Annotated in this window: 90 protein-coding genes, 2 tRNA genes and 3 pseudogenes; 52 read left to right on the top strand and 43 right to left on the bottom strand. The window is 72.0% G+C overall.

Annotated features, from left to right (window positions below):
* Window positions 1–136 precede the first annotated feature (136 nt).
* The 3 genes from ACFC1R_RS02030 to ACFC1R_RS02020 form a co-directional block, all read right to left on the bottom strand.
* Window positions 137–2392: a hypothetical protein gene (locus ACFC1R_RS02030; protein ID WP_375931149.1), complete on the bottom strand. Its 2256-nt coding sequence runs from the start codon at window positions 2390–2392 to the stop codon at window positions 137–139.
* Between the two features lie 203 nt (window positions 2393–2595).
* Window positions 2596–5109, bottom strand: a complete 2514-nt coding sequence (gene murJ / locus ACFC1R_RS02025; RefSeq protein ID WP_375931147.1) for a murein biosynthesis integral membrane protein MurJ — start codon at window positions 5107–5109, stop codon at window positions 2596–2598.
* A 44-nt stretch (window positions 5110–5153) separates the two neighbouring features.
* Window positions 5154–7697, bottom strand: a complete 2544-nt coding sequence (locus ACFC1R_RS02020; protein ID WP_375931144.1) for a DUF6049 family protein — start codon at window positions 7695–7697, stop codon at window positions 5154–5156.
* Between the two features lie 494 nt (window positions 7698–8191).
* Here ACFC1R_RS02020 and ACFC1R_RS02015 point away from each other — a divergent pair, with 494 nt between their 5' ends.
* A complete protein-coding gene (locus ACFC1R_RS02015) occupies window positions 8192–9613 on the top strand; it encodes a CCA tRNA nucleotidyltransferase (protein WP_375931627.1) in 1422 nt (473 codons plus the stop codon).
* Window positions 9614–9808: 195 nt separating this feature from the next.
* Window positions 9809–10525, top strand: coding sequence for a restriction endonuclease (locus ACFC1R_RS02010; RefSeq protein WP_375931141.1), 717 nt, complete (start codon window positions 9809–9811; stop codon window positions 10523–10525).
* 32 nt (window positions 10526–10557) lie between these two features.
* Here ACFC1R_RS02010 and ACFC1R_RS02005 read toward each other — a convergent pair whose 3' ends face one another.
* From ACFC1R_RS02005 to ACFC1R_RS01990, 4 genes are all read right to left on the bottom strand, one after another.
* Window positions 10558–11205: a hypothetical protein gene (locus ACFC1R_RS02005; protein WP_375931138.1), complete on the bottom strand. Its 648-nt coding sequence runs from the start codon at window positions 11203–11205 to the stop codon at window positions 10558–10560.
* A 47-nt stretch (window positions 11206–11252) separates the two neighbouring features.
* A complete protein-coding gene (locus tag ACFC1R_RS02000) occupies window positions 11253–12587 on the bottom strand; it encodes an MFS transporter (protein WP_375931624.1) in 1335 nt (444 codons plus the stop codon).
* A gap of 274 nt (window positions 12588–12861) precedes the next feature.
* On the bottom strand, window positions 12862–13944 hold the full coding sequence (locus ACFC1R_RS01995) for an inositol-3-phosphate synthase (protein ID WP_375931135.1): 1083 nt from the start codon (window positions 13942–13944) through the stop codon (window positions 12862–12864).
* 146 nt (window positions 13945–14090) lie between these two features.
* A complete protein-coding gene (locus ACFC1R_RS01990; RefSeq protein ID WP_375931132.1) occupies window positions 14091–14768 on the bottom strand; it encodes a PadR family transcriptional regulator in 678 nt (225 codons plus the stop codon).
* A 561-nt stretch (window positions 14769–15329) separates the two neighbouring features.
* Between ACFC1R_RS01990 and ACFC1R_RS01985 the strand changes: the two genes are divergently transcribed.
* Both ACFC1R_RS01985 and ACFC1R_RS01980 read left to right on the top strand, forming a co-directional pair.
* On the top strand, window positions 15330–17804 hold the full coding sequence (locus ACFC1R_RS01985; protein ID WP_375931129.1) for a transglycosylase domain-containing protein: 2475 nt from the start codon (window positions 15330–15332) through the stop codon (window positions 17802–17804).
* Between the two features lie 214 nt (window positions 17805–18018).
* On the top strand, window positions 18019–19560 hold the full coding sequence (locus ACFC1R_RS01980) for a glycosyltransferase family 87 protein (protein ID WP_375931126.1): 1542 nt from the start codon (window positions 18019–18021) through the stop codon (window positions 19558–19560).
* Window positions 19561–19617: 57 nt separating this feature from the next.
* Here the strand turns inward: ACFC1R_RS01980 and ACFC1R_RS01975 are convergent, their stop codons facing one another.
* The 3 genes from ACFC1R_RS01975 to ACFC1R_RS01965 form a co-directional block, all read right to left on the bottom strand.
* Window positions 19618–20667, bottom strand: coding sequence for an alanine racemase (locus ACFC1R_RS01975; protein WP_375931123.1), 1050 nt, complete (start codon window positions 20665–20667; stop codon window positions 19618–19620).
* A 67-nt stretch (window positions 20668–20734) separates the two neighbouring features.
* The gene (locus ACFC1R_RS01970; RefSeq protein WP_375931120.1) at window positions 20735–21853 is read right to left on the bottom strand and encodes a lipid II:glycine glycyltransferase FemX; all 1119 of its coding nucleotides are present in this window, start codon (window positions 21851–21853) and stop codon (window positions 20735–20737) included.
* Between the two features lie 274 nt (window positions 21854–22127).
* Window positions 22128–22436 (bottom strand): hypothetical protein, encoded by a 309-nt coding sequence (locus ACFC1R_RS01965; RefSeq protein ID WP_375931118.1) that lies wholly within the window; start codon window positions 22434–22436, stop codon window positions 22128–22130.
* Window positions 22437–22725: 289 nt separating this feature from the next.
* Between ACFC1R_RS01965 and rpsF the strand changes: the two genes are divergently transcribed.
* The 4 genes from rpsF (at window position 22726) to rplI (ending at window position 24515) form a co-directional block, all read left to right on the top strand.
* Entirely contained in the window at window positions 22726–23016 is a 291-nt protein-coding gene (gene rpsF / locus ACFC1R_RS01960) for a 30S ribosomal protein S6 (protein ID WP_045305516.1), read from the top strand.
* A gap of 104 nt (window positions 23017–23120) precedes the next feature.
* Window positions 23121–23711, top strand: coding sequence for a single-stranded DNA-binding protein (locus ACFC1R_RS01955; RefSeq protein ID WP_375931115.1), 591 nt, complete (start codon window positions 23121–23123; stop codon window positions 23709–23711).
* A gap of 109 nt (window positions 23712–23820) precedes the next feature.
* The gene (gene rpsR / locus ACFC1R_RS01950; protein ID WP_030270170.1) at window positions 23821–24057 is read left to right on the top strand and encodes a 30S ribosomal protein S18; all 237 of its coding nucleotides are present in this window, start codon (window positions 23821–23823) and stop codon (window positions 24055–24057) included.
* 17 nt (window positions 24058–24074) lie between these two features.
* Window positions 24075–24515: a 50S ribosomal protein L9 gene (gene rplI, locus ACFC1R_RS01945; protein ID WP_375931112.1), complete on the top strand. Its 441-nt coding sequence runs from the start codon at window positions 24075–24077 to the stop codon at window positions 24513–24515.
* 166 nt (window positions 24516–24681) lie between these two features.
* Here the strand turns inward: rplI and ACFC1R_RS01940 are convergent, their stop codons facing one another.
* Window positions 24682–26007, bottom strand: a complete 1326-nt coding sequence (locus ACFC1R_RS01940; protein WP_375931109.1) for an MATE family efflux transporter — start codon at window positions 26005–26007, stop codon at window positions 24682–24684.
* 593 nt (window positions 26008–26600) lie between these two features.
* Here ACFC1R_RS01940 and dnaB point away from each other — a divergent pair.
* The 3 genes from dnaB (at window position 26601) to ACFC1R_RS01925 (ending at window position 29307) form a co-directional block, all read left to right on the top strand.
* A complete protein-coding gene (dnaB, locus tag ACFC1R_RS01935) occupies window positions 26601–28097 on the top strand; it encodes a replicative DNA helicase (protein WP_375931620.1) in 1497 nt (498 codons plus the stop codon).
* A gap of 239 nt (window positions 28098–28336) precedes the next feature.
* Window positions 28337–28630 carry a hypothetical protein gene (locus ACFC1R_RS01930; protein ID WP_375931106.1) on the top strand — a complete coding sequence of 98 codons (294 nt, stop codon included), beginning with the start codon at window positions 28337–28339 and terminating at the stop codon, window positions 28628–28630.
* Between the two features lie 89 nt (window positions 28631–28719).
* Window positions 28720–29307, top strand: coding sequence for a nuclear transport factor 2 family protein (locus tag ACFC1R_RS01925; protein ID WP_375931104.1), 588 nt, complete (start codon window positions 28720–28722; stop codon window positions 29305–29307).
* Here ACFC1R_RS01925 and manA read toward each other — a convergent pair.
* Window positions 29297–30490 carry a mannose-6-phosphate isomerase, class I gene (manA, locus tag ACFC1R_RS01920; RefSeq protein WP_375931102.1) on the bottom strand — a complete coding sequence of 398 codons (1194 nt, stop codon included), beginning with the start codon at window positions 30488–30490 and terminating at the stop codon, window positions 29297–29299. The genes ACFC1R_RS01925 and manA overlap by 11 nt on opposite strands.
* A gap of 474 nt (window positions 30491–30964) precedes the next feature.
* On the opposite strand from manA, the gene ACFC1R_RS01915 reads away from it, so the two are divergent.
* The 6 genes and pseudogenes from ACFC1R_RS01915 (at window position 30965) to ACFC1R_RS01890 (ending at window position 36432) form a co-directional block, all read left to right on the top strand.
* Window positions 30965–31729 carry a polyprenol monophosphomannose synthase gene (locus tag ACFC1R_RS01915; protein WP_375931099.1) on the top strand — a complete coding sequence of 255 codons (765 nt, stop codon included), beginning with the start codon at window positions 30965–30967 and terminating at the stop codon, window positions 31727–31729.
* Between the two features lie 84 nt (window positions 31730–31813).
* Complete coding sequence (locus ACFC1R_RS01910; RefSeq protein WP_375931096.1) at window positions 31814–32821, top strand: DMT family transporter; 1008 nt, start codon at window positions 31814–31816, stop codon at window positions 32819–32821.
* 195 nt (window positions 32822–33016) lie between these two features.
* A complete protein-coding gene (locus ACFC1R_RS01905) occupies window positions 33017–33988 on the top strand; it encodes an MBL fold metallo-hydrolase (protein WP_375931093.1) in 972 nt (323 codons plus the stop codon).
* 83 nt (window positions 33989–34071) lie between these two features.
* A pseudogene (locus tag ACFC1R_RS01900) lies at window positions 34072–34651 on the top strand (molybdenum cofactor guanylyltransferase); the annotation flags it as partial.
* A 168-nt stretch (window positions 34652–34819) separates the two neighbouring features.
* Window positions 34820–35107 (top strand): annotated as a pseudogene (locus ACFC1R_RS01895) (DUF6457 domain-containing protein); the annotation flags it as partial.
* A gap of 35 nt (window positions 35108–35142) precedes the next feature.
* Window positions 35143–36432, top strand: coding sequence for a molybdopterin molybdotransferase MoeA (locus ACFC1R_RS01890; RefSeq protein ID WP_375931617.1), 1290 nt, complete (start codon window positions 35143–35145; stop codon window positions 36430–36432).
* A gap of 28 nt (window positions 36433–36460) precedes the next feature.
* Here the strand turns inward: ACFC1R_RS01890 and ACFC1R_RS01885 are convergent, their stop codons facing one another.
* Together ACFC1R_RS01885 and ACFC1R_RS01880 are read right to left on the bottom strand one after the other, a co-directional pair.
* Window positions 36461–37456: a potassium channel family protein gene (locus ACFC1R_RS01885; protein WP_375931614.1), complete on the bottom strand. Its 996-nt coding sequence runs from the start codon at window positions 37454–37456 to the stop codon at window positions 36461–36463.
* Between the two features lie 425 nt (window positions 37457–37881).
* Complete coding sequence (locus ACFC1R_RS01880; protein WP_375931091.1) at window positions 37882–38097, bottom strand: hypothetical protein; 216 nt, start codon at window positions 38095–38097, stop codon at window positions 37882–37884.
* On the opposite strand from ACFC1R_RS01880, the gene ACFC1R_RS01875 reads away from it, so the two are divergent.
* From ACFC1R_RS01875 to ACFC1R_RS01855, 5 genes are all read left to right on the top strand, one after another.
* Window positions 38096–39073: an NAD(P)H-quinone oxidoreductase gene (locus ACFC1R_RS01875; protein WP_375931089.1), complete on the top strand. Its 978-nt coding sequence runs from the start codon at window positions 38096–38098 to the stop codon at window positions 39071–39073. The two genes, ACFC1R_RS01880 and ACFC1R_RS01875, sit on opposite strands and share 2 nt — an antisense overlap.
* A gap of 286 nt (window positions 39074–39359) precedes the next feature.
* Entirely contained in the window at window positions 39360–40361 is a 1002-nt protein-coding gene (locus ACFC1R_RS01870; protein ID WP_375931086.1) for a hypothetical protein, read from the top strand.
* A 119-nt stretch (window positions 40362–40480) separates the two neighbouring features.
* Complete coding sequence (locus ACFC1R_RS01865; RefSeq protein ID WP_375931083.1) at window positions 40481–41098, top strand: bacterial proteasome activator family protein; 618 nt, start codon at window positions 40481–40483, stop codon at window positions 41096–41098.
* Window positions 41099–41416: 318 nt separating this feature from the next.
* Window positions 41417–42895 (top strand): protein kinase, encoded by a 1479-nt coding sequence (locus tag ACFC1R_RS01860; protein ID WP_375931611.1) that lies wholly within the window; start codon window positions 41417–41419, stop codon window positions 42893–42895.
* A gap of 110 nt (window positions 42896–43005) precedes the next feature.
* Window positions 43006–44829, top strand: coding sequence for a protein kinase (locus ACFC1R_RS01855; RefSeq protein WP_375931081.1), 1824 nt, complete (start codon window positions 43006–43008; stop codon window positions 44827–44829).
* Between the two features lie 154 nt (window positions 44830–44983).
* On the opposite strand, the gene ACFC1R_RS01850 is transcribed toward ACFC1R_RS01855, so the two are convergent.
* Together ACFC1R_RS01850 and ACFC1R_RS01845 are read right to left on the bottom strand one after the other, a co-directional pair.
* Window positions 44984–46072: a phosphotransferase enzyme family protein gene (locus ACFC1R_RS01850; protein WP_375931078.1), complete on the bottom strand. Its 1089-nt coding sequence runs from the start codon at window positions 46070–46072 to the stop codon at window positions 44984–44986.
* Between the two features lie 57 nt (window positions 46073–46129).
* Window positions 46130–46792: a response regulator gene (locus ACFC1R_RS01845; protein WP_375931075.1), complete on the bottom strand. Its 663-nt coding sequence runs from the start codon at window positions 46790–46792 to the stop codon at window positions 46130–46132.
* A gap of 356 nt (window positions 46793–47148) precedes the next feature.
* On the opposite strand from ACFC1R_RS01845, the gene pdhA reads away from it, so the two are divergent.
* Genes pdhA through ACFC1R_RS01830 form a run of 3 tightly spaced genes read left to right on the top strand, consistent with a single transcriptional unit; the run spans window position 47149 to window position 50728 of the window.
* Window positions 47149–48303 carry a pyruvate dehydrogenase (acetyl-transferring) E1 component subunit alpha gene (gene pdhA, locus ACFC1R_RS01840; RefSeq protein WP_375931072.1) on the top strand — a complete coding sequence of 385 codons (1155 nt, stop codon included), beginning with the start codon at window positions 47149–47151 and terminating at the stop codon, window positions 48301–48303.
* A complete protein-coding gene (locus ACFC1R_RS01835) occupies window positions 48303–49277 on the top strand; it encodes an alpha-ketoacid dehydrogenase subunit beta (protein WP_375931069.1) in 975 nt (324 codons plus the stop codon). The genes pdhA and ACFC1R_RS01835 overlap by 1 nt, the downstream gene beginning before the upstream one ends.
* An 11-nt stretch (window positions 49278–49288) precedes the next feature.
* Window positions 49289–50728, top strand: a complete 1440-nt coding sequence (locus tag ACFC1R_RS01830; protein WP_375931066.1) for a dihydrolipoamide acetyltransferase family protein — start codon at window positions 49289–49291, stop codon at window positions 50726–50728.
* A 127-nt stretch (window positions 50729–50855) separates the two neighbouring features.
* Here ACFC1R_RS01830 and ACFC1R_RS01825 read toward each other — a convergent pair whose 3' ends face one another.
* Window positions 50856–51779, bottom strand: a complete 924-nt coding sequence (locus ACFC1R_RS01825; protein WP_375931063.1) for a hypothetical protein — start codon at window positions 51777–51779, stop codon at window positions 50856–50858.
* Between the two features lie 205 nt (window positions 51780–51984).
* On the opposite strand from ACFC1R_RS01825, the gene ACFC1R_RS01820 reads away from it, so the two are divergent.
* The 3 genes from ACFC1R_RS01820 (at window position 51985) to ACFC1R_RS01810 (ending at window position 56348) form a co-directional block, all read left to right on the top strand.
* Window positions 51985–53229 carry a benzoate/H(+) symporter BenE family transporter gene (locus ACFC1R_RS01820; protein ID WP_375931060.1) on the top strand — a complete coding sequence of 415 codons (1245 nt, stop codon included), beginning with the start codon at window positions 51985–51987 and terminating at the stop codon, window positions 53227–53229.
* A gap of 562 nt (window positions 53230–53791) precedes the next feature.
* Complete coding sequence (locus tag ACFC1R_RS01815) at window positions 53792–54823, top strand: M64 family metallopeptidase (RefSeq protein WP_375931057.1); 1032 nt, start codon at window positions 53792–53794, stop codon at window positions 54821–54823.
* A 247-nt stretch (window positions 54824–55070) separates the two neighbouring features.
* Complete coding sequence (locus ACFC1R_RS01810) at window positions 55071–56348, top strand: nitrate/nitrite transporter (protein ID WP_375931054.1); 1278 nt, start codon at window positions 55071–55073, stop codon at window positions 56346–56348.
* A gap of 174 nt (window positions 56349–56522) precedes the next feature.
* Here ACFC1R_RS01810 and ACFC1R_RS01805 read toward each other — a convergent pair whose 3' ends face one another.
* Both ACFC1R_RS01805 and ACFC1R_RS01800 read right to left on the bottom strand, forming a co-directional pair.
* On the bottom strand, window positions 56523–57341 hold the full coding sequence (locus ACFC1R_RS01805; protein WP_375931051.1) for a Bro-N domain-containing protein: 819 nt from the start codon (window positions 57339–57341) through the stop codon (window positions 56523–56525).
* Between the two features lie 184 nt (window positions 57342–57525).
* Window positions 57526–58347, bottom strand: coding sequence for a maleylpyruvate isomerase family mycothiol-dependent enzyme (locus ACFC1R_RS01800; RefSeq protein ID WP_375931048.1), 822 nt, complete (start codon window positions 58345–58347; stop codon window positions 57526–57528).
* A gap of 185 nt (window positions 58348–58532) precedes the next feature.
* On the opposite strand from ACFC1R_RS01800, the gene ACFC1R_RS01795 reads away from it, so the two are divergent.
* The 3 genes from ACFC1R_RS01795 (at window position 58533) to ACFC1R_RS01785 (ending at window position 61161) form a co-directional block, all read left to right on the top strand.
* The gene (locus ACFC1R_RS01795; protein ID WP_375931045.1) at window positions 58533–59330 is read left to right on the top strand and encodes a carbon-nitrogen family hydrolase; all 798 of its coding nucleotides are present in this window, start codon (window positions 58533–58535) and stop codon (window positions 59328–59330) included.
* A gap of 161 nt (window positions 59331–59491) precedes the next feature.
* A complete protein-coding gene (locus ACFC1R_RS01790) occupies window positions 59492–60469 on the top strand; it encodes a GntR family transcriptional regulator (protein WP_375931042.1) in 978 nt (325 codons plus the stop codon).
* Between the two features lie 44 nt (window positions 60470–60513).
* Window positions 60514–61161: a hypothetical protein gene (locus ACFC1R_RS01785; protein ID WP_375931039.1), complete on the top strand. Its 648-nt coding sequence runs from the start codon at window positions 60514–60516 to the stop codon at window positions 61159–61161.
* A 258-nt stretch (window positions 61162–61419) separates the two neighbouring features.
* On the opposite strand, the gene ACFC1R_RS01780 is transcribed toward ACFC1R_RS01785, so the two are convergent.
* Window positions 61420–62205 carry an SLATT domain-containing protein gene (locus ACFC1R_RS01780; protein WP_375931037.1) on the bottom strand — a complete coding sequence of 262 codons (786 nt, stop codon included), beginning with the start codon at window positions 62203–62205 and terminating at the stop codon, window positions 61420–61422.
* A gap of 460 nt (window positions 62206–62665) precedes the next feature.
* On the opposite strand from ACFC1R_RS01780, the gene purD reads away from it, so the two are divergent.
* The 4 genes from purD (at window position 62666) to ACFC1R_RS01760 (ending at window position 69011) form a co-directional block, all read left to right on the top strand.
* Window positions 62666–63913 (top strand): phosphoribosylamine--glycine ligase, encoded by a 1248-nt coding sequence (purD, locus tag ACFC1R_RS01775; protein ID WP_375931034.1) that lies wholly within the window; start codon window positions 62666–62668, stop codon window positions 63911–63913.
* A gap of 682 nt (window positions 63914–64595) precedes the next feature.
* A complete protein-coding gene (locus ACFC1R_RS01770) occupies window positions 64596–66164 on the top strand; it encodes a hypothetical protein (RefSeq protein WP_375931032.1) in 1569 nt (522 codons plus the stop codon).
* A gap of 181 nt (window positions 66165–66345) precedes the next feature.
* Entirely contained in the window at window positions 66346–67884 is a 1539-nt protein-coding gene (locus ACFC1R_RS01765; protein ID WP_375931029.1) for a N,N-dimethylformamidase beta subunit family domain-containing protein, read from the top strand.
* A 227-nt stretch (window positions 67885–68111) separates the two neighbouring features.
* Window positions 68112–69011, top strand: coding sequence for a phosphoribosylaminoimidazolesuccinocarboxamide synthase (locus ACFC1R_RS01760; RefSeq protein ID WP_375931026.1), 900 nt, complete (start codon window positions 68112–68114; stop codon window positions 69009–69011).
* Window positions 69012–69078: 67 nt separating this feature from the next.
* On the opposite strand, the gene ACFC1R_RS01755 is transcribed toward ACFC1R_RS01760, so the two are convergent.
* From ACFC1R_RS01755 to ACFC1R_RS01725, 7 genes are all read right to left on the bottom strand, one after another.
* Window positions 69079–69693 (bottom strand): response regulator, encoded by a 615-nt coding sequence (locus ACFC1R_RS01755; RefSeq protein WP_375931023.1) that lies wholly within the window; start codon window positions 69691–69693, stop codon window positions 69079–69081.
* Window positions 69690–70949 carry a sensor histidine kinase gene (locus ACFC1R_RS01750; RefSeq protein ID WP_375931020.1) on the bottom strand — a complete coding sequence of 420 codons (1260 nt, stop codon included), beginning with the start codon at window positions 70947–70949 and terminating at the stop codon, window positions 69690–69692. Before ACFC1R_RS01750 ends, ACFC1R_RS01755 begins: the two co-directional genes overlap by 4 nt.
* Before the next feature lie 116 nt (window positions 70950–71065).
* Window positions 71066–71896, bottom strand: coding sequence for an ABC transporter permease (locus tag ACFC1R_RS01745; RefSeq protein WP_375931017.1), 831 nt, complete (start codon window positions 71894–71896; stop codon window positions 71066–71068).
* Window positions 71893–72885 carry an ABC transporter ATP-binding protein gene (locus ACFC1R_RS01740; RefSeq protein ID WP_375931014.1) on the bottom strand — a complete coding sequence of 331 codons (993 nt, stop codon included), beginning with the start codon at window positions 72883–72885 and terminating at the stop codon, window positions 71893–71895. The genes ACFC1R_RS01745 and ACFC1R_RS01740 overlap by 4 nt, the downstream gene beginning before the upstream one ends.
* A 167-nt stretch (window positions 72886–73052) precedes the next feature.
* Window positions 73053–73128 (bottom strand) — tRNA-Gly (locus tag ACFC1R_RS01735).
* A gap of 30 nt (window positions 73129–73158) precedes the next feature.
* A tRNA-Gly gene (locus ACFC1R_RS01730) sits at window positions 73159–73231 on the bottom strand.
* Between the two features lie 155 nt (window positions 73232–73386).
* The gene (locus ACFC1R_RS01725) at window positions 73387–73704 is read right to left on the bottom strand and encodes an Lsr2 family protein (RefSeq protein WP_030304494.1); all 318 of its coding nucleotides are present in this window, start codon (window positions 73702–73704) and stop codon (window positions 73387–73389) included.
* 464 nt (window positions 73705–74168) lie between these two features.
* Here ACFC1R_RS01725 and purS point away from each other — a divergent pair, with 464 nt between their 5' ends.
* The 5 genes from purS to ACFC1R_RS01700 all read left to right on the top strand — a co-directional run bounded on the left by purS (window position 74169) and on the right by ACFC1R_RS01700 (window position 80238).
* Window positions 74169–74423 carry a phosphoribosylformylglycinamidine synthase subunit PurS gene (gene purS / locus ACFC1R_RS01720; protein ID WP_045305233.1) on the top strand — a complete coding sequence of 85 codons (255 nt, stop codon included), beginning with the start codon at window positions 74169–74171 and terminating at the stop codon, window positions 74421–74423.
* A complete protein-coding gene (purQ, locus tag ACFC1R_RS01715; RefSeq protein WP_375931011.1) occupies window positions 74420–75121 on the top strand; it encodes a phosphoribosylformylglycinamidine synthase subunit PurQ in 702 nt (233 codons plus the stop codon). Before purS ends, purQ begins: the two co-directional genes overlap by 4 nt.
* A complete protein-coding gene (gene purL, locus ACFC1R_RS01710) occupies window positions 75121–77376 on the top strand; it encodes a phosphoribosylformylglycinamidine synthase subunit PurL (RefSeq protein ID WP_375931008.1) in 2256 nt (751 codons plus the stop codon). The genes purQ and purL overlap by 1 nt, the downstream gene beginning before the upstream one ends.
* 162 nt (window positions 77377–77538) lie before the next feature.
* On the top strand, window positions 77539–78363 hold the full coding sequence (locus ACFC1R_RS01705) for a sterol carrier family protein (RefSeq protein ID WP_375931005.1): 825 nt from the start codon (window positions 77539–77541) through the stop codon (window positions 78361–78363).
* 108 nt (window positions 78364–78471) lie between these two features.
* Window positions 78472–80238, top strand: a complete 1767-nt coding sequence (locus ACFC1R_RS01700; protein ID WP_375931002.1) for a WD40 repeat domain-containing protein — start codon at window positions 78472–78474, stop codon at window positions 80236–80238.
* Window positions 80239–80350: 112 nt separating this feature from the next.
* On the opposite strand, the gene ACFC1R_RS01695 is transcribed toward ACFC1R_RS01700, so the two are convergent.
* On the bottom strand, window positions 80351–81235 hold the full coding sequence (locus ACFC1R_RS01695) for a DUF3152 domain-containing protein (RefSeq protein WP_375930999.1): 885 nt from the start codon (window positions 81233–81235) through the stop codon (window positions 80351–80353).
* A gap of 192 nt (window positions 81236–81427) precedes the next feature.
* Here ACFC1R_RS01695 and ACFC1R_RS01690 point away from each other — a divergent pair, with 192 nt between their 5' ends.
* A complete protein-coding gene (locus ACFC1R_RS01690) occupies window positions 81428–81847 on the top strand; it encodes a DUF3151 domain-containing protein (RefSeq protein WP_375930996.1) in 420 nt (139 codons plus the stop codon).
* An 83-nt stretch (window positions 81848–81930) separates the two neighbouring features.
* On the opposite strand, the gene fbaA is transcribed toward ACFC1R_RS01690, so the two are convergent.
* Window positions 81931–82953, bottom strand: coding sequence for a class II fructose-bisphosphate aldolase (fbaA, locus tag ACFC1R_RS01685; RefSeq protein ID WP_375930993.1), 1023 nt, complete (start codon window positions 82951–82953; stop codon window positions 81931–81933).
* Between the two features lie 331 nt (window positions 82954–83284).
* Here fbaA and ACFC1R_RS01680 point away from each other — a divergent pair, with 331 nt between their 5' ends.
* Window positions 83285–83992 carry a DedA family protein gene (locus ACFC1R_RS01680; RefSeq protein ID WP_375931608.1) on the top strand — a complete coding sequence of 236 codons (708 nt, stop codon included), beginning with the start codon at window positions 83285–83287 and terminating at the stop codon, window positions 83990–83992.
* 123 nt (window positions 83993–84115) lie between these two features.
* On the opposite strand, the gene pyrE is transcribed toward ACFC1R_RS01680, so the two are convergent.
* The 4 genes from pyrE to ACFC1R_RS01660 form a co-directional block, all read right to left on the bottom strand.
* Entirely contained in the window at window positions 84116–84652 is a 537-nt protein-coding gene (gene pyrE, locus ACFC1R_RS01675; RefSeq protein ID WP_045305242.1) for an orotate phosphoribosyltransferase, read from the bottom strand.
* A gap of 204 nt (window positions 84653–84856) precedes the next feature.
* The gene (locus ACFC1R_RS01670; RefSeq protein WP_375930990.1) at window positions 84857–86203 is read right to left on the bottom strand and encodes a hypothetical protein; all 1347 of its coding nucleotides are present in this window, start codon (window positions 86201–86203) and stop codon (window positions 84857–84859) included.
* A gap of 160 nt (window positions 86204–86363) precedes the next feature.
* On the bottom strand, window positions 86364–88106 hold the full coding sequence (locus ACFC1R_RS01665) for a spermidine synthase (protein WP_375930987.1): 1743 nt from the start codon (window positions 88104–88106) through the stop codon (window positions 86364–86366).
* Window positions 88107–88195: 89 nt separating this feature from the next.
* On the bottom strand, window positions 88196–88852 hold the full coding sequence (locus ACFC1R_RS01660; RefSeq protein WP_375930984.1) for a DUF2617 family protein: 657 nt from the start codon (window positions 88850–88852) through the stop codon (window positions 88196–88198).
* An 839-nt stretch (window positions 88853–89691) separates the two neighbouring features.
* On the opposite strand from ACFC1R_RS01660, the gene ACFC1R_RS01655 reads away from it, so the two are divergent.
* From ACFC1R_RS01655 to ACFC1R_RS01635, 5 genes are all read left to right on the top strand, one after another.
* Window positions 89692–90027: a hypothetical protein gene (locus ACFC1R_RS01655; RefSeq protein ID WP_375930981.1), complete on the top strand. Its 336-nt coding sequence runs from the start codon at window positions 89692–89694 to the stop codon at window positions 90025–90027.
* Between the two features lie 118 nt (window positions 90028–90145).
* Window positions 90146–90739, top strand: coding sequence for a hypothetical protein (locus tag ACFC1R_RS01650; protein WP_375930978.1), 594 nt, complete (start codon window positions 90146–90148; stop codon window positions 90737–90739).
* Window positions 90736–91803 carry a hypothetical protein gene (locus ACFC1R_RS01645; RefSeq protein WP_375930975.1) on the top strand — a complete coding sequence of 356 codons (1068 nt, stop codon included), beginning with the start codon at window positions 90736–90738 and terminating at the stop codon, window positions 91801–91803. The genes ACFC1R_RS01650 and ACFC1R_RS01645 overlap by 4 nt, the downstream gene beginning before the upstream one ends.
* 22 nt (window positions 91804–91825) lie before the next feature.
* Window positions 91826–92215, top strand: coding sequence for a hypothetical protein (locus ACFC1R_RS01640; protein WP_375930972.1), 390 nt, complete (start codon window positions 91826–91828; stop codon window positions 92213–92215).
* Window positions 92216–92272: 57 nt separating this feature from the next.
* On the top strand, window positions 92273–92980 hold the full coding sequence (locus tag ACFC1R_RS01635) for a hypothetical protein (RefSeq protein WP_375930969.1): 708 nt from the start codon (window positions 92273–92275) through the stop codon (window positions 92978–92980).
* A gap of 18 nt (window positions 92981–92998) precedes the next feature.
* Here the strand turns inward: ACFC1R_RS01635 and ACFC1R_RS01630 are convergent, their stop codons facing one another.
* From ACFC1R_RS01630 to ACFC1R_RS01615, 4 genes are all read right to left on the bottom strand, one after another.
* Window positions 92999–94159, bottom strand: coding sequence for a pyridoxal phosphate-dependent aminotransferase (locus ACFC1R_RS01630; RefSeq protein ID WP_375930966.1), 1161 nt, complete (start codon window positions 94157–94159; stop codon window positions 92999–93001).
* Between the two features lie 147 nt (window positions 94160–94306).
* Window positions 94307–94867, bottom strand: coding sequence for a YbjN domain-containing protein (locus ACFC1R_RS01625; RefSeq protein ID WP_375930963.1), 561 nt, complete (start codon window positions 94865–94867; stop codon window positions 94307–94309).
* A 227-nt stretch (window positions 94868–95094) separates the two neighbouring features.
* The gene (clpB, locus tag ACFC1R_RS01620; protein ID WP_375931605.1) at window positions 95095–97710 is read right to left on the bottom strand and encodes an ATP-dependent chaperone ClpB; all 2616 of its coding nucleotides are present in this window, start codon (window positions 97708–97710) and stop codon (window positions 95095–95097) included.
* Window positions 97711–97896: 186 nt separating this feature from the next.
* A complete protein-coding gene (locus ACFC1R_RS01615) occupies window positions 97897–98811 on the bottom strand; it encodes a LysR family transcriptional regulator (protein ID WP_375930960.1) in 915 nt (304 codons plus the stop codon).
* 70 nt (window positions 98812–98881) lie between these two features.
* Here ACFC1R_RS01615 and ACFC1R_RS01610 point away from each other — a divergent pair, with 70 nt between their 5' ends.
* The 3 genes from ACFC1R_RS01610 to ACFC1R_RS01600 all read left to right on the top strand — a co-directional run bounded on the left by ACFC1R_RS01610 (window position 98882) and on the right by ACFC1R_RS01600 (window position 102658).
* A complete protein-coding gene (locus ACFC1R_RS01610) occupies window positions 98882–100063 on the top strand; it encodes a C4-dicarboxylate ABC transporter (protein ID WP_375930957.1) in 1182 nt (393 codons plus the stop codon).
* Window positions 100064–100746: 683 nt separating this feature from the next.
* The gene (locus ACFC1R_RS01605) at window positions 100747–101691 is read left to right on the top strand and encodes a LuxR C-terminal-related transcriptional regulator (RefSeq protein ID WP_375930954.1); all 945 of its coding nucleotides are present in this window, start codon (window positions 100747–100749) and stop codon (window positions 101689–101691) included.
* Window positions 101684–102658: a LuxR C-terminal-related transcriptional regulator gene (locus ACFC1R_RS01600; protein WP_375930951.1), complete on the top strand. Its 975-nt coding sequence runs from the start codon at window positions 101684–101686 to the stop codon at window positions 102656–102658. Before ACFC1R_RS01605 ends, ACFC1R_RS01600 begins: the two co-directional genes overlap by 8 nt.
* Window positions 102659–102668: 10 nt before the next feature.
* Here ACFC1R_RS01600 and ACFC1R_RS01595 read toward each other — a convergent pair whose 3' ends face one another.
* Window positions 102669–103295 carry a hypothetical protein gene (locus tag ACFC1R_RS01595; protein WP_375930948.1) on the bottom strand — a complete coding sequence of 209 codons (627 nt, stop codon included), beginning with the start codon at window positions 103293–103295 and terminating at the stop codon, window positions 102669–102671.
* Between the two features lie 435 nt (window positions 103296–103730).
* Here ACFC1R_RS01595 and ACFC1R_RS01590 point away from each other — a divergent pair, with 435 nt between their 5' ends.
* Window positions 103731–103904 (top strand): hypothetical protein, encoded by a 174-nt coding sequence (locus ACFC1R_RS01590; RefSeq protein ID WP_375930945.1) that lies wholly within the window; start codon window positions 103731–103733, stop codon window positions 103902–103904.
* A gap of 10 nt (window positions 103905–103914) precedes the next feature.
* Here ACFC1R_RS01590 and ACFC1R_RS01585 read toward each other — a convergent pair whose 3' ends face one another.
* The 5 genes from ACFC1R_RS01585 to dnaK all read right to left on the bottom strand — a co-directional run bounded on the left by ACFC1R_RS01585 (window position 103915) and on the right by dnaK (window position 109391).
* On the bottom strand, window positions 103915–104937 hold the full coding sequence (locus ACFC1R_RS01585) for a hypothetical protein (protein WP_375930942.1): 1023 nt from the start codon (window positions 104935–104937) through the stop codon (window positions 103915–103917).
* Window positions 104938–105137: 200 nt separating this feature from the next.
* The gene (locus ACFC1R_RS01580) at window positions 105138–105674 is read right to left on the bottom strand and encodes a heat shock protein transcriptional repressor HspR (RefSeq protein WP_197085136.1); all 537 of its coding nucleotides are present in this window, start codon (window positions 105672–105674) and stop codon (window positions 105138–105140) included.
* A 4-nt stretch (window positions 105675–105678) separates the two neighbouring features.
* Window positions 105679–106830 (bottom strand): molecular chaperone DnaJ, encoded by a 1152-nt coding sequence (gene dnaJ, locus ACFC1R_RS01575; protein WP_375930938.1) that lies wholly within the window; start codon window positions 106828–106830, stop codon window positions 105679–105681.
* A gap of 114 nt (window positions 106831–106944) precedes the next feature.
* Complete coding sequence (grpE, locus tag ACFC1R_RS01570; RefSeq protein ID WP_045305255.1) at window positions 106945–107553, bottom strand: nucleotide exchange factor GrpE; 609 nt, start codon at window positions 107551–107553, stop codon at window positions 106945–106947.
* Window positions 107550–109391 (bottom strand): molecular chaperone DnaK, encoded by a 1842-nt coding sequence (gene dnaK / locus ACFC1R_RS01565; protein WP_375930935.1) that lies wholly within the window; start codon window positions 109389–109391, stop codon window positions 107550–107552. Before dnaK ends, grpE begins: the two co-directional genes overlap by 4 nt.
* Window positions 109392–109685: 294 nt before the next feature.
* Between dnaK and ACFC1R_RS01560 the strand changes: the two are divergent.
* Window positions 109686–110611, top strand: a pseudogene (locus ACFC1R_RS01560) (Fe-S oxidoreductase); the annotation flags it as partial.

Here is a 110611-nt window from a genome sequence, read left to right as displayed (position 1 = left end):
CGGGTCGCCGGCGCAGTGCCGCGCCAGCAGCTCGGAGTCGGAGGGCTCCTCGCTCATGTGTCCCCCCTCTGGGCCGGCCGCCCCCGCCGTTCGGCCCGTTCGGGCCACCTGGAACGGGTGCGGGGCACCGCTGTTCTCAGCCGGTGACCTTGATCTCCGCGATCTGGCCCCGGTAGTTGCCCCCATCCTTGGGGATGCTGGTCAGCCAGATCAAGAGGTACCGGGCGGTCAGTGGATCCTTGGGCTTGAGATCGACATCGGTGCCCGACTGCGAGGCGACTGGGGATCCGAAGAGATTCAGTCCGTCCTTGGTGGAGGCGGGCCGGGAGACGGTGCCCTTGGGGGCAGCCAGGAGCTCCACCGTGCTGCCGCCGACCAGCTGGACGTGCACCGTGCTGACCTGCTTCTCCGAGCCGAGGTCGAGCACCAGGCCGGTGCCCTGCTTGAGCTTGGGGAAGTTGTCGTAGTAGTTGGAGGTCGACCAGGTGGTCCCGGAGTTCCCGTCGACGGCGTTGTGGACCTCGGACTCGTGCTCGACGTCGCTGTCCGTGCCGAGGGGATTGAACGAGTGGATGTCCTGGACGTCGATCGGCTTACCCGGAGGCACCACCACGGGTGCGGCCGGGGCGCTGTGGTCCGACTGGGGCGCGCTCTGGACGGTCGTGGTGGTGGTGTCCTTGCCGTTGTTCAGTGAGCTCACCAGCTGCCAGGACGCGACGCCGATCGCGGCCAGCGCGACCAGCGAGGCGGTCCACTTGGCGAGGGTCCGCATCCGGCGGCGGGGCCTGGCCGGGTGCGCGGGGACGTGGCCGGTGTCGGGACCCATCGGCCGGGCCCCGTGCGGCTGCGGGCCGTGTGGGCGCCCGGAGTGCTGCTGCGCGGGCCGGTTCTGGCCGCCGAGGGGCTGCGCGGGTCGCGGGTTGTAGCGGGGCGGGGTGAAGGCCGGGGGTGCCGGCGGCTCGGGCTGGCGGATCTTCGGCATCAGCGCGATCGCCTTGGCCAGCTCGTCCGGGCTGGTGATCGGCTCCAGACTGTGCGGCAGCTGCTCGCACAGCGCCCGCGCGGCCAGCTCGGACAGGCCCTTGTGGACGCCCGCCTTGACCTGGTCCGGGGGTACGCAGCCGAGGCTCTTGGGCAGGCCCTGGAGGTCGTACCGGTCCTCGGGGAAGGGCCAGCGGTGGGTCAGCGCGGCGTACAGCAGGACGCCGATGGCGCGGGTGTCGGTGCGCTCGGCGTCCTCGTCGGGCAGCCCGCGCAGGGCGGCGTCCACGGCGATGCCGTTGATCCGGTACTGGCCGCTCTCGGTGCGCAGGACGCACCTGGGGGTGAGCCGCAGATGGGCCTGACCGCGCCGGTGGGCGGCGCTGATCGCGTCGGTGACCTGGCGGACCATCTGGTACGCGTCGTACGGCTCCATCGGCCCGGCAGCGAGGAGCTTGGCCAGGTCGGTGGCGTCGGGGAGCCACTCGCGGATGACGTAGACCAGCTCGCCCTCCTGCACCGCGTCCAGGACCTGGACGAAGCGCGGGTCCCCGAGCAGGGCGGCGGACTTGGCGGCGGCGAGCACGGCCTTGGCCCGCTGGTGCCCGGCGGCCATCAGGTGGACGCCGACGGCGCGGCGCAGCTTCTCGTCGACGGCGCGCCAGCTGCTGAAGGTCTCGGACTGTCCGATGCACTCCTCCAGCCGGTAGCGGTCGGCGATCTTGTCGCCGCTGTGCCGGAGCGGAGCGGGGAGGACGGCAGGGAGCTGCCCGGTGCCGGTGACGGCCTTGGGCAGGGCGGACTCGGCCCCGGCGGCGGGGGACGTCCTGGCAGCGGCGGACGGAGCCGTGCCGGTGGGCGCGGTGGAGGCCTTGGCGGCGGCCGTGGGGGAGGCGGTGCCGGTGGCCTTCGCGGCGTTCTTCGCGGTGTCCTGCGCGGCGTCCTTCGCAGCGTTCTTCGGTGTCACACCGGCGGACTCCTCCGAGGCCGCCGCGGCGGCCTCGGTGACCTCCTTCGCCGTCTCCTGCGCGGCAGCGGCCAGCTCGGCGGCGCCGGCCGCGAGCTCGGCGGCGATCTCGGCCGAGGACAGCGCGGCGGTGGACTCGGCGGTCTCCGGTGCCGCGGCCTTGGCGGCCGTGGGCTTCCCGGCCTTGGCCGACCCGCTGCCGCCCTTGGCCGCCCGGCCGTTCCTGACGGACCGGACGGAGTCCGAGCGGCCGGTGTCGGACTTCGTGGAGGCCTTGGCAACGCCGTGCGTCGGGGCCTTCACCGGGGTGTCCGCCGGGGTGCCGTCCCGGTCGTCTCCCGGCTGGTCGTCCGGCGTGTCGCTCGGGATGTCTCCGATTGCCATGGCCAGCGCCGCCTCGTCCGCAACGGACGTGTCGACGACTGCCTTGGTGCCATCAGCCACCGTGGTCCTGCCTCCCCTTGTATCGCCCCGGTTCGCGTCCCCGGAAGTCGGCCGCCGGCCCGGCCCGTCGGGGCTGAGTGGTGCCAGGACAATTGTGCCCACTCATCCTCCCCTGGTACGACCGCTGAGGGGGCCCGGTGGTTGCCCACCGGTGAACGGAAGGCCGTCCGGGTTCGGCGACGAGCACGCCGGTTGACGTCAGGTCAGCGTCCCAGTCGGCTCCGAACCATACCGATCATCGCGTTGAGCTCCTCGATCCGCATCCGCCTGGCGATCGCCGCGAACACCGTCAGCTGCGCGCCGGCGGCCACCACGAGGGTCAGCACGCTGCCCGGCCACCCGTTCAGCACACCGCGGAGCAGCAGGCTGAACGCCAGCCCGACCAACGCCGCGGGCACCGAGGCGATGGCCAGCCGGACGTAGGTCTTGGCGATCCGCGCGGTGTCCAGGCCGCCGATCCGCGCCTTGAGCTTGGGCAGCGCCACCGCCACGCCCACCGCGTACGAGGCGCCGTAGCCGAGCGCCATGCCGGTGACCGCCAGCTGGGCGGGCAGCACCAGGTAGCAGAGCACCGCCGTACCGGCCTGGCAGACGGCCACCCAGACGGTGTTGGAGAACGGGGTGCGGGTGTCCTCGTACGCGTAGAAGCCGCGCAGCAGTACGTACTGGACGGAGTACGGGATCAGGCCGAGCGCGAAGGCGGAGAGCATGTAGCCGACCGCCGTGGTGCCGTGGGCGACCGGGCCGCCGTTGCCGAGGCCGTAGATGGCGCCGCCGATCACCGGGCCGAGGGCCAGGAAGAGGAAGGCGGCGGGGACGATCGCCACCGCCGAGGTGCGCAGCCCGTACGAGAGGTCGTCGCGGACGGCGCCGGGGTCGTGGTCGGCGGCCGAGCGGGAGAGCCGGGGCAGGACCGCGCTCATCACCGAGACGGTGATCACGGCCATCGGCAGCTGCCAGATCAGCAGGGCGTTGGAGTACGCGGCCAGGCCGACGCCCAGGTAGCCCTTGGACTCGGCGGCGCGCCCGGCGGCGGTGGCGAGCTGTGTGACGACCAGGTAGCCGGCCTGGTTGGCGAGGACGAAGAGGAAGGTCCACTTGGCCAGCCGGGCGGCCTTGCCGAGGCCGTGGCCCCGCCAGTCGAAGCGGGGCCTGAAGCGGAAGCCGGAGGCCCGCAGGTACGGGAACATCGAGAGCGCCTGGACGGCGAGACCGAGCAGGGTGCCGAGGCCGAGCAGTCGGATGCCCTCGGGGGAGACGGTGGCCGGGGTGACCTCGCTGTGCTGGAAGGTCCCGAAGACCCAGATGTACGCCCCGAAGGTGAAGATCACCACGATGTTGTTGAGGACCGGAGTCCACATCATGGCGCCGAACCTGCCACGGGCGTTGAGGATCTGGCCCATCACCACGTGGACGCCCATGAAGAAGATGGTGGGCAGGCAGTAGCGGGCCAGCGCGACCGTGGTGCCGGCGCTCGCCTGGTCCCGCATCAGCGAATGGGAGATCAGCTGGACCAGCAGCGGGGCACCGAGCACGGCCACGAAGGCGACCCCGGCCAGGCCGGTCATCACCAGGGTGAGCAGGCGGTTGGCGTAGGCGGTGCCGCCGTCCTCGTCCTGCTTCATGCTGCGGACCAGCTGGGGCACGAAGACGGCGTTCAGCGCGCCGCCGCCGATCAGGATGTAGAGCAGGGTCGGCAGGGTGTTGGCGGCGTTGTACGAGTCGCCCATGGTGCCGACGCCGATGGCGGCGGCGATGACCATGGTGCGGAGGAACCCGGTGCCCCGGGAGACCAGGGTGCCGGCCGCCATGACCGCACTGGAGCCGAGCAGGCCGCCGGCCTTTCCGCCGCCGCCCGTGTCGCCGCCTGCGCCTGCGCCCGTGCCCGTGCCCGTGCCCGCGGCTGTGCCCGCGTCGTCGGCGGGCGGTGCGGGTGCGGTCCGGAGGGCTGCTTCGGCCTCGGGAGCTGCCAGGGGCTTCTCGGCGACCGCGACCGCGACGTCGCCCCTCCCGGATGCGGCCCCGGGCGCCGCCTCGGCGGCTTCGATCGCCGCCTGCGCCGCGAGGTCCGTTGCGACGTCGGCCTCGGCCGGTACCTGGGCGGCGGCGACCTGGAGGGTGGCCTCGACCTCGGAGAGCGGCGGGTCGAACTCGATCGGCGGGACGAACGGCCGTGCTTCGGCGGGCTCCTTGCCGCCGGCCGTGCCGGTGCGGCCGGTGCTTCCCGTGTCGCCGGTGCCGCCGCCGGTCCCGGTGCTGTCGGTGCTTCCTGCGTCGCCCTTGCTGCCGGCCGCGCTGAGCAGTGCGTCCACGCCGACGTACTCGGTGGTCTCGGTGTCCCAGGGCGAGCCCGGGGGGGCGGATTCCGCCGTGCCGGGCCCGGGCTCGTCCGGGAGGCCGGCGATGGCTGCCGAGGCCCAGCGCGGCGCGGGCGCGGTCAGACCCGGCTCGGGCCGGTGGGCGGGCTTCGGCGGCAGCGGGGACGCCTCGGCGGCCTCGGCCGCCCGCTGGACACCGTACGGGTCCTGGTCGGCCGGGCCGCCGTAAGGGTCGGCCGCGTACGGATCCTGGGCGTAGGTGTCCGCCACGTACCAGTCGGCGGTGGCGGGTTCGGCGGCCTGCGGGGAACCCGTCGGCGCGGGATCGGCAGCGCGGTCGTGCGCCTGGCTACGGCCCTGGCCCTGGCCCTGTGCTCGCGCCTCGCGCCGCTCGCTCATGCCACCTCATCGCTGGTCGGGGTGGTCGCCCGGTTGGGCGTCCGTCAGGGACCAACCTTCTCATCACCCAAGGCCCGATTCGGGGCATCTTCGGTCGACTCCGGCTCCGAGTCGGCGTCCTCGGCCGTCGGCCGGTCCGCCGCTCCGGCTGCCGTCTCCTTCCGGCCCGCGTCGGGTGCCCGGTCGGCCGCCGCCACACCGTCGTCGGTGGCGTCGGTGGCGTCGGTGGCGTCGGTGGCGTCGGTGGCGGTGTCGTCCGTGGGCGCGGGGGGCCGGGTGTCGTCGGCCGGCCCGCCGGGCTCGCCGGGTCCGGCCGGATCGGTCGGACCGGCCGACGTGCCGTCGGTGTCGCCGTCGGTGTCGGGTTCGGCCGCCCGCTTCTTGCGCTGCAGGTAGAAGCGGAGCCCGGCGAGCAGGATCAGCACCACACCGCCGCCGATGGCGTACAGCACGCCCGAGGTCACGTCGGTGACGTCGACCTGGAAGGTCATCGGGGGGCCGTACGGCTGCGGGTCGGCCCCGGTCGTCCACAGCTGCGCGGTCATCTGCACCGTGCTGTTGGCCTGTGCCGCGGCCGGGAAGCGGAGGGTCCGGCTGGTGGTGGCGTCCAGGACCACGTTCTCGGCGCCACCGACGTTGAGACGGTTCACCTGGCCCGAGGTCAGGCGCAGCTGGAGATTGCCGACGGCCTGGTTGAGGTCGTTCTTCACGCTCACCAGCAGGGTCCCGTTGTCACCTGCCAGGGTGATGACCCGCTTGGGTAGGAGCTTGACCGCCGAGATCAGGTTGCTGAGGTAGTCCTGGGTGCCGCTGCGGTACGCCTGGCCGGCCTTGGCCTGGTCGCGCCACTCGGTGGACATCGAGCGGACCATGGCGGCGTTGAACGGGCCGCGCACGCGCTGCGGCTGGGTGAGGATCTTCAGCAGCTGGTCGAGGTCGCCCTCCAGCCCCATGGTCTTCTCGAGGGCGCCGGCCGGCAGCTCGGAGTCGTGCAGCTCGTTCGGGTAGTCGCCGGGGGACGGGACGCTGGTGCTGGCGTTGGAGTCGGGGGTGGCACCGGCCACCGCGGTCAGCTTGACCGGGCTGATCCAGCTGCCCTTCTGGGCGGCGGTGATGGCGTCCGCGAGGGCGGTCGCGGTGCCGACGGTGAGGTTGCGCGGCGGCATCACCAGCAGGTTGCGCTGGGACTCCGGCTGCTGCTCGGTGATCATCATGGTCTCGGCCAGGAAGCGCTGGGTGGCGGCGGTCCTGGCCTGGGCGGTGTCCAGGTCACCGTCGAACAGCTTGGAGATGGTGTGGTCGGCGACCACGGCGGTCTGGCCGTCGCCGATCGGGCGGGCGGCGTTCGGGGTGTAGCTGAGCGAGCTGGACTCGGACATGCTGGCGCCGCTGACCAGGAGGAGGTTGTCCCCCATGGTCTTGGTGGTGTTGACGATCTGGGTGTCCAGCTCGCCCTGGTAGGGCCAGGCGACACTGCCCCGGACGTCGGTCGAGAGCCGGCCCTCCGCAGTGACCTGGCCGGCCGTACCGGCCTTGCGCAGGGCGGTGTCCATCCCGTCGAGCTTCGCACCGTTGTGGGCGATCGAGGCGATGTCGGGGTCGGCGTAGGGGAGCGCGACGACCTCGTCCCCGCTGGTGGCCACGGCCTGGCGGAGCTTGGCCAGCCACGCGGTGGCGGCGGCCCGCCCGGTGCCCGGGAGGGTGTTGTCCTCCTTCGCCGAGTCGCCCGCCGTGCCCGGCTTCTGCACCCGGTACGGCTTGGTCATCGCGTACACGGTGTCCAGCAGGTCGGGATCGACGACCCAGGTCAGACCGGGCAGCTTCGCACCGAGGTCGACCAGCTTGTACAGCCGTCCGCCGGCCGCCAGGTCGGTGGCCAGGCCGTCGTCGCGCAGCACCGGCATCTGGTCGTTGTCGGGCATGGTCTGGGCGACCAGCTCGGGTGCGTGGGTCAGCGGCCACAGGGTGGCGACCTGGGTCGGCTTGGTGGCCTGTTCGGTGTTGTACGGGAGGAAGGTGCGGGCGATGCCCAGCGCGTGCGAGCGGGACTGGTCGCTGGTGCCGCCCCAGACGTCGACCGCGAGCTCGAACACCCCGCCCTTGGAGAACTTGAGGTCGGAGGGGCTCACCTGGAGCGTGAAGGAGCGGGTCTGGCCCGGAGCGACGTTGCCCATCTCGGCGGTCGGGGACTGCAGGTCGACGCCGTCCTGGCCGCTGGGGTCGTTGCGCTTGGCGACCAGCCCGATGTCGCTCCTGGTGCCCAGCGGCCGACCGGTCTGCGGGGCCCGGATGCCGGCGTGGGTCTGCTTGAGCTCGGAGTCGCCCGAGTTGGTGACCCGGCCGGTGACCGTGACGGTGTCGCTCTGGCCGACCACGGCGGGAGTGACCGTGTCGATCGCCACACTCGCCGGGTAGTCCGTCGAGGACGAGGCCGGGGCGAGGGCGGTGCGTCCCGGCACGGCGGCCAACGCGGGCGCGGCGGCGCTCAGCAGGGCCGCGCCGCTCGCCAGCAGTGCGGCGAGGCGCTTGGCCGTCCGTCCGCCGCATCCGTAAGCCCTCAGCCCTGAGTGCCGTGCCGGCTCACTCACGCGCTTCGCCCTCGCCGTTCTCGATCGGTCGCGATCAGTGGTTCTCGAATGTCGCTGTCGTCACTGCTGTCACTGCATGAATAGGTACCGCATCGATGGCCGTACGGTTCCAGCTGTGGACCGATTCGGCCCGTTGTTCTCCGGTCCGTCGTGCCGCGGTCCGTCGTCCTGTGGTCCGTTGCGGGCTGTTTCCCGCCCACCGCCCGGCCGGGGCACACCCGCGCCACGCCGAGCCGGGCCCCGTATCCCCGTACCGTTCCTCCGGCATGGTAACGACGACGCCGCGTACCCAGTGCTGCGGGCCGGTAGCTGAGCGGGGCGTGCCCGCCCGGGCGGGAAACCGGAGGTGGCAGCCGGGCGGCGGAAACGGACGGGCAGTGGGGCAGGCCGGGCACGTACCCTTGTGAGCCGTGTCCACTGCCAATGAGCCCAGCACCAATCATTCCAGCACCGCCGCCCCCGCCGCCCCTGCTGCCCCGGCCGGCCTCCCGGGGCTGACCGAGGCCCAGACCCTCGGCCTCCAGGAGCTGCTCCGGGTCTCCCCGGTGGCCGACGAGGTCGCTCGCCGCTTCCAGTCGGCCGGCCACCGGCTGGCCCTGGTCGGCGGCTCGGTGCGCGACGCCCTGCTCGGCAGGCTCGGCAACGACCTGGACTTCACCACCGACGCCAGGCCCGAGCAGGTCCTCAAGCTGGTCCGTGGCTGGGCGGACGCCGTCTGGGACGTCGGCATCGCCTTCGGCACCGTCGGCGCGCGCAAGGACACCCCGGCGGGCTCCTTCCTGATCGAGATCACCACGTACCGTTCGGAGTCGTACGACCGCAGCTCGCGCAAGCCCGAGGTCACCTACGGCGACACCATCGAACAGGACCTGGTCCGGCGGGACTTCACCGTCAACGCGATGGCCGTGGACCTGCCCGGACGCGGCTTCGTCGACCCGCACCACGGTCTCGAGGACCTGGAGGCCCGGGTGCTGCGCACTCCGGCGACCCCCGAGGAGTCCTTCTCCGACGACCCGCTGCGGATGATGCGCGCCGCCCGGTTCGCCGCCCAGCTGGACTTCACCCCGGCTCCCGAGGTGGTCGCGGCGATGACCGCGATGGCCGACCGGATCTCGATCGTCTCCGCCGAGCGGGTGCAGAGCGAGCTCAACAAGCTGCTGCTGTCCGAGTACCCGGTCAAGGGCCTGCGGCTGATGGTCGACACCGGCCTGGCCGCCCACGTCCTGCCCGAGCTGCCCGCGCTCAGCCTGGAGCGGGACGAGCACCACCGGCACAAGGACGTCTACGAGCACTCGCTGACCGTCCTGGAGCAGGCCATCGCCCTGGAGGACGACGGCCCGGACCTCACGCTGCGGCTCGCCGCGCTGCTGCACGACATCGGCAAGCCGCGCACCCGCCGCTTCGAGTCGGACGGCCGGGTGTCCTTCCACCACCACGAGGTGGTCGGCGCCAAGATGACCCGCAAGCGGATGCGCGAGCTCAAGTACTCCAAGGAGCTCACCGAGGACGTCTCGCGCCTGGTCGAGCTGCACCTGCGGTTCCACGGGTACGGCGGCGGCGAGTGGACGGACTCCGCGGTCCGGCGCTACGTCACCGACGGCGGCCCGCTGCTGGAGCGTCTCCACAAGCTGACCCGCTCCGACTGCACCACCCGCAACCGCAAGAAGGCCGCCGCCCTGTCGCGCACCTACGACTCGCTGGAGGAGCGGATCGGGCAGCTCAGGGCCCAGGAGGAGCTGGACTCCATCCGTCCGGCCCTGGACGGCAACCAGATCATGGAACTGCTCGGCCTCAAGCCGGGGCCGCAGGTCGGCAAGGCCTACAAGCACCTGCTGGAGCTCCGGCTGGAGCAAGGTCCGATGGACCACGAGCAGGCTGTCGCGGCGCTGCAGGAGTGGTGGGCCGCACAGGACTGACGCCCGGTGGGTCTGGTCGGTCCGGTCGGTCCGGTGGGACACCTGGGGTGTGTGGGGCGTACGGGGCGGGAGTCACTTTAGAACTTCCGCTCGATCGTGTGGTTGCGCCCGAGCGGTGTGACTGACCGATGAGCGGCCGCGTTGCTCCGTCCGAGGGAGGGGAAGGGCCCCTGCCCCGGAAGGAGTGATGCGGCCATGTCCGTGGATGCGGTGCTGCTGGAGTCCCCGACCATGCGGGCCAGGGTGGCCGACCAGGTCGAGGTGCTCGACCGGGTCAGGGCGCTGATGCTGCTGCCCGACGGGGTGCACGTGACCACCGAAGGGGTGGCGGCCTACTTCGGGGTGCCGGAGCAGGCGATCTACTCGCTGGTCCACGACCACCGGACCGAGCTGACGTCCAACGGCTACCTGGTGGTGACCGGCAAGCGACTGACTTCCTTGAAGGAAGTCTGTGGGATCCAGTCCCGCGCCAGGTCGCTCGCGCTGTTCACGCGGCGCACCGTGCTGAACGTCGCGATGCTGCTGCGGGACAGCGAAACCGCACGTCAGGTGCGGTGCTACCTGCTCGACGCCGAGCAGAGCCAGCGTGCGGGACAGCTGGGGAAGGAGCTGGCGGAGGCTGTGGACAACCGCGCGGCGCCACCCGACGGCAGCGTCGACGCCGCCGTGGCCCGGGTCGCCGAGAACGTGGTGCGGAGCGTGATCGCCACCGCCGTCGTCCCGATCCTCAACGTCCTCGTGGAGGAGGTGGCCAACAACAGCCGCAAGCTGGACGCGATGAACGACCAGGTCGGGCGGCTGGAGCGGATCGTCCTGGACGACGGTGAGAAGGCCGTCGCCCGCCGCCGGCTGCGCCTGATGCAAGCCCTCGACGAGGGGATGGCCGAGGACTTCGCGGAGTTCACGGTCTGACGCATCGTCAGTATCCCCGGTGGCCGGACGGATCAGGACGGCTTGGCCACCGGGGACCCGACGTGGACGGGGCCGAGGCACAGGACGTACTTGGTCCGGTGCCAGCGGCGACCGGTGCTGCTCCAGAAGGTGGAGGTGGCTCCGGGCACCTGGCGGCAGCGGTTGACGTCGCTGGTGCCGCTGACCTTGCTGAGGACGACGTAGTCGGCCTTGGGATCGGTGCAGGCGATCTTGTTGACGTCGTTGGCGCCGACGGCGTCGACGCAGTCGCCGACCTTGGCCCGGGCCGGGTCGCTGCCGGAGAGGAAGAACCCCGCGACCAGGACGACGGCGCCACCTGCGGCCCCGACCAGGCGCAGCTTCTGCCGCAGGCTCCGTGGCGGCTTGGCAGGGGCGGACCCCGGGGCGGGAACGGGCGGCGGTAGGGGCGGCGCGTACTGGGGCGGGCCGTAGCCGGGCGGTGGCGGAACGGGCGCGGGGTACCCGTACGGCGGCGGCTGCTGGCCGTGTGCCGGAGGAGGGCCGTACCCGGGCGGTGGCGGCGGGGTCGGCTGGTTCGGCGGATAGCCGTACGGCGGCTGGGGCTGGTACGGCTGTGCCTGCTGAGGGGGCTGGTACGGCGGCTGGTTCTGGTACGGCGGCTGGGGCTGGCCGTACGGGTTCGGTGGCGGTGTGCTCATCTGTCCCCCGGGGCAGGCGCGGTCACGATCCGGCGTTCTGACGTACCTTAGCGAGTCGAGGCGCCGTCAGAGTCCGGCAACACCAGGACCGGTGCGCGGCCGGCGACACGGGCGTACCCCACGGCGGTGAGCGCGTAGACCAGGGCGACACCGATGACGACGGCCACCGAGCGGCCGTCCAGCGGGAGGACCAGTGCCGTCACTCCGGCGGCGGCGACGAAGGCGGCGTTGAACAGGACGTCGTAGAGCGCGAACACCCGGCCGCGGAACTCGTCCTCGACCGACTCCTGGACGAGCGTGTCGGCGCAGATCTTGGTGCCCTGGGTGACCACACCCAGCAGGAGTGCCGCCGCCATGCTCGGGCCGATGGTGAACCACAGCCCCAGTGCGGGGACGAAGACGGCCGCCGAGGCCGTGCAGGTGGTCAGCCAGCCGACCAGCCCGAGCCGACGGGTGCACCAGGGGCTGATCACCGCGGCGAGGAAGAAGCCCACTGCCGAGACGGCCACCGCCTTGCCGAGGGTCGCCATGCCGGCGGCGCTGTCGGTGGGGTCGTTGAAGGAGTACCGGGAGAGCATCAGCACGGTCACCACCAGGATCCCGTAGCAGAACCGGGAGACCGTGACGGCGACCAGTGCGGACACCGCCGGACGGCAGTCGCGGACCAGGTGCCGCACGCCTTCGCCCAGTTCGCGCGCCGCCTGGCCGATGGCCCTGTGCAGGGCCGGGCGGTCGGGGTGGTGGTCGGGGCCGAGCAGGCCTGGGGCCATCCGCTGGGCGGCCAGTGCGGCGCTCAGGTAGAGCAGGGCGGCGAGCGTCACCAGGGTGGCGTCGGCCCGGGGGCCCGGTGGCAGTACCTGGTGGACCAGGAAGCCGATGCCGCCGCCGCAGGCCGCAGCGACCGTACCGGCGGTGGGGGAGAGCGAGTTGGCGGTGACCAGTTGGTCGACGTCGACCACCCGGGGCAGGGCGGCGGAGAGCCCGGCCAGGATGAAGCGGTTGAGCGCGGTCACCAGCAGCGCGGCGGCGAGGAACAGCCACTCCGGCGCCCTGGCCAGCAGCAGTCCGCCGGTGGTCAGCCCGAGTCCGCAGCGGGCCAGATTGCCAAGGTAGAGCACCTGCCGCCGACGCCAGCGGTCCAGCATGACCCCCGCGAAGGGGCCGATCACCGAGAACGGGAGCAGCAGCACCGCGAGCACCGAGGCGATGTCGGCCGGACTGGCCTGCCGCTCGGGAGAGAAGATCACGTACGAGGCCAGCGAGACCTGGAAGACCCCGTCGGAGAGTTGCGAGAGCACACGGGCGATCAGCAGACGGCGGAAGTCGCGGCCCCGGAGCAGCCCGCCCAGGGAGGTCCTGGACGAGGGACGGGTGCTGTCCAGCGAGGTGCTGCCGTTCTCCGTGAGAGCCACCAGCCCAGGGTGCCACGTCGAGTGCGGCGGTTTCACGTGAAACAGCGTGCGGTTTCACGTGAAACAGGTACCGGAGATGCCGGAAGGGCCCCGGCGGGTAGCCGGGGCCCTTCCGGTGACGATCAGGAGCTCAGCGCTCTGCCTGAGCGGTCGCGAACCGAGCTGCGCTCAGCGCTCTGCCTGGACAGTCGCGAACCGAGCTGCGCTCAGCGCTCTGCCTGAGCGGTCGCGAACCGAGCTGCGCTCAGCGCTCGACCTCACCGCGGATGAACTTCTCGACGTTCTCGCGGGCCTCGTCGTCGAAGTACTGGACCGGCGGGGACTTCATGAAGTACGAGGACGCCGACAGGATCGGGCCACCGATGCCGCGGTCCTTGGCGATCTTCGCAGCGCGGACGGCGTCGATGATGACACCGGCGGAGTTCGGGGAGTCCCAGACCTCCAGCTTGTACTCCAGGTTCAGCGGAACGTCACCGAAGGCGCGGCCCTCGAGGCGGACGTACGCCCACTTGCGGTCGTCCAGCCAGGCGACGTAGTCCGAGGGACCGATGTGGACGTTCTTGGCGCCCAGCTCGCGGTCGCGGATCTGCGAGGTGACGGCCTGGGTCTTGGAGATCTTCTTGGACTCCAGGCGCTCGCGCTCGAGCATGTTCTTGAAGTCCATGTTGCCGCCGACGTTCAGCTGCATGGTGCGCTCGAGGATGACACCGCGGTCCTCGAAGAGCTTCGCCATCACGCGGTGCGTGATGGTGGCGCCGACCTGCGACTTGATGTCGTCACCGACGATCGGCACACCGGCCTCGGTGAACTTGTCCGCCCACTCCTTGGTGCCGGCGATGAACACCGGGAGGGCGTTCACGAAGGCGACCTTGGCGTCGATGGCGCACTGGGCGTAGAACTTGGCAGCGTCCTCGGAGCCCACCGGCAGGTAGCAGACCAGAACGTCGACCTGGCGGTCCTTCAGGATCTGGACGACGTCGACCGGGGCCTCGTCCGACTCCTCGATGGTCTCCAGGTAGTACTTGCCCAGACCGTCGAGGGTGTGGCCACGCTGGACGGTGACGCCGGTCGGCGGCACGTCGCAGATCTTGATGGTGTTGTTCTCGCTGTTGCCGATGGCGTCGGCCAGGTCGAAGCCGACCTTCTTGGCGTCGACGTCGAACGCGGCGACGAACTCCACGTCACGGACGTGGTAGTCGCCGAACTGCACGTGCATCAGCCCGGGGACCTTGCCGGCCGGGTCGGCGTCCTTGTAGTACTCGACACCCTGCACCAGCGACGCGGCGCAGTTACCGACGCCCACGATGGCTACGCGAACCGAACCCATTCCGGTTGCTCCCTGTGATCTCATGAGGCCCGCCGGAAAACCGACAGTTCTCGTATTTCATCTCTGTATGACTGGATGACGGGCGCGCGCTGCGCCCATACCTGCCGCTCACCCGGGCCTGTCACGGCACCGGGCCCTCGCGGCGGTCAGCGCTCCAGACCGGAGCGCCCCGGGCGGTCGTGCGGTGGCCTCGGCGGGTCCGAGGACCCGGCCTCCTGGCCACGGCCGTCCGAAGTCTGTGCGTTCTCCGCACCGGTGCGCCCGGTCCGGGTGGCCCGCTCGGTCTCGATCAGCTCGTTGAGCCAACGGACCTCCCGCTCCACCGATTCGAGACCGTGCCGCTGGAGCTCCAGCGTGTAGTCGTCGAAGCGCTCGCGGGTACGGGAGATCGAGCTGCGCATCCGCTCCAGCCGCTCCTCCAGCCGGCTGCGCCGACCCTCGAGGACGCGCATGCGCACCGCGCGGTCGGTCTGGCCGAAGAACGCGAAGCGCACACCGAAGTGCTCGTCCTCCCAGGCGTCCGGACCCGAGTCGGCCAGCAGTTCCTCGAAGCGCTGCTTGCCCTCGGCGGAGAGCCGGTAGACGATCTTCGATCGCTTGCCGTTCAGTGCGGTCGCCGGGACGTACTCGACGTCCGGGTTGTCCTCCACCAGGAAGCCCTGGGCGACCAGGCTCTTCAGGCAGGGGTAGAGCGTGCCGTAGGAGAAGGCGCGGAACGACCCGAGCAGCACGTTGAGCCGCTTGCGCAGCTCGTAGCCGTGCATCGGGGCGTCGTGGAGCAGGCCCAGGACGGCGAACTCCAGCACTCCGGAGCGTCTGCTCATGCCGTCCTGCCTCCCTTCCCCGTGGCGTGCCCCACCGGTATGCCGGACCGATGTGTCGGTCCGATGTATCGGCTCGATATATCGAGAACAGTAAACCCCTGGGCCATGGAACGGGCAAGGGGGGCGCGGGTGAATGTGATCACAGGATTTCGACGGACCCTCAGGAGACCCGTGGTCAAGCTCCGACGGGACCGCGTTGGCAACGGGCATGTAATGATCTGGCGCCGTTTTGCACCTGTTGTCACTTGATGCCCGATTAGTAGCTGTTTATAGGTGCGTACGCTGTCGCGTGTGCACGAGGACCACCTCCGGGGTGTAGGGCGGTTTCGGGCATCGGAAGTGAACCCTGCACTCAGGCCCGGAGAGGTCTGACCGAGGAGTTGCTGGAAGATGAGCGATCACCGGCGTAGGCCCAACCCGGGCGGTGAACAGCCTCCGGGCGGTCGGGCGGATGGCGCGCGCCCGTACGCCTACGGCACCCCCCCCGAGGGGGCGCCTTCGTACGATCGGCGTGCCGGCGTACGGGAGACGGCCCAGCAGCCTCGGCTGACGCGGGCCGAGATGCGCAAGCAGTCCCAGAAGGGCGGCGGACGCGGCGACGCCGCACGCTCCGCCCAGGGCGGTCCGCCGGGCGGGAGCGGGAGCGGCGGCAGAGGCGGCGGAAGCGGCGGAAGCGGCAAGGGCGGAGGCAAGGGCGGCGGTAAGGGCCCGGGCAAGAAGCGGTTCATCGACTACCCCCGGTACGGCAAGTCCGGGATCCGTCGCTGGCTGCCCTCCTGGAAGCTGATCCTGACGACGTTCCTGATCTTCTTCGGCAGCGGGGTGGCCGCGGTGGGCATCGCCTACGCGATGACGCCGATCCCCAACCCCAACGACCTGGTGAAGGAGCAGAACAACATCTACTACTGGGCCGACGGCTCGGAGATGACCCGCAAGGGTGCGACCAACCGCCAGCTCGTCCCGCTCGCCAACATCAGTGACGCCGCGCAGAAGGCGGTGGTCGCCGCCGAGAACGAGACGTTCTGGAACGACAGCGGCATCGACCCCAAGGGCATGGCGCGCGCCGTCTACAACATGGCCAGCGGCGGCCAGACCCAGGGTGGTTCGACGATCACCCAGCAGTACGTGAAGAACGCCTACCTGAACCAGGACCAGACGGTCAGCCGCAAGCTCAAGGAACTCTTCATCACGCTGAAGATCAACCAGAAGCAGGGCAAGCCGCAGATCCTCGAGGGCTACCTGAACACCAGCTGGTTCGGCCGTGGCGCCACCGGTATCCAGGCCGCGGCACAGGCGTACTACGGAGTGGACGCCAAGGACATCAACAACTGCCAGGGCGCGATGCTGGCGGGCCTGCTCAAGGGCGCCACGTACTTCGACCCGACGCTCAGCGACTCCAACCGCAAGAACATGCAGGAGCGTTGGAACTACGTGCTGAACCGGATGGTGGTCACCAAGGCGATCACCCAGGCGGACCGGGACAAGTGCGGCGCCACCTTCCCCGAGCCGATCAAGAAGAAGGCCCCGTCCAACATGAACGGGGAGATCAGCTACCTGGTCGACCTCGCCGAGAACTACCTGACGGTCAAGGACCCGAAGATCACCCAGGCCAGCATCGACAAGGGCGGCTACCAGATCTACACCACCTTCGACAAGAACAAGGTGGCGCAGCTGAAGAAGGCCGTCGACGACGTCAAGGCGGAGAGCCTCAACCCGGACAAGCAGGACAAGGATAAGTTCGTCCAGATCGGTGCGGCCTCGGTGGTCCCCGGTGACGGCGCGATCGTGGCGATCTACGGCGGTGACGGCGTGGAGAACGGTCACTACACCGACAACGCCGACGCCGGCGGTATCCCGGTCGGTTCGACCTTCAAGCCCTTCGTCCTGGCGACCGCCATGCAGTACGGCGTGCTCACCAAGACCGGGGACGACGGCAAGCCGGTCCGGATCAGCACCGACAGCCGCTACCTCGCCGACAACATGAGCCAGATCTACAAGGCGGACGGCTCACCCGCGATCGGCGACGACGGCAAGCCGTACCACCAGAAGAACGACGACGACAGCAAGCCCGGGGCCGTCACGCTGAAGACGGCCATGCAGTACTCCTACAACGTCCCGTTCGTGCAGCTCGGCCAGGACGTGGGCGGCAGCAACACCGAGAAGATGGTGATGGCCCTGGGCATCACCAACAAGAAGACCCTGGCGCCCAACACCTCGCTCACCTACCCGCTCGGCACCTCGACCCCGAGCGCGATCCGGATGGCCTCCGCGTACTCGGTGTTCGCCGCCCGGGGGCAGCAGGTCGACCCGTACTCGGTGACCAAGGTGCTCTACCAGGGCCAGGAGGACGCGGCCTTCAACCGTCCGAAGAACGCCACCAAGTCGGTGCTGGACCAGGGCGTCGCGGACAACATCACCGACGTCCTGCAGAACGTGGCGGAGAACGGTACCGGTAAGAAGGGGACCAAGGACCTCGGCCGCCCGGTCGCGGGCAAGACCGGTACCACCGACGCCGGCACCTCGGCCTGGTGGGTCGGCTACACCCCGCAGCTGGCCACCTCGGTCGGCATGTGGCGCGAGGAGCCCGGCAAGCCCGGTCTGCTCTCGCTGAACGGCACGGCCGGTCAGACCTCCATCCACGGTGGTGACTTCCCGACCGAGATCTTCACCCGCTACATGAAGGTGGCGATGGCCGACCAGAAGGTCCTGGACTTCCCGACCGCGGACGCCACGGGTACGGAGGTCGACGCCAAGGGCGCCACGCCGAGTGCCGTGCCGACTCCCTCGGCCACGCCGTCGTCCAGCCCGAGCCCCTCTGCCAGCACTGCGCCGAGCCCGTCGACCAGCGCCCCTTCGCACAGCCCGGACCCGAGCACGGAGCCGTCGTCGACCGCGAGCTGCCTGCTGGGGCTTCCCTGCAACTCGCCCTCGCCCTCGCGCAGCAGGCCGACCCGCCCGGGCAAGCCGAGTACGTCACCGAGCAACAGCCCCAGCCCCCCCGACGGTGGCGCCGGGGGAGCGCTGCCGGGGAACTGACCCCGCGTGACATCGACCGGTGGCGGTCGGCCGAGGACTCCGGTCCTCTGGCCGGCCGCCACCGGCGTGTTCGGGGGACGCCGAGCCGGGTCGCGGCCGGGCGCGGCGGCCCGCCGGTGCCGGTGCCGCCGCGGGTGCGCGGGGCGCGGGAAGCGCCGACCCGGCGCGGCTCGGAGGCGAAGGCGCCTCGTGGGTCCAAGGCTGGTGCGGCATCATGTCCGCCATGACGTCGAGCACGCGTGACGAGACCTCCGGCCCCGCGCCCGCCCCCGCCGAGGGGCCGCTGCCGAACACCGTGGTCGTCCCGGCGGACGAGGATCCGGTGGCGGCGGCCGGCAGCGAGCTGCTCGGCGGCCCGCCCGGGCGGCGGGCGCTGCTGGGGGTGTCCTGGTGGGTTCCGGCCCGGTTCCTGGCGCTGGTGGTGATCGCCGTCTCGGTACTCGGCATCGTGCAGAAGGCGCCGTGCTACGACGGCGGCTGGTTCCGCGGCGCGACCGCCCAGTACACCCACGCCTGCTACAGCGACATCCCGCACCTGTTCACCGGGCGCGGCTTCGACACCGGGCTGCACCCCTACCTGGACCAGCTGCCACAGCCCACCCCGGACATGCAGTACCTGGAGTACCCGGTGCTCACCGGCCTCTTCATGCAGGTCGCGGCCTGGCTGACGCCGACCGGGGGAGCCATCGAGACCCGTGAGCAGTGGTTCTGGATGGTCAACGCGGGGATGCTGATGATCTGCGCGGTGGTCGTCGTGGTGGCGCTCTCCCGGACCCACCGCCGCCGCCCCTGGGACGCACTGCTCTTCGCGCTCGCCCCGTGCCTGGCGCTGGACTCCACCATCAACTGGGACCTGCTCGCGGTCGCCCTGACCGCTGTCGCGATGGCCTACTGGTCGGGCCGCCGGACCGTACTGGCCGGTGTCTTCATCGGTCTGGCCACCGCCGCCAAGCTCTACCCCGTGCTGCTGCTCGGCCCGCTGCTGGTGCTCTGCTGGCGCACCGGCCGCTGGCGGGCGTTCGGGCAGGCGGCGGGTGCCGCGGCGGCCGCCTGGCTGCTGGTGGACCTGCCCATCATGCTGGCCAACTGGAAGGGCTGGGCGACCTTCTACACCTTCAGCCAGACCCGCAAGGAGGACTACGGCTCGTTCTGGTTGATCCTGATGCAGGACCGGGGCGTGCAGCTGGAGACCCTGAACACCTGGATCGCTGTGCTGCTGATCGCCTGCTGCCTGGGGATCGGCTGGCTGGCGCTGTCGGCGCCGCGCCGCCCGCGCTTCGCCCAGCTGGTCTTCCTGGTGGTGGCCGCCTTCGTGCTCACCAACAAGGTGTACTCGCCGCAGTACGTGCTCTGGCTGACCCCGCTCGCCGCGCTGGCCCGGCCGCGCTGGCGGGACTTCCTGATCTGGCAGGCGTGCGAGGTGCTCTACTTCCTCGGCATCTGGTCCTACCTGGCCTACGTCGGGGACTCCAAGCAGCACGGCATCGGCCAGGACTGGTACCACTTCGCCATCGTGCTGCACCTGCTCGGCACGCTGTACCTGTGCGGGATGGTGATCCGCGACATCCTGCGGCCCGAGCGCGACCCGGTCCGCTGGGACGGCAGCGACGACCCCTCGGGCGGTGTGCTCGACCTCGCCCCCGACGCCTTCGTCCTGGGCACGGCCCGGCGGCTGCGCGAGGAGGAGACCTACGCGCAGTACGCGCTGGCGGGCCGGGCCTCCCGGCCGGGCGAGCGGGAGCCCGCCGAGCGCTGAGCGCGGCGTGTCCCGGGGCCCCGGCGGGCGCGGGCGCCGCGAACGGTCGGACCGGCCTCAGCGGTCGGCGACCAGGTCGAAGTGGGTCGTGGTGTGCCGGACGTTGAGGTCGAGCTCGTCGCCCGGGACGGGGGCCTTGGCGGCGTCGGCCGGCAGGAAGAGGATGCTCACCTGCATGTGCGGGGGCTCGGCGAACCAGAGTTGCCGGCCGCTCCACGAGTACGGGGAGAGGGTGCGGTTGACCGTGGCGAGCCCGGCCCTGGCCAGGCCCTTGGCCCGGGGCAGCACGCCGTGCAGGTACTTGGGCGCCTCCAGGCCGACACCGTGCGCGGTGCCGCCGGTGACCACCAGCAGGTGGCCGTCCGAGGGGGCCTTGTGCTGGCGGTAGCCGTACCGCTGGCCGCGGGCGACCGGGGTGGAGTCCAGCACCGTGGCGCAGGCCCGCAGCGAGCCGACGTCGCCGAGCCAGAGCCGGGTGCCGATCCGCGAGCGGAAGGTCGTGGCCGGGAACAGTCCGGCCAGCCGGGTGAGGTCGGCCGAGGAGAGGTGGCTCAGGAAGACCGTCCCGGTGGGCAGCCCGGCGGCGGCGATCGCCCGTACCCAGCCGGCGACCTCGGCGACCGGGTCCGAGCCGTCCGGGCGGTCCAGCGGCAGGTGCAGCGCGAACCCCTCGATGCCGACCCTGGCGTCGAAGCCGAGGCCGTTCGCCGCCAGCCGGGGCAGGTCAGCGGGCGCGATGCCGTGTCTGCGCATGCCGGTCATGCACTCCACGACCACCCGGCTGCCCACCGGGAGGGACTGGAACGCCTCGGCGTGGGCGACCGTCCTGATCACCCGGTCCGACAGCTGCGGGCCCTGTTCGCCGACCCGGTACGGGGTGAGCACCAGCAGGTCGCCCTGGTAGCCGTCGAGCAGCCCGGCCGCCTCGTGCGCGGTGCCGACGGCGAGGACGCCGGTGCCGAGCCGGCCGGCCTCCGCGGCCAGCCGGCCGTTGCCGAAGCCGTACCCGTTGCCCTTGGCCACCGGCACCAGCCCGGGGAACTCCGCCAGCACCGAGAGCTGGTGCGCGCGCCAGCGCGCGGTGTCCACGTACAGCGACAGGGTCATCGGGTCTCTCCCCGTGGTTGGTGACGACGGCCGGCGTCGCCGACGCGGCCGGGTCGGCGGCGGTGGCTCAGCGGCGCGACATGTAGAGGTCGAGCGCCTTGTGCAGCAGCTTGTTGAGAGGGAAGTCCCACTCACCCAGGTACTCGGCGGCCTGGCCGCCGGTGCCCAGCTTGAACTGGATCAGCCCGAAGAGGGGGTCGTCCTCGTCGAGGGTGTCGCTGATGCCGCGCAGGTCGTAGACGCTGGCACCGAGCGCGTAGGCGTCGCGCATCATCCGCCATTGGATCGCGTTGGACGGCTTGACCTCGCGCTTGTGGTCGGCGGAGGCGCCGTAGGAGTACCAGACGTGCTCGCCGACGGTGAGCATCGTGGTCGCCGCCAGCGGTTCGCCCTCGTGGTACGCGATGTAGAGGCGCATCCGGTCCGGGTCCTCGGCGGCGAGGGCCTCCCACATCCGCTGGAAGTAGCCGAGCGGGCGCGGGGTGAAGCGGTCGCGCTCCGCGGTGACCAGGTACAGCTGGTGGAAGACCTTCAGGTCCTCGTAGCTGCCCTGGACCACCTCGACGCCGCTCTTCTCGGCCTTCTTGATGTTCCGGCGCCAGAGCTGGTTGAAGCCGCGCTGGACGTCGTCCAGCGAACGGTTGGCCAGCGGGACCTGGAAGACGTAGCGGGGCTGGACGTCGCCGAAGCCCGCGCCGCCGTCCTCGCCCTGCAGCCACCCGGCCCGGCGCAGCCGGTCGGCCACCTCGAAGGCCCGGCCCTCGTACCAGTCGGGTTCGACGTCGCGCAGCCGCTTGGCCTCCTTGCCGGCGATCGCCTCCTTGATGGTGGTGGCGTCCCAGCGGCGGATCACCACCGGCGGGCCCATCTTCACCGAGAAGGCGCCCTGGGACCTGAGGTGGTCGAGCATCGGCCGCAGCCACTGCTCCAGGTCCCGGTCGAACCAGTCGATCACCGGGCCCTCGGGCAGGTACGCCAGGTAGCGCTTGAGCTTCGGCAGCTGGCGGTAGAGCACCAGGCCCGCGCCGACCAGCTCGCCGGCGGCGTCGAACCAGCCGATGCTCTCGCTGCGCCAGTCGGATTTCACCTGTCCCCAGGAGGGCACCTGCATGTGGCTGGCCGACGGGCGGGTCCTGACGAACGCCAGGTGCTCCTCGCGGGTGATCGTCCTCAGGCGCAGGCTCATGCCCCCACCTCGCTGCGCTCGGCGGTGGCCTCGCCGGGCGCCGCCTTCACGACTCGCTCGCTGCGCTCACTCATGGCTGGGGTGCTCCTCCTCGGTCGGCAGGTTCAGGGTGACCCTATCGCCCGAATGGTCCGTTTCGTACTGGTCGGGCCCGGTGGCGTGAGCCGAGCCGACGACGCCCTCCCCGCGGACCTGTGCACAGGTATGTACGCGGTGAGGGCGCCGGAGGTTACGCGGGATGTGCGGCTTCCTGCAGGCGATCAGAGCGAGTGGGTCACCACACGCCCCCGAACAGTCCGCCGTGCGCGATGCCGAGGTAGAAGCCGATCGCGGCGGCGCCGAGCGAGATCATCAGGACGAAGCGTTCGGCCGTGGTCACCGACACGAACTGTCCCCAGAGGCCCGAGACGATGCCGAACAGGCCCGTCCACGAGCTGAGCAGGTGCAGGTTGTAGAAGAAGGCGCTGATGAAGGCGATCAGGCCGAGCACCGCGGTGATGCCGACGAGGGTGTTCTCCCTCGGGTGCCGGTTGCCGTCGGTGTTGAGTGTGAGCTGCGGGAATCGGCGGATGGTCTGTGCCATGGGACCCACCTCCTGAGGAGGAACACAGTCGTTCTGTACAGGTTCCCGCTGGTACGCCCAGGATCACAACCGGTATGCATTTTGTTCGGCCGTACGGGTGCGGGTAGGGTGTGCGGTCTGCACTGGTGTAGTTGTGCCCCCCGTCTGCCCTTCACCGGGTCGGGGAGCCCGATTGTCGGTCCCGGCGACTACGGTTGCCGGTAGGTCGTCGCCGTACCGGTGCGACGCTGCACAACCCTCCTGCCACGGAGAGACCGTGGCCGCTGAGTCCAAAGGAGGTGGGTTACTCATGCGTCACTACGAGCTGATGGTCATCCTCGACCCCTCGGTCGAGGAGCGCGCTGTCTCCCCCCTGATCGAGAACTTCCTCAACGTCGTCCGCCAGGGTGGCGGCAACGTGGAGAAGGTCGACACCTGGGGTCGCCGCCGTCTGGCTTACGAGATCAACAAGCAGTCCGAGGGCATCTACTCGGTCATCGACCTCAAGGCCACGCCTGAGGTCGTCAAGGAGCTCGACCGCCAGCTTGGCCTGAGCGAGTCGGTTCTGCGGACCAAGGTCCTGCGCCCGGACACCCACTGAGTCCTGCCTGATGCCTTCGGGCGTCGGGTGACTCGCGTCGCCTGTTTCACGTGAAACAGCGCGGCGAGCACCGCAGAACTTCTTTCCGAGAGGTCATCACCACCATGGCAGGCGAGACCGTCATCACCCTCGTCGGCAATCTCGTCGACGACCCCGAGCTGCGCTTCACCCCGTCGGGTGCGGCGGTCGCGAAGTTCCGTATCGCGTCCACCCCGCGCACCTTCGACCGCCAGACCAACGAGTGGAAGGACGGCGAGAGCCTCTTCCTCACGTGCAATGTCTGGCGTCAGCCGGCGGAGAACGTGGCCGAGTCGCTGCAGCGCGGCATGCGCGTGATCGTGCAGGGCCGACTGCGCCAGCGGTCTTACGAGACCAAGGAAGGCGAGAAGCGGACGGTCTTCGAGGTCGAGGTCGACGAGGTCGGCCCGAGCCTGCGTTCGGCGACCGCCAAGGTCACCCGGGCCAACCGCTCCGGCGGTCCCGGCGGCCAGGGCGGCTTCGGCGGCCAGCAGGGTGGCGGTGGCGGCTACGGCGGCGGCGGCCAGCAGGGCGGCGGCTGGGGTGGAAACTCCGGCGGCCAGTCCGGCCCGTCCGACGACCCGTGGGCGTCCAGCGCTCCCTCTGGTGGCAACCAGGGCGGCGGCGGCTGGGGTGCCCCGTCCGGTGGCGGCTACTCGGAAGAGCCTCCGTTCTAAGCGGTGCGCGCCGGGCCCGTTCGGTGGACGGGCCTTGGCATGCTGAGAGATTTCGTGCGGTCCACAGGTGCTCGGCACCGGTGGAGCGTCAACCCAAATGGAGCACATGATGGCGAAGCCGCCTGCTCGCAAGCCCAAGAAGAAGGTTTGCGTCTTCTGCAAGGACAAGGTCAACTACGTTGACTACAAGGACACGAACCTGCTGCGGAAGTTCATCTCCGACCGCGGCAAGATCCGTGCCCGCCGGGTCACCGGCAACTGCACCCAGCACCAGCGTGACGTCGCCACGGCCGTGAAGAACAGCCGTGAGATGGCGCTGCTGCCCTACACCTCCACCACGCGCTAAGAGAGGGTGACCGAGTAATGAAGATCATCCTCACGCACGAGGTCCCCGGTCTCGGTAGCGCCGGCGAGGTCGTCGAGGTCAAGGACGGCTACGCCCGCAACTACCTGGTTCCGCGTGGCTTTGCCATCCGCTGGACCAAGGGCGGTCAGAAGGACGTCGACGCCATCCGTCGCGCCCGGAAGATCCACGAGATCCAGACCCTCGAGGCTGCCAACGAGGTCAAGGCCAAGCTCGAGGGCCTCCAGGTCAAGCTGGCCGTTCGCTCCGGCGACGCCGGCCGCCTGTTCGGCTCGGTGACCCAGGCCGACGTCGTCGAGGCCATCAAGCTCGCCGACGGCCCGGCCGTGGACAAGCGCGCTGTCGCGATCGCCTCGCCGATCAAGACCGTGGGCACCCACAAGGTCTCGGTCAAGCTGCACGCCGACGTCCAGGCGAACATCGACGTCGTCGTCGCCTGAACGAAGCCGTAGCGGCCCGAAAGGGCCAGGCTGTGCACCGAGGGCCGGTCTCCCCCCAGGGGGAGGCCGGCCCTCGGTCGTTCCTGCGGGGCGTGGTGGGCCCTCGGCCGGGAAGGCGCGGGCCGACGCGGGGGCAGATGGCCGGGTACGGGCCGCCGGGGCCGGGTCAGGTGCGGACCGCGCCGGTGACCAGCCACCGGCCGCCGCGCGCCCGTACGGCGAGGAAGGCCGCCCGGACCAGCATGAACAGGTTCATGGCCCACCAGAGCGCCGTCAGGCCGCCGCCCAGCACGGGCACGGCCCAGGCCACCGGGGCGAAGACCGCGAGGGTGGCCAGCATCGCCCGGGCCAGGTAGGGGCCGTCCCCGGCGCCCATCAGCACGCCGTCCAGGACGAAGACCACCCCGCCGACCGGCTGGGTGAGCGCGGCCAGCAGCAGGACCTGCGAGAGCTGCTGCTGGACGAGCGGATCCGGGGTGAACAGGGGTACGTACAGCGGACGGGCCAGCACCACCAGCAGGCCGAGCAGCACCCCCGCGCCGATGCCCCACTCGACCATCCGCCGGGTGGCGGCCCTGGTGCCGGGGACGTCCCCGGCACCCAGGTGGCGGCCGATGATCGCCTGACCGGCGATGGCGATGGCGTCCAGGGCGAAGGCGAGGAAGCCCCAGAGGGCCATGGCGATCTGGTGCGCCGCCACCGCGGTGTCGCCGAGCCGGGCGGCCACCGCGGTGGCGACCAGCAGGACCCCGCGCAGGCTCATCGTCCGGACCATCAGCGGCCCCCCGGCCCTGGCGCAGGCCCGGATCCCGGCCGGGTCGGGACGGAGCCCCGCGCCCTCGCGGCGCGCACCGCGCACCACCACCAGCACGTACACGGCGGCCATCGCGGTCTGCGCCAGTACGGTGCCCCAGGCCGAGCCGGCCACGCCGAGGCCGGCGCCGTAGACCAGGCCGAGGTTGAGCAGCAGGTTGGCGGTGAAGCCGCCGATCGCCACCAGCAGCGGGGTGCGGGTGTCCTGGAGGCCGCGCAGCACGCCCGTGGCGGCCAGGACCAGCAGCATCGCCGGTGTCCCCAGGGCGCTGATCCGCAGGTAGGTCACGGCGTACGGGAGGGCGGTGGGGGAGGCGCCCAGGGAGGTGGCCGCCCAGGGCGCCAGCAGCAGCATCAGGGCCACCACGCCGACCGAGAGCAGCAGGGCGAGCCAGATCCCGTCGACACCCTGCTGGACGGCCGCCCTGCGGTCTCCTGCGCCGATCCGGCGGGAGACGGCGGCGGTGGTCGCGTAGGCGAGGAAGACGAAGGTGGCGGTGGCGGTGGTGAGCCCGGCCGAGGCGATGCCGAGACCGGCCAGCTGGGCGGTGCCGAGGTGTCCGACGATGGCGGAGTCGGCCATCAGGAAGAGCGGCTCGGCGACCAGTGCCCCGAACGCCGGGACGGCCAGGGCGAGGATCTCCCGGTCGTGCCGACGGCGGGTGGGGGCAGTTGTCATGCGGACTAGAGTACTCATCCACAGGTAAGTACTGCTAGGCCATTATGTCTATTACTCGAAATCTTGATCGACGGTGGCACCGCTCGGCGGTGGGGGGTGCGGCCCGGGCTGTGTGAAGAATTTCTCATGCACAGCCGGTGGAAAGAGTCGTCGCAGGTCAGCGGGTTGACGGTGGCCGGATTGTGTGGTTATCCACAGTGCTGTCCACAGAGTTGTACACAGGTTTGAGGGGGTTCTCCACAGGAGTGGGCCGTTCATCCACACAGCCTGTGGATAACCATCTTGGCCGATCGCCGTCCGGCCCCTTAGCGTGGTCGTCTGACCGCCGTAGCCACCCGTGCGACACCTCCTGCCCGGCGCCCGAATATCCGGCGCTGTGGCGTATGAAGGGGGATGCGCCACCGGCAAGGCCAGCTCCACTCGCACCACTCGCTGATCGGGGAACACGCTTGACCGGCCCCCAGTACGACGACCACGACGTGCCTCCCCCGCCGGAGGATGACTGGCAGCCGTCCGACGACGCCTTCCCCCCCGGCCCGTTCTCGGACGGGGCCTTCCCCGACGACCCCTTCCCGGACGGACCGGGCGACCGCCTGCCGGCCGGCCGCCGCCGTGCCGACGGCGACGGCGGTCGCGGCGAGGGTGGCAAGGGCGGCTTCCAGAAGGGTGGCAGTCAGAAGGGCGGCGACCGCAAGGGCGGCGGCTTCGACCGGAAGAAGCGCGACGACGCCCAGGACGAGGGCCGCTCCGGTGTGGACGGCTTCGAGCGCGTCCCCCCGCAGGACCTGGCGGCCGAGCAGTCGGTCCTCGGCGGCATGCTGCTCTCCAAGGACGCCATCGCCGACGTCGTCGAGGTGCTCAAGCCCGCCGACTACTACCGGCCGGCCCATGAGCTGATCCACGGTGCGATCCTCGACCTCTACGCCAGGGGCGAGCCGGCGGACCCGATCACCGTCGCCGGTGAGCTCACCAAGCGCGGCGAGCTCGTCCGGGTCGGCGGTGCCTCGTACCTGCACACCCTGGTCAACTCCGTACCGACCGCCGCCAACGCCGAGTACTACGCCCAGATCGTCCACGAGCGCGCCGTGCTGCGCCGGCTGGTCGAGGCCGGTACCCGGATCGCCGGCATGGGCTACGCCGCCGAGGGCGACGTCGACGAGATCGTCAACGCCGCCCAGGCGGAGATCTACGCCGTCACCGAGCAGCGCACCAACGAGGACTACGCCCCGCTCGCCGACATCATGGAGGGGGCCCTCGACGAGATCGAGGCGATCGGCTCCCGGCAGGGCCAGATGTCGGGTGTCCCCACCGGCTTCGCCGACCTGGACGCGCTCACCAACGGTCTGCACCCCGGGCAGATGATCGTCATCGCGGCCCGTCCCGCCATGGGTAAGTCGACGCTGGCGCTGGACTTCGCCCGCGCCTGCTCGATCCACAACAACCTGCCGAGCGTGATCTTCTCGCTCGAAATGGGGCGCAACGAGATCGCGATGCGTCTGCTCTCCGCCGAGGCCCGGGTCGCGCTGCACCACATGCGCTCCGGCAACATGACCGACGACGACTGGACCCGGGTCGCCCGTCGGATGCCCGACGTCACCAACGCCCCCCTCTACATCGACGACTCGCCGAACCTGTCGATGATGGAGATCCGGGCCAAGTGCCGCCGCCTCAAGCAGCGCAACGAGCTCAAGCTCGTCGTCATCGACTACCTCCAGCTGATGCAGTCGGGCGGCTCCCGCCGGGCCGAGAGCCGCCAGCAGGAGGTCTCCGACATGTCCCGTAACCTCAAGCTGCTCGCCAAGGAGCTGGAGCTCCCGGTCATCGCGCTCTCCCAGCTGAACCGTGGCCCCGAGCAGCGTACGGACAAGAAGCCGATGGTCTCGGACCTCCGCGAGTCCGGCTCCATCGAGCAGGACGCCGACATGGTCATCCTGCTCCACCGCGAGGACGCCTACGAGAAGGAGTCCCCCCGGGCCGGCGAGGCCGACCTGATCGTCGCCAAGCACCGTAACGGTCCCACCGCCACCATCACGGTCGCCTTCCAGGGTCACTACTCCCGCTTCGTCGACATGACGCGCGACGTGACCTGAGGCGTCGTAGGGTCTCGAACTCCCTTCCGGAATCCCGGGTCCGATGTCCGGCCGGGGGTCGGGTGCGATTTGGTCCCGGGGTTCGCGGGTCAAGGCATCGCTTGTTCGAGTGGGCCGCCGAAGGGAGGCCGGACCGTCCGGCCGTGTGTGACGGCGCGCCCGCTCCGGCCCGGTCGCAGCACGGCCCGGTCCCGGCGCCGGGGCGATCAGCGCCCGCGGGCGAGGTGCTCGGGCACCCGGTGCGGCACCGGACGGTGAACGTCCTGCGCCACCTCCGGCTCACGCCGGACGGGGCCCACGCACCGGCCGCCCGGCTGCGGGCAGAAGCCGCCGAAGCGCACACGGTCGACGCCGCCCGGGGCGAGGCGTACGGCCTGCCGGTCAGCCTGTACCGGGCGGACGTCCCGAACCTGTCCCCGACGAGTCCGACTGCCCCCGCGCGCGGACGGTACGGCGGTGGTCGCCGTGCGCCGATGGGCGAAGTGGCTTTTCCGGCAGCCGAGTTCGGGGCGGTCGGGGCGGGCGGCGGATGATCTGACCGGTAGTCGGGAGCAGGGTGGGGTTCGGCCGGGAGGAGTCAGGTGCTTGACTTCAAGTCGGCGTGAGATCCCATCATGGACGCATGACGAAGACGAACCAACAGGCGCGCCGGAAGGCACTGACCGATTCGGCCGAACTCGCCATGCTGCGCGAACTGTTGGGCGCGTACGTGGAACGCGACGCGGTGGCGAAGCTGATCGACCGCTACCTGGCCGGCCTGGACGCCCGGGTCCACGACGAGGAGTGGGCCAGGTCGCTGTTCACCGAGAACGTCCGGCTGGTCTTCCCGGTGGGCACCCGGGAGGGCATCGAGGGGCTGGGGGCGTACCACGCCGAGGTGATGGGGAGGTTCGACCGGACGGTGCACCTCGGCTCGAACTACGGCATCACCGTGCAGGGCGGCCGGGCCGTCTTCCAGTTCAACCTGCTCTGCCTGCACGTCCTCTCGGACGAGCTGCACGCGGAGCGCTCGCTCGCACCGGGGACCACCTTCGAGGTCGCCGGACGGATGTCCGGCGAGGCCGTGCGGACGGCGGCCGGCTGGCGGTTCGACCTGCTCCGGCTGGAGGTGGTCTGGGCCAAGGGCGAACCGCCGGTCCGGACCGGGCCGCCCGGGGACGCCGACGGCGAGGCACGGTCCAGCGACGGCGAGGCGGGGTTCAGAGCGTGACGGTGGCCCGGAAGACCGTGGCGCCGGGGCCACGGAGCCCGGTGTCGGCGCCGGTCGCGGGGAGGAAGGCGGAATCACCGCGGGCCAGCGCCAGGGTGCTGCCGTCGGCGGCGGTGAGCAGGGCGGTGCCCTCCGTGCAGAGCAGGATCTGCGGGGCGTCCCCGGCCAGCCGGCGGGCGGCGCCGCCGAGGACGAAGCGGGAGAGCCGGAACTCGTCGATCGGCACCGGATAGAGCTCCTCGCCGTCGGCGTCGGCCACCGGCCGCAGCACCTCGGGCTTCCCGCCCCGGAAGATCACCACCCGCAGCAGCTCGGGGACGTCCACGTGCTTGGGGGTCAGCCCGCCGCGCAGCACGTTGTCGGAGTTGGCCAGGATCTCGATGCCGAGCCCGCGCAGATAGGCGTGCGGGACGCCCGCGCCGAGGTACAGCGCCTCGCCGGGCCGGAGCCGTACGTAGTTGAGCAGCAGCGCGGCCAGCAGCCCGGTGTCACCCGGGAACTCCCTTGCCGCGTAGGCGTATCCGGCGAACTGGCCGTCGGGCTCGGCCTCGGCGGCCCGCTCGACGGCGGCGGCGACCTCGGCGACGGTGGTCCGCGCGGTGTCGCCGCTCATGGTCAGGATGGTGGCGAGGCTCTGGCTCAGCGCCTCCGACTCGGGCTTGTTGCGCAGGATCTCGACCAGCGGGGTGAGCGCGGCGACGCCCAGGGACTGCAGCAGATCGGCCGCCTCGGACGGGGTCCGGAAACCGCACAGACCCTCGAACTCGCCGAGGGCGCAGATCAGTTCGGGCTTGTGGTTGGCATCCTTGTAGTTGCGGTGCGGGGCCTCGATCGGCACCCCGCGGGCCTCCTCGTCGGCGAACCCGGCCCTGGCCTGGGCCGGATCGGGATGCGCCTGGATGGAGAGCGGCGTGCCGGCGGCGAGCACCTTGAGCAGGAACGGCAGATCGGGACCGAACTTGGCGACGGTCGCGGCGCCGAGCTCGCGCTGCGGGTCCGCCGCGATCAGCGCCGCGAGTGAACGGCTGCCCTCGCCGCGATCCACCCGGGAGGGTGAACCGGGGTGCGCCCCCATCCACAGCTCGGCCTGCGGCTCACCGGTCGCCTCCTGCCCGAGCAGCTCCGGGATCGCGGTGACCGAACCCCAGGCGTACGGGCGGACGGTGTTGACGAGCCTGTCCATGTGCGCGGTCCTGCCTGTTCTGTGGGGCGTCCGGTCGGTGGCGTGTCCGGTCGGGTGGGGCGGTCGGTAGGGGGTGGGAGAACCGACCCTAGCCGACCCGGGATACCGGTTCACCAGCTCCGGGAGACGGTCCGGTGAACAGCCGGACCGCTCTCCCGAAGCCGGTGCGCCGGGCGTTCCGGGCGGATCCGCAGGCCGGACGGGACGGCGGCGGGGGCGGTCCCGAGCAGCTGCCGACCGCCGTTTGCCGGGCGGCCCACGGGTGTTCAGGTTGGGCTAAGAGACTACCCGGCGAGGGGATCTCCATCGGGATTCCTCCGAGCCCTGGCAGTCGGCGGACTCACTGTGCCGAGGTAGCATGCGCATCCTTGACCTCTTCATACGTGTGGGCCCATACACCAACTCGCGCACTGCCGATCCGGCCTCCGGGCCGCGGGCTCGCTGTTTATTCCAGCTGCTTCGAAAGGCACAGACGTGACTGCCCCTGAGGAGAGCACCTTCGCCGATCTCGGCCCGGTGCTGGTGATCATCCCGACCTACAACGAGGTCGAGAACGTCGAGCGGATCGTCTCCCGGGTGCGGGCCGCCGTCCCCGAGACCCACGTGCTGGTGGCCGACGACAACAGCCCCGACGGGACGGGCGACCTCGCCGACAAGATCGCCGCCGAGGACGACCACGTCCACGTGCTGCACCGCAAGGGCAAGGAAGGACTCGGCGCCGCCTACCTCGCCGGCTTCCGCTGGGGCATCGACAACGGCTACGACGTCCTGGTCGAGATGGACGCCGACGGTTCCCACCAGCCCGAGGAACTCCCCCGCCTGCTCACCGCCCTGCGCGGCTCCGACCTCGTCCTCGGCTCCCGCTGGGTCCCCGGCGGGAAGATCGTCAACTGGCCCAGGTCCCGCGTCCTGCTCTCCCGCGGCGGCTCCACCTACTCCCGCCTGATGCTCGACGTCCCGCTGCGCGACGTCACCGGCGGCTACCGCGCCTTCCGCAAGGAGACCCTGCTCGGCCTCGGGATGGACCAGGTCGCCTCGGCCGGCTACTGCTTCCAGGTCGACCTCGCCTGGCGCGCCGTCAAGGCCGGCTTCAAGGTCACCGAGGTCCCCATCACCTTCATCGAACGCGAACTCGGCGCCTCCAAGATGAGCCGCAACATCGTCGTCGAGGCACTCCTGCGCGTCACCGCCTGGGGCATCGAAACCCGCCTCCAGCAGCTCACCGGCAAGAAGAAGTAACAGCCGTACCGGCCGAGTTGGCATCGGCGACCGGCATCGGACGTTTCGGTCGCCGGCGAAGCGTTCCACCCTTACGGTGCCGTCATGACCAAAGCGAAGCCCCGTTGGTGGGACGCCCTGTTGCTGCTGGCCCTGATCTGGGGCAGCAGCTTCCTCTTCGTCAAGGTCGCGGTCCGGGTGATGCCACCCGGTTACGTGGCGCTGGCGCGGATGGCGGTCGGCGCCGTGACGCTGCTCCTCGTCCTGGCCGCGACCGGGCAGCGGCTGCCGCGCGGCCGGGCGGTCTGGGGCCACTCGGCAGTGACCGCCCTGCTCGTGAACGTCGCCCCCTTCACCCTGTTCTCCTGGGGGGAGCAGCACGTCTCCTCGGTGCTGGCCGGGATCTTCAACGCCACCACCCCGGTGCTGGCGATGCTGGTGGCCGCGGTCCTGCTGCCGGACGAGCGCCCGGACCGCCGGCGCCTGGTGGGCCTGCCGATCGGCTTCGCCGGGGTCCTGGTGGTGCTCGGGGTCTGGCGCGGCGCCGACGGGCAGAGCCTGGCCGGCCAGCTGGCCTGTCTGGCCGCGGCCGCCTGCTACGCGCTCGGCTTCCCCTACGCCAAGCGGACCCTGGCAGGGCGTCCCGAGTCCACGGTGGCGCTGTCGGCGGTCCAGGTCCTCCTGGGGACGGCCGAGGGGGCCGTGGTGGCGCCGCTGCTCTCGGGCGGACTGCCGACCGACCCCGGCCGCTGGTGCACGCCGCCCGTGATCGGCTCGGTGCTCGCGCTCGGCGCGCTGTGCACCGGGGTCGCGTACCCGCTGAACTACCGGGTCATCCGCCGGGCCGGCGCGGTGGCGGCCACCATGGTGTCGTACCTGATGCCGCTGGTCGCGGTGGTGGCGGGCGTGCTGCTGCTCGACGAGCGGGTGACCTGGAACCAGCCGGTGGGAGCGCTGGTGGTGCTGCTCGGGGTGGCCGTCGCGCAGGGCGTGCTGCGGCGCGGCGGGGCGGGCCGGGCGCCGGTGGGTCCGGCGCCGGGGGAGCAGGTGTCCGGGGAGCCGGCACCGGCGGGTCCGGTGGGTGAGGAGGTGCCGGGGCGGTCATCCGCCTGACAGGACGGGGAACGCCGGGTACCGTGCGCAGCGGGCCTGGGAGGGGAGTCCGAGGGCCGGGGGGACGGCGGGCCGGGCGTGACGTGGTTGATCACTCACCTGGGCGCGCCTACCCGGCAGTCGTTCGCCGTTGCTTCCAAGCTGGTACCGCACGAGGCCCGGAACGGGCCCCGCCACACCGACCAGGGAGCAGATGTGACGCCGTCCCCGTCCGACCAGACCGGAGCCCCGCCGGGCGACCGAGGCACGGGGATCCCAGCCGCCCGTCCGCTCCGGATCGAGGTCTTCACCGGCCCGGAGAGCGGCTTCTTCGCCACCTCCACCCTGATCATGGGCGAGCAGACCGCGATCCTGATCGACGCCCAGCTCACCCGCAGCGCCGGCCGCGAACTCGCCGAGTGGATCGCGGGCAAGCAGCGCCAGCTGCTGGCCGTCGTGATCACGCATCAGCATCCCGACCACTACTTCGGCGCCGAGGAGGTGCTGAAGCTCTTCCCCAAGGCCCAGCTGCTGGCCGCCCCGCCGGTGGTGGAGGCGATCGCCCGGACCGCCGCCGCCAAGGTCGCCCAGTGGAAGCCGGTGTACGGCGACGACATCCCCGACCACCCGCTGCTGCCCGCGCCGCTGCTGCCGCAGCCGCTGATGGTCGACCGGCAGCTGATCCGGGTCCTGCACCTCGGCCAGGGCGACTGCGCGGACTCCACCCTGGTCTACATCCCCAGTGCCCGGACGGTCGTCGCGGGCGACTTCGCCTACCACGGCACCCATGTCTGGACGGCCGACACCGACGAGGGCCAGCGCCTGGACTGGGCCCACAACCTGGCCAGGATCGCCGACCTGGACGTCGACCGGGTGATCGCCGGGCACCGCGCACCGGGGTACGACGACGACGCGATCCGCGTCCTCGCCTTCACCGGCGAGTACCTGCAGGACTTCGACCGTGCCCTGGCCGAGCACCCCGGCGACCCCGAGGCCCTCGCCGCCGCGGTGAACGAGCGCTACGGCGGACTGACCCTCCCGGTGATCCTGGAGCTCGGCGCGGCCGCCAACACCGCCCGCCTCGCCGCGGCCCCGGCGGAGACCGGTGAGCCGGTCGGGACGGTCGGGCCGGACGAGCCCCACGACGAGAGCGGGATCGTCGAGGCCGAGATCGTCGACGAGCCCTGAGCCCCTGCCCGCCGGGCTCCTCCGGACGGGGCTCCTCCGGACGGGGCGCTTCCGCGCGTTGGCCACCGGCGGATACTGGCGGCATGACGGCGTACGACGCGATGGTGCTGGCCGGTGGTTCCGCCCGCAGGTTCGGCGGGGCGGACAAGCCCGCCCTGGAGGTCGGCGGACAGCCCCTGCTCGACCGGGTGCTCGCCGCCTGCGCGGACGCCGCCACGACGGTGGTGGTCGGCCCGTCCAGGGACACCGCGCGCGCCGGGGTGACCTGGACCCGTGAGCAGCCGCCCGGCGGCGGCCCCGTCGCGGCCGTCGCCGCCGGGCTCGGGCGGATCACCGCCGACCGCGTCCTGCTGCTCGCCGCCGATCTGCCCTTCCTCGACCGGCCGACGGTCGGGCGGCTGCTCGCGGCGCTGGACGGGACCGGGGGCGACGGCGCCCTGCTGGTCGACGCGGCGGGTCGGGACCAGCCGCTGGCCGCCGCCTACCGCACCGCCGCGCTGCGGCGCGCGCTGGCGGACCTCGGCGATCCTGACGGGCTGCCGCTGCGCCGCCTGCTCGCCCCGCTGGACGTCGTACGGCTGGCCGATCCGCAGGGGGTGGCGTACGACTGCGACACCTGGGAGGAGCTCGCGCAGGCCCGGGAGCGGGAGCGCGCCGAGCGGCACACGGACCGGTAGCGGCCACCGGCTGCGGTCCACCGGCTGCGGGGCGGCGGACGGGCGGGCACGTGCTCACCGGGCGCCGACGGTGCCGGTGAGCGAAACGACTCGCGCTGCTGACCGGCCGGGGATCCCGGCGGCCGCCGGATCGTGCAGCATGGGCCCTATGGAGCGCACGCTGGATGACTGGATCGCCGAGGTCGGCACCGAGCTGGGGATCGACCTGGAGGTGGATGTGCGGGGCCTGCTGGACCTCGCCCGGGTGGTCGCGCACGGGGTGGACCGTCCGGCGGCCCCGCTGACCACCTTCCTGATCGGCTACGCCGCCGCGCAGCAGGGCGGCGGGCCGCAGGCGGTCGCCGAGGCCGCCGCCCGTGCCGGTGCGCTGGCCGAACGGTGGGCCGCGGCGGCATCCGCCGAAGCCGGTGGCGATGGCGAGCCGGGGACGGGGACGGCGTGAGCGCGCTGACCGACGTGCCCGAGGCGGCCGGCAGCGTGCGGACGGGCGGCGGATCCGACGCCGGTACCGCCGCTGCGCCGCTCTGCCACGGCGGGTGGCCGCAGGCGCGCCGCGCTGCCCGGCTGGCGGTCCGCGGCCCCCTGCCCGAGGTGACCGTCGAACTGGCCGAGGCCCTCGGCTGCACGCTGGCGGTGCCGCTGGCCGCACTCACCGACCTGCCCGCCTTCGACACCTCCGCGATGGACGGCTGGGCGGTCGCCGGCCCCGGCCCCTGGCACACCTCGGGCCGGATCCTGGCGGGCGACCCGGTCGACCTCCCGGCCGGTCCGGGCGCACCGGCGGGGCCCGGTGGGCGGGCGGCGTCCGACAGCGGGGAGGGCGGGCCCACCGGGAGCCCTCGGACCGTGCTCGCCGACGGCGCGGCAGTGGAGATCGCGACCGGGGCGCAGGTCCCGGCCGGGGCGACCGGTGTCCTGCGACGGGAACACGCTCGGATCGACCGGGGGCTGCTGTACCCGCGGTACGACGTGGCGCCCGGGCAGGACGTCCGTCCGCGCGGGCAGGAGTGCCGGCGGGGTGAGCCGTTGCTGCCCGCCGGTACGCCCGTCACCGCGGCGGTGCTCGGGCTGGCCGCCGCCTGTGGCCACGACCGGCTCGCGGTGCGCCGCCGTCCGACCGTCGAACTGCTGCTGCTCGGGGACGAGTTGATCGACTCCGGGGTTCCGGAGGGCGGACTGGTCCGGGACGCGCTCGGCCCGCTGCTGCCGCCCTGGCTGGCGGCTTCGGGTGCGGAGCTGGTCGGTTGCCGTCGGGTCGGGGACGACTTCGCACTGCTCCGGGACGCCGTACGGCTCTCGCCCGCCGACGTCGTGATCACCACGGGCGGCACCGCGGCGGGGCCGGTGGACTTCCTGCACGACGCGCTGACGGCGGTCGGGGCCCGGTTGCTGGTCGATGGGGTCGCGGTCCGCCCCGGGCACCCGATGCTGCTGGCCGAACTCCCCGGCGGCCGCCGCCTGGTGGGCCTGCCCGGCAACCCGCTCGCCGCCGTCGCGGGGACGGTCACGCTCGCACTCCCGCTGCTGCACGCGCTCTCCGGGCGGCCGGCGGAGGTTCCCCGACTTGCCGTCGCTGCAAGGGACTTCCCTGGGCACCCCGATGACACCAGGTTGCTGCCGGTGGTCCGGACCGAGCAGGGCGTCGTGCCGCTGGTCTTCGACGGGCCCGCGATGCTCCGGGGGCTGGCCCTGGCCGAGGCGCTCGCCGTGGTCCCGCCGGGTGGGGTGCGGCCGGGCGGCCGGGTGGAGCTGCTGGCGGCGCCGTAGGCGCCCGGCCGCCCGGCGGGCCCTGAGGTCAGCCGGCGGCGGCGCGCTTGATGGTGATGATGCGGTCGGTGAGGTGCAGGGTGGCGGCCTCGGGGTCGGTGTAGTTGAGGACCCTGCGGCCCCGGACCACGGCGAGGACCAGGTCGGCGCACTCCCGGGGGCTGTGGCCGGCCTCCGCCCGGGTGACGGGGCGTTCGACCAGGTCGAGGCCGGTGCCGTAGGTCAGCAGGTCCTCCATGACCGCCCCGGCGTGCGGGCTGAGCATTGACAGGCCGAGCAGCCGCCCGGCCGAACTGGAGCTGGTGACCACCACGTCGGCGCCGCTCTGCCGGAGCAGCGGGGCGTTCTCGTCCTCGCGGACGGCCGCGACCACGGTGGCGCCCTTGTTGAGCTGACGTGCGGTCAGGGTGACCAGCGCGGCCGTGTCGTCGCGCTCGGGGGCCACCACCACCCTCGCGGCCCTGGGGAGTTCGGCCCTGAGCAGGGTCTCGGTGCGGGTCGCGTCGCCGACCACGCCGACCAGCCCGTCCAGGGTGGCCTGTTCGATCGCCTTGTGCTGCGGGTCCACCACGACGATGGCGTCCTTGCGCACGCCCTGCCCGAGCAGGGTGTGGACGGCGCTGCGGCCCTTGGTGCCGTATCCCACGACGACGGTGTGCTCGCGCACGATGGACCTCCAGCGTCCGATCCGCCACTGCTGGCGGGTCCGTTCGGTGAGCACCTCGAGGGTGGTGCCGACCAGGATGATCAGGAAGAGGACGCGCAACGGCGTGATCACCAGGATGTTGGTGAGCCGGGCGGCGTCGCTGACCGGGGTGATGTCGCCGTACCCGGTGGTGGAGAGGGTGACGGTGGCGTAGTACGCGGCGTCGAGCAGGCTCACCGTCCCGTCCGCGTTGTCGTGGTAGCCGGCTGCGTCGAGCCGGACGATCAGCGTGGTGGCGGCCAGCACGGCCAGCGCCACCAGCAGCCGTCGGGCGACCTGCCGCAGCGGGGGGACGCTCCGCCGGGCGGGCAGCGCGATGTGGCGGCCCGGGTCCGGATCGGCGCGGGCGGCGGAGGCGGCGTGGGCGGCGCGGGCGGCGCGACCCCGGGGGTCCGGCGGATCCTGCGGGGTCCGGAAGCGTGGGAGCCGACGGCCTGGCTTGGTCGAGCGATCACCAGTCACGGCACCAAGCATGCGTGCTCCCCGGCCCGGACACGTCCGTCGACCTGCTGTGTGTCGACCGCGTGCGGCCAACTCCGGCTCGGTGCGCGGCCGGTCGGGCGTCGAGCCGGGCCCGCCCCGGCGGCGGGACGGCCGCTGCGCCGGTGCAGTGCCGGAGCGACGGCGCCGCCGGTCCGGAAAGCAGTCGGGCGCAGTCGGAGGCGCCGGCGGTCACGGTGGTCCCGGGGCGGTTCGGCGCCTGGTGCCGGTCGGTGTGACGCCTGCTGCTCCCCGGCATCGGGTCACCGGGGCACGGCCGCGCCGATCGCCAGCCGTCGTGTGGCCTTCCGGGAGTTCGCCGACGCGGACCGGCGGTCCAAGGCCGACGCGGACCGGCGGTCCAGGCGGCTCTGGTGGCCGTGTGCGGCGCCCGCCGGTCCGGTGACCGGGTCGGCCGCCCGCAGGTCGTCCGGCAAACCGCCGATCTCGGCGGTGTCTCGCAGTAGCGTCGTCGGCATGTATGCGATCACGATTCCTGAGCCCGGCGGTCCGGAAGCGCTGACCTGGGCGGAGGTGCCGGACCCGGTGCCCGCGGCGGGTGAGGTGCTGGTCGAGGTGGCGGCCACCGCCGTCAACCGGGCCGACCTGTTGCAGCGCCAGGGCTTCTACGACCCGCCCGAGGGCGCATCGCCGTACCCCGGTCTCGAGTGCGCGGGACGGATCGTCGCGCTCGGTGCGGGCGTGGCCGGCTGGGCGGTCGGGGACGAGGTGTGCGCCCTGCTCAGCGGCGGCGGTTACGCCGAACGGGTGGCGGTGCCGGTCGGGCAGCTGCTGCCCCTGCCGAAGGGGCTCGGCCCGACGGACGCCGCCGCGCTGCCCGAGGTGGTCGCCACGGTCTGGTCGAACCTGTTCATGGTGGCCCACCTGCGTCCGGCCGAGACGGTGCTGCTGCACGGCGGTGCGAGCGGTATCGGCACGATGGCCATCCAGCTCGCCAAGGCGGTCGGCGCCCGGGTGCTGGTCACTGCGGGCAGTCCCGAAAAGCTGGCCCGCTGCGCCGAGTTGGGGGCGGACGTCGGTATCGACTACCGGCGGCAGGATTTCGTGGAGGCGGTCCGCGAGGCCACCGGTGGTGCCGGTGCGGACGTGATCCTCGACATCATGGGTGCCAAGTACCTCCAGCGGAACGTGGACGCGCTGGCGACCAACGGCCGCCTGGTGATCATCGGTCTCCAGGGCGGCACCAAGGGTGAGCTGGACCTCAACACGCTGCTGAAAAAACGCGCCGCCGTGGCCGCCACCAGCCTGCGCGGCCGTCCGATCGCGGAGAAGGCGGCGATCGTGGCGGCGGTCCGCGAGCACGTCTGGCCGTTGATCGAGGCCGGGGTGGTCAAGCCCGTGGTGGACCGGGTGCTGTCGTTGGCCGAGGCCGCCGAGGCGCACCGGGTCGTCGAGGCGAGCCGGCAGGTCGGCAAGGTCGTCCTCAAGGTCTGAGCGGCAGGGGGTCCCGCCCCGGGGCAAGGCGGGGCCCCGCGTCGTCGGCCGCGCCCCCGGCGCGCATCTGCGCCCGCGCCCGCCCCGGCGCGCCGCTGTGCCCCCGTGCTCCCGCGTTGCTCGGAAGCGGACGGGCTGCCGGCCTGCTGAGCTGCTGGAACCGGCAGGGCGCTGCGCAATCGGGTTCCGAAATGCCCGATATGCCGGAATATGTGAGGCTGGTCCGGAGCTGTCCCGCCGCCGGTCGCGTCCCGAGCGCGGCCGGCCGTCGGAAGGACCTCCGTCCGTGGCCGCACTTACCCACGCGTTCTCCGCGCTCTGCGCCGCTCTGCCGTCCTGTTGTGCCGCACCGCGGCAGTGGGCCGCGGTCGCCGCCACCGGGCTGGCCGTTCCGCTGCTGCTGGCGGGCCCGGCCCCGGCGGTGGGCGGTGGGGCCGGTGCGTCCCATGCGGCGGGGTCGACGGGGACGGCATCCCTGCGGCCGGCGGCCTCGGCCCCGGCCACCCAGGGCGCCGTCCAGGGCGTTCCGCAGCCGGTGGTGCCGACGGGGTTGGTGGAGGGCGCCGTGCCGTCGGCGCCCTCCGGTCCGCCCACGGCGGCTGGGACGGCCGTCGCCGTGCCCCCGGCGTCCGAGACCCGGGCGGCCACCGTGTCGCCGCCGCCCCCGGCGGGGAGCGCGACCCCGGTGGCCGGCGACCAGGGGACTGTCGGCCAGGGGGCTGCCGCCGTGCCAGGCCGGTCGGCCCCGCCGTCGGCCCCCGCCTCACCCGAGCCCCCGCCCGGGTCCGCCACCGTGCCCGGTCCGCCCGTGGCGGCTCCCACGGAGGATCCGGCAGCCGCCCAGCCCGGTGAGTCGACCGCCTGGCCGCCGGAGGAGGGATCCGCCGCCGACAGCACCACCGGCTCGGGCCGCCCGAGGTGGGGGGCGTCCTGGGGAGGTTCCCGCGGCGGTCCGCCGTGGGCGGCGCCGGCCCGCGGCTGGCCCTGGGGCGGACCCCGGCACCGGGCCCCCGCCCACCGGCCCGGCGGCTCGGAGGAGGACGACGGCGCGGGTTCCGCCGGGCCGGAGGTGTCGCCGGGCGGACCGCAGGAGCCGGAGGCCGCCGAGGAGCCGCCGGAGGCCGGTGCGGGCGATCCGGTGCCGCTCGCGCAGGGCCGGGGCACCGGCGAACTGGCCGGGCCGATCCGGTGGACGGACCCGTCCAACCTCCAGTTCCCGCTCGGAGCCGGGCTGACCATGATCGGCTGCGGTCTGGCGCTGATCGGGATGCGGTTGCGCGGTCGTTGAGCACGGGGCGGGCGTCCCGCCGCCGCTGACATGAGGTCAGGTGGTCGGGCGGCCCGTCCCGGCGGGGCATCATGGTCAGTCAGTTGACCCTCTCGCTGCCCGAAGCATATGAAGGAGCTATGACGAAGCCGATGAACGAAGGGCCGCAGCCGGAGTCGTACCAGGCGTCGGCCCAGGGAGCGGACGAGGGCCCGAAGGTCCTGATCGTCGGCCCGGACGGCATGCCCATCGGTGCGGTCCCCGGCGGTGGCACGGGCCGGTTCGGCGAGGGCGAGGGCGTCGAGCCCCGGGAGCTGCCGGTGACCGAGATGGTCGAGCAGCCGGCCAAGGTCATGCGCATCGGCAGCATGATCAAGCAGCTGCTCGAGGAGGTCAGGGCGGCGCCCCTGGACGAGGCCAGCCGGGCCCGGCTGAAGGACATCCACGCCAGCTCGATCAAGGAACTGGAACTGGGCCTGGCCCCCGAACTGGTCGAGGAGCTGGAGCGGCTCTCGCTGCCCTTCACCGAGGACTCCATCCCCACCGAGGCCGAGCTGCGGATCGCCCAGGCCCAGCTGGTGGGCTGGCTGGAGGGGCTGTTCCACGGGATCCAGACCGCGCTGTTCGCCCAGCAGATGGCCGCGCGGGCGCAGCTGGAGCAGATGCGGCGGGCGCTGCCGCCGGGGAGTCACGGCGCCGAGCCGGACGACGAGGAGCCCATGCCCGGTCGCGGCATCCGCTCGGGTCCGTACCTGTAGACCGGAAGTCGAAGCGCGCCGGGGCACCGGGAGCGGCGCGGGTGGCCGGGTACCTCCCTACCGGGCTGCCCGCGCCGCTGTGCGGGCCGCCGGGTGCCGCCCGGCGGTGGCGGACCGGGCGGGGGCGCCCCTGTACCCCGTTGTGTGGTGGTTTGCCGATACCCTGGCCCGTGTCGTCGGCCCCGGCCGCCGACCCGGGCCGGTGGCCGAGCGGGCCGCGGACGCCGTGCGTGCGTGCGGTACGGCCCCCAGTCGGGCCTCGCGCCCGGACGAGACGATGCGGCTGCGGACCGACGCGCCGAGGGGGAGCAGATGACCATGAGCGAGGACGGCACCGCTTCGGGCGCGCCTGCGGCGGGTTCCTCCCTGGGCCACGGCCGGTACGTGCTGCGGAGCCTGCTCGGGCAGGGCGGCATGGCGTCGGTGCACCTGGCGCACGACACGGTGCTGGACCGCCAGGTCGCGGTGAAGACGCTGCACACCGAGCTCGGCCGCGAGGACTCCTTCAAGCTGCGGTTCCGCCGTGAGGCGCAGGCGGTCGCCAGGCTCCAGCACATCAACATCGTGTCGGTCTTCGACAGCGGCGAGGACGTCGGCCCGGACGGTTCGGTGACCCCGTACATCGTCATGGAGTACGTCGAGGGCAAGGCGCTGCGCGACGTGCTCAACGAGTCGATCGCGCAGTACGGCGCGATGCCGGTCGAGCAGGCGCTGAAGCTGACCGCCGCCGTGCTGTCGGCGCTGGAGGCCTCGCACGACCAGGGGCTGGTGCACCGCGACATCAAGCCGGGCAACGTCATGGTGAGCACCAAGGGCGTCGTCAAGGTGATGGACTTCGGCATCGCGCGGGCGCTGCAGTCCGACGTGACCTCGATGACCCAGACCGGCATGGTGGTCGGCACCCCGCAGTACCTCTCGCCCGAGCAGGCGCTCGGCAAGAGCGTGGACGCGCGGTCCGACCTGTACTCGGTGGGCTGCATGCTCTTCGAGCTGCTCACCGGCAGCCTGCCGTTCGACGGGGACACCGCCTTCTCGATCGCGTACAAGCACGTCCAGGAGGAGCCCCCGGCGCCGTCCACGCTGAACCGGGCGGTGTCGCCCGCGGTGGACGAGCTGGTGGCCCGGGCGCTGCGCAAGGAGGCGGACCACCGGTTCCCGAGCGCGGACGCGATGCGCACGGAGGTCGAGCGGATCGCGTCGGGGACGCCGGGCGGTGGCGGCCCGCTGCAGGCGAGCACCCCGCTGGTGATCGGCGAGGGGCCGCGCTCGGTGCACGCCGCGCCGTCGCTGGCCGGCTTCCCGCAGGTGCAGCCGCAGCCGTACCCCTCCTTCCCGCAGTCGCAGCAGCAGCCGCAGCAGCAACCGCCTCAGTACCAGCAGACGCCGCCGACCCCGCAGCCGTTCCCGCAGGTGCCGCCGCACCTGCAGCAGCAGCCGCCGGCGTACCAGCAGACCCCGACCCCGTTCCCGCCGCAGTACGGGACGCCGACGCCGTTCCCGCAGCAGGCGCCGACCCCGCAGCCGTTCCCGCAGCAGGCGCCGCACACCCCGCCGCCGTACGCGGCGCCGCAGCCGCAGCCGTTCGCGCCGGGTCCGGCGAACAAGAGCGGCAACGGGTGCGGGACGGCGATGGTGGTGATCGGTGTGATCATCGGCCTGATCGTGCTGGCGGTGATCATCGTCGGCATCGTGGTGGCCAAGCAGGAGAAGAAGAAGCTGGAGCCGTACGGCACTACCACGGGCTCCGGCTCGCTGTCCGTGGTCGTACTCGATCAAGGTCGGAACAGCATGGTCTGAACCGTATTGCCAGATCTGCGGTTCCACGGTCGGCGCGCCGAAGCTGTAGCGTTCTGAGGACGTAACCGAAGGGCGACCGCGCACCGAGCGACAGCCCGGGGCGAGGAGTGATGGCACAGACACAGCAGCCGGGAGACGGCGCGGCGGAGCATGCTCGGGGTGCCGGTGGCCAGGGCTCCGGGGACGACAGTACCCGTGAGACGCCCCAGGTGCCGGGCGGCGACACGGGCCCCGGAGCGGACGAAACGCCCTTGCTGCCGCCGGTCGATCAGGTGTTCACCCCGAGCCGCGGCACCGCGGCCCCGCTCGGCACCCTCGGCGACGGCCGCTACCGCGTCACCCACCGGCTCGGCCGGGGCGGCATGGCGGAGGTCTACGCCGCACAGGACGTCCGGCTCGGCCGGACGGTCGCGGTCAAGCTGCTCCGCTCCGAGCTGGCCCAGGACGACGTGGCCCGGCTGCGCTTCACCCGTGAGGCGCACGCGGTGGCGGCGCTCAACCATCACTCGATCGTCTCGGTGTACGACACCGGCGAGGAGGACCTCGCGGGGGACTCGACCCCGTACATCGTGATGGAGCTGGTCGAGGGCCACACCGTCCGCGAGCTGCTGATGGACGAGGACGCTCCGCCGGTCGACCAGGCGCTGATCATCACCGCCGGGGTCCTGGAGGCGCTCGCCTACAGCCACCGCAACGGCATCGTGCACCGTGACATCAAGCCCGCCAACGTCATCATCACCAACGGCGGCGCGGTCAAGGTGATGGACTTCGGCATCGCCCGCGCGCTGACCGGCGGCGCCACCACCATGACCCAGACCGGCATGGTGATGGGCACCCCGCAGTACCTCTCGCCGGAGCAGGCCCTGGGCAAGGCGGTCGACCACCGCTCGGACCTGTACGCGGCCGGCTGCATGCTCTTCGAACTGCTGACGCTGCGGCCGCCGTTCACCGGCGACACCCCGCTCTCGGTGGTCTACCAGCACGTCCAGGACATGCCGGTGCCGCCTTCGCAGGCCAACAACCGGGTGCCCGCCCAGCTCGACGAGCTGGTGCTGCGCTCGCTGGCCAAGGACCCGGACGACCGCTTCCAGAGCGCGGACGAGTTCCGGGCCCATGTGCAGCACGCCCTGCGGGAGATGCACAGCGCGGCCGGTTCCGGGTTCGCGACGGGTGCGACCACCATCGCCCCCGCGGCCTCCGGCGGCGGGTACTACGGCGCCGGGTCGAGCGGTGCGACCGCCGTCACCAAGCCGCTGGGCTCGGTCGACGGTTCCGGCGGTGCGGGCGCGGCCGGCACGCCGATCGACCAGACGGCGATGCTGCCCTACCCGGCCACCGGGCAGCACGACGGGCCGCTGAGCCCCTACACCGCGGGTTCGTACGGCGGCGGCCACGGCGGCGGTTACGACGACGGCGGCTACGACGACGGCGGCAACGGGCGCGGGCGCAAGCGCAGCCCGTGGCCGCTGATCGGCGGGATCGTGGTGCTGCTGGTGGTGGCCGCCATCGGTGCCGCCATGGCGCTGAGCCCCGCCAAGAAGCCGCACGACTACACGCCGAAGCCCGGGACGGTGCAGACCCCGTCGGCGCCGTCGGCCGAGACGCCCGACGCGTCGACCCCGCTGCCCTCGCCGAGCCGCAGCTACGGCGGCGGCACCAACCCGAACCGGAGCACGCCGCCGCCGGAGACGCAGGACAGCCCGCCGACGTACCCGCCGCCGGGGCGTTCCAGCGCGCCGTCGCCGTCGGCCTCGGCCTCGGCTTCGGCCTCGGCCCCGGTCAGCCATCCCCCCACGGACTCGCCGAGCGACGGCCCGGCCCCCTCGCACTCCAGCAACCCGACCGCCGGCTCCAGCCCCTCGTCGGGCGTCAGCACGCCGCCGGACGGTGGCGGCAAGAGCACCACGGGCACGGGAGGCGGCACGACCCACTGAGCTCCTTCGAAGGAGCAGTCCCGTAGGGGCGCGGGGAACCGCACGGACGGAGGACGGCCGGGGTCGAGCACGATCCCGGACCCCCGTTCCGCGCGGTTCCCCGCGCCCCTTCCGGGTCTTCCGGGCTCCCCGCCGGGAGCCTCCGGTGGCCCGGTCAGTTGGTGAAGGCGTCCAGGACCTGCTCGTACTCCTCGCACCACCAGGTGAGTTGCCCGGCCGAGGCGGGGAAGAGCGGGTCGGCGCGGCGGTCGCCGCGCTGGTAGTGCCACTGGAGCATCCAGAGGTCGTTGAGGCGTTCCCACCACACCCGGTGCACGGCGGAGGCCAGTTGGGCCGGGGTGGCGGCCCCGCAGGCCCGGTACGCCTGCGAGTAGCGGCGGACCCGGACCAGGTCCAGGACGCCGCTCTCCCGGTCGTTGAAGATCAGCGTGGCGGCCCGGACGGTCTCCTCCGCCTGCGGGCGGACGCCGAGCTTGTCCCAGTCCAGTACGGCCGTGAGCAGGTCGCCCCGGTAGAGCAGGTTGAGGCCGTGGAAGTCGCCGTGCGTCCAGCCGGTCGGCGGGGCGCTCTCGGGGGCGGGCCGCCGGTGCCGGTGCACCGAGAGCAGGTCGAGGCGTTCGGCCAGGCGCTGTTCGGCGAGCGCGTCGAAGGCTTCGTACGGCTCCTGCCGGGCGATTCGCCGGCGTAGCTCGCCGACCAGCCGGACGGTCTCCGCGGGGTCGGCGGTGGCATGGCCGCCGGGCTGCCGCACGGGGGCGCAGACTTCGCCGAGTGCGCCGTGGATCCGCCCGAGCAGTGCGCCGAGTTCGGCGCACTGGGCGGGTGCCAGTTCGGTGCCGTGCCGGTGGCCGCCCGCCACCCAGGGGTAGAGCGCGAACAGCCGGCCGCCGTACGCGGTCACGGTCCGGCCGCCGGGTGTCGGCAGCGGGGGCGGGGTGGGCAGTCCGAGGGCGTTCAGGTCGGTGGTGGCACGGTGCTGGGCGGTGATCGCGGCACGGGTGGCGGTGGCGCGGTCGACGTAGCACTTGAGGAAGTACCGGCCGGATTCGGTGGTGATCCGGTAGCCCCGGTTGAGCAGTCCCTCGGCCACCGGCCGTATCTCGCGGGGCCTGCCGACCCGGTAGGAACGCAGCACCCCGGTCACGGCTTCGTATCCGACCGGGGGGCTGAGGGTGCCGAAGGGGGGTGCGGTGTGGTCCGGACGGGGCGGCGCGCACACGATGATCTGGCCTTGCGTTGTCACGGAACAGGAGCGTAATGCGCGCCTGCACAGGCCCTTGACAATGTGTCAGAGATGTGCTTAATGCTGATGATCGGCCTGATGGCGGGCCACGTAGGCGGCCGCCTGGGTGCGGCGCTCCATGCCCATCTTGGCCAGCAGGCTGGAAACGTAGTTCTTGACGGTCTTTTCGGCCAGGTGCAGTTCGTTGCCGATCTGACGGTTCGTCATGCCCTCGCCGATCAGGTCGAGGATCCGCCGCTCCTGCTTCGTCAACTGGGCGAGCCGTTCGTCCTCCTTCTCGCCGCCGCCGTCGCGCAGCCGCTCCAGCACCCGGCTGGTGGCGACCGGGTCGAGCAGCGACTTCCCCGCCGCCACGTCGCGGACCGCCGAGAGCAGGTCGGTGCCCCGGATCGCCTTCAGTACGTACCCGGAGGCTCCCGCCATGATGGCGTCGAAGAGCGCCTCGTCGTCCGAGAAGGAGGTCAGCATCAGGCACTTGATCTCCGGGCGGCGCGAGCGGACCTCGCGGCAGACCTCGACGCCGTTGCCGTCCGGAAGCCGGACGTCGAGGATCGCGACGTCGGGGTCGACGGCCGGGATCCGGGCCAGCGCCTCGGCGGCGGTGCCGGCCTCGCCGACGACCTCGATGTCCTCCTCGGTGGAGAGGAGATCGTGGACGCCGCGCCGGACGACCTCATGATCATCTAGTAGGAAAACCCTGATTTGTCCGTTTCCAGTCACGGTCAAATGCTCCCATATCCGCCCTTAGGAGACCTATTGCCCGTGATACCACCGACGCAGAATCCGTGCCGATTACCCCCTTACGCGGAGGGCTCCGCCCGGATAACGTGCGCAGGTGTCCTGACGGCACCGCCCAGAGAGCTGCACCACACCTGCACTCTCCGGCGTGAACAAGTAGGACGTCCTAGCGCAAGCGCGCCAAAGGGCGCTGCTGGGTAACGTTCTCGTGAGGGACGCCGTCGGAAAGGGAACACCACCTGCCTCGCAGTCGGTGCGCACACCCACGCGTGCCTGCGAGGCGGTGACCGGACCGGTCACCGGCGACCCCGGGCGGCCGGACAGACCGAGGAGTGAACGTGACCGTCAAAAGCACGGCGAGGGCGCGCAAGAAGGCCGCCCCCGGCGTCCCTGACAACCTCCGCATCAAGGGTACGGACGCCCCGCCGGAGCTCGTACAGCTACTCACGCCCGAAGGGGAGCGGGTCGAGAACCCGGAGTTCCCGCTGGCGATCACCGCGGACGAACTCCGCGCCCTCTACCGCGACCTGGTGCTGGTCCGGCGCTTCGACGCCGAGGCCACCTCGCTCCAGCGCCAGGGCGAACTGGGCCTGTGGGCCTCGCTGCTCGGCCAGGAGGCTGCGCAGGTCGGCTCGGGCCGCGCGATGCGCCCCGGTGACTACGCCTTCCCGACCTACCGCGAGCACGGCGTCGCCTGGTGCCGCGACGTGGACCCGCTGAACCTGCTCGGCATGTTCCGCGGTGTGAACCACGGCGGTTGGGACCCGAACGAGAAGAACTTCCACCTCTACACCATCGTGATCGGTGCGCAGACCCTGCACGCCACCGGCTACGCGATGGGCATCACCAAGGACGGCGCCGACGACGCGGTGATCGCGTACTTCGGTGACGGCGCCTCCAGCCAGGGTGATGTCAGCGAGGCCTTCACCTTCGCCTCGGTCTACAACGCCCCGGTCGTCTTCTTCTGCCAGAACAACCAGTGGGCGATCTCCGAGCCCACCACCGTGCAGACCCGCATCCCGCTCTACCGCCGCGCCGCCGGCTTCGGCTTCCCCGGCGTCCGGGTGGACGGCAACGACGTGCTCGCCTGCCTCGCGGTCACCCGCTGGGCGCTGGACCACGCCCGCAACGGCGGCGGCCCGGTGCTGATCGAGGCGTTCACCTACCGGATGGGCGCGCACACCACCTCCGACGACCCGACCCGCTACCGGCTGAGCGAGGAGACCGAGGCCTGGAAGGCCAAGGACCCGATCACCCGGCTCAAGGCCCACCTGGAGCAGCAGGGCCTGGCGGACGAGGCGTTCTTCGCCGGGATCGAGGCGGAGAGCGAGGAGTTGGGCCTGCGGGTGCGCGAGGGCGTGCGCAGCATGCCGGACCCGGACCCGACTCTGATCTTCGACCACGTGTATGCCGAGCCGCACGCACTGGTCGAGGAAGAGCGAGCTGAGTACGAGGCGTACGCGGCGTCCTTCGAGGGCGGGGAGAACCACTGATGGCCGGTCAGCTGAGCATTGCCAAGGCGCTCAACGACGCCCTGCGCAAGTCGCTGGAGAACGACCCGAAGACCGTCCTGATGGGCGAGGACATCGGCAAGCTGGGCGGGGTCTTCCGGATCACCGACGGGCTGCAGAAGGACTTCGGCGAGGCCCGGGTGATGGACTCCCCGCTCGCCGAGTCCGGCATCATGGGCACCGCGATCGGTCTGGCGCTCAGAGGCTACCGGCCGGTGGTGGAGATCCAGTTCGACGGCTTCGTCTACCCGGCCTTCGACCAGATCGTCTCCCAGCTGGCGAAGATGCACGCCCGCGCGCTCGGGCACGTGAAGATGCCGGTCACCGTCCGCATCCCGTACGCGGGCGGCATCGGCGCGGTCGAGCACCACAGCGAGTCGCACGAGGCCTACTTCGCGCACACCGCCGGTCTCCGGGTGGTCAGCCCCTCCAACGCCCAGGACGCGCACTGGATGCTCCGCCAGGCCATCGAGTCGGACGACCCGGTGATCTTCCTGGAGCCCAAGCGCCGCTACTGGGACAAGGGTGAGGTCGCCGACTCGGCCGACCTGCCGCTGCACGCCGCCCGGGTGGTGCGTCCCGGCACGGACGCCACGCTGATCGCGTACGGCCCGATGGTGAAGGTCTGCCTGGAGGCCGCCGCGGCCGCCGAGGAGGACGGCCACCACCTGGAGGTCGTCGACCTGCGCTCGCTCTCCCCGATCGACTTCGACACCCTGGAGGCGTCGCTCAAGCGCACCGGGCGCGGCATCGTGGTGCACGAGGCGCCGGTCTTCATGGGCATGGGCGCCGAGCTCGCCGCCCGCCTCACCGAGCGCTGCTTCTACCACCTGGAGGCCCCGGTCCTGCGGGTCGGCGGCTACCACGCGCCGTACCCGCCGTCGCGGGTCGAGGAGTCCTTCCTGCCCGACCTCGACCGCGTGCTCGACGCCGTCGACCGCGCGCTGGCGTTCTGAGAGGGAGCGAGATGACCACCGAAGTTCGCTCGCTCCGCGAGTTCAAGATGCCGGACGTCGGCGAGGGCCTCACCGAGGCCGAGATCCTGACCTGGTACGTCAAGCCGGGTGACGAGGTGACGGACGGCCAGATCGTCTGTGAGGTGGAGACCGCGAAGGCGGCGGTCGAGCTGCCGATCCCGTTCAACGGGGTCGTCGAGCAGCTCTTCTTCCCCGCCGGCAGCACGGTGGACGTCGGTACGGCGATCATCTCCGTCGCGGTCGGCGCCGTCGCGGGTGACGTTCCGGCGGCTCCGGCCGCCTCGGTGGCCGCCGACGCCGTCGCCGAGGAGGCCGTGCCCGAGCGCCGCGAGGTGCTCGTCGGCTACGGGCCGCGCACCGGGGGGACGCAGCGCCGGGCCCGCCGGAGCGCTGCCCCGGCCAAGTCGGCCGCCGCCCCGGTTCCTTCGGTCGCACCGCAGCCGGTCGCCGTCCCGGTGGCCCCGGTCCCGGCCGCTCCCGTCACCGCTCCGGCGGTGGGCGAGCGTCCGCTGGCCAAGCCGCCGGTGCGCAAGCTCGCCAAGGACCTTGGGATCGACCTGCGGACGGTCGTGGCGACCGGTCGCGACGGTGTGATCACCCGCGAGGACGTGCACGCCGCCGCGGCGGCAGCCGCGCCGGGTGAGGCGGCCGCTTCGGCCCCGCTCGCCCCGGTCGTCGAGGCGGTCGCGGTCACCGAGGCCGCGGCGCAGCCGGTGCCGGCCGTGCGGGGCGACGTCCGGGTGCCGGTCAAGGGCGTCCGGAAGGCCACCGCGCAGGCGATGGTGGCCTCGGCCTTCACCGCGCCGCACGTCACCGAGTTCGTCCAGGTCGACGTGACCCGGACGATGAAGCTGGTCCGCAAGCTCAAGGAGAGCGGTGACCTGGGCGCGGGTGTCCGGGTCAGCCCGCTGCTGCTGGTCGCCAAGGCGCTGCTGACGGCGGTCCGGCGCTACCCGGAGATCAACGCCGCCTGGGACGAGTCCGCCCAGGAGATCGTGATCAAGGGCCAGGTCAACCTCGGCATCGCGGCGGCCACGCCGCGCGGCCTGATCGTGCCCAACATCAAGGACGCCGGCTCCCAGACCCTGCCGCAACTGGCCGTATCACTCGGTGAGTTGATCGACACCGCGCGTCAGGGCAAGACCTCGCCCGCGGACATGCAGGGCGGCACCATCACCATCACCAACGTCGGCGTCTTCGGCGTCGACACCGGCACCCCGATCCTCAATCCCGGCGAGGCCGCCATCCTGGCCTTCGGTGCGGTGCGGGAACTCCCGTGGGTCCACAAGGGCAAGGTGGTGCCCCGTCAGGTCACCACGCTGGCACTCTCCTTCGACCACCGCCTGGTCGACGGCGAGCTCGGTTCCAGGGTCCTGGCGGACGTCGCCGCGGTCCTGGAGCGCCCGAAGCGCCTGATCACCTGGGGCTGACGCCCCCGCGTGCCACGGGCCCTGCCTCTGCGGAGGCAGGGCCCGTGGGCGTTCCGGCGGGTGTGCCGGTGGGCGCCGGGGCTTCGGGTGCGTGCCCGGCGGCCCCGGTGCGGCCCGGCGGTGCGGCTCAGCGGTGTGCGGACCGGCGCCGCAGGGCCACCACCGCGCCGCCGCCCAGCAGGACGAACGCGCCCGCCGAGCCGGCCGGCAGGGCGCTGCCGCCCGGCAATCCGCTCTGCGCGAGCCGGTTGCCGACCGGGACGGTGTCGGGTTCCGGGTCGACGCTCGGCAGCGGGGTCAGCACCGCCGGGACGGCCGACGCCGCGTCGGTGGCCGAACCGGCGGCGTAACCGGCAGCACGGGCCGGGGAGTTGGCCGTTCTGGCGGCGGAGCCGCGGAGCACCTTGAGCGTGGTCGAGTTGCTCTTGCCGTTGAGCCCGAAACCGCTGAAGACCTGGATCTCGGTCTGCTGCGCGGGAGCGTCGGCGGCGAGCGAGAGCCGGAACAGGTAGCGGTGGGCGTGCTGGTCCGTCAGCGAGTCGGCCAGCACGGAGGTATCGGCGACGATCGTCGGGTCGCAGCTGTTGCGCAGCGGCAGGTCGACCCACCGGCCGCCCTTCATGACCGCCACCTTCAGGTCCTGGATCCGCAGGTTGGTCCCCGGGGTGCCGTAGTCGGAGTTGGACCTCGGGTTGTAGAGCGCGAAGGACGGGGCGATCTTGGCGTAGTCGGCACCGGTGAAGTTGGCCATCTCGACGCCGATTTCGACCGGGGCGCCCCCGGCGGTCAGCGCGGCCGGGACCACCGGGATGAAGGCCGAGGCCGGGCTGCCGTGGTGGGTCTCCGCCGGGGAAGGGGCAGTTGCGGACCCGGAGCCGGTGGCACCGGCACTCGCGACGCCGGCCGGGGCGCCGTCGTCGCCGCACGCCCAGGCGGCGGAGGCGCCCGGAAACAGGGGGACGGCAGCACCGACGGTGAGGGCTGCGAAGCCGATGGCGAGGGACCTGCGGGTGGAGAGCGCGGACAGGACGTTCTTCGCAAAACCTGGCATAGCGGATACTCGCATGATGGGTTCCCCAGGGACCTGTTGCGGACTGCGTGCTGGAAGGAGTCGGCCGGTAGCTGCATCCCCCGGCGGCTCGCCGGTCCCGCTCTCCGTGCCTTCGCACACACAGACACGTCCGCCGACGGACGACTGCAGCAGTGGTGAAGATATTTCCGGAGTGTCGCAAAGGGTCTTCCAGAATACTGCTCGGATGGCAGAGCATCGCGCTGAAATGCAGCAGCGGACGGAACGGAACACCGAGGCGACGGGGGAGCCCGGGGCGCCGGACGGACGGCGCTCGCTGCGCAGGGACGTCTCGGTACCCGCCCTGCTGGCCGGGCTGGTCTGCATCGTGGTGTCCTTCTCGGGCCCGCTGGTGGTCGTCCTGGCGGCGGCCGCCGCCGGACACCTGGACCAGGCGCACACGGTCTCCTGGATCTGGGCGGTGTCCATCGGCAGCGGGCTCACCTGCCTGCTGCTGAGCTGGTGGACCAGGACCCCGGTGATCACCGCCTGGTCCACGCCGGGAGCGGCGCTGCTGGTGACCAGCCTGGGCGCGTACCCGTACCGCGAGGCGGTCGGGGCGTTCCTGGTGAGCGGCGTCGCGGTCACGGTGTTCGGGATGACCGGACTGTTCGGGCGGCTGATCGAGGCCGTGCCGTCCGGCATCGTCAACGCGATGCTGGCCGGAATCCTGTTCTCGTTCGGCGCCGGAGTCTTCGGCTCCCTGCACCAGGCACCCGTCCTGGTCCTCGGCAGCTTCGCGGCCTTCCTGCTGGCCAAGCGGTACGCACCCCGGTACGCGGTGCCGGCGGCACTGCTGGCGGGCGGGATCCTGGCGGCGACCACCGTCGGACTGCCGCTGCACCTGGGGAGCGGCGGCCCGGTCCGCCCGGTCCTGACCGCACCCGCCTTCTCCTGGCCCGCCACGGTCGGCCTGGCGCTGCCGCTCACCGTCGTCGTCCTCGCCTCGCAGAACGCGCCGGGACTTGGCATTATGCGCGCCTTCGGCTACCGGCCCGACGACCGGCTGCTGATCGGCGCCACCGGTGCCCTCTCCGTCCTGCTGGCGCCGTTCGGCTCGCCCGGGGTCAACCTGGCCGCCATCACCGCCGCCATCTGCACCAGCCCCGAGAGCCACCCCGACCCCGACCGCCGCTACATCGCCGGAATGTCGGCCGGTGCCCTCTACCTGCTGGTCGGCAGTTTCGGCGGAGTACTGGTCAGCCTGTTCACCGGACTGCCGCCGGCACTGATCGCGGTGATCGCCGGAGTCGCCCTGCTGGCGTCGTTCCAGGGCAGCCTGGCCGGCGCCCTCGCCGACGAGGCAGGCCGCGACGGCGCCGTGGTGACCTTCCTGGCCACCGCCTCCGGGATGACCCTCTTCGGCATCGGACCGGCCTTCTGGGGCCTGCTGCTGGGCATCGGCACCCACCTGCTGCTGCGCCGCCGCTGAGAGCAGGAGGCGTCTGCGGGCGTCCCGAGGCATCCCAGGGCGGGCGTTCCGGGGCGTCCCGGGGCGTCTGCGGGCGCTCGAAGGTGCTTGCGGCGCCTGCGGTTGCTCGAAAGCGGTCGCCGGCGGTCGGAGGGGGCGCCAGCGGTCGGCGGCGAGATGCCCAGGGACGCCCGATGAGGGGGGTTTAAGGCCCAGACCGCAGATCCGCCTGCGGATTGCGCCGGATGCCCCGGCACGGTGATCCGGTCCGGCGAAGTCGGGCCCCGAGAGGTCTGGCCCGTCCGACGGGCCGGGTACGTCTTGGCGACCCCCCCACCCGCGCTCCAGCCGGGTGACCGGAGTCCGGAGGACGCACCGTATGCCGAACGGTTGGTCTGGCCGAATCGTCCGGAGCGCAGCGGCGCTCAGTCTGCTCTCGGTCGCAGCTCTGCCGACCGCGCTGGAAGTCGCATCCCCAGCACCCTTCGGGACGATAGGCGCCCCGGCGCCGTCCCCGGACCGCGCCGCACCGCCGCACCGCCCGGCCGGGCCGGACCTGCGGACGCCGGAGCCCGCGCCGACGGTGGACATACGCCGCACCGGCGAGCCCGCCAACCGGATCACGCTGGTGCTGATAGGCGACGGCTACACCGCCGACCAGCAGGAGCTGTTCCAGGAGCAGGCCGACCGGGCCTGGCGCGCACTGCTGGAGATAGAGCCGTTCCGCAGCTACCAGAGCTACTTCAACATAAGGCGGGTCGACGTGGTCTCCCCGGTCGCGGGGATAGCCGAGTCGGAGAACCACAGCCGCAGGGCGACCACCCCGCTCGGCATGCACTTCTGGTGCGAGGGCACCGCCCGGCTGCTCTGCGCGGACGAACCCGCCACCGCCCGGTACGCGGGCAACGGCGAGGGACCGCAGTATCTGATAGCCCTGGCCAACTCCAGTGAGTACGGCGGCGCCGGCGGCACCGGAGTGACCACCCTCGCGGGCGGCAGCCCGGACGCCGGGCGGATCATCCAGCACGAGATCGGCCACACCGTCGGTGACCTCGGCGACGAGTACGACAGCGCCCCCGACGACGCCGACTACCCCAACCTCTCCACCGTGAACGCCGACGAGATGGCCCGCGCCCACGTGAAGTGGTGGCGCTGGCTCGGCGCCCAGTCCCCGGACGGCGGTGGCACCGTCGGGGCGTACCGCAGCGCCAACGGCATCTACCGGCCGACCGTCGACTCGGTCATGCGGACCCTCGGCGGCAGCTACAACCTCCCCTCCCGGGAGGCGATCCTCGAACAGCTCTACCGCCGGATCGGGCCGATGGACCCGCCAGAGCCCGCCGCCGGTGCGGTGACCGGGCGGCCCCGACTGCACGTCCGTCCGCTGCCGTTGACGGGGACCCGGCAGCTCCAGGTGCAGTGGCGGGTGGACGGCGTTCTCACCGCCCCCCAGGGCCCGGACCCGAGCTGGCTGGACACCGCCACGCTGCCGATCCGTCCGGGCAAGGACGTGAAGGTCACCGCGACCGTGCGGGACACCACCGACTGGGTGCGCGACGAGACCTTCCGCAGCCAGCACATGACCAAGACGGTGACCTGGACGCTCAAGGGCTGACGCGGGGTTCGGGCGGGGTGCGGGGGCGGCTCACCAGGGGCCTGCCCGAGGACGCCCTAGGGAGACAAGGCTGCTTCGCGTCCCTACTCCGGGCCTGCCAGATTGATCATTTGATGGGATGACTAGTCTGGTCGCCGTGCCCGTGGACCCCGATAGCCCCGCAAGATCCCGCTCCGTCCCTGGTCCTCGACAGTCGCAGCGCCCCGGGGCCGCTCCCCCGGGCCATGACCCCGTACCGTCCGACCCGGTGCCGTCCGGCGCCGTACTGCCGGACCTCGCGCCGCCCGGTGGCCGGGCCGCCTGGACCGCCTGGTCGATCGGCGTCTGCGTCTACGTCCTCGCGGTGATCCACCGCACCAGCCTCGGTGTGGCCGGGCTGGACGCGGCGGCCCGGTTCGGCATCGGCGCCTCGGCGCTCTCCACCTTCACGATCCTCCAGGTCATGGTCTACGCGGCCATGCAGGTACCGGTCGGCCTGCTGGTCGACCGGTTCGGGCCGCGCCGGGTGCTGCTGCTCGGCGTACTGCTGCTGAGCTGCGGCCAGCTCGCCTTCGCCTTCAGCTCCTCCTTCGGGCCCGCGCTGGCCTCCCGGGCGGTGCTCGGCTGCGGTGACGCGATGACGTTCATCAGCGTGCTGCGGGTCGCCGCACGCTGGTTCCCGGCGGCGAAGAACCCGCTGGTCGCCCAGCTCACCGGGCTGGTCGGCACCGGCGGCAACCTGGTGACCACCGTCGTTCTCGCGCCGGCCCTGCACAGCGAGGGCTGGACCTTCACCTTCGCCCTGACCGCCCTGCTCGGTGTCGGGGCGTTCGCGGCGGTCGCGCTGCTGCTCAAGGAGGCCCCGGTCGGCGTCACCGTCGTACCGGTGGCCGGGCGGCGACTGCCGGTACGCGAGCAGATCCGGCAGGCCTGGCGGGAGCCCGGAACCCGGCTCGGCATGTGGGTGCACTTCACCACGGCCTTCCCGGGCGCGGCCTTCGGCCTGCTCTGGGGGATGCCGTACCTGGTCGAGGGCCAGGGCATGAGCCGGGGCGAGGCAGGCGGACTGCTGACCCTGCTGGTGCTCAGCAACATGGCCTTCGCCCTGGCGTTCGGACGTCTCGTCTCGCGCCGTCCCGGCATCCGGATCCCGGTCACCTTCACCGTCATCGGCAGCACGGCGGCCTGCTGGGCCGTGGCGCTCGCCTGGCCGGGCGGGCACCCGCCGCTCTGGCTGCTGGTGCTGCTGCTCGTGGTCATGGGCAGCAACGGCCCCGCCTCCCTGGTCGGCCTCGACTACGCCCGTGCCCACAATCCGCCCGAGCGCCTCGGCACCGCCTCGGGCATCGCCAACATGGGCGGCTTCATCGGCACGATGATCACCCTCTTCGGCATCGGCCTCCTGCTGGACTCCCTCTCCGGACCCGCCGGGCACACGGCCGAGACGTACCGGTGGGCCTTCTGCTGGCTGTACGTTCCGCTGGCGGTCGGGACCGTGATGATCATCCGGCTGAAGGGCAGGCTGGGGCGGGCCCAGGCCATCTGACCTGCAGAGACGCGAACGCCCTCGGTCGGAGGGGGCCGGGAACGGCGGGGGTGTCGGGAACGGCGGGGGTGTCGGGAACGGCGGGGGTGTCGGGGATGGCGTGGCCGTCGGCGCCGCCGGGGCCGCAACCCTGCGCAGGGCATCGGGTCACGGCGCCGACGGCGGCCCGGCGGCCTAGTCCTCGCCGAGGGTCCGGAGGATTTCGACGATCTCCTGGAACGTCGCCTCGAACCTGAGCGAACCGGCCTCGCACGGCCGGACCCGGGGGTCCGGCCGCTTCGCCGCTCCGGGCGGGCGGTCGGCGAGGCGGCGGATCAGGTCGACCAGCTTGAGCCTCCGGCACTGCGGGATCGCCGTGCCGCCCCGAATGCCCACGCGTTCGACGCTCGGGCACTGGAAGTAGGCGCCGAACGGCGGTCCGCTGTCGTCCTGCCGGCTCGGCACCCGGAACTCCATCTCGCCGTGCCGGCAGTGCACCGTCCCGTCCGAGCGGACGTGGATGCCCGGCCCGTTCTCCTGGTGGATCTCCGCCAGGATCTGCACCTGCTGCCCGATCGCCTCGGCGAGGGTCTCCGCCATCCGCCGCTGCTGCGCGGGGACGTCGGTGTCGCCGCGCCGGACCGAGGGGAGGAGTTCCCCTGAGACCCACTCCTGGAACGCCTCCGCGCTCCGCTTGTCCGAACGCATGATCAACCGGTAGAGACCGGCTTCGCTGATCACCCCGAGCATCGGGTTTCCGCGCCCGTAGGGTTTCTGACCTGCGGGGACGGCATTACCCTCTGTCTGACAGAGGGTTGCCGACCGGAGGTCGATGGTCCGGCTGTGCTTCGTGCCCAGGCCCCTTGCGGTGTCGCTGGGGTTCACCCGCCCCAGGACCTTGCACACGTCGGCCGTGACGAACCACGGTTCGTCGTCGATCATGACCACCCGGACCGGCTGGCCGGTGACCGGGAAGGTGGACCGCACCAACACCATGTCGGCTCCGTCGTCCATGACGCCCCTCCTTCACTCTCGGTGATGGGCTGTCCTGGACAACGAGGCCGAACGGGTGATGTACCGGTACCAGCCGGCCGTACGGGAGCACGATGTGCGCCACCCGCGTACGCCGTTCGGCGCACTTCTGCTCAGCTGTAACGCTTCTCCGTGTACGTCAAGTGGTCAGAGATCTCACGGAGCGTCACGGCATCAGCGCGAAGTTGGCCAGCACCCGGGCGGCCAGCTCCTGGTCGCCCTCGGCCTTGACCGGGCCGGGGCGGCCGCGCCCGCAGGCGAGCCGGACGTACGTCTCCCAGTCCATCGCGAACTGGACGTCGGGGGCGAGGCTCACCCGCTCGTCGACCGTTCCCCGGCCCTCGGCGTCCACGCGGACGGTGCGCAGGAACTCCACCGCGCCGGTCACGTCGAAGGAGACGACCGTACCTGCGGGCGCGCCGGCCAGTCCGGCGACGGCCTTCGGGAGGCCCTCCAGCAGGGCGTCGCGGGTGATCAGCGCGGCCGGGGAGCCCAGGTTGCCGGGGACGCCGAGCGCGCGCCGCAGGTCCTGCTCGTGCACCCAGACGTCCACCGCCCGGTCGCGCAGCAGCGCCCAGTACGGCAGCTCGCGGGTGAGCGGCCCGGCCGGCGAGCGGACCTGGTCGCCCGGCTCCTGCCGGGAGTTGCGCAGTGCGCGCGAGCGGCGGATGACGACGTACTCCAGCTCGCTGGTCAGCTCGATCGGGGTGTGGCAGCGGCGCTTGTCGACGGGCAGTTCGACGTAGCGGGCGAACTCACTGGTGACGTGCAGCAGGTCGCGCGGCAGCGAGTGGATCGGCCGGGGGTCGCCGAGCAGTTCGGACTCGACCGCGATGATGTGCGAGACGACGTCGCGGACGGACCAGCCGGGGCACTCGGTGGCCCGGTTCCAGGAGTCCGTCGGCAGGGGGGCCAGCAGTTCGGATATCGACTCGATGGACTGCGTCCAGGCGTCGACACAGGCCTGCACGGTCTGGTTGTCCGTCACGGGTATCTCCGGCCCTCCGTCAGGTTCCTTGCTGTGCCGGTCCGGACCGGGCGGACCTGAGGTCCGATGGACGAGGTGTCCAGGCTTCCGGGCGGACGTGCTACCCGCACGTTACGCTGCCGGATGACAGCTGGGCAGCGCTTTCGGGTGACGATCGTAGGACGGGTGCCATGGACGGTGGTAGTGTGCGCGCTTCATTGATCCAACTCGCGGTCTCCGACACCGAGCCGCCCGCCGAGCGGCGGGCCAGGGCAGCAGCCCTGGTCCGGGCGCAGGAGGGGGCCGATCTGGTCGTCCTGCCCGAGCTCTGGCCGCTCGGCGGGTTCGCGTACGACGCCTGGTCGGGCGGGGCCGAGCCACTGGACGGGCCGACCGCCGAAGCGATGTCGGCCGCCGCCAGGGCGGCCGGGGTGTGGCTGCACGCGGGGTCGATCGTGGAGCGCGATCCGGACGGGCCGATCTACAACACCTCGCTCTTCTTCGCCCCCGACGGTGAGCTGCAGCACACCTACCGCAAGATCCACCGCTTCGGCTTCGACAGCGGCGAGGCGGTCGCGATGGGGGCGGGTCAGGAGATCGTCACCGCCACCACCGACTTCGGCACCCTCGGCCTGGCCACCTGCTACGACCTGCGCTTCCCCGAGCTGTTCCGGGCCCTGCTGGACGCCGGCTCCGAACTGCTGGTGGTCCCCGCCGCCTGGCCGGAGCGCCGGCGCGAGCACTGGACGCTGCTCGCGCGTGCCCGCGCGGTGGAGGAGCAGGCCTACGTACTGGCCTGCAACACGGCCGGGACGCACGGCGGGGTCGAGCAGGCGGGCCACAGCATCGTGGTCGACCCGTGGGGCCGGGTACTGGCCGAGGCGGGTGCGGGTGAGGAGGTGCTCACGGTGGAGTTCGACCCCGGGGAGACCGCCAGGGCCCGGGCCGATTTCCCGGTGCACCGCGACCGCCTGCTCGGTATTCCGGCCCCGGTGCAGCGCTGACTCGGACACCGGGGAGCGCAGGTCGGACACCCGGCGGCGGCGAACTCGGTCCGGTGTCCCGGTATGGCCGGGGTTAAGGCTCTTGCGCACTCGGTGGACACATTTGAGAAGATGAGCCACCGTCGCGTTTGCCGAGCCCGGAAGAGGAGGTCGCGACCGGAATGCCCAACTCCTTCGACTCCGGGGGCGGCCACCCCGCCATCCAGCGCAACAGCCTGCGCGAACAGATCGCCGGCGCGCTGCGCGAGGAGATGATGGCCGGGCGCCTCGCGGCGGGCCGGAACTTCACCGTCAAGGAGATCGCCGAGCAGTACGGGGTCTCGGCGACCCCGGCCAGGGAGGCGCTGGTCGACCTCGCCGCGCAGGGACTGCTCCGGGCCGAGCACCACCGGGGCTTCACGGTTCCCGAGTTCACCTGGGCCGACTTCCTGGAGATCTTCGAGGCCAGGACCCTGCTCACCGACAGCTCGCTGCGCCAGCTCGCCGCCGGTCGCGGCGGCCCCGGTGTGCCGGGACCGGACTGGACCCGGCTGCCCTCGCTGCGCCGTCGGGCCGAGGCCGCCGTCCGCGCCTCCCAGGCAGGTCAGCTGGACGTCCTGGTCGGCTGCGACCGGCGGTTCTGGCAGGAGGTCGGCCTGCTGGTCGGCAACCGCCGGATCGGCGACTACCTGGACTGGCTGCGGGTGCAGTCCTGGATGTTCGCGGCGCCCCACCTGCGCGCGGCGGACAACCTCAGCGGCGTCTGCTGGGCCGGGCACATCGGACTGGTGGACCGGATCGAGGCCCGCGACCTGGCCGGAACGCACCGGCTGGTCAACGAGTACAACCTGTTCACCGTCGAGCTGCTGGCCTCGCTGACCGGGCAGCCGCTGGAGTCGGTCGGCGTCCTGCCGCTGCTCCGCGAGCACCTGTCGGTGGACGCTCCCCCCACGCCGTCGCCGGCGCCGTCGCAGGGGGGGCCGGGCGGACAGCCCGCGCCGCCGGAGACGCGCGAGGTGGCGGAGGTCGGTCTCGGACTGGTGCCGCTGCCGCGCTTCGTGCCGCCCGGGGGGGCGCCCCAGGCCGGGGGCTGGGGGAGGTTCGGGCGGCCGGTGCGCACGTCCCGACCGGGGAACGAGGAGCCCGCACCGGGCCGATAGGGTGGGCCGTCGTTGCCCGCCCTGCGGAGAGGAAGAGCCGGCCGATGGCCTGCGACCTGTGGCTGGTCCCGCTCGTGGACAAGCTGACCCACAGCCCGGAGAACCCGTTCCGGGACGACCTCCGGCGCTACAACCTCGCGCTCACCGCCCAGGGGCTGCCCGAGGTCCCGGTGTACGAGCACATGCCCGGGATAACCGGCGACGTCGAGCCGGTGGCCGCGTTCGACTACAACTCGCTCCACTTCCTGCGCCGTGCCTACCTGTTGGGCCTGACCGGCTTCGAGATCACGCCGGTGGACGAGCTCGGCGGCGACTACGAGCAGCTGCTGGAGATGTTCGAGAGCACGGCCGAACAGTCGCACCTGGTCTGGCACTTCGACCACGCCGGGGCGTACGTCCCGATCGACTTCCTGCTGCCGGTGGTGGCCGAGAACCTGCTGGAGTCCGGCGGCCCGCTCGGCTCCTCGCAGGGGCTGCTGCGGGAACTCCAGGCGGTGGCACCGGTGCTGGGCATCGACGTGTACAACCCTCCGGCGCCGACCCGCCCGCTCGGCCCGACCGGCCTCGAGCAGCCGTTCGGCCCGCCGCTGGACGACCTGCACCCCTATGCCAGGGAACGGCACGCCTGGGCCGGCCTCTACGCGGCGGCCACCCGGAGCGTCACCCAGGGCTCGATGATCGTCTTCGCCTGACGGTCGCCCTCCGGCCAGGGGCGAACCCCGGTCGGCGGCACGGCCGGGCGCACGCACCGCAGGACGGCCCCGACCCGAGCCGACGGGCGGTCAGCGCCGTGCGGTCGGGTCCGGCCCAACCCAACCCAACCCAGCCCGGTCGGGTCCGGCCCGGCACGGTTCGGTCCGCTCCCGCACGCGTCCCCGTGCCGGCGGGCGCGTCCCCGTGCTGCCGGAAGCCCCCGACCGTCCGACCGGGGGCTTCCGCCGGGCCGGCGGTCAGCGCAGCGGCCCCTCCGGGGGCCGCTGGCGGGGCATGGTGGGCCGGGTGCCGGGGGAGGGCAGGACGCGGACCTGGGCGCCCGAGCCGCCCTCGCTGCGGCCGCCCCAGGGCCCGGCGGCCTGGGTGGGCAGCTGGGTCATGGTGGCCCGGAACTCCAGCATCCACTCGGAGGTCTCGCTGCGGACCATGTCCGAGATGTCCTCGCAGAACCGCCGCAGCACCCCCAGGCAGCGCTCGGCCGCCTCCCCCGCGGTGCCCTCGGTGGGACCGAGCACCTCGCGCACGCACTCCGACGCCCAGTCGAACTGGAAGGCCTCGAGCCGCCGTTGCAGCGCCTGCGCGGTGCTGACGTCGCGCATCCAGCCGGACGTCAGCCCGAAGGCCCGGTCCGCGCCCAGGCTCGCGGCGGAGAGCACCAGGCCGACGTACCCCCAGTTCGCCGCCTGCCCGGCGAGGCCGGTGAGTGCGACCAGCGGGGCGCTCGCCCCGGCGACGGCGAAGCCGGCCGCGCCGAACCGCAGCAGCCGGGCCCAGCGGCGCTTCCAGATCCGGTCGCGGTGGTACCACTCGATCGCCTCGACGGCCCGCTCCTCGGACCAGCGGTAGAGCTCCTCCAGCCGCTCGGCGGGCTCGCCCCAGTCCCCGAGCGGGAACTGGCGGGCGCTCAGATCGGCGCGGCGGCGGGTGGGCGTGCGCTCCGTGGAGGGCATGGCGGGTTGGTCCTCCTCGCCGACTTCCTTGCCCCAGGGGCTCTCCTCTGGCTGCATTTCCGGCTGGCTCACCTGTGGGGCTCCCTGTGGCGGGCGGACTGCTGACGCCCCGGCGGGCTACCGGGACTGACGGGACGTCGGTCTGACGCCCGATCCTGTGACGCTTCATCGGACTGGTTCGGCGCCGTGCGCGGGTGTGGGCCGCCCAATGGTGCCGTGCACCGGTCTGTGCCGGTGGTTCTCCGAGACAAACTCTTACCGCCAAATGGCTGAGCATGGGGCCGGTTCAGGGGTGATCGTTATCGGATTTCACCTCGGTATGCCGAGGTGGGAGGGTTTCGGCGGGCAGTGAGATTTCACCCTTCCGAGCGAGCGAACTGCGACTCTTCGACCTGACCCGGGGTGCGGAGCGGTCGGAACCCCCCTCTGCTTGGAGATTCCTCCAAATGGACGGCGGGAAAATCCGCCGGTATTGGAGCTTCCGACGGGACCGGCGAGTGCGTCGAACGAGCCACCGACTACCCTGTCCGGCGTGAAGGTCCTCGTCATCGGCGGCGGCGCCCGCGAACACGCCCTGTGCCGCTCTCTGTCCCAAGATCCCGCCGTCACCGAGCTGCACTGCGCCCCGGGCAACGCCGGGATCGCGCAGGTGGCGACGGTCCACCCGGTCGACCAGCTGGACGGCGCGGAGGTCACCGCGCTGGCCCGGCGGCTGGCCGCCGACCTGGTCGTGATCGGCCCGGAGGCCCCGCTGGTGGCGGGTGTCGCCGAGCCGCTGCGCGCGGCCTCCATCCCGGTCTTCGGCCCCTCCGCCGAGGCGGCCCGGCTGGAGGGCTCCAAGGCCTTCGCCAAGGACGTGATGGCCGGCGCCGGTGTCCCCACCGCCCGCTCCTACGTCTGCACCACCGCCGAGGAGGCCGCCGAGGCGCTGGACGCCTTCGGCGCCCCGTACGTGGTCAAGGACGACGGCCTGGCCGCCGGAAAGGGCGTCGTGGTCACCTCCGACCGCGCCGCCGCGCTGGCCCACGCCGCGTCCTGCGGGCAGGTCGTCATCGAGGAGTACCTGGACGGCCCCGAGGTCTCGCTGTTCGCGATCACCGACGGCACCACCGTCCTCCCGCTGGTGCCCGCGCAGGACTTCAAGCGCGCCCTGGACGGCGACGAGGGCCCGAACACCGGTGGCATGGGCGCCTACTCGCCGCTGCCGTGGGCCCCCGAGGGCCTGGTCGAGGAGGTGCTGCGGACCGTACTGCAGCCCACCGTGGACGAGCTGCGCCACCGGGGCACCCCGTTCTCCGGCCTGCTGTACGCCGGTCTCGCGCTCACCTCGCGCGGCACCCGGGTGATCGAGTTCAACGCGCGCTTCGGCGACCCGGAGACCCAGGTGGTGCTGGCCCGGCTGCAGACCCCGCTGGCGGGCGTGCTGCTGGCCGCCGCCCAGGGCGCCCTGGCCGAGCTGGAGCCGCTTCGCTGGGACGAGGGCGCCGCGGTCACCGTGGTGATCGCCTCCGAGGGCTACCCGGCGGCGCCGCGCACCGGCGACCCGATCGAGGGCCTGGCCGAGGCGGAGGCCGACGGTTCGGTGCACGTGCTGCACGCGGGTACCCGGGCGGACGAGGACGGCCGGGTGCTCAGCGCCGGCGGGCGCGTCCTCTCGGTCACCGCGACCGGCCGGGACCTCGCCGAGGCCCGCACCCGGGCCTACCAGGGCGTCGGGCGGATCACCCTCAAGGGCGCGCACCACCGCACCGACATCGCCCTGAAGGCCGCCCGGCAGTAGGACCCCCGCTCCGGGGCGGGCTGCCCCGGGTGCGGCCACGGAGTACACCCCACCCTCCCGGACGACCGGAGGGTGGGGGAGGGCGCGGGGAGCCGCGCGACGGAAGGCGTCTGCGTCACCCGGGCCCCTCCGTCGCGGGCGGCTCCCCGCGCCCTCGTGCGCTCCGCCCGTCCCTGCCCTGATCCGCCCGTCCCTGCCCCGCTCTGCCCGGCTCCGCCCCCGGCCGGGGGTATCGCCGCGGAGCAGTGCCACGACGCCGGGCGGAGGCCGTGCGCCACGCCGGGCGAGGCCCGGATTCCAGCCCTTCGGGTGACGTACTCGCCATCCGGCTGACGCAGTCGGTACACGGGCCTTATGGTGCGCTGGACCGTGCCGGATCGCGGTGGCCCGGTCCGGGCCGTCGCGCGCGGTACCGGGTGGCGTCCGGGGCGGTCGGGGGGATGCTGAAGGCGTGCACCGTCACCAGGACGGGTGGAAAGCGGGCCGATCCGGAACACCCGCCCGCACGCTGGCGTCAAAACTGTCAGAAGTGCCATGCAGGATGCACGACCGGTATCGGTGCAGGTCGCCGCCCGGTCTGAACTGATCATTTCGAGTCGGCTCGGGTGTCCGGACCGTTGCGCACCTCCTCCGCGGGGTGTGCGATCACCGACCTCGGGCTCCGAAGGGGGTGCCGCGTCGAATGGCCGCTGTGGAAGCTGCCCGCGCACATGCCCAGGCTCTGCTGCGGGTGCGAGGGCGCGGTGCGGCCGTCGCCGCGCTGCCCGCCGCCCTCGCCGTGGTGCTGCTGGCCGGCCGGTTCACCGGGCGGATCGGCGCACCGGGCGCCGCCGACGCCGCGGTGTGGGACACCGCCCGCTGGGTGGTCGGTGCGGTCGCGGTGGTGGTCCTGCTGGTCGCCGCTCTGGTGGCCCGGGCGCACGCCAGGGCCGTCGTGCCGAGCACCCCTGCCGTGCCGGTGACGGAGGCGTCCGCCCCGGAGCTGTACCGGCTGATCGGCGAGCTGGCGGAGCGCCTGGAGGTGCCGGCCCCGTCCGGTATCGCGCTCACCCCCGACTGCGACAGCTGGCTGGAGGACGCCCATCCGCGCGGCGGCCTGTTCGCCCGCCGCCGGGCCGAGGCGCCCGCGCCGGTGCTGGTGATCGGTTCGCCCTTCCTGTGGTGGATGCGGGCCGGGGAGCTGCGGGCCCTGCTCGCCCCCGTGGTGGCGGGTACGGCGGCCGCCGCCGATCCGGAGATCGCCGCCGCCCGCCGCTTCGTCCGCAGCCTGGACGCCGCGCTGGACTCCTCCTCGGGCACCCGCCGTGGCCCGGCCGCCCTGGTGGACGGGATCACCCGCCGGCTGCTCGCGGCCTGCCGCGACCACTCGGCCGAGCTGGAGCGCTCGGTCGCCGCCTGGGCCTCCGACCACGCCAAATCGGTCGACTACGGCCTGCGGATCGCCGCCCAGGAGCAGGTCGGCCTGGCCTACGCGGGCTGGGACCGGTTGCTCAACCGGGTCGCGCTGCCCGCCTGGCGGCTCGGCCGGCTGCCCACCCACCTGAACGCGGGGGTGGTCTCCGCCCTGACCGAGCTCTCCCGCCGGGACCGGCTCGCCGACGGGTACGAGACACGGCTCGGCGACCGTCCCGCCTGCGACCTGCTGGAGGAGCCGGGCGAGGTGGACACGGCCGTCTCGCTGCTCGCCGCCGAACTCTTCTTCGGTGCCCCCGCCGCCGGCTGGCAGGACCTCGACTGGGCGGACTACCCGGCGCAGGTGGTGGATCCGGGCTGGCGCACCCAGGCGGCCGCCCTGCAGGCGGCGCTGGAGGGCGCCGGACGGGCCCACGCGGGCGGTTCCGGCCGGGTGAACGGGGCACCGGACGGCGTCGGGCGCAGCGGTGCCGCGGGCCCGGTGCTGGCCGCCCTGCTGGCCCGGCTCGCGGACGGTGGCGGCGAGCCGCTGTCCGCCGCTCTCGCCATCCAGTTGGCGCGCAGCGGCCGGAGTGCGCCTGTGTTGCAGCCCGAGCGCAGCGGCCGCGACCTGCTGGTCGAGCACGCGACCGGGCTGGTCTGCTGCACGGCGGTGGACACCGGTACCGGTACGCCCGGCCTGGACTGGCTGGACGGCCCCGTACTGCTGCTGGACGGCAAGCGCGGGGCCGATCCCGCGGGCCCGGTGGCGCTGGCGGTCGAGCAGGGCGAGGGTGCACCGTTGCGCGCCTGGCTGGAGGGCGCGGGCGTCCGTCTCGAGCGCCCCGTGCGCCTCTGAATCCGGGCGGGTTGCCCGAGATCGCGGCAGCTCACCGGGTTTCAACAACACTTGTTGCTACCGTGGGGTGACGCAGCGCCAGCACTTTGTGGTGTGCTAGACCGCAGCACGCACATACATGTGGCACATGCCACCGGGCGGGGGAGCGCCGGGCCGGGCCCGGTAACTGTGGGAGGGGCGCGTGGGGACGGAACTCAACCACCGCTGGGAGTCGGGCACGCTGGCACACGGCGTCTCGGACCCCTTCGGGCAAGGACCGCTGCCCTGGCTGCGGAGTCCGGACCAGTACCTGGCCGGGGTGGAGGGGGCAGTCCCCTGGTACGTCAGCGTGGACGCCCCCGGCCAGCAGCCGCTGGCGACGCCGCGGCCCAGGCCGCCGATCGGCACCCCGGTCAACGCGGACGACGTGAACCAGCAGATCAAGGGCTTCGCCTCGGCGGGCGTGGTCCGCCCCGGCGGCTCGGTGGACTTCCGGGTCACCGTGAACCCGCCGCGCGAGTTCAGCGTGGACGTCTACCGGATCGGCCACTACGGGGGCGACGGCGCCCACCACACGACGTCGAGCCCGCTGATCGCCGGAGTGGCCCAGGCCGCGCCGCTGGTGGTCAGCCGCACGGTCTCCTGCCACCACTGGTGGCAGTCCTGGCGGCTGCACATCCCGCAGCACTGGAGGCCGGGTGCGTACGTCGCGGTGCTCACCACGGCGGACAACCTGCACCGCAGTCACATCCCCTTCACGGTCCGGGACTTCGCCGAGCCGACCCACCCGTGCGAGCTGCTGCTGGTGCTGCCCGACGTGACCTGGCAGGCGTACAACCTCTTTCCCGAGGACGGGCGGCGCGGTGCCAGCCTCTACCACGCCTGGGACGACGAGGGGCGGCTGGTGGGCGAGGGGGAGGCAGCCGTCACGGTCTCCTTCGACCGGCCGCACGCCGGTGCCGGGCTGCCGCTGCACGTCGGCCACGCCTACGACTTCATCCGTTGGGCGGAGCGGTACGGCTACGACCTCGCCTACGCCACCGCCTCCGACCTGCACGCCGGTCTGGTCGATCCGGCCCGGCACAAGGCGCTGATCTTCCCCGGGCACGACGAGTACTGGTCCGAGCCGATGCGGCGGACGGTGGAGCGGGCCAGGGACGGCGGGACTTCGCTGGTCTTCCTCTCGGCCAACACCATGTACTGGCGGGTCGAGCTGACGGCCGGCCCGTCCGGGGAGCCGAACCGGCTGCTCAACTGCCGCAAGCGCCAGCGCGTTCCGGCCGGGCACCCGGCGGCCGGGGTGCCCGGCAGCCAGAGCGGGCTCTGGCGGGACGCGGGTGAGCCGGAGCAGCACCTGCTCGGCATCCAGTACACCGGGAGCGTGCCGACACCCGTCCCGCTGGTGGCCAGGAACACCTCGCACTGGCTCTGGGAGGGCACCGGTCTGCGGGAGGGCGAGCAGCTCCCCGGGCTGGTCGCCGGCGAGGCGGACTGCTACTTCCCGCGGGTCGCCCTGCCGGAGAACACCGAGCGGATCCTGCTCGCCCACTCCCCGTACCGCGACGCCCTGGGAAAGCCCCGCTACCAGGAGACCTCGCTCTACCGGGCTCCCAGCGGTGCGTACGTCTTCGCGGCCGGGACTTTCGCCTGGTCACCGGCGCTCGACCGCCCGGGCCACACCGACGAGCGCGTCCAGCGGGCCACCGCCAACCTGCTGGACCACCTCTGCAAGGAGGGCTGAGCACGTCGGCCCGGGCAGCAGGCCGGCAGGCCAGCAGGTCGGCGGAGACAGGCAGTTGCGGCAGCCGGCGGCCGGGGCTCGGGAGGCCCGGTCCGGCCGGCCGCGTAAGGGGTGGGCGCTACGCGCGTGGAACGGAGCGGGAAAGGGCTTCGTGACAGACTCGGGGCCAGTGACCTCCCCTTTCTTGCCGCAGCGGCGCGAGAACCACCCTGAGGACTGAGACGACCTTGAGCGGATTTGTCACCAAGCCCGAGCCGGTGCAGGTACCCGGCCTGGTCCACCTGCACACCGGCAAGGTGCGCGACCTCTACCGAGCCGAGAACGGCGACCTGGTGATGGTGGCCAGCGACCGGACCTCGGCCTTCGACTGGGTGCTGCCCAACGAGATCCCGGACAAGGGCCGGATCCTCACCCAGCTCTCCCTGTGGTGGTTCGACCGGATCGCCGAGATCGTGCCCAACCACGTGATCTCGACCGAGGTCCCGGCTGGCGCCCCCGCCGACTGGAAGGGCCGCACGCTGATCTGCCGCAGCCTGGAGATGATCCCGGTGGAGTGCGTGGCCCGTGGCTACCTGACCGGCTCCGGCCTGCTGGAGTACCGGACGGACCGCACGGTCTGCGGCATCGTCCTGCCCGAGGGCCTGGAGGACGGCTCCGAGCTGCCCGCCCCGATCTACACCCCCGCGCTCAAGGCCGAGGTCGGCGAGCACGACGAGAACGTCCCCTACGAGGAGACCGCCCGCCGGATCGGCACCGAGCTGGCCGCGACCCTGCGGCAGACCACGCTGGCCGTCTACTCGCTGGCCCGGGACATCGCCCGCGACCGCGGGATCATCCTGGCCGACACCAAGTTCGAGTTCGGCCTGCTGGACGGCCAGCTGGTGATCGGCGACGAGGTGCTCACCCCCGACTCCTCCCGCTTCTGGCCCGCCGACGAGTGGGAGCCGGGCCACGCCCAGCCCTCCTTCGACAAGCAGATCGTCCGCGACTGGCTCACCTCGCCGGAGTCGGGCTGGGACCGCGGGAGCGAACTGCCGCCGCCCGCCCTCCCCGCCGAGGTCCTCGAGCGCGTCCGGGCCAAGTACGTCGAGGCGTACGAGCGCCTGACCGGCCTCTCCTGGGCCTGAGCACCACCCCCGGGGCCGGTCCGGCCGGACCGGCCCCGCCCGGGTCCTGGCACCGTCTTTGGGGAGGTCAGATCCAGCCGTGTTCGCGGGCCACCCGGACGGCTGCGTGCCGGTTCTCGGCGCCCAGCTTGGTGGCGGCCGAGGAGAGGTAGTTGCGGACGGTGCCGGGGGAGAGCGAGGCCCGTACGGCTATCTCGGCGACCGAGGTGCCGTCGGCGGCCAGTTCCAGGACGTCGGTCTCCCGGGGGGTGAGCGGGCTGTCCCCGGCGCTGATCGCGTCGGCGGCCAGCTCGGGGTCGACGAAGCGCCCACCGGCCAGGACCGTGCGGATGATGCGGGCCAGCTCCTCCGCCGAGACGGTCTTGGGCAGGAACCCGCGCACCCCGACCTCCAGCGCCCGCTTGAGGTAGCCGGGACGGCCGTGGCCCGTGACGATCATGGTCCGGCACTCCGGCAGCAGGTGGCGCAGCTCGGCGGCGACCTCGATGCCGTCCAGGCCGGGCATCTGCAGGTCGAGGACGGCGACGTCCGGCCGGTGGGCCTGGGCCATCGCCAGTGCCTCGGGCCCGGAGGCGGCCTGGGCGACCACGACGATGTCGTCCTCCAGGGCCAGCAGCGCGGCCAGGGCGCCACGGATCAGGTGCTCGTCGTCGGCGAGCAGGACGCGTACGGGCTCGGTCATGGGGTGGAGGCCTCCAGGGCGGTGTCGGGCGAACCGGCGGTCAGGGACAGGGCGGCGGTCAGCCGGTGGCGGCCGGATCCGGGCCGACCGCAGGTGAGTTCGCCGCCGAGGACGACCAGCCTCTCGCGGAGTCCGGCCAGCCCGGTGCCACTGCCCGTACTGGGCTTGGGGATCGTGGGCACGCCGTCGTTCTCGATCTCCAGCACGGCCCGGCCGTCGGCCAGTCGCAGCCGGATCGAGCAGTACCTGGCATCGCTGTGCCGCAGCACGTTGGTGGTCGCCTCGCGGATCACCCAGCCGAGCACCGACTGGACGGCCGGCGGCATCGCGGTGGTTCCCTCGGCGAGTTCGACGGTGCACTCGACCTGGGCGGCGCGCAGCACCGAACGCGCGCCGGTCAGTTCGGCCTGCAGGTCGGCGGCCCGGTAGCCGCGGACGACATCGCGGACCTCGCGCTGGGACTCCTGGGCGATCCGCTGCACCTCCGCCATCTGCTCGGCGGCCTCCGGGCGGCCCCGGCGGGCCAGTTGGACGGCGAGCTCGCTCTTCAGCGCGATGGTGGTCAGGTTGCGGCCCATCACGTCGTGCAGGTCGCGCGAGAAGCGCAGCCGCTCCTCGGCCACCGCCAGCTGCGCCTGGGTCTCCCGTGCGGCGTCCAGTTCCCAGACCACCGAGACGATCCAGGCCGAACAGCGCCAGGCGGCCATCAGCATCGCGAGCCAGATGGTCATGCCGAACATCAGACCGAGCGTGGTGGCCGGCGACACCCCGGCGAGGAGTCCGGCCGGGAGGATCAGCAGCACCACGCCCGCGGCGCCCAGCACGCCGGCCCGGATTGACAAGGCGAGTGCCGCACCGGCGAAGCCGAGGGCGGTCGTGTAGGCGGCCTGGGTTGCGGTGACGGGCAGTTCGCCGGCCCCGGGAACCGGTGCGAGCAACAGCAGGGCGGTGTTGCCGGCGACGATCGTCACGACGGCGGCGACCAGCCAGGCGGTGGGTCGCTGACGACGGCCCAGGTAGTGATCCAGCGTGGTCCGGAAGCAGCCGATGGAGACCGTGGTGGACAGTACGGAGACCGCCAGTGCGACCAGCAGCAGGCGGCCGGGGTACGAGGCGTCCCGCGTGGTGCCGGCAGCGCTCAGGGCCATCAGCACCTGCAGCGCCTCGGTCAGGTAGACCGACCAGCGGATGTACGCCTCGGTGCGTTGGGGCTTCCCGCTGGCCCGCCAACGACGTACCGGTCTGCTCAGATCCACCGCGGTGCTTCCCCATCCCCGTTCAGCCATGGTCGTGCTGTCTTCCTATCAGTCGGGGGTGGGCGAACCGAACCGGGCCCGGCGAACCGAACCGGGCCCGGCGAACTGAGCCGGTCTCAGCGGCGGGGCTCCCAGCGGAACCAGCGCCGGGCGGCCCAGCAGGCGGCGGCGGTCCAGGCGGCGGCCAGGCCGAGATGAGGGGCGGCCTCGGCCCAGGTACCGGCGAAGTCGGTGGCGGCGGCGGAGCCGTCGGTGCCGAACCAGCCGAGCCGCAGCAGCTGGAAGGCCGGGGTGGTGGGCAGGGCGCGGCAGAAGGTGGCGAGCTGATCCGGCAACACCTCGAGCGGGATCAGCAGCCCGGAGCCGAACTGGGCGACCAGGGTCACCGGCAGGGTGGTGATCCCGGCGCTCTCGACGGACTTGGTGAAGGCGCTGGAGAGCGCGGCGAGGGCGACCAGCAGCACCAGGGCGAAACCGAGTCCGGCCACCAGCAGCAGCGGGTTCACCGGGGCCGGGAGGTGCAGCACCGCGGCCGCGGCCACGCCCAGCACGGCGCACTGCAGCAGCGCGAGCACCACCGAGGGCACCGCCGTCCCAGCGAGGATCTCCAGATCGGTCGCCTCGCCGGTGCGCAGCCGCTTGAGCACCAGCTCACCGCGCCGTGCGACGTACGCGGCGGTGAGGTTGTAGTAGACGACGAACATCAGGATCAGCCCGGTCACCCCGTTGACCATGGCGGCGTGCTGGTCGAGGCCCTGGCTGTGCTGGGCCACCTGCTTGAGCATGCTGCGCACCCCGCCGATCATCATCACCGGCATGGCGAGGGCCATGAACAGTGCGGTGCGGTTGCGCATCAGCAGCGTGGTCTCGGCGCGTCCGAGGGCGAACAGGCGGCTGAGCGGCGAGGACGCGGCGGTGGCGGTGGCAGTGGCGGTCGCGGTGGTCATCGGGCGGATCCGATCAGGGCGGGAGCGGTGGGGGTGGTGTCGGTGTCGGAGCCGGCCTCGGCGGCGATGGCGAGGAAGGCCTCCTCGAGCGAGGCGCTGCGGGCGTCCAGCCCGCCGAGGGCGAGCTCGTGGTGCGCGGCCCAGCCGAGCAGTTCGGTGAGGGTGGCCTGGAGACGCGGGGTGCGCAGGGTGATCCGGCGGCCCTCGGAGCTGACCTCGGCGTCGAGGGCGGGCAGGGTGAGGTCCTCGTACCGGCCCTGGCGCTCGGGCAGTTCGAAGCTGATCCGGGAGGGGCGGTCGGCGATCACCTCGGCGACGGTGCCCCCGGTGACCACCCGGCCCCGGTGCATGATGGCGAGCCGGTCGGCGAGCTCCTCCGCCTCCTCCAGGTAGTGCGTGGTCAGCAGCACCGTGGTGCCCTGGCCGCGCAGCTCGCGGACCAGCCGCCAGACGGCGGCGCGGGCCTCCGGGTCGAGACCGGTCGACGGCTCGTCGAGGAAGAGCACCTCGGGGCGGCCGAGCAGGGCCATCGCCAGGTCGAGCCGGCGCCGCTCGCCGCCGGAGAGCTGCTTGACCCGGACGCTGCGCCGGTCCAGCAGGCCGACCAGGTCGAGGGCCTCGTCCACCGGGCGGGCGTCGCTGGTCAGCCCGGCCCAGGTGCGGCCGGTCTCGGCGACGGTGAGGTCGGAGGGGAAGCCGCCCTCCTGCAGCATGATCCCGATCCGGGGCCGGACCGCCGCCCGCTCCCTGTACGGGTCGTGGCCGAGCACCCGGACTTCTCCCGCGGTGGGTGCGGCCATCCCCTCGATCAGCTCCATGGTGGAGGTCTTGCCCGCGCCGTTGGTGCCGAGCAGGGCGAAGAGCTCGCCCCGGCGGACGGTGAGGTCGAGACCGCGGACGGCGTCGAAGCCGGCGGATCCGGCGGGCCCGTATCGGCGCTGCAGGCCGCGGACCTCGACGGCGGGCGGGGTGGAGCTGCTGTGCTTCATGCCTCAAGCCTCCCGTCGGCGGGGTGGCGCGGGCAGTGCGTGCCGTCATCGGAGCCCGGTGCGGATCCACGGGTCGGCGATGACAAATGTCATGGGTGAAGGAATGGTGGAGAAACCGGTGCCGGAAACGGCGAAGGCCCCCCTCGGAGGAGGGGGGCCTTCACAACTGGAGCGGACGACGAGATTCGAACTCGCGACCCTCACCTTGGCAAGGTGATGCTCTACCAACTGAGCCACGTCCGCATGATCTTCAATTGTACTGCGCTTACTGCGAGCGGACGACGAGATTCGAACTCGCGACCCTCACCTTGGCAAGGTGATGCTCTACCAACTGAGCCACGTCCGCACGGTGCTCCGGGTGTTTCCACCCACTCGCACCGGCCGCCGTCCCGGTCTCCCGGTTGCGGCGACGAGAAATACTCTACCCCATGGATCGGGGTGGTCGCCCCACCCTTCCCGTCGGTGTGGTCGGGGTGGGGACGACGGGCCCGCCGTGCCGGGTCAGTTGGCCTCGGCGAAAGCCTCGTAGACGTGCTTGGGGATGCGGCCGCGGGCGGGCAGCTCCATGCCGCGCGACTGCGCCCAGGCGCGGACGGCGGCCGGGTCGGGGGTGAGCGCGGTGCGGCGGAAGGACTTTCCGGTGCGGCTCTGGCGGCGCCCGGCCGCGACGAACGGAGCGAGGGCCTCCCGCAGCTTCTCCGCGTTGTCCACGGACAGGTCGATCTCGTACGACTTCCCGTCTACGCCGAAGTGGACGGTTTCCGCGGCGGCGCCGCCGTCCAGATCGTCGGAGAGCGTGACGACTACACGCTGAGCCATGGGTGTCAATCCTCTCGGGCAATTCGGCCGCCGGGCGCGGGGCTGCGCTCGCCGACCCTGTGCACCGGCTGGGAATGAGCAGGCGGACGGCATCGGCCCATGCCGATACGCCCGACTCTCCGTTGCCGGTCGCCCTATTCTGCACCCAAAGTGGGCGGAAATCGAAGGCCTCCATGCTTTCTTTTTCCTAATTTTCATCCATCTTCACGTGTGGTGGATAGCGCTGATACCGGTGGTCGATCTGTCCGGAGTGCCGGTATTCGGGCGTTCCCGCGCACGGCCCGGAGAGGGGATTTAAGCCGCCGAAAGCGGACTCTCCGAGAGGCGGCTGAGCGCCCTGGAACCCTTGGTACGTAAGGGGCGTTAGTCTACGCGCGTTGCCTCGCCCGGGACGCAAACTCACCCGAAAGCCCCGGTAGTCTGAAGGTCCCCCGCCTTCACGCACCACACCACCGGGAGTGCAAGTGGCACGCGTCGTAGTCGACGTCATGCTCAAGCCGGAGATCCTCGACCCCCAGGGACAGGCGGTGCAGCGTGCACTGCCTCGCCTCGGATTCGACGGGATCGCCGACGTCCGTCAGGGCAAGCGTTTCGAACTGGAGCTGGAAGGGCCGGTGGACGACGCCGCGCTCGCCCGCATCCGCGAAGCCGCCGAGACCTTCCTCGCCAACACCGTGATCGAGGACTTCACCGTCCGCATCGAGGAGGACGGCAAGTGACCACTCGCGTAGGCGTAGTCACTTTCCCCGGCTCCCTCGACGACCGCGACGCCCAGCGTGCGGTCCGCCTGGCCGGCGCCGAGCCGGTCGCCCTCTGGCACCGTGACAAGGATCTCCATCAGGTCGACGCCGTCGTCCTGCCGGGCGGATTCAGTTACGGCGACTATCTGCGCTGCGGCGCCATCTCCCGCTTCTCCCCGGTGATGGACACCATCATCGAGCAGGCCAAGCTGGGAATGCCGGTCCTTGGTATCTGCAACGGCTTCCAGGTGCTCTGCGAATCCCACCTGCTGCCCGGTGCGCTCACCCGCAACGACTCGCTGCACTTCATCTGCCGCGACCAGAAGCTGCGGATCGAGAACGCCGAGACCGCCTGGACCCGCGATTACTCGGCGGGCCAGGAAATCGTCGTCCCGCTGAAGAACGGCGAGGGCCGCTTCGTCGCCGACGAGCACGTCCTGGACGAACTCGAGGCCGAGGGCCGGGTCGTGGCCCGCTACGCCACCCAGGGCGCGGCGGCCGACGGATTCGGCAACCCCAACGGTTCGTACCGTGACATCGCGGGCATCACCAATGCCGCCGGAAATGTCGTCGGTCTGATGCCCCACCCCGAGCACGCCGTGGAGCCGCTCACCGGTCCGACCACCGAGGGCCTGGGCTTCTTCACCTCCGTCCTGAAGCAGCTGGTGAACGCCTGATGTCCCTCGACACCGTCACGAACGCCGAGCAGACCCCGGACTCCGCCCAGCCCTGGGCCGAGCTCGGTCTGAAGGAAGACGAGTACGCCCGGATCCGCGAGATCCTCGGCCGCCGCCCCACCGGCGCCGAGCTGGCGATGTACTCGGTCATGTGGTCGGAGCACTGCTCGTACAAGAGCTCCAAGGTGCACCTGAAGCAGTTCGGCGAGAAGAAGCCCGACAGCACCGCCATGCTCGTCGGCATCGGCGAGAACGCCGGTGTGGTCGACGTCGGCCAGGGTTACGCGGTCACCTTCAAGGTCGAGTCGCACAACCACCCGTCGTACATCGAGCCCTACCAGGGCGCGGCCACCGGCATCGGCGGCATCGTCCGCGACATCCTGGCGATGGGCGCCCGCCCGGTCGCCGTGATGGACCCGCTGCGCTTCGGTGCGGCCGACCACCCCGACACCCGGCGCGTGCTGCCCGGGATCGTCGCGGGCATCGGCGGCTACGGCAACTGCCTGGGCCTGCCCAACATCGGCGGCGAGGTCGTCTTCGACCCCTGCTACCAGGGCAACCCGCTGGTCAACGCGCTCTGCGTGGGCGTGATGAAGCACGAGGACATCCACCTCGCGCAGGCCTCCGGCGCGGGCAACAAGGTCATCCTGTACGGCGCCAGGACCGGCGGCGACGGCATCGGCGGTGTCTCGGTGCTGGCCTCCGAGACCTTCGACGCGACCGGCCCGGCCAAGCGCCCCGCCGTCCAGGTCGGCGACCCGTTCCAGGAGAAGCTGCTCATCGAGTGCACCCTGGAGATCTTCGCCGAGAAGCTGGTGAAGGGCATCCAGGACCTCGGCGGCGCGGGTCTGTCCTGCGCGACCAGCGAGCTGGCCTCGGCCGGCTCGGGCGGCATGCGGATCGAGCTGGACACCGTGCCGCTGCGCGACAACACGCTCTCGCCGGAGGAGATCCTCATGAGCGAGTCGCAGGAGCGCATGTGCGCGATCGTCGAGCCCGACAAGGTCGACCGCTTCCTGGAGATCTGCGAGAAGTGGGACGTCATCGCCACCGTGATCGGTGAGGTGACCGACGGCGAGCGCCTGGAGATCTTCTGGCACGGCGAGCTGGTGGTCGACGTGCCGCCGCGCACCGTCGCCCACGAGGGCCCGACCTATCAGCGCCCGTACGCCCGCCCGAGCTGGCAGGACGCGCTGCAGGCCGATGCGCCGACCGCCGAGCGCCTGGTCCGCCCGGCCGACGGCGACGCGCTGAAGGCGGACCTGCTCAAGGTCGTCGGGTCGCCCAACCAGGCCTCCAAGGCGTGGATCACCGACCAGTACGACCGCTACGTGCTGGGCAACACGGTGCTCTCCTCGCCCGAGGACTCCGGCATGATCCGGATCGACGAGGAGACCGACCTCGGCGTCTCGGTCGCCACCGACGGCAACGGCCGCTACACCAAGCTGGACCCGTACACCGGCGCCCAGCTGGCGCTCGCCGAGGCGTACCGCAACGTCGCGGCCGGCGGCGCCAAGCCGCTCGCGGTCTCCGACTGCCTCAACTTCGGTTCCCCCGAGGACCCGGACGTGATGTGGCAGTTCGCCGAGGCCACCCGCGGCCTGGCCGACGCCTGCCTGGAGCTCGGCACCCCGGTCACCGGCGGCAACGTCTCGCTCTACAACCAGACCGGCGAGACCGCCATCCACCCGACCCCCGTGGTCGCGGTGCTCGGCGTGATCGACGACGTCACCCGGCGCACCCCGATCGGCTTCGGCGAGGCCGGCCAGCTGCTCTACCTGCTCGGCGACACCGCCGACGAACTGGGCGGCTCCGCCTGGTCGCAGGTGGTCCACGACCACCTCGGCGGCCTGCCGCCCAAGGTGGACCTGGAGCGCGAGCGGCTGCTCGGCGAGATCCTGATCGCCGCCTCGCGCGACGGCATGATCGACGCCGCGCACGACCTCTCCGACGGCGGCCTGGCCATGGCGCTGGTGGAGAGCTGCCTCAAGGGCGGCAACGGCGCCCGGGTCGTGGTGCCCGAGGGCCTCGACCCGTTCGTGTTCCTGTTCTCCGAGTCGGCGGGCCGCGCGGTTGTCGCGGTGCCGCGCAGCGAGGAGGTCCGGTTCAACGACATGTGCGGCGCACGCGGTCTCCCGGTCGCCCGGATCGGTGTCGTCGACGGCGAAACCCTGGACGTCCAGGGCCAGTTCACCGTCTCGCTGGCCGAGCTGAAGGACGCCCACACCGGCGTCATCGAGGCCCTGCTGGCCTGATCTCCGGCCTGGTCCTCAGGCAGCCGGGTCCGACCCGGCCCAGGGGCGCGGCGAACCGCGCGACCGGCCCTCCGCAACGGGGGCCGGGGGCGCGGGTGCCGCGCCCCGGACCGGGGGGCGGCCGCGCCGCCCGCGGTCCCGGGGCGGCGCGAGCCTGCCGGTATGGCCAAGCCCCGTGTGTACGACCCCGTCAAGGTCCGCGCCGCCCTCGCCGGGCAGACCGAGGCGCTGCGCGCCGCCGTCCACCGGCTGTGCGCCGACCCGGCGGCCGAGGAACTCCTCGACCGGCCGACCAGGCTCGGGGAGTGGAACGTCCGCCAGCTCCTCGCACACCTGGGACAGGGCCTGGAGCTGCTGCCCGGCCGCCTCGACGACCCGGTGCCGCCCGGCAGCCCGCTCGGCTTGGTCGAGTGGGTCGGCCTGACGCGCAGCGCCGCGCCGGTGGTCGAGGCGGCGGCGAAGGAGCATGCGCAGGGCGCCTTCGGGGGCTCCCCCGAGCAGTTGGCCCGGGAGTTCGACAGCGCCGCCGAAGCGTTGCTGGGCGCCCTGGCGAGCCCCGGGACCGCCGAGCCGGGACGGCGGTTCGTGAGCCGCTTCGGCCCGATCCTGCTGGCCGACGTCCTGGTGACCCGGCTGGTCGAGACCGTGGTGCACGCGGACGACCTGGCCGACGCGCTCGGCCTGGGCGAGTTCCCGCACGCCAAGCAGGCCGTGGCCGCGGTGAGCCGGCTGCTGGCCGACGCCTTCGCCGCGCAGGTGCCCGGCGGTTCGGTGGAGTTGAGGATTCCCCCCTACGCCGTGGTGCAGGCCGTGCCCGGCCCCAGGCACACCCGTGGCACCCCGCCGAACGTGGTCGAGACCGACCCGCTCACCTGGATCCGCCTCGCCACCGGGCGCACCGACTGGGCCGCCGCCGTCGAGTCCGCCGCCGTCTCGGCCAGCGGGGAGCGCAGCGGACTCGCCGCGTACCTGCCCGTCATGGGCTGACGCCGCCAGCCCGTCGTCCACCACCCCGCCACCGACCCGGTCCGTTCCGGCGAAGGCCAAGTAAGCTCACCACCCGGCCGGAAAAGGGACGGACGAGGGGGACTTGGCATGACCGAGCAGGGCCACGCGATACCGCCGCTGCGGGCCGGACGCCGCCCGGCCGGCGCTGCGCTGCTGGGCTGGCTGGACGACGACCGCTCGCCCCGGCTCTGCCGGATCTCGGGCTCGCCCGGTTCGGGCAAGACCCACCTGCTGGAGTGGCTGATCCAGGCCGGCGGCGACGAGCGGACCCCCGAGCGGCGGCGGCTGCACGCGGTGTTCCCCGCCACCGGGGCGAGCGTGCGCGGAGCCGTCTGGGCGCTCGGCCACCAGCTCGGCGTGGTCGCCCGGAGCCCCGGCGACCTGCTCACCGCCCTGGCCGAGAGCGACACCCGTACCGTCGTCTGCGTCCCCGGCCTCAACCGGGCCGTGGACCCCGCCCGGCTGGTCGCCGAACTCCTCGACCCGCTGCTGCGCCTGCCCCGGGTCAGACTGCTGGTCGAGGCCGAGGAGGGCAGCCCGGAAGCGCTCGGCCTGACCGCCGTCGAGCAGCCCGCCGTCCTCGACCTCGACCAGCCGCAGTGGACCGACCGCGCCCGTTACGACGCCTGGTGCGCCGGCCTGGCCGCCGACCCGGCCGGCTACCCGAGCCCGGGGGCGGCGCTCGGCCACGCCCGGCCCGACGCGTCCGAGACCGTGGCCCGCCTGGCCGCCCGGGTACCGCGCCTGGCCGACGGCGCTCCCGACCCGGCCGCCGCCGGCGAACAGCTGCTCTCCGACCTGTGGACGGCCACCACCCGCGAGGGCAGCACCGGCCAGCTGCTGGCCGACCCGCCCCTGCTCACCTACGCGGGACCGCTCGCGGTGACCGCGGCCCTGGAGGGCACCGGCGGACCGATCCCGACCGCCTGGGACGTGGCAGGACCGGCGCTGATCGCCGAACCCGACCCCGGTGTGCGGGCCGCCCTGCTGCGTACCCGGCTGCTCGGCCTGGACGACGTGGCCGCCGAGCGGCTCGCCGCCGTACCCGGACCCTGGCGCGGGGCCTGGGCGCTCTGGCCCAACTCCTCGATCGGCTGGCCCGGCGCGGTCGCCTCGCTGGCCGTGGGTGCGGGCGCCTACGCGGGCCAGCTGCTGCTCGCCGACCCGGGCGGCACGATCCGGACCGTCCAGGCGCAGACCGGTGTCCCGCTGGCCCGGGTGACCACGCCGGGACCCAAGCCGCTGCGGGCGCTCGCCGTCGCCTCCGACGGATCGGTCCTGCTGCTCGACGCCTGGGGCGGTCTGGAGGTGCTCCCGGCCCCCGGGGGCGCACCCGGCCGGGCCTCTGCCGTGGCGGGCCCGCTGGACGCCCTGCGCGGCGGCGTCGAGAGCGGCATGAGCGCGCTGGCGGTCGTTCCCGGCCCGTCCGGCTCGGTGCCGGTGGTGGCCGACGAGTCCGGTTCGCTGCACTGGTACCAGGACGGCGCGGTACTCGGCGAGCGCCTGCACGCCGGTCCGGTGACGGCGCTCGCGGGTGCGTCGGCCGACGGACGTGCGGTGCTGGTCAGCGGAGGTTTCGACGGGACCGTCCGGCTCTGGAGCCCCGGCACGCCGCCGAACCCCGAGCCGCTGGACCGCCGTGCGGGACCGGTCGGCGCGGTCGCGGCGGCCGGGACCCCGGACGGTGCGGTGGTCGCCGCCGCGTGGGGCGACGGGCTGGTCCGGGTCTTCTCGGTGGGCCGCCCCGAACCGGTACTGGAACTGCGGCTCGGCTCCCAGGTCTGGGCACTCGCCCTGGCCGAGGGCCGGGTGGTGCTCGGCACCTCGGACGGGATCGCGGCCGTCGAGTACTGAGCCGGCAGGGCGTCCGGCCGTGCGGGCCGCGCACCCACCCGGGGCGCGCGGCCCCGGACGATCGGCCGGGTGCGCCGGCCGTGATGCCCCGGGGCCGGTGTGCCGCCCGGGGCTACGGCACGCTCGGGCCGCTGATGTAGGTCCCGTCGGCGGTGTACGGCCAGGCGTTGGGCAGACAGCCGTTGAGGCCGTAGATCTGCTGCATCATCGCGGGTGCGAGCTTGCCCTTGCCGGGGCAGCCCTCGTGGCCGTGGCCGATCCGGTGGCCGACCTCGTGATTGATGATCAGTGCCCGGTAGTCGTCGATCGAGCCGGTGAACTGCGGCGAACCGGTGTTCCAGCGCTTGAGGTTGACCACCACCTGCGGGCCTACGTCGCAGTTCACCTCGCCGCCGGTGTTCAGTCCGCCGGTCGCGCAGATCGCGTCGACGGTGTCCGGAGAGGCGATCTTGATGGTGAAGTCGTACTGGCCGTCGGCCACCAGCTGGAAGCCGTTCTTGCCGTCGGTGGTCCAACTCCGCTTGTCGGAGAGGATGTTGTGGATCTGCTTGGCGGCCGCCGCGGCGTCGACCCCGATGCCGTCCTCGACCTGGACCTTGTAGCGGCGGATCTTGCCGTGTCCGACGGCCTCCCCGTCGGCGGCGGCGGTGGTGAAGGTGCCCTTGCCCTTGGCCGGGCCCGGGTCCGCCGTGCTGCCGGCCGAGGCCGAGGCCGAAGGCTGGGGTGAATTCGGGGACTCCACCCGGGCGCCGGAGGTGTCGGAGGCGTCCGTTCTCGGGGACTCGCTCAGCGAAGGAACCGCCCGTGCCTGGGTGGTGGGACCTTCGGACGGCTTGTCGTCGCCGCCGCCGGGTATCAGCAGCGCGGCGGCCACGGCCAGCACGCCGCCCGCCAGTACGAGCTGAATGACCAGTCGGCGTCGCTTGGCCTCTCGGCGGCGCCTGGCCTGCCGACGGTTCGGGGCGGCTTCGGACCGGCTCTTCGGAGTTGCTCGCACTCGTACGCTCTCTGATCGCCCTACAGGGGTGACACAACGTCAACTCGTTGACGGCACCATCCACCCTTGCACGCCGCGCGCCGGGCTGTCCACATACTCCGTATGTGCCGCGCGCGCAAGCCCCCCGGGCCCACGGAAGGTGTTCGAGCGCTCTCGGACCGTGTGCGGGGGGCGGATGGCAGACTTCACTCCATGACCAACTTCAAGAACCTGCTCGGTGGACCGGAGCCGACCCTGCTGCCCGAGGACGAGCAGCCGTACCGGATGCTCGGGGAGGAGTCGGCGTCCCCGACCCAGGTCGCGGCGGCGTTCCCGACCTTCTCGCTGGCCTGGGCGATGCTCGCGGACGACGCCTTCGACGCCGGTCGCGTGGTGGAGTCGTACGCCTACGCGCGCACCGGCTACCACCGGGGCCTGGACGCGCTGCGCCGCAGCGGCTGGAAGGGCCACGGCCCGGTGCCGTGGGAGCACCGGGGCAACCGGGGCTTCCTGCGCTGCCTCGCCGGACTGGCCCGCGCGGCCGACGCGATCAAGGAGACCGAGGAGGCCGAGCGCTGCTGGCAGTTCCTGCGGGACAGCAGCGAGGAGGCGTACGCCGAGCTCAGGCAGTAGCAACCCGGTGTCATGCCGAAGGGGCGCCCTCCGCCGTCGCGGAGAGCGCCCCTTCGGGCCGTCAGGACCTGGTTCGCAGGGCCTTACTTGATGCGGTTGCCGGCCGAGCGCAGCTGCTGGGCGGCCTCCAGCACGCGGGCGGCCATGCCGGCCTCGGCCAGCTTGCCCCAGGTGCGCGGGTCGTAGGTGTTCTTCTTGCCGACCTCGCCGTCGACCTTCAGCACACCGTCGTAGTTGCGGAACATGTGGTCCGCGACCGGACGGGTGAAGGCGTACTGGGTGTCGGTGTCGAGGTTCATCTTCACGACGCCGTTCTCCAGCGCGGTGGCGATCTCCTCGGCGGTGGAGCCCGAGCCGCCGTGGAAGACGAAGTCGAACGGGTCGGTCTTGCCGTACTGCTTGCCGATCGCGTCCTGCAGCTCGCGCAGCAGCTCCGGCTTCAGCACGACGTTGCCCGGCTTGTAGACGCCGTGCACGTTGCCGAAGGAGGCGGCCAGCAGGTAGCGGCCCTTCTCGCCCAGGCCCAGGGCCTCGGCGGTGCGGACGGCGTCGTTGACGGTGGTGTACAGGTCGTCGTTGATCTCGTGCGAGACGCCGTCCTCCTCGCCGCCGGTCGGGGTGATCTCGACCTCAAGGATGATCTTGGCGGCGCGGGCCTGGGCCAGCAGCTCCTCGGCGATGGCCAGGTTGTCGTTCAGGGTCTCGGCGGAGCCGTCCCACATGTGCGACTGGAAGAGCGGGTTCAGGCCCTTGGCCACGCGCTCGGCGGAGATCGCCAGCAGCGGGCGGACGTAGCCGTCCAGCTTGTCCTTCGGGCAGTGGTCGGTGTGCAGCGCGACGGTGACGTCGTACTTGGCGGCCACGACGTGCGCGAACTCGGCGAGCGCGACGGCGCCGGTCACCATGTCCTTGTTGTGCTGGCCGCCGAGGAACTCGGCACCACCGGTGGAGATCTGGATGATGCCGTCGCTCTCGGCCTCGGCGAAGCCGCGCAGCGCAGCGTGCAGCGTCTGCGACGAGGTGACGTTGATGGCCGGGTAGGCGAACTTGCCCGCCTTGGCCCGGTCGAGCATCTCGTTGTAGACCTCGGGAGTTGCGATGGGCATGCGAATCCGCTCCTGTCGGTGTGGGGCGCTCGGACGACGCTGTCCGAGGCGCGGTACGCCTGGGTCGAGGTGCGGCACCTGCTGGCCGACGCAACGCTGCGCTGCGGCTCTGGTACCTGGTTCGACGGTGCCGACTGCGGTACGTGGACGAGGGTGGTTCCATGACCGCGAGGCGGACACCTGTGCCATCTTCCCAGACTCGCCCGCCGGGTTCACCCAGCGGCCCGCCAGTTGGGACACGGGCCGTCGGAAGCGACGGCTGGGGCCCGGACCGGACCGGCACCTTCAGCCCCGCGCAAGCCCGGAGCGCTATCCTGCGCGCGTGGACACCATGAACCAGCTAGCCGTCAACGTGCTCGACGCAAAGTCGCTGATCTCGTCGCTGGGCGCCATCGGGCTTCTCGCGATCATCTTCGCGGAGACAGGCCTGCTGGTCGGTTTCTTCTTCCCCGGAGACTCCCTGCTGATCCTGGCCGGAGTGGCCTCCTCCAGCGCCGCGGCCTCGGTCCTGGGCGAGGGTGCCAGGCTCCCGGCGGACGTGCTGTTCCTCGGCGCGCCGATCTGCGCGGTGGCCGGCGCACAGCTCGGCCACCTGATCGGGGCCAAGGTCGGCCCACGGCTGTTCGACAAGCCGGAGTCGAAGATCTTCCGCCGCGAGTACGTGGTCAAGGCGGAGGAGTACTTCGACAAGTTCGGCCCGGCGAAGGCCGTGGTCATGGCACGCTTCATCCCGATCGTGCGGACCTTCCTCAACCCGGTCGCGGGCACGCTGGAGATGCCGGCCAGGACCTTCTTCGTGTGGAACGTGGTCGGCGGCGTGCTCTGGACCGAGTCCATGCTGATGATCGGCTACTTCTTCGGTGACGCGATGGCGCCGGTGATCGACAAGTACCTGATCCCCGCGATGGCCCTGATCATCCTGATCTCGATCTCGCCGATCCTCGTCGAGGTGGTGCGCGAGCGGAAGAAGAAGAAGGCCGGCCTGGTCGCCGAGGGCGGCGAGCCGGTGAGCGGCGGCGGCCGCCACCGCAAGGTCTGAGCCCGCGGCCCGCGGCTCGCGGTTCGGGGAGCGCTCCCGAAACGGACGACGGCCGGTGTTCCACGTGGTTTCACGTGAAACACCGGCCGTCGTCGTACCGACCGGTCGACGGTCGGTACGGGCTCACAGGCCCAGGTCGTCCAGGGTGTAGGCGGTGTAGTACGGCAGGCCCGACTTCTCGATGGCCGGGGCCGCACCGCGCTCCACGATCACCGCGACGCCGACCACCTCGGCACCGGCCTCGCGCAGCGCCTCGACCGCGGTGAGCACCGAGCCGCCGGTGGTGGAGGTGTCCTCGACCGCCAGCACCCGGCGGCCCTTGACGTCCGGGCCCTCGATACGGCGCTGCAGACCGTGCGCCTTGCCCGCCTTGCGGACCACGAAGGCGTCCAGCTTGCGGCCGCGGGCGGCGGCGGCGTGCAGCATCGCGGCGGCCACCGGGTCGGCGCCCAGGGTCAGGCCGCCCACGGCGTCGTAGTCCAGGTCGGCGGTGGCGTCCAGCATGACCTTGCCCACCAGCGGCGCCGCCTCGGCGTCCAGCGTGATGCGGCGCAGGTCGACGTAGTAGTCGGCCTCCAGCCCGGAGGAGAGGGTGACCTTGCCGTGCACGACGGCCTTGTCCTTGATCTGCGCCAGCAGGGCGTCGCGGTCGTTGCTCATGAGCAGCCAGTCTAGGGCCCGGGGGTGCCGCGCAGCCGCCAGGCTCCCCGGGCCCGCGGCCGTGCCCCGGGGCGGGCGCGGGGAGCTGTGCGGTGCCCCCGAGCCGGCCGAGTACCCGGCCGCCGCACCACGCACCGGGCCCTGTGGCCCGAAGGGGGAGGGCCCGGTCGATCGGGTGCTTCGGCCCCGGACGGCGCGGGAACCTCAGCGGCGGCGCAGAGCGCGGACCAGGACCACCGCACCGCCCAGCAGTGCCACCCCGCCGCCGATCACCCAGGGCATCGCGCTGCGCTCACCGATCGGACCGACGCCGACCGGGGCCGCGTCCGGACCACCCCAACGGGTGGCGGCACGGGCACGGGCGCTGCGCGTGGGCGGGGCGGGTGCGTACCGGCCCCGGGGCGGGGCGTGGTCCACCTCCTCGGCCGAGCGGCCGACGATGCTGCGGCGCACCGGGCCGGTGAGCGGTTCGTCCGGTGAGCCGAGGCCTTGCTCGTACTCCTGCTCGAACTCGAAGTCGAGGCCGGCCGGGGAGTCGGGGATCTCGACGGCTGCCTCCGCCGCCTCATCCACCTCCTGGGCCCCATCGGCCTCCTGGGCGGTGTCGGCTTCACCGGCCGTGCCGGCCTCGTCGGCTGCACCGCTCTCGTCGGCCCCGGCCGACGTCTCCGCCTCTGCCCGGTCCGCCTCCGCTTCCTGCTGCGGCTGGTCCGCCCCGGCGGGCCGCTCGGCGGCGCTCTGAGCCCCGATCGCCTCCGCGGCGCCTTCCACGGGTTCGTGCGCGGCCGCTCCTGCGGCCTCCTCGCCGGTGCCCTCCTCGGTCGCTTCCCCGCTCGCCTCGTCGGCCGCGGATCCGGTGACGGCCTCCGGCACGGCGGGCTCCTCCTGTGCCTTCGAGAAGACGGTCTCGTCCGAGAACGGGATCAGGTCGGAGAGGTCCTCGTCGAGGTCGCTGCCGAAGCCCGGGGCGTGGGCCTCCAGGTACACGACGGTGGCGCCGGGCGGCTCCTCGCCGCCGGCCTCGACGGCCAGCGCGGCGGTGAACCGGTCCAGCAGGCGGCGGCCCGCGGCGGCCAGGGTGGCGGTGTCCAGTTCGGCCAGCCGGCCGGTCGCGCTCAGGTCGCCGGTGAACCGGACGGTGGTGCTCTTGTCCTCGTCGCCGCTCTCCGTCACGGAGATGCGCACGGTGGCGCTCGCCTCGCCGCTGCCCCGGGACTCCTGGCCCTCGGCGAACGCGGTGAGGACACCCTCCCGCCCCTCGATCAGCGAGAGCACGCCCCGGTAGGTGATGGTCGAGCCGCCGATCCGCAGCCGGAGCCTTCCGCCGATCTCGTCGCCGAAGGCGTACCGTGCGGCGGCCTTCTTGGTGTTCTTCCGGCCGCCCTTGCCGGACTTCCTGGTGTTCTTCTGGGTGTCCGGGGCGGCGCCGGCGTCGGCTTCCTCCTCGGCGTCGGTGCTCAGCCCAGGGACGCAGCGGACCAGCAGTTCCGGATCCTGCATCGCCTGCTGGACGACGGTGGCCGGCAGCGGGACGACAACCTCATGCTCCATGCCCGCGAGCCTACCGACCCGTCCGGCCGGGACGAGAGCTAGCGGGCAGGTTCGTCCGGCCGGGGCGGCCCGGTCGCCCGACCGGCTCACGTTGTGCGTTCGTGCAGCTGCGGTGGGTGGCGCAACGGTCGGCCCGCTGCGACCGCCGGGCCGCCGACGGTCAGCCGAGCAGCGTGATCGGGGCCGGGACCTCGGACGGACGGCGGTCGGCCAGCAACCGGGCGGCGGTGCGCAGCCCCTCGGCCGTCAGCGAGCGCGGTGCCGGGGCATCCGTGCCGAGGTCCAGGACGGGCTGCTCCCGGGCGGCCAGCACGAAGGCCGGACCGGGGAGCGGTTCCCCCGAGCAGTGGTGCGGACCGCCCGCTCCCTCGTACGGGACGGTGCGCAGCCCGGCCTCCCGCAGCCCGGCCTCGGCCGACCAGAGCGCGGGTCCGACCGGGCCGGTCCGCACCGCCAGACGCCCGTGCGGTGCCAGGTGGCGCGCCGCGAGGCCGTAGAACTCCAGCGACGCGTACTTCTCGCCGCGACGCCCTTCGGCCCCGGGCAGGTCCGAGACGACCACGTCGAACGGCTCGTCGGCCGACTCCCGGTCGGAGCGCAGCCAGTGCAGCGGGTCGGCGGCGACCAGCCGGACGCGCGGGTCGTCGAAGGCGTGCTCGCTGAGTGCGCTGAGCGCCGGGTCGTCCCGCACCAGGGCGGGCAGCGCCGGGTCCTGCTCGACCACCACCACCGACCGGACCCGGGCGTGCCGCAGCACCTCGCGCAGTGCCAGGCCGTCCCCGCCGAGCACCAGGACCCGTGCACCGGGACCGGACGCCAGTGCGGGGTGCACCAGCGCCTCGTGGTCCCGGTACTCGTCGGGGCCGCAGACGGCCAGTCGGCCGTCCAGGAGCAGTTCCAGCGGCGCGGTGCCGTCGAACGGGGCGGTCCCGCGTCGCGGCGGTACCCGGCGGGCGGCCTTGGCGGCGTCCGCAGAGGCGGCATCGACGGCGGCGTCCGCAGAGGTGGCATCGGCAGGCCGGGCGGGCCCGCTCAGCACGATCTCCTGGAACCGGCTCTGGGTCGCGAAGCGGACCTGCGTGCCGTAGAGGGCGTGCCGGGCGGCCCGTTCGATCGCGCCGGTGAAGGCGGCCGCGGCGGCCAGGGCGGCCAGCACCAGGCCGCAGCCGGTCCAGAGCAGCAGCCGGGCCCGGGGCGGCGGCTCCTCGCGGAAGAGCCAGAGCACCACGGCTGCTCCCGCGACGGCGTTCACCGCTCCGGTCAGCAGTGCCCCGGCGGCCTGGCCGAAGGTGGGCAGCAGCAGGAACGGGAAGGCCAGCCCGCCGATCAACGCGCCGACGTAGTCGGCGGCGAACAGGTCAGCGGCGGCACGCCCCGCGTCCTCCCGGCGGATCCGCTGGATCAGTGTCATCAGCAGCGGGATCTCGGCCCCGATCAGCACACCGATCACGAAGGTCATCCCGACCAGACCGGCCGTGGTCGCCCCGTACCGGTCGAGCCAGGCCCAGCAGGAGTACAGCACCAGCACCGAGAGGCCGCCGACCAGGGCCAGCGCGCACTCGATCACGGCGAAGGCCGTGGCCGGGCGGCGGGCCATCCGCTTGGCGAGCAGCGAACCGACGCCCATCGCGAAGACCATGACCGACAGCACCACGGAGGTCTGGGTCACCGAGTCGCCGAGCAAGTAGCCGCCGAGGGCGACCAGTTCGAGCTCGTAGACCAGACCGCACGCCGCACAGACGAACGCGGCGAGCAGCACCAGCGGCCGGGCGGGCCGACGCAGCCGTCCGCTCGGTATGGCGTCCCGGGCGCGGATCGCCCGTGCCCCGATCTGGCCGATCAGGGCAGGGTCTTCGGAGTCGAGGCCCGGCTGCACCGGCGGTCCCGCCGATTGGTTGATCATGAACAAACGCTAGGCGACGTACGGCATCGGAGGCTGCGCCCATTCGACGGACAATGCCGCACGCGGAGTTGACGACTCACCAGCACGGATTACCCGCGTGACCCGTCGGAGTGAACTCCCGGACCATGCGCGCCCGAAGGAACGCCGCGCACCACCAGGGAGGAGCGGGTGCAGACCAGGCGGCCCTCCTGCGGGTACGCGTGCCAGGTCCGCCACAGGACGTGGTCCGGGTCGCCCTGGGCCATCAGGGCGGTGAAGGCGCTCGGGTCGCCGGGGAAGATCCCGGCCAGCGCCCGGGGGTGCCCCTCGACCAGCGCCAGCAGCTCCTGGGCCCGCGCGGCGAAGATGTGCGGCGGGAGCTCCTCGATCCGGGCGGCGAACTCGTACTCCCAGCCCGCCACCTGCTTGGCCACCCGCGCCGGCAGCGGGGTCTGCCGCCCCGGCATGCAGGCGACGGTCTCCAGGCACTCGCCCGGCCCCGCCGCCAGGATCACCTGGTGCGAGGCGCCGAGCAGGCGCAGTTGCAGGGTGCCGCCGGCCAGCGGCGTCCGGGCGTCCTGGCCCGCTCGGCCGTCCCGGCCGTCCGGGCCGCCCCGACCGTCCTGGGCCGCTTCGCCGTCCCGGAAGTCCGGGGTGTCAAGTCTCAGATTGCGCACCGCGAGCGCGGGCAGCGGATCGCCGCCCAGGCACCAGGCCAGGTCACCGGCGCGGGTGTCCGTGTAGGAGGTCTGCAGTGTGGTGAGCATGCTCGGCTCCGCGTTTCAGCTCCGTGCGCGCCGGCCGAGCAGCATCAGACTCCGCCGATGGGCGAGCTGTTAGAGGCTGTGCGGTCCCTGGCGCGGCCGACCGTGGAAGGAAGGATTCCGGCTGGAGATTCAGCAGCAGAGAAGCACGAATTCTCCGGGTCCGTCAGGGATTTACCCATCTTTGTCGGGCATTCACCGTTCCGGACGCAGCCGCGTTCACGGTCTGATCGGAGCAGGGAACGACTCTGTCCGATGCGCGCCCATTCGCGCAGGGTGTGCGCCGTGCAAGCCTCGCGCGCGCTTCGCACGCCTGGGGGCCGGTGGGGGCAGAGGGGCTGTCGTGAGCCGCGCGCTCCCCTATGTCGAAGATCGGATCAGAAGCCTTTCCTGCAAAGTACTTTCATGGAAAGCAGCTTTCTGCAGATGACCGACACGGCTCCACCACTCACCGCCCCATCCGCCCGCCGCCTGCGCGGCCGTCAGCTGCCGGTGGCGGACATTCGTACGCACGAGTGCCGGAAGCGCGCACCAGGGCGACTGGTTGATCAGTCTGATGATCAGAGCGTCCGTCTGTTCTGTCCCGCTCCTGTGCGGCGGCGAGCCGGTCCAGTCGATCGAGTCACCGTCGGAGCCCGTGTGGATCACGGACCCGATGGGTCTGAACCGGCCTGACAGCGATGAGGGTCAGTGTGTGAACGAGTCCAGCACGTCCGTGAGTTGGCCGAGGAGATGACAGGGGCCAGGACGACACGGACCGCTGCTGAAGAACCTGGCCGGAGCCCATGGGGTTCTCCTGCGACGCTCTCACCGCGCGGTGGGGCCAGGCGTCCACCAGCCACATGACCGTACTGATCGATTGCTGTGGCGTCTTGGCGGCCGGTCTGGCGGTCACGGCTGGGGCGGTCGTCGTGGCCAAGGGCGCGGTGATTGCCCAACTGGTTGCGACGGCAGCCCAGATGGCCACTGCAGCTGCCGCTTCGGTGGCCACGTTGGGCGCGGCGGCAGCGGCCGAGGCGTTGATCGGCGAGGTCGGAAAGCGGATCGTGAACGCGATCAGCCAGGAGATGGAGAGCGTCGTCACCGGCGAGTTGGCCTCGACGGTGGTCGAGCTCTTCCGGGTGGCCATTCAGGAAGCGGTGCCCGGTTGGTGTTCCACGGTCTCGGCCACCGCTTGATCGGTTTGATGATCAGGGGTTGGGGTTGTGCTGTCCCAAGCCCTGTTGCCAGATCGCATGGAACGGTTCGGGTGCCACGCGCGTTCATATGTTCTGTCATGAATGGGGGGATCTGGACTTGTCGATAGAGCTGCCGTCAGAACTCGTGTGGATCATGGATCTAATGGGCCTCAACTGGCCTGACATCGATGAGGACGAGTTGCGTGAGTGGGCCCAGCACGTCCGGGAGTTCGCCGAAGGGATGGCGGAGTCCCATGGCGACACCGACATCCTGCTGAAGAATCTCGGCGGAGCATACGAAGGCGCCTCCTACGAGGCGCTGATGAGCCGTTGGGGGCAGGCGTCCAGCGGGCACCTGACAGTCCTGATCGACTGTTGCGGCGTACTGGCGACCGGCCTTGAGGTCGCGGCCGGTGCGGTCGTCGTGGCCAAGGGTGCGGTGGTTGCCCAACTGGTTGCGATGGCAGCCGAGATGGCGGCAGCAGCCGCAGCAGCAGTGGCGACGATGGGGGCCGCCGCAGCGGCCGAGGCGTTGATCATCGAGGCCGGAAAGCGGATCGTCAACGCGATCATCCAGGAAATCGAGAGCGTCGTGATCGGTGAGTTGGTCTCCACTGCGATCGAGCCCTTCCAAGCAGCTATCGAGCAGGCCGTCTCCGGGTTGGTCTTCCACGGTGTCGAGGCGGCGCTGGGTACCGGGGGTGGTGCATGAGTGGGGGCTTCAGGGCCGATCGGGAGGCACTTGGCCAGGCCGGTAGGAAGGCGCACGAGCACGCGGAGCGGGTGGAGCGCCACTCGCGCAACCTGGACTCGCGGACCAGGGGAAAGGTGCTGGGGAGGGGCAAGCTCGGTCAGGTCGTGCAGAAGGCTGTCCGGCCGGTTATCGACTCGATGATCGGGGACATGTCGAAGGCGATGGCGGGCGCCCATCGCTCGATCGGGCGTGGTCTGGAGATCACGAAGAAGAACCTCGACGAGGCAGAGAGTGCTGTCCACAAGAGCCTGATGAGTAACGGCACTTCGCTCGGCAAGCACGGGGTGAAGCTGGCCCCGGGGCAGTCCGTGCCTGGGAAGAAGGGGCTCCGTGCTCTGTACCAGCGTCGGGTCGACGAGCGGATCGGCGAGCTGGAGCGGCAGGGACATGGCGTGGGTCGCCACCTCAAGGTGACAGACCAACAGCTGAAGGATCGGTTGGGTCGCCCGATCGAGGAGACGGTGAACGTCCCGCAGAAGCCGAAACTCAACGATCGCGGTTTTCCCGTGAAGCAGCCGCCGAAGCAGGTTATCCGCTGGGCCAAGGATGAGGACGGGTTCATCCGATCGAACGAGAAGATCGACCCGTTGCACGGGCCTGACGCGCATCAGCGCCTCAGTCCGCCGCAGCTTTACTATGACAAGGAAAAGAGGGATAGGCACGGAAACCCGATGAACCATACCTGTGACCGGTATTCAACGGCGTTCAAGGACAAGGAGTCGTTCATGTATGCGGAGCGCTATGCGCATGATCGAATACCGGCTGGACCGCCCTATGAGGTCAAGTTCTCGCCGAGTGACGTCTGGGGTCCCGGCGGGCATCAGGGAAAGTTTCGAGGGTACTATATCGACCCGGACAATCCGATGTCAGGCAAGAAGATCAACTATCGGGAAGTGAACTTCAAGGGGGCTGAGATCATCGCGGTGTACAGGCCGGACGGTAAGGGCGGGTTCAATCTCCACACGATGTTCCCGCAGCCGAGCACGAGGCACAATCGGACCCGTCATCAGGGGTTGCTGTGATTGGTGAGTCCTGGAGAGGGGAATGTGCGAGATGAAGGTGCCGCCGGTTCGCTGGAGTTTCTGGGATGTTCCCGGCTGGCAGCAGGACGAAAGAATCCGGAGGTTCTACCGATCCTGTTTCGGTCTTGAGATGATCCATGAGATCGACGAATTCAAGGCGTATGCCGCTGACGGAAGTGAGTTCGCGCACCGCGTCCAGGTCAGCTTGGAATACCTGCTGGAGCAGCAGCCCGCTTCGACGAAGGACTGGCTGGGTCTCACCGGATTCCAGTTCTTCTCCGAGGGGGAGCTCTACGGATATTTGCTCGATGTCTACGACTACTTCTACGGAAACCGGGTGGACCCGCCGACGGTCCCCGATCCGGATCGCCACCCGCCGGACGACCGCCGCTTCTGGTCGGAGTGGAAATGATGCCCCGACCGTGCGAGATGATGGATCCCCGACCGCGCAGCGACTGGAGCGTCAGGCATGCCCCTTCGAGATGAACTTCCGCCCCGTACCGGCCCGTGGGCCAGCCGTTTCGATTCCGAGGAGGCGCTCGTCCAGGCCGAGGACGCGTTGCGGGCGGCGGCGCTGAAGGGGCACGACCTCGCGCCGATCCTTCCGTTCGAGGCGGTCTACGGGCGATTTCTGGACTGCCTCGGTAAAGCCACGGCGATTGCGATCGACCCGGTGAATCCGTACGGCCCCGATGGTGAGATCAATTACGTCTACGGGGATTTCATGACGCTCGGCCTGCTGTACGGCGTGTACCGTCCGGCCGCGGGCGTGGGTCCGGACGGACCGGCCGACGAGGATCAGCTCTGGAACACCACCCTCTACCCCTACCCGGGTGGGGCGATCGACCCGACCACCGTCCCGCTGGCCGAACTCGGGCTCGACGTGCCCGGGGTCGATCGGCGTTTCGTCCACTTCTGTGCCGGTCTGCTCGGGGTGGAGGCGGTGGACGATCTCGGCATGCTGCGGGAGACCTTCGACGCCGCCTGGCCCGACTACCGCGAGACCGTCCGGTCCGGGCTGCTGCACCTCGTGCAGCAGCGGCCGCTGACGGTTGATCAGTGGTACCGGCTCACCTACGTCCGATTCCCCGACGAGCAGGAGCTGACGGTCTATCTCGCGCAGGTGTACGCCTACCTGTTCGACGGGTTCGAGGCCATGCCGCTGGCGCCGCAGTAGACCCGGCCACGGTTGCGGTCAGAGCCGCTGGAGGCGTTTGACGGCTTCCTGCAGCACCTCGTCCTTCTTGCAGAAGGTGAACCGGACGAGGCTGCGTCCGGCCTCGGTGTCGTCGTAGAAGACCGAGTTGGGGATGGCGACGACGCCGCAGCGTTCGGGGAGGGCGCGGCAGAACTCCAGGCCGTCCTTCTCGCCGAGCGGGGTGATGTCGGTGGTGATGAAGTACGTGCCCTGGGGGCGGTGGACCTGGAACCCGGCGGCTGACAGTCCGTCGGCGAGCAGGTCGCGCTTGCGGGCGAGGTCGGCGCGGAAGTCCTCGAAGTAGCTGTCGGGCAGGCGCAGGGCCTGGGCGACGGCGTACTGGAAGGGGCCCGAGCTGACGTAGGTCAGGTACTGCTTGGCGGTGCGGACGGCTGCGACCAGCGGCGCGGCGGCGGTCACCCAGCCGACCTTCCAGCCGGTGAAGGAGAAGGTCTTGCCGGCGGAGGAGATGGAGACGGTGCGCTCGCGCATGCCGGGGAGGGCGGCGAGCGGGTGGTGGGCGCCGCTGAAGACCAAGTGCTCGTAGACCTCGTCGGTGACGACCAGGAGGTCGTGTTCGACGGCGAGGCGGGCGATGCCGGCGAGCTCGTCGGGGGTGAGGACGGTGCCGGTCGGGTTGTGCGGGGTGTTGAGCAGCAGCAGCCGGGTGCGCGGGGTGATCAGGGCGCGCAGCTCGTCCAGGTCGGGGCGGAAGCCGGGGGCGCGCAGGGTGAGGGGAACGCGGACGGCGCCGGCCATGGCGATGCAGGCGGCGTAGGAGTCGTAGAAGGGCTCGAAGGCGATCACCTCGTCGCCGGGCTCCAGCAGGGCGAGCAGGGCGGCGGCGATGGCCTCGGTGGCGCCGGCGGTGACCAGCACCTCGGTGTCGGGGTCGTAGGAGAGGCCGTAGAAGCGCTGCCGGTGCTCGGCGACGGCCTGCCGCAGCTCGGGGATCCCGGGGCCGGGCGGGTACTGGTTGCCGTGCCCGGTCAGTACGGCCTGAGCGGCGGCCTCGGCGATCTCGCGCGGGCCGTCGGTGTCCGGGAAGCCCTGTCCGAGGTTGATCGAGCCGGTCGCGGTGGCCAGCGCGGACATCTCCGCGAAGATCGTCGTACCCAGCCCCGCCAGCCGGCGGTTCAACAGCGGCCTCGCACCCATCCCGGCTCCTCACAGCTCGTCGTCGGGTGTCATCCTCCGGCCACGGACGGTGTCAGGACAAGCCCCCCGCGGTGAGTGTCGGGCAGGACGCGACGGGCCCGCCACCCCAGGTCGGGGTGGCGGGCCCGTGGCCGTGTGCGGGTGAGGTCAGCCCTCGTCGGAGACGTCGCCCTCGCCCTCGCCCTGCTCGCCCTCGATCTCCTTCTGCAGGCCGAGGCGCTCGACGATCCACTGCTCGAAGCCGACCGCGGCCTGGGTCCAGTTGGCCGTGGTGGTGACGAAGTAGTCCAGGTTGACGCCGGTGCCGACGATCATCTGGGCCTCGCCGATCAGGCGGACCACGCCGTCCTCGTGGGTGTGGGTGTAGACCTTGGGCCAGAGCGTCTCGCGGTTCCACTCGTCGATCAGGTCGAGGATCTCGTGCTTGTCCTCGAGCGGGTACGCGCGGTCGTAGAAGGCGCGGACCGCGAAGAGCTCCTTCTGCTCGCCGCGGAACATGTAGTAGACGCGGAAGCCGTCCCAGGGCGCGGTGAGGTCGCCCTCATCGTCCACCAGGTGCTTGAGCTGCATCTGGTCGAGCAGCTGCGTCACCAGGGCCTGGTCGGGGACCACCACGGGCGGCGGGCCGGCCGGGCCGCCACCGGGCTGGCCGCCCTGCGGGGGCTGCGGCGCGCCGAAGGAGGGGATGGACGACGGGTCGATGCTCATGATGGGAGGTCCTTCGTATTCTCAGTTCACAAGGGTGGCTGGGACTGAGGGGCCGCCCTTCCATGTCCCCATCCTGCCTCATTCCCGGCCCGCGACACAGGGGACGGCCGCGCGTCCGCCCGGAAGATCCGTAACCGGCCGGTTTGACCGTCCCGGCAGCTCCCGGGACGGGGCCGGGACGTGCGTGGTCCCGGCCCCCGAAGGGTTGCCTCTCCAGCCCCGGGGGGTCACTTCTCCAGTGAGGTGACCGGGTGCCGGGACCGTACGGCGAGCCGGTCGCCCGCCTCGTCGCGCTCGACCACCACGGTGTCCCCGTCGCGGACCTCGCCGGACAGGATCGCCCGTGCCAGCTGGTCGCCGATCGCGGACTGCACCAGCCGCCGCAGCGGCCGGGCCCCGTACGCCGGGTCGTAGCCGGTCAGTGCCAGCCAGTCGCGGGCCGCCTCGGTGACCTCCAGGGTGAGGCGGCGTTCGCGCAGCCGCTCGCCGAGCCCGGCGACCTGGAGGTCCACGATCCGGCTCAGTTCGGCGGTGCCGAGGGCGTCGAAGACCACGATGTCGTCGAGCCGGTTGAGGAACTCGGGCTTGAAGGCGCCGCGCACGGTGTCCAGCACCAGCGCCTTCTTGCGCTCCTCCGGGGTGCTCGGGTCCACCAGGAACTGACTGCCGAGGTTGGAGGTGAGGATCAGGATCGCGTTGCGGAAGTCCACCGTCCGGCCCTGGCCGTCGGTGAGGCGGCCGTCGTCCAGGACCTGGAGCAGGACGTCGAAGACCTCCGGGTGGGCCTTCTCCACCTCGTCCAGCAGCACGACGCTGTACGGACGGCGCCGGACGGCCTCGGTGAGCTGGCCGCCCTCCTCGTAGCCGACGTACCCGGGCGGGGCGCCGACCAGGCGGGAGACCGAGTGCTTCTCGCCGTACTCGCTCATGTCGATCCGGACCATCGCCCGCTCGTCGTCGAAGAGGAAGTCGGCGAGGGCCTTGGCGAGTTCGGTCTTGCCGACGCCGGTCGGGCCGAGGAAGAGGAAGGACCCGGTCGGGCGGTCCGGGTCGGCGAGACCTGCCCGGGTACGGCGCACGGCGTCGGAGACGGCCCGCACGGCCTCGGTCTGGCCGATCAGGCGGCGGCCCAGCTCCTCCTCCATGCGCAGGAGTTTGGCGCTCTCGCCCTCCAGCAGGCGGCCGGCCGGGATGCCCGTCCAGGAGGCGACCACATCGGCGACGTCGTCCGGGCCGACCTCCTCCTTGACCATGGAGGTGCCGGCGTCCTCGTCCGCCGCCCTGGCCTGGGCGTCCGCCAACTCCTGCTCGGCGGCGGGGATCTCGGCGTACATCAGCTTCGAGGCGCGCTCGAAGTCGCCGTCGCGCTGGGCCCGTTCGAGCAGGCCGTGCAGGTCGTCCAGGCGCTCCTTGAGCTCGCCGACCCGGTTGAGGCTCTTCTTCTCCTGCTCCCAGCGGGCGTTGAGGGTGCTCAACTGCTCCTGCTTGTCGGCGAGATCGCGGCGCAGCCGGTCGAGACGCTCGACGGACGCCGGGTCGGACTCCTTCTCCAGCGCCAGCTCCTCCATCCGCAGCCGGTCCACGGAGCGCTGGAGCTGGTCGATCTCGACCGGAGAGGAGTCGATCTCCATCCGCAGCCGGGAGGCGGCCTCGTCCACCAGGTCGATCGCCTTGTCGGGCAGGAAGCGGGCGGTGATGTAGCGGTTGGAGAGGGTGGCCGCGGCGACCAGGGCGGCATCGGCGATCTGCACCTTGTGGTGCGCCTCGTACCGGCCCTTGAGGCCGCGCAGGATCGCGATGGTGTCCTCGACGCTCGGCTCGCCGACCAGGACCTGCTGGAAACGGCGCTCCAGCGCGGCGTCCTTCTCGATCCGCTCGCGGTACTCGTCCAGCGTGGTGGCGCCGACCATCCGCAGCTCGCCGCGGGCCAGCATCGGCTTGAGCATGTTGCCCGCGTCCATCGCGGAGTCGCCGCCGGCCCCCGCGCCGACCATGGTGTGCAGCTCGTCGATGAAGGTGACGACCTGGCCGTCGCTGGACTTGATGTCGTTCAGGACGGCCTTCAGGCGCTCCTCGAACTCGCCCCGGTACTTGGCGCCCGCGACCATCGCGCCGAGGTCCAGCGCCACCAGCCGCTTGCCGCGCAGCGACTCCGGCACGTCGCCCGCGACGATCCGCTGGGCCAGCCCCTCGACCACGGCGGTCTTGCCGACGCCGGGGTCGCCGATCAGCACCGGGTTGTTCTTCGTCCGGCGGGAGAGCACCTGCACCACCCGGCGGATCTCCTGGTCCCGGCCGATCACCGGGTCGAGCTTGCCGTCGCGGGCGGCCTGGGTGAGGTCGGTGCCGTACTTCTCCAGCGCCTTGTACGTGCCCTCCGGGTCGGGCGAGGTGACCCGGGCACTGCCCCGGACGTCCTTGAACGCGGCCAGCAGCGCCTTGGCCGTGGCGCCGTGCTGCTTCAGCAGATCGGCGACCGAGCCGCCCTCGGCGGCCAGGCCGACCAGGAGGTGCTCGGTGGAGAGGTACTGGTCGTCCAAATCCTCCGCGCGCTTGCCGGCCTCGGTGAGCACCGCCATGGTGTCCCGGGCGAGCTGCGGGGCGGACACGGTCGAGCCCTGGGCACTGGGCAGCGCGGTGAGCTGCCGGCGGGCGGCGGCGGTCACGGCGGCGACGTCCGCGCCGACGGCTTCGAGCAGCGGGCGGGCGATGCCCTCGGGCTGCTCCAGCAGGGCCAGCAGGACGTGCACCGGCTTGACGTCCGGGTTACCTGCGGCGCTGGCCTGGCGGATCGCGGCGGACAGGGCGTCCTGCGTCTTGCTGGTGAACTTGCCGGCATCCACTGTTTGCATGCTCCTCTCATCGGTGTGACTCGTACGGCATGTGACTCATGCAGCATGCACTAAGTTGAGTCTATTCCACTCAGCTTTCCGAACGCCAGGGTGCGGCGGTCCGTGCGTGGCGGTCCGTGCGCGACGCGGTGCCCGGGTGCCGGGCCGGGACTCCTGATCCCCGCGTGCCCCGGGTCCTCACCCCGGCGCCTGGCCGCGTCTGCGGGTGAGCCCGAGGAGGGTGCGGGCGGGCCCGGCGGGGCGGTGGCCGGTGGGCCAGACGGCGCGCAGCGGGCGGTGCAGGTCGATGCCGTCCAGCGGGACCGACACCAGCCGTCCGGTCGCCAGCTCCTCGCCCACGGCCAGTTCGCTCAGGCAGACCGGTCCGGCGCCGGTCATCGCGGCGGCCTTGAGGGCGGTGGTGGAGGCCAGTTCGAGCCGGGGCGGCGCCGTACCGCCGAAGGGTGCCAGTGCCCGGTCGAGCACCTCGCGGGTGCCGGACCCGGGTTCGCGCAGGACCAGCGGGGTCGCCGCGAGCTCCGGCCCGGTGATCGCCGAACGGCGGGTCCACGGATGGCCCGGCGCGACCACGACCACCAGCCGGTCGGCGGCCACCACCGCGCCGGAGAGCCCGGGGGGTGTCCGCGGGCCCTCCACGAAGCCGAGGTCCGCGTGCCCGGCCAGCACATGGGCGGCGACATCGGCGGAGTTGGCCGTCCGCAGCGTCACCGCCGTACCCGGACTGGCCTCGTTCAGGGCCAGCAGCCAGCCCGGCATCAGGTACTCGGCGACGGTCAGGCTGGCCACCACCCGCAGCCGGGCGTCCCGGCTCCCGCGCAGCGCGTCGATGCCCGCGTCCAGCGCCTGGGCCGCCTCCACCACGTGGCGGGCCCAGTCCACCACCAGCTGCCCGGCCTCGGTCGGACGCGAACCGCGCGGCGACCGCTCCAGCAGTGCGACCCCGATCTGCCGCTCCATCCCCTTGATCCGCGCGCTCGCGGCCGGCTGGCTCACGCCCAGCTCCGCCGCCGCCCGGCCCACGCTGCCCAGCCGGGCCACCGCGAGCAGCAACTCCAGCGCGCCGAGTTCGGGTACGTGCGGGGAGAGGGCCATAGAGCCAGGCTATGTCCCCATAGGCCGGGCCGCGCTACCGCGCCCCCGACCGGCCCGGCACGGTGGGGTCATGGCCACCCTCAGCACCGACCCCCTCCCGTCACCGCCGCTCGGCACCGACCCCGGCCCGTCGCAGCCGCTCGGCACCGACCCCCGCAATTCCTCGGCCGACGGCTCCGCGCCCCGCCCCTCGGCGTACCGGCTCGACCTCGCCCAGCTCGGTCCGAACTGGTACGCCGCCGTGATGGGTACCGCGATCGTGGCCAACGGGTCGGCCGCCCTCCCGCTCCACCTGCCCGGACTGCTCGGCTTCGGCGAACTGGTCTGGCTGCTCTCGTCCGCCGCCCTCGCGCTGCTGGTCGCCGGCCGGGCCGTGCACTTCCTGCGGCACCGCGAGGCCGCCCGCGCCCAGCTGCTGGACAACCCGGCCACCGCCGTCTTCTACGGCTGCCCGCCGATGGCGCTGCTCGCCGTCGGGTACGGCACCCTCGCCCTCGGCTCCCGGCTGATCGGGACGGCCCCGGCGGTCGCCGTCGACCTGGTGCTCTGGAGCGTCGGAACGGTGTACGCGATCGCGGTGGCCGCCGGCATCCCGTACCTGATGATCACCCGGCACGAGCTCTCCGCCCTCAAGGCCAATCCCACCTGGCTGCTCCCGGTGGTCGCCCCGATGGTGGCCGCCGCCCTCGGCCCGGCACTCGTCCCGCATCTGCCCGAGCCGTGGCGGGCCGCCGTGCTCTACGGCTGCTACGCGCTGTTCGGCGCCAGCCTGCTGGCCGTGCTCGCGCTGCTGCCGGTGGTCCTCGCCGGGCTGGTGCACAGCAAGCTGCCCGCGCTGGTGCTCACCCCGTCGCTCTTCCTGGTCCTCGGCCCGCTCGGCCAGTCCACCACCGCCGTCAACCAGCTCGCCGACGCGGCCAGGCTCGCCGCTCCGCCGCTCGCCGGGGCCGCGAGCGCCTTCGCGATCCTGTTCGGCACCGCCATGACCGGCTTCGCACTGCTCTGGCTCGGCATCGCCGTGGCCGCCAACCTGCGGGCCTGGCGCGCCGAGATGCCGTTCGCGATGACCTGGTGGGCCTTCACCTTCCCGATCGGCACCATGGTCACCGGCAGCGCGGGCCTCGCCCGCCACACCGGCTTCGGCGGCTTCACCGCCCTCGCCGCCGCGCTGTACCTGCTGCTCCTCGCGGCCTGGGCGGTGGCCGGTACCCGCACCGTCAGCGGCCTCGCGGCCGGGCGGCTGCTGCGCTGAACCCCGACAGCCGACAGCCGACAGCCGACAGCCGACAGCCGACAGCCGGGCGCCCGGCTGTCGGCTGTCGTGTGTTGTGTGTCGTGTGTCGGACCTCGACCGTCCGGGAACCCGTACCGAACGACCGTTTGGCCGGCTGTCAAGACAGCCTCCGCCTACCGCAAACAGCAGTGAACCCGTACAAATACCCTGATCGGCGCACCGGTTGCGCTGCAGGTTCCTGCACTTGCGCGAACCTGCAGCACAGCGCCACTTGTTCCACCGTCGCCGCACTGTGAGGGTGGAGCCACGCCAGGTCGTCCAGGCAACCGCAGCCTGAGGACGGCGACTTGCTCTTCGCCGTCGGTGCGCAGGTCACGACCATGCCGACGCATCGGAGTGAGGAGCGCCGGCTGGGACGCCATGTGTGGTGATGGCCCCCGGAGCCGGAGCCGGCGAGGCGTTGCTGCTCCGCCTCGCTGGAATCGCCTCGGCAATGGCGTGCCGCGGTGGGCTTCCCAGGGGCTTCAGAGTGCGACCGCGCCTGGCCGGGGAAGCCCGCCGCCACGGGGCTCCAGCACTTTCGCCGGTCGAGCCTGCTGAGATCATGATCAGACGGCAGGGGACAGCGGGGAACGGCAGAGGGAAGTCGGCAGGGAGTGCTCGAAGTGGCTGCGGATCCGAAGGCGGACCAGGGACCCCGAATGCCCGGTGCCGCCGCCCGCCGGTTCTACCTGGCGGTGCTCGCCGAAGGCGGCCGGATACCGGCCGGCAGCGTTCCCCGAGCCGACCGGGCGGCCCGCGACGAGCTGGTCCGCATCGGCCTGCTGGTGGAGAACCCCGTCGGCGACTCGTACCTCGCGGTCAGCCCGCGCGCCGTCGCCGAACAGGCCGGCGTCAGGATGCGCTCGCAGGCCACCCGACTGCTGCTGGAGGCCGAGGGGCTTCCGGCGGCCCTGGACGGGCTGGCCCGCGCGTACGACTCCGTCCCGAGAACCCCCGGGCGGCCGCCGGCCCCCGTGGTCCTCGAAGGTGCCGAGCAGATCCGCCACCGGATCGCCGAGCTCGTCGCGGACTGCAGGCACGAGCTGCTCACCGCACAGCCGGGACCGAGGAACCCCGAGACCATGGCCCTGGCCCTGCGGCAGGACCTCGGCCTGGTGCGGCGCGGCGCTTCGCTGCGGGTGCTCTACCAGCCGCAGGTGCTGGCCGAACCGGCCACCGTCGACTACGCGGTCGCGATCACCGAGCACGGCGGCGACATCCGGATCCTGGACGAGCCGTTCCAGCGGATGATCATCGTGGACCGTGCCGTCGCCGTCGTCCCGGCGGCCGACGACCACCCCCGCGCCGCCTTCTTCACCGACCCGGCCGCCCTGTCGTTCCTGCTCGCCGTCTACGACCGCGACTGGGCCAGGTCCGAGACCGCCCGGTGGAGTGCTCCGAAGGCGCGGCCCGGCACCCGGTCCGTCCTCGACCGGGTCGCCCGCCTGCTCGCCGCCGGCCTCACCCAGCGGGCCGTCGCCGCCAGGCTCGGCCTCAGCGAGCGCACGGTCGCCGGCCACATCGCGCGCCTGCGGGCCCACTACGGCGCCCAGACCCTCTTCCAGCTGGGCTGGTTGATGCGGGGTGAGGGCTGTGGTGAGTGAACCGAGCGCCCTCGCGCTGCCTTCCGAGTCCGAGCGCGGGCTGTACTTCGCGGTGCTGGAACAGGGTGGCCGGGTGCCGTTCCGGGAGGTGTCGGAGGCCGACGCCCCGTCGGTGCTGCGGCTGCTGGAGCTGGGTCTGCTGGTCCACCACACCGAGGACGCCTCGCTGACGGCGGTGAACCCGCGCTCGGTGGGTGAGCGGATCAGCACCCGGCTGCGGGCCGAGGGCACCCGGATGCTGGTCCAGGCCGAGCAGATGCCCGCGCTGCTGGGGGAGTTGACGGAGGCGTACGACTCCTCCCCGCGCAAGGTCGCCAGGTCGAGCGAGGTGCAGCACGTCGACGACAAGGAGGAGATCCGCCACCGGATCCTCCAGCTCCAGGCCGACTGCCGGGCGGAGGTACTGCTGGCCCAGCCCGGGGCCAGGCCGGCCGCCGTCCTGGTCGACGAGCGGGAGCGCCAGCGGGCCCGTCTGATGCTGGAGAACGGAGTCCGGGCCAAGCTGCTCTACCAGCCCACGGCCAGGGCAGACGAGGCCACGGCCGAGTACGCCGCCACCATGAGCGGCTGGGGGATGAAGGTGCGCATCCTCACGGAACCCTTCGCCCGGATGCTCGTCTTCGACCGGACCGTGGCGGTGATCCCGGCCGCGGCCGACCACAGCAGCGCGGCCTTCATCGAGGACCCGGCAGTGGTCGCCTTCCTGGTGGGCGTGTTCGAGCGGGACTGGGAGCGGGCCGAGCGGGCCCGGTGGCGGACCGGGAGCAGTGCCGCGGGCCCGGCCCACGACCAGGTCGGCCGGCTCCTCGCCCAGGGGCTGACCCAGCGCGTCATCGCGACCCGCCTGGGGCTGAGCGAGCGCACGGTCGCCGGCCACATCTCGCGGCTGCGCGAGCTGCACGACGCCGAGACGCTGTTCCAGCTCGGCTGGCAGATGCGGGGGAGCGAGGTGCCGCCGGGTGAGTGACCAGTCGTGGTCAGCCCGTCGCGACCTCGGGCGACCAGTAGCCGAAGGGGCCGGGCACCTGGGGCTCCTGGCGGGGCGTCGGGAAGGCGTCGCCGGGGGCGGTCCAGAAGCCCTCGCGCAGCGACAGGGCCATGCCCGCCCAGTCGAGCGCGGTCTCCACGGTGTGGCGCAGCGCCTCCTGCGACCAGGTGTCGTCGAAGACCAGCGGCAGCACGGGCGCGACCTGCTCGATGGTGGCTATCAGCGGGTTGTGCGTGATCGCCTCGTCCACCAGCAGCACCACCGGCTTGCGCAGCGCGGAGGCCCAGCCGAGTTCCAGGCTCACGCCGGCCGAGAGCGGGGCGCCGACGTAGGCGAAGACCAGGTCGGCGGTCTGCAGTGCGCGGAAGTCGGACGGCACCCGGGGCTCCGGCGCGCGGCCTGCCACCGTCCAGGCGTCGCTGTGGTGAGCGCTGTAGACGGCCGCGCCGCTGCGCAGCAGCGTCGAGCGGAGGGTGGTCAGCCTGGTCCGGCTGGCCAGGGTCACCACGCTGTCGGCCGGCCCGGTCAGCCGCATCAGCGGTGCGGCCAGGAACACCCGAGCACGCCGACCCTCGGGGGTCTGGACGGCGCGCTGGCGCAGGTAGGGCTCACTCATGTCGACTCCGGGAAGGAAAGGCCCGAGGGTGCCAAGTCCTGGTGGGCGGTGTGGTTATTGGGAATGCTGCTGCACATTCGCTGAGGTCAGAACTATTAGGCATGTCCACGCCACTGACGCTCGCCCCCGTACAGTGACCATTCCGACCGATTGGACGGTGCACTGATCGTCTCGGTGAGGACGGCCTCGCGTCCACTAGCACCTGGTGTCATCTCCCTGCCTGGCAGTGAGATGACACGCCCGACGCACTACTGGCTGGTCGTCAGAGCTGCAAAAGTTGCGTCTGGTGCATAGGGTGTAGGCCGCCGCCGTCTGCTGACGGCCCGTGGGTCCCGCGGGTGTTGGCCGGCTCGGCGACTCGAATATGGTGGAGCCGGCAAATACCGCATCGGTTATTGAAGGGAAGTGGTCCCCGTGCTTAAGGCGCGTCGTTTCGTGACCTCAGTCATACTCGCCGGGGCGACCGTTCTGCTCAGCGTGGCGCCGGCGCATGCTGTCGATGTTATCTGGACCCGTGCCACGGTCGGGACTCACCAGCCTGCGCCGGTGTCCGGGACGAACCACGCCGCGCTGGCGCAGTCCCCGGCCGCCGACGTGATCTGGACCTGACGAGACCGGGTTACTCCGCGGCGCTGTCGCCGAAATGCGGAAGGCTGCGATGGCTCTCCGACATCTTCCAGCCGAGCTGGAAGAGCGTTTCGGCGTCGTGCTCCTCACGTAGCTCGGCTATGTGTCGTGCCAGTGTGCGTTCGCTGAGTCCCAGGCTGCGGGCGATGACACGATGTCCGACCCCCTGAAGCATCATGCGAATGATGTTGCTTCGAAGGCGTGAGACCACTTCGGGGGGTACATCGTTGCCGCCGAGAAACGGTATGGCCCGTTCCCAGCAGGCATCGAATTGATTGACCAGGAAGGCGACGACGGCGTCGTCCTGAACCACCGCCGCCCGTTCGGTGTCACCGTCGAAGGGAATGACCGCGACCAGGCGGTCGACGACGATCAGGCGGGTAAACGGTTCGCCCAGGGTGCGTACCTGGCCGCCTTCCTTCGTCATTGCCGCCACGTACTCCCTGGTCGGAGCCGAGTAGCGGGTGCTGGGCTGGTAGATCGTCCGGCGGGTGACACCGCGGCGGAGCATGTTGACATCCAGCTCGATCGCGGCGGCGGTCGGGAAGGAGCGCGCGCCTCCGCCAGGCTGGGCGCTGAGGACCTCCTTGGTACTGCTCTCCATCAGCTCCGCCAGTCGCCGGTTGATCTCCGTCTTGCCGTGGATGTGTTCGACGGGGCCGCCACTCTGGGACGCGTGTCCCATGTGGCCGTACGCCTGGCTCAGTTCGTGGAGGTCTGCCGGCAGCGCTGCCGCCCGGGTCAGCAACTCGAGAGCTCTGCGCTGCCAGGTGGCGGTGAGTCCGGCCGCGAGCTGTTTGGGGTCGACCGCGACGAGGACCCCGGGATCGTCCATGTCCGGCACGAGGAGCCCGATGTCGACCAGTTCCTTCAGGTGCGCATCGTTGTCGGCTCCAGGGCCGGCGGGGACCAGCCGCCCGTTGGCGCTGACGGCGGCCTTGTACAGGGCGCGCGCACCGGCGGACAGTCCGACATGACCAGTCGATGCGAGACCGGGATCCTCAGCCCCACCCATCCGTCGCTCCTCGCTGTCGGCTGAACTGGTGTGCCTAGTGAGACGTTTCTGCAGATCCTAGGCGTCGGCCCCGCGCGGCAGCTGCTGTGCCCCACGGAGGACGGAAGCCGCTTCGGACCGCACTCTCTCACCGTAAGCAAGCCGCCGGCACCCCCCGACAGGAGGATGACCGGCGGCTGGCTGTGACGGCTTGGTTCGTTCTACCGCTTCGGGCGCCACACCACCAGGGCGCTGGACTGCTGGACCTGCTGGTACGGGACGAGGTCGCGGCGGTAGGAGGCGTGGACGGCGGCCTCGCGCTGCTGGAGGGTGGCGGCGGCGTCCTCCAGGGAGCCGGCCAGTTCGGCGATGCGGGACTGGAGCGCGGTGACCTGGTTCTCCAGCTCGATGATGCGCTTGATGCCGGCCAGGTTGATGCCCTCGTCCTGGGACAGCCGCTGGACCTCGCGCAGTTGCTGGATGTCGCGGGCGGAGTAGCGGCGGCCGCGCCCCGCCGTCCGGTCCGGGCAGACCAGACCGAGGCGGTCGTACTGGCGCAGGGTCTGCGGGTGCAGCCCGGAGAGCTCGGCCGCCACCGAGATGACGTAGACCGGGGTGTCCTCGGTCAGCACGTAGTTGGCCCTGCCCACCGGGCCCGGCCGGGCCGCGGCGGCCCGGCCGGGGCGGGGACCGCCCGGGAGGCCCTCGCCGAGCCCGACGCCGATCGGGTTGCCCGGGCCGATGTGGTCCTGGTTCATCTGGTCACGCTCCCTCCGCCGCCTTGAAGAGGGCGGCTCGCGGGTCGTCCGAGGCGGTGGCCTCGCGATAGTGCTCCAGTGCGTTCAGTGCGTCGCCGGTGACGTTCCTGGGCACCATGACCTCCACGGTGACCAGGAGGTCGCCGCGGGTGCCGTCCTTACGGGTGGCGCCCTTGCCACGGGCCCGCATGGTGAGGCCGTTGGCGCTGCCGGGCGGCAGCTTGAGCTTCACGGCGGGACCGCCCAGGGTCGGCACCTCGATGGTGCCGCCGAGCGCGGCCTCGGGGAAGCTGACCGGGACCGTCACGGTGAGATTGTCGCCCTTGCGGCCGAAGACCGGGTGCGAGTCCACGTGGACGGTGACGTACAGGTCGCCGGGCTGGCCGCCGCGCTCGCCCTGGGCGCCCTTCCCCTTGAGCCGGATGCGCTGGCTGTCCTGCACCCCGGCGGGGATCCGGACCTGCATGGTGCGCGCGGAGCTGGCCCGGCCGCTGCCGTGGCAGACGGTGCAGGGGTCGTCGACGAGCATGCCGCGGCCCTTGCAGTCGCGGCAGGGCTCGGAGAGCGCGAAGGCGCCCTGGCCCCGGCTGACGGTGCCCGCGCCGACGCAGGTCGGGCAGACCCTGGGCGTGGTGCCGGCCTTGGCCCCGGTGCCCGAACAGACGCGGCACGGCGCCTGGCTGGTCATCCGGAGCGGGACGGTGGCACCGTCCACGGCCTCCTCGAAGCTGAGCGTGACCTCGGTCTCGACGTCCGCGCCCCGGCGCGGCTGGGCCTGCCGGGTGCCGCCGCGGTTGAACAGCCCGCCGAAGACGTCGCCGATGCCGCCCCCGCCGCCCTGCGAGCCGCTGAACAGGTCGCCGAAGTCGAAGTTGTAGTTGCCGCCGGCCGGGCCGCCGCCGCTGCGGAAGCCCCCGGAGCCGAACAGCGACCTGGCCTCGTCGTACTCCTTGCGGCGCTTCTCGTCCGAGAGGACGTCGTACGCCTCGGAGATGTCCTTGAAGCGCTCCTCGGCCTTGGCGTCACCCTTGTTGGCGTCGGGGTGGAACTCCCGGGCCAGCTTGCGGTACGTCTTCTTGATCTCGGCTGCGGTGGCGTCCTTGGGCACCCCGAGGACCTTGTAGTAGTCCTTCTCCACGTAGTCCTTGGTGCTCATGGCTGCCGCCACCTCCCAGGCCAGAACATATAACGGTCAGTGATTCCGGATACGGCGCTGCGGAGCCGGCCGTCGTACTGGTGGACGACGTACGACTCCGCAGCGCACAGGGTGTCAGCTTTCGGCCGCACCGTCAGCCTTGTCGGACTCCGACTTCTCGGAGGCGTCCGGGCCGGAGGCGGTCTGGCTGCCGGGCTGGGGCTCGGCGACCGCGACCATCGCCGGGCGGATGATCCGCTCGCCGATCCGGTAGCCCGGCTGGAGGATCTGCACACAGGTGTCCTCGGTGACGTCCGAGGAGTAGCTGTGCATCAGTGCCTCGTGCATGGTCGGGTCGAAGGGCTCGCCCTCCTTGCCGAACTGCTGGAGGCCCAGCTTGGCGACGACCGTCTCCAGGTTGTCGGCGACGGACTTGAAGCCGCCCGTCACCTCGCCGTGCTCACGGCCCCGGCCGATGTCGTCCAGCACCGGGATCAGGGTCTCCAGGATGTTGGAGACCGCGATCTCACGGACCGTCATCCGGTCGCGCTCGACCCGCTTGCGGTAGTTCTGGTACTCGGCCTGGAGGCGCTGCAGGTCGGCGGTCCGCTCGGCGGCCTCGCGCTTGGCAGCGGCGAGCTCGTCGGCGGAGGCACCCGTGACGGCCTCCTCGGCGGCCTTGAGGACAGCCTCCTCGGCGGCGGAGTCGTCGCCGGGCTTGCCGCCCTGCGGCTTCTCCGTCATGCCGCACCGCCCTTGGGCTTGTCCTCGTCGACGATCTCGGCGTCGACGACGTCGTCGTCCTTGGCGGCACCGGCGGCGGCGTCACCGGCCGGGGCGCCGGCGGCCTCGTTCTGCGCGTAGAGGGCCTGGCCCAGCTTCTGCGCGGTGGTGGAGACCTTCTCGGTGGCCTCGCGGATCGCCGCGATGTCCTCGCCCTTGAGCTTCTCCTTGAGCTCGGTGATCGCCGTCTCGACCTCGGTCTTGACGTCGGCCGGGAGCTTGTCGGCGTTGTCGGCGATGAACTTCTCGGTCGAGTAGACGAGCTGCTCGCCCTGGTTGCGGGTCTCGACGGCCTCGCGGCGCTTGGTGTCCTCCTCCGCGTACTGCTCGGCCTCGCGGCGCATGCGGTCGACCTCGTCCTTCGGCAGCGAGGAGCCGCCGGTGACGGTCATCCGCTGCTCCTTGCCGGTGCCGAGGTCCTTGGCGCCGACGTGCATGATGCCGTTGGCGTCGATGTCGAAGGTGACCTCGATCTGCGGCAGGCCGCGGGGGGCCGGCGGCAGGCCGGTCAGCTCGAACATGCCGAGCTTCTTGTTGTACGCGGCGATCTCGCGCTCGCCCTGGTAGACCTGGATCTGCACGGACGGCTGGTTGTCCTCGGCCGTGGTGAAGATCTCCGAGCGCTTGGTCGGGATCGTCGTGTTGCGCTCGATCAGCTTGGTCATGATGCCGCCCTTGGTCTCGATGCCGAGGGACAGCGGGGTGACGTCGAGCAGCAGGACGTCCTTGACCTCACCCTTGAGGACACCGGCCTGCAGGGCGGCGCCGATGGCGACGACCTCGTCCGGGTTGACGCCCTTGTTGGCGTCCTGACCGCCGGTCAGCTCCTTGACGAGCTCGGCGACGGCCGGCATGCGGGTGGAGCCACCGACCAGGACCACGTGGTCGATCTCGGACAGCGCGATGCCGGCGTCCTTGATGACGTTGTGGAACGGAACCTTGCAGCGCTCCAGCAGATCGGCGGTGAGCTGCTGGAACTGGGCGCGGGTGAGCTTCTCGTCCAGGTGCAGCGGGCCCTCGGCGGAGGCCGTGATGTAGGGCAGGTTGATCGAGGTCTCGGAGGACGAGGACAGCTCGATCTTGGCCTTCTCGGCAGCCTCACGCAGACGCTGCAGGGCCATCTTGTCCTTGGACAGGTCGACACCGTGGCCGGCCTGGAAGGTCTTCACCAGGTGGTCGACGACGCGCTGGTCCCAGTCGTCACCACCGAGGTGGTTGTCACCGTTGGTGGCCTTCACCTCGACGACCCCGTCGCCGATCTCCAGCAGGGAGACGTCGAAGGTGCCGCCGCCGAGGTCGAAGACCAGGATGGTCTGGTCGTCCTTGTCCAGGCCGTAGGCCAGGGCGGCCGCGGTGGGCTCGTTGACGATGCGCAGGACGTTCAGGCCCGCGATCTCGCCGGCCTCCTTGGTGGCCTGGCGCTCGGAGTCGTTGAAGTACGCCGGGACGGTGATCACCGCGTCGGTGACCGTCTCGCCCAGGTACGCCTCGGCGTCGCGCTTCAGCTTCTGCAGGATGAAGGCGCTGATCTGCTGGGGGTTGAAGTCCTTGCCGTCCAGGTTGATCTTCCACCCGGTGCCCATGTGGCGCTTGACCGAGCGGATGGTCCGGTCGACGTTGGTGACCGCCTGGCGCTTGGCGACCTCGCCGACGAGCACCTCGCCGTTCTTGGCGAAGGCGACGACGGACGGCGTGGTCCGGGCGCCCTCGGCGTTCGTGATGACGGTGGGCTCGCCGCCCTCCAGAACGCTGACGACCGAGTTAGTCGTACCGAGGTCGATACCGACCGCACGTGCCATCGTGGATACCTCCGACGAGAAGTTGAGCTTTACGGGCTCAAGCATGCCCGACGCTTCGGGGGCCGTCAACAGCCATGAGCCGGCATCGCTCAACTTTACTTAGCGCTTATGTGTGCGACCCCGTGCGGCCAATGGGGTGAGTGTGTCCTTAGTGACTGCCGCCATACCCTGAGCATCTTCTGGGCCGACGGCGACCGCCGGTAATCTCCGGCCAGGTCTAGCCTTGAAGTTACCGACCAGTACACTCAGCAGAACCTTGACATCCTTGACACCAGCCGCTGGAGACGGAGAGCGATGCAGCTAGCAGCGATCGTCATCTCGCTGGTCACTTTCGTGATCGGCACCGCGCTCGCCGCCCGTGCGGCGATGTACATCTACAAGGTGGTGCGAACCGGGGCACCGGACTCCACCAGGTTCGGCCAGCCCGCACAGCGGGTGAAGACCGTGGCGGTCGAGTTCGTCGGCCACACCCGGATGAACCGCTGGGGCGTCGTCGGCGTCGCGCACTGGTTCGTCGCGGTCGGCTTCTTCACCCTCGGGCTCACCCTGCTGACCGCCTTCTTCCAGCTGTTCGACGCCGAGTTCGTACTCCCGGTGCTCGGCGGCTGGCTGCCCTACGAGCTCTTCACCGAGCTGGTCGGCACCATGACCACGCTCGGCATCGCGGCCCTGATCGTGATCCGGCTGCTCAGCCTGCCGTCCAAGGCCGGCCGCAAGTCCCGGTTCGCCGGCTCGATCGCCTGGCAGGCCTTCTACGTCGAGTACACCATCCTCGGCATCGGCATCTGCATCATGGTGCTGCGCGGCCTGGAGGGTGCGCTGGAGCACGTGGGCTCGTACGAGGCGAAGTTCCTGATCTCGTACCCGCTGGTGCTCGCGTTCAAGGGCCTGGCCCACGGCACCCTGGTCAACCTGATCTACATCTTCGCGATGCTGAAGATCTGCATCTCCTTCGCCTGGGCGATCACCATCGGCATCAACCCCTCGATGGGTGTGGCCTGGCACCGCTTCCTCGCCTTCTTCAACATCTACTTCAAGCGTGAGGAGGACGGCGACGTCGCGCTCGGTGCCCTGCGCCCGATGACCAGCGGCGGCCAGCCGATCGACTTCGAGGACCCGGCCGAGGACGCCGTCTTCGGCGCCTCCCAGGTCGAGCACTTCTCCTGGAAGGGCATCCTCGACTTCTCCACCTGCACCGAGTGCGGCCGCTGCCAGTCGCA

Source organism: Kitasatospora sp. NPDC056138 (genome assembly GCF_042264695.1).
Classification (GTDB): domain Bacteria; phylum Actinomycetota; class Actinomycetes; order Streptomycetales; family Streptomycetaceae; genus Kitasatospora.
The sequence above is the reverse complement of the archived record's forward strand: the minus strand, read 5'-3'. Positions and strand labels throughout refer to the sequence as shown.

Excerpts from the sequence above, each read along its gene's own strand:
- ACFC1R_RS01880 (WP_375931091.1), bottom strand. The coding sequence starts at position 38,097 with ATGCCGACGACGCTACTGCGAGACACCGCCGAGATCGGCGGTTTGCCG.
- ACFC1R_RS01625 (WP_375930963.1), bottom strand. The coding sequence starts at position 94,867 with ATGAGCATCGACCCGTCGTCCATCCCCTCCTTCGGCGCGCCGCAGCCC.
- ACFC1R_RS01805 (WP_375931051.1), bottom strand. The coding sequence starts at position 57,341 with ATGGACGACGGAGCCGACATGGTGTTGGTGCGGTCCACCTTCCCGGTC.
- ACFC1R_RS01595 (WP_375930948.1), bottom strand. The coding sequence starts at position 103,295 with ATGAGTGAGCCCTACCTGCGCCAGCGCGCCGTCCAGACCCCCGAGGGT.
- ACFC1R_RS01865 (WP_375931083.1), top strand. The coding sequence starts at position 40,481 with ATGACGAAGCCGATGAACGAAGGGCCGCAGCCGGAGTCGTACCAGGCG.
- ACFC1R_RS01655 (WP_375930981.1), top strand. The coding sequence starts at position 89,692 with ATGACCGTACTGATCGATTGCTGTGGCGTCTTGGCGGCCGGTCTGGCG.
- ACFC1R_RS01605 (WP_375930954.1), top strand. The coding sequence starts at position 100,747 with ATGCCCGGTGCCGCCGCCCGCCGGTTCTACCTGGCGGTGCTCGCCGAA.
- ACFC1R_RS01755 (WP_375931023.1), bottom strand. The coding sequence starts at position 69,693 with ATGACCGAGCCCGTACGCGTCCTGCTCGCCGACGACGAGCACCTGATC.
- ACFC1R_RS02010 (WP_375931141.1), top strand. The coding sequence starts at position 9,809 with ATGTCCGTGGATGCGGTGCTGCTGGAGTCCCCGACCATGCGGGCCAGG.
- ACFC1R_RS01665 (WP_375930987.1), bottom strand. The coding sequence starts at position 88,106 with ATGATCAACCAATCGGCGGGACCGCCGGTGCAGCCGGGCCTCGACTCC.
- ACFC1R_RS01745 (WP_375931017.1), bottom strand. The coding sequence starts at position 71,896 with ATGACCACCGCGACCGCCACTGCCACCGCCACCGCCGCGTCCTCGCCG.
- rpsR (WP_030270170.1), top strand. The coding sequence starts at position 23,821 with ATGGCGAAGCCGCCTGCTCGCAAGCCCAAGAAGAAGGTTTGCGTCTTC.
- pyrE (WP_045305242.1), bottom strand. The coding sequence starts at position 84,652 with ATGAGCAACGACCGCGACGCCCTGCTGGCGCAGATCAAGGACAAGGCC.
- ACFC1R_RS01725 (WP_030304494.1), bottom strand. The coding sequence starts at position 73,704 with ATGGCTCAGCGTGTAGTCGTCACGCTCTCCGACGATCTGGACGGCGGC.
- ACFC1R_RS01830 (WP_375931066.1), top strand. The coding sequence starts at position 49,289 with ATGACCACCGAAGTTCGCTCGCTCCGCGAGTTCAAGATGCCGGACGTC.
- fbaA (WP_375930993.1), bottom strand. The coding sequence starts at position 82,953 with ATGCCCATCGCAACTCCCGAGGTCTACAACGAGATGCTCGACCGGGCC.
- ACFC1R_RS01630 (WP_375930966.1), bottom strand. The coding sequence starts at position 94,159 with ATGGGTGCGAGGCCGCTGTTGAACCGCCGGCTGGCGGGGCTGGGTACG.
- ACFC1R_RS01740 (WP_375931014.1), bottom strand. The coding sequence starts at position 72,885 with ATGAAGCACAGCAGCTCCACCCCGCCCGCCGTCGAGGTCCGCGGCCTG.
- rplI (WP_375931112.1), top strand. The coding sequence starts at position 24,075 with ATGAAGATCATCCTCACGCACGAGGTCCCCGGTCTCGGTAGCGCCGGC.
- ACFC1R_RS01825 (WP_375931063.1), bottom strand. The coding sequence starts at position 51,779 with ATGCCAGGTTTTGCGAAGAACGTCCTGTCCGCGCTCTCCACCCGCAGG.
- ACFC1R_RS01980 (WP_375931126.1), top strand. The coding sequence starts at position 18,019 with ATGTCCGCCATGACGTCGAGCACGCGTGACGAGACCTCCGGCCCCGCG.
- ACFC1R_RS01670 (WP_375930990.1), bottom strand. The coding sequence starts at position 86,203 with ATGGAGCATGAGGTTGTCGTCCCGCTGCCGGCCACCGTCGTCCAGCAG.
- ACFC1R_RS01680 (WP_375931608.1), top strand. The coding sequence starts at position 83,285 with ATGAACCAGCTAGCCGTCAACGTGCTCGACGCAAAGTCGCTGATCTCG.
- ACFC1R_RS01985 (WP_375931129.1), top strand. The coding sequence starts at position 15,330 with ATGCGCAAGCAGTCCCAGAAGGGCGGCGGACGCGGCGACGCCGCACGC.
- grpE (WP_045305255.1), bottom strand. The coding sequence starts at position 107,553 with ATGACGGAGAAGCCGCAGGGCGGCAAGCCCGGCGACGACTCCGCCGCC.
- ACFC1R_RS01705 (WP_375931005.1), top strand. The coding sequence starts at position 77,539 with ATGGCCAAGCCCCGTGTGTACGACCCCGTCAAGGTCCGCGCCGCCCTC.
- ACFC1R_RS01955 (WP_375931115.1), top strand. The coding sequence starts at position 23,121 with ATGGCAGGCGAGACCGTCATCACCCTCGTCGGCAATCTCGTCGACGAC.
- murJ (WP_375931147.1), bottom strand. The coding sequence starts at position 5,109 with ATGAGCGAGCGGCGCGAGGCGCGAGCACAGGGCCAGGGCCAGGGCCGT.
- purL (WP_375931008.1), top strand. The coding sequence starts at position 75,121 with ATGTCCCTCGACACCGTCACGAACGCCGAGCAGACCCCGGACTCCGCC.
- ACFC1R_RS01660 (WP_375930984.1), bottom strand. The coding sequence starts at position 88,852 with ATGCTCACCACACTGCAGACCTCCTACACGGACACCCGCGCCGGTGAC.
- ACFC1R_RS01610 (WP_375930957.1), top strand. The coding sequence starts at position 98,882 with ATGGCCACCCTCAGCACCGACCCCCTCCCGTCACCGCCGCTCGGCACC.
- ACFC1R_RS01910 (WP_375931096.1), top strand. The coding sequence starts at position 31,814 with ATGACCAAAGCGAAGCCCCGTTGGTGGGACGCCCTGTTGCTGCTGGCC.
- ACFC1R_RS01790 (WP_375931042.1), top strand. The coding sequence starts at position 59,492 with ATGCCCAACTCCTTCGACTCCGGGGGCGGCCACCCCGCCATCCAGCGC.
- rpsF (WP_045305516.1), top strand. The coding sequence starts at position 22,726 with ATGCGTCACTACGAGCTGATGGTCATCCTCGACCCCTCGGTCGAGGAG.
- dnaK (WP_375930935.1), bottom strand. The coding sequence starts at position 109,391 with ATGGCACGTGCGGTCGGTATCGACCTCGGTACGACTAACTCGGTCGTC.
- ACFC1R_RS02005 (WP_375931138.1), bottom strand. The coding sequence starts at position 11,205 with ATGAGCACACCGCCACCGAACCCGTACGGCCAGCCCCAGCCGCCGTAC.
- ACFC1R_RS01700 (WP_375931002.1), top strand. The coding sequence starts at position 78,472 with ATGACCGAGCAGGGCCACGCGATACCGCCGCTGCGGGCCGGACGCCGC.
- ACFC1R_RS01990 (WP_375931132.1), bottom strand. The coding sequence starts at position 14,768 with ATGAGCAGACGCTCCGGAGTGCTGGAGTTCGCCGTCCTGGGCCTGCTC.
- ACFC1R_RS01585 (WP_375930942.1), bottom strand. The coding sequence starts at position 104,937 with ATGGGTGGGGCTGAGGATCCCGGTCTCGCATCGACTGGTCATGTCGGA.
- ACFC1R_RS01995 (WP_375931135.1), bottom strand. The coding sequence starts at position 13,944 with ATGGGTTCGGTTCGCGTAGCCATCGTGGGCGTCGGTAACTGCGCCGCG.
- ACFC1R_RS01640 (WP_375930972.1), top strand. The coding sequence starts at position 91,826 with ATGTGCGAGATGAAGGTGCCGCCGGTTCGCTGGAGTTTCTGGGATGTT.
- ACFC1R_RS01820 (WP_375931060.1), top strand. The coding sequence starts at position 51,985 with ATGGCAGAGCATCGCGCTGAAATGCAGCAGCGGACGGAACGGAACACC.
- ACFC1R_RS01975 (WP_375931123.1), bottom strand. The coding sequence starts at position 20,667 with ATGACCCTGTCGCTGTACGTGGACACCGCGCGCTGGCGCGCGCACCAG.
- ACFC1R_RS01635 (WP_375930969.1), top strand. The coding sequence starts at position 92,273 with ATGCCCCTTCGAGATGAACTTCCGCCCCGTACCGGCCCGTGGGCCAGC.
- ACFC1R_RS01615 (WP_375930960.1), bottom strand. The coding sequence starts at position 98,811 with ATGGCCCTCTCCCCGCACGTACCCGAACTCGGCGCGCTGGAGTTGCTG.
- ACFC1R_RS01940 (WP_375931109.1), bottom strand. The coding sequence starts at position 26,007 with ATGACAACTGCCCCCACCCGCCGTCGGCACGACCGGGAGATCCTCGCC.
- ACFC1R_RS01770 (WP_375931032.1), top strand. The coding sequence starts at position 64,596 with ATGGCCGCTGTGGAAGCTGCCCGCGCACATGCCCAGGCTCTGCTGCGG.
- ACFC1R_RS01835 (WP_375931069.1), top strand. The coding sequence starts at position 48,303 with ATGGCCGGTCAGCTGAGCATTGCCAAGGCGCTCAACGACGCCCTGCGC.
- ACFC1R_RS01855 (WP_375931081.1), top strand. The coding sequence starts at position 43,006 with ATGGCACAGACACAGCAGCCGGGAGACGGCGCGGCGGAGCATGCTCGG.
- ACFC1R_RS01970 (WP_375931120.1), bottom strand. The coding sequence starts at position 21,853 with ATGAGCCTGCGCCTGAGGACGATCACCCGCGAGGAGCACCTGGCGTTC.
- ACFC1R_RS01645 (WP_375930975.1), top strand. The coding sequence starts at position 90,736 with ATGAGTGGGGGCTTCAGGGCCGATCGGGAGGCACTTGGCCAGGCCGGT.
- ACFC1R_RS01925 (WP_375931104.1), top strand. The coding sequence starts at position 28,720 with ATGACGAAGACGAACCAACAGGCGCGCCGGAAGGCACTGACCGATTCG.
- ACFC1R_RS01965 (WP_375931118.1), bottom strand. The coding sequence starts at position 22,436 with ATGGCACAGACCATCCGCCGATTCCCGCAGCTCACACTCAACACCGAC.
- dnaJ (WP_375930938.1), bottom strand. The coding sequence starts at position 106,830 with ATGAGCACCAAGGACTACGTGGAGAAGGACTACTACAAGGTCCTCGGG.
- ACFC1R_RS01875 (WP_375931089.1), top strand. The coding sequence starts at position 38,096 with ATGTATGCGATCACGATTCCTGAGCCCGGCGGTCCGGAAGCGCTGACC.
- ACFC1R_RS01690 (WP_375930996.1), top strand. The coding sequence starts at position 81,428 with ATGACCAACTTCAAGAACCTGCTCGGTGGACCGGAGCCGACCCTGCTG.
- ACFC1R_RS01785 (WP_375931039.1), top strand. The coding sequence starts at position 60,514 with ATGGCCTGCGACCTGTGGCTGGTCCCGCTCGTGGACAAGCTGACCCAC.
- manA (WP_375931102.1), bottom strand. The coding sequence starts at position 30,490 with ATGGACAGGCTCGTCAACACCGTCCGCCCGTACGCCTGGGGTTCGGTC.
- ACFC1R_RS01860 (WP_375931611.1), top strand. The coding sequence starts at position 41,417 with ATGAGCGAGGACGGCACCGCTTCGGGCGCGCCTGCGGCGGGTTCCTCC.
- ACFC1R_RS01580 (WP_197085136.1), bottom strand. The coding sequence starts at position 105,674 with ATGAACCAGGACCACATCGGCCCGGGCAACCCGATCGGCGTCGGGCTC.